We start from the raw sequence: 105,176 nt of genomic DNA on the forward strand, positions 1-105,176 counted from the left end.
CTGGAGGAAGGAGATGTTCTGGTTCTGGCTTCCAGAGGAGGAAGGACGGAGGAACTGCTGCCCATGCTGCTGGCGGCGATAAGGAAAAGAGTTCATGTTATCGCAGTGACAGAGAATCCGGATTCCGGGCTAGGCCGTGGGGCGGAGGTGGTCCTGCCGATACATATTGAAAGGGAAACGGATCCTTTCAATAGCCAGGGAACCACCAGTTTTGTTGTGATGAGCGCTTTATTTGATGCGCTGCAGACCGCGGTGATGGAGAGGACAGGATACAAAGAAGAGCAATTTGCGAGAAATCATCCGGGAGGAGCTGTAGGGGAACTGCTGAAAAGAAAGCTGGGCTTCGAAATAGAGGAAAATCCTCTGTCCGTAAGAGAACCCGCATTTTGCTCTGCAAAACAGGGAGGAACAGGAATGGAGGTTACCATTGATTTTTCAAAAACCTGCGGCAGGATAAAACCGATGCATGGTGTAAATAATGTACCATTTGTTCCGCAGGACTATGGAAATTCGGGATTATTTCAGAAGATGTCCGAGGCGGGAATCCCGTTTTCAAGGCTGCATGACACGGGAGGTGACTGGGGCGGCGCCCACTATGTGGATATTGCGAATGTTTTTCCGGATTTTGATGCGGATCCGGAGGATATCGCCAGTTATGACTTTGCATTTACAGACAGACTCATGGAGGAAATCGTAAAATATGGCATGGAACCATTTTACAGGCTTGGATGCTCCATTGAGAATCTGCAGCATATCAGGGCTTATCATATTTACCCGCCGGAGGATAACCTGAAATGGGCAAAAATCTGTGAAGGAATCATACGCCATTACAATAAGGGATGGGGAAACGGATACCACATGAACATCCGTTACTGGGAGATTTGGAATGAGCCGGACAATATGCCGGATGCCGATGAAAATCCCATGTGGAAAGGGACGATGGAACAATATTTCGCTCTCTATGAAACGGCAGCAGGCTATTTGAAACAGGTTTTTCCTGAGATCAGAATCGGAGGATATTCCAGCTGCGGTTTTTATGCCTTAAGTGATGCGGATTATTCCGAAGTTGCCCATTCCTCTTCAAGAGTCGGATATTTCATTGAATTTTTCCACAGGTTCCTGGCTTATATTACATCCCCGGAGCATGCCTGTCCGCTGGACTTCTTCTCCTTTCACAGTTATGCAGATATCGGCGACAATGTGATGTATGCCCGCTATGCGAGAGAACAGCTGGACCGGTATGGACTGAAGAATACGGAATTAATCTTTAATGAATGGAATGCCGGAGTTTCCCTTCGCGGGACGGCGGAGGATGGGGCCAGAATTGCTTCCATGATGTGTGCGCTGCAGAATACCCCTGTAGATGCTTGTATGTATTATGATGCATGGGTGGGAAGCAGCTACTGCGGTCTGTTTGATCCGGTCAGGAAGACTGTTTTCAAAGCATATTATGCGTTTGTCTGTTTCAATGAACTGTATCGCCTGGAAAATCAGGTGCGTGTGGAAGGCGCAGCAGACGGGATTTACTGTCTGGCGGCCGGAAACGGGGAAGAGGGCGCTTTTTTGCTGGCAAATCTTACCGGTAAGGAAATACCACTGCAAATTACGGTGAAGGGAAGGAACGAAGGGGAAGAGGCAGAGATATGCGCACAGCTTTGGCGGACTGACAGTGTTCATGAATATCAGCAGTCGGATCTGGCAGGCTGCCGGAATTCCTTCCGGACAGAAGTGCTGCCGGAGGCAGTTTATTTATTCAGGTTCCCTAAAATGCAGAATCGGGCAGAGGGTTCCGATATCTGTGGTTAAAATAAACAGGAGGAAAATCCCCTGCTCGCAGAGGGATACGTTTTCCTTCGGAAAACAAGGAGGATTCCATATGAGAAAGAGATACACTAAAATTCTTGCAGCAACGCTGGCATTGGTTTTAATGGGAACACTGACAGGCTGTTCCGGTAAAACGACGGAAACCCAGACAGATACCGCGTCGTCTGCAGTGCAGCAGCCGGAAAGTACGGAGGCCGGGAGTAATACGGAAGACACTGCGGCAGCGGAGGATTCCGGGATAACCTTCCCTCTTTCCGAGCCGGTGACCATGAGCATGTTTGCGGTATCCGCAGGTTATACTGGAGCGGAACTGCCGAATGTACTGGCGTTCCAGGTGGCGGAAGAGAATACGAATGTCAAGTGGGAAGTGACATCCTGCCTCCCAGCGGATTTAGGGGATAAGAGAGGCCTGCTCCTTTCCTCCGGAGATTATCCGGATGTGCTCTTTAAATCCTTTATCACTCACAATGAAATCGAAAAATATGGTTTCCAGGGGGTGCTGATCCCTTTGAATGACCTGATTGACCAGTATATGCCGAACCTTAAGAAGCTTTTGGACGAAAGAGATGCATGGCAGTATATTACATCCTCCGACGGAAATATCTACTCCCTTCCTACTCTCAGCCGAAGAGTGCCTGCAACCATACTTTTATGGCAGAACATGCGCTGGCTGGAAGCAGTCGGAATGGAAGAACCTACAAATATGGAAGAGCTTTGTCAGGTTCTGAAGGCATTCAAGGAACAGGATCCCAACGGAAACGGAAAAGCGGATGAAATTCCTTTCGAAGCGAATAATTCCGTACCTCCCATTTATCTGTTCCAATATATGCTGCCCATGGATTTCAATACCTTCTGTGCAGTTCAGAATGATGAGATCGTATATGTGCCGAGAACAGAAACCTACAAGGAATTCCTGTCCTATCTGGCTAAGTTCTATGAAGAAGGACTGCTTGATAAGGACTGCTTCTCCAAGACCATTGACCAGCAGTATGCAGAAGGGCCGTCCGACGTTTACGGATATTTCTACAGCTGGTCACCCAGTGAAACCGTTGGCTCCGAATTAAGCCAGGGCTATGACTATATGGTTATGACTCCATGGGGCAAAAACAGTGTCAGCTCCGATGCGGGTGTATCGGAAGGCGCTATGGTGATTACGGATAAATGTGAAAATCCTGAAATTGCGGCGGCATGGGCGGATCAGTTTTACAGTGAGGATGGCGGAATCCTTTCCGTCATGGGCGTGGAAGGGAAGACATGGGAATGGAGAGAAGACGGTAAATGGGACTACATAGTGGGGACGGAGTATGGCGAGGACGAATCCACGGTAAGAGATAATACGACTCTGCAGGGTTCTGCTTATAATCCCATGGCATGGCCCCAGACCTATTACAACGATCACTATCGTGATGAAACAAGTGTTTCCGGAAGCTCGGAAGAAGACAGAATTTCCAGCCTCTGTGCAGAACCGTTCCCATCCCTGAAGCTGACGGAAGAAGAATCCAAAAGGATTGTGGAAATAAATACGGATATATCCGATTATGTTATGGAATATCTGGCGGAAGTTACTACAGGCAAAAAGGATTTGGAAGGGACCTGGGAGGCATACTTAAGCCAGCTTGATGCCATGGGCGGTAAAGAATATGCCGAAATCTATAATGGAGCTTATCAGAGAATGAAATAAATGAAATCCGGGTTTGATAAGCAGGGAAAGAGACAGCCGCGCCGACAGCTTAACAACAGCCGGCGCGGTGCACCCGGGAGACATGGAGTCACACTTTCTAAAACTTGCTTGCGATCAACTTTGGTCATTTATGTGCGTTAATGCGCGGATAGGAGCAGACATGAGGAAAGGAAAGAAGGATAAGGGGACGGTGCAGCATACCGGACAGCCGGCGGCAGTTCCCCAAAAAAGCTTCGGCGAACGCCTGCGTAAAGACTTTAAAGGAAACTGGACTTTGTACCTGATGGTGCTGATCCCATTGGCTTATCTTATCATATTCTGTTACATACCTATGGGAGGAATCCAGCTGGCTTTTAAGGAGTACAATGTCAAGAAAGGCATATGGGGAAGCCCCTGGGTTGGCTTTTATAATTTTCAGCGATTTTTCCGAAGCTATAAATTTACCATGCTTTTAAAAAACACGATTCTGATTAATGTTTACAGTCTGGTAGTGGGATTCCCCATACCCATCATTTTTGCTTTGCTGCTGAATTATTTAAGACAAAAACGTTTTAAGAAAACGATACAAATGATGTCCTATGCCCCCTATTTTATTTCCACAGTAGTTATGAGCGGTATGATTATTATTTTCCTGGATCCGAATACCGGTGTAATCAACCGTATACTCCAGTTGTTTGGAATGGAAGCGGTAAACTTTATGGGAGAGGCGAAATATTTCAAGTCCATATATGTCTGGAGCAGTGTATGGCAGGGAATGGGCTGGGCTTCCATTATATATATTGCGGCGCTGTCCGGTGTGGATTACCAGCTTCATGAGGCGGCAATAGTGGATGGAGCCACTAAGCTTCAGCGGATTCTCCACGTGGATCTTCCGTCTATAAAGCCTACAATTATTATGCTTCTGATCCTGCAGATCGGATCGCTGATGAGCGTCGGCTTTGAAAAGGTTTTTCTGCTTCAGAACCAGCTGAACATGAGCGCCTCCGATGTACTGTCTACCTATGTGTACCGTGTCGGCCTTGTAGACAATGATTATGGCTATTCCACTGCGGTGGGGCTGTTTAATTCCCTGATCAACATGATTTTACTGATTACGGCTAACCAGCTCGCCAAGCGGACGATGAATGAAAGTCTGTGGTAGGAGGAAAAAGGGATGGATAAAAAAGGGAAAAACAGGAATAGGAAGAACAGGGATCACGGACAGTATAATAAAAGACTCAGCGCCGATAAAGCCTTTGACATTACCAACCTCATCATAATGATTCTGCTGTTTCTGCTGTTTGCCTGGCCTCTGTGGTTTGTGGTAATCGCTTCTTTCAGTAATCCGTCGGAAGTTTGGAGAGGGAATGTCATTATACTGCCGAAGGGCTTTTCTCTGGATTCCTATAAAGAAATATTAAAATACAAGGAAATCTGGATCGGTTACCGTAATACGATATTTTATACAGTCCTGGGAACGGTTATCAACCTGTTTATGACAATCTGTATGGCATATCCGCTTTCCCGCAAGAAGTTTATGCCGAAGAATATCTTAATGGTGATCTGTATGATAACCATGTATTTCAGCGGCGGCCTGATCCCCAGCTATCTGGTGGTTAAGGGGCTGCATATGGTGGACTCCATCTGGGCTATGATGATTCCGGGATGTCTGTCCGTGTATAATATGATAATCATGCGAAGCTATTTTGTGAACAGTATTCCCGACAGTCTGGAAGAGGCGGCAATATTGGATGGGTCGAATCCCATACAGTATCTGCTTAAGGTGGTTCTGCCCCTGTCGAAGCCTGTTATCGCGGTAATCGCATTATATTATATGGTGGGCCATTGGAATGATTTCTTTAATGCGCTGATTTATATCAATGACAAGGATCTGCTTCCTCTTCAGACCTTCCTGAGAAATATTCTTGTGACGAATACGGTGGGCAACGTGAGCCAGACGCAGAATCTGAATCCGGAGGCGCTTCAGAAAAAAATATATCTGGCGCAGACTATCAAATACAGTGCGATCATTGTTTCAACCCTTCCGGTTTTGTGTATCTATCCTTTTGTGCAGAAATACTTTGTAAAAGGTGTTATGATAGGTGCAATCAAAGGCTGAGTATATTTGGAAAAGAAAGGAAAGATGCGGAAATGGAAATTTTTCTGGATACGGCAGATGCGGAGGAAATCCGCAGATGTAAAGAAATTTATCCGCTTGCAGGGATTACTACCAATCCCTCCATATTGGCAAAAGAAAAACGAAGGTTTTCGGAGCAGATGGAGCTGGTAAAAGATGCGGCATCCGGCCTGCCTCTTCACGTACAGGTAACCGGAGAGACGGCGCAGGCTTTGCTGGCGGAAGCAGAAGCCATTGCAGAAGCATTCGGTAAAAATACCTATATCAAGATCCCGGTGAACCGGGAGGGAATAAAGGCTATAAAGGAACTGAAAAGAAAAGGTTTTGTGATTACGGCTACAGCCATATATACCAGGGAACAGGCTTTCCTTGCGGGAATGGCGGGAGCGGATTATGCGGCTGTCTATTATAACCGCATGCAGAACCTTTCTATTGACAGCAGACAGGTTACAGCGGACATCGTTTCCCTATACCGGATGCACGGAATGGAAACCCGAGTGCTGGCCGCCAGCTTCAAAAACTGCGGGCAGGTACTGGAGGCGGTTCTTGCTGGTGCACAGTCGGTAACACTGCCGGCAGCGGTGCTGGACAGTATGGTGGACAATGCATTGATTGATAAGGCTGTTTCCGATTTTAAGGAAGACTGGACGAAGATAAATGGGGAGAAACGGATAGATGAGGTGCTGACGCAGTATTAATACTGTGCCGGCATTTCTTTATATGGTGGCTTTTAAGCCTCATCTGATATACAGATTAAGAAAAAAGTTCTCAAGAAATAACCGAACTCGACCCCTCCCGCTCTGAACATACCCCAAAACCTTCCTATAATTTAGGCCGTGCCTTCACACTATTAATAAAATGCTTCGCAGCATTACCCAGTTCCTTCTTTTTAGAATAAGCAAGACTGATAGTAGTTGTAAAGCATGGTGTCACATCAACTATAGAAATATCAGGGCCTGCCAGATACACAGCAGGTTTTTTCGTGAGAAGAGCAACTCCCATTTCCTTTCGGACCAGGGAGATGATATTTTCCGCCCGGTATCCGGTAAAAGCGATATTAGGGCGGAAACCGGCGGACTTACATGCATTGACGCACAGCGTATGCATGAGCGTCCCCTTATTTAAAAACAGAAAGTTTTCATCCTTCAGCTGCTCTAACGAAATAGAAGAAGCAGAGGAAAGTGGATGGGAACTTGGAAGAACAGCCACCATGTGATCCGTCGTAAAAGGTATTTTGACAAATTCATTGTCGGAATCATCATGTTCACGGATAAATGCGAAATCACACTGCTCGTTTCTGAGCATTTCTTTCAGTTCTGAAGAATCTGCCTCTATAATATGTACTTTGAAATTCCTGTTTTCTCTCTGAAAATCTGCAAGCACATCCGTAATATGATATTGAGCCATCACTGGTATTGCCCCAATAGTGATGGTTTCGGAGATATTATTCTGATGGTTAAAAAGCGCGGTAGTATAATCATACTGTAAATTCATAATCTGTTTTGCATAAGGAAGAAAGATTTTTCCAAAATCATTTATGACAACTTTTCTGGTGGTACGGTCAAAAAGCGGCGCACCGAGATCCTCTTCAATAGATTTAATATGTCTGGAGAGCGTAGACTGAGAGATAAATAAGATATCGGCTGCTTCCATATAATTACCGACATCAGCAAGTGTTACAAATTCCCGTATGTAATCAATTTCCATTTCGATATACCCCACTGCAATTATTGCATAACCTGCATTAATTGTAGCGGGGTATGTTAAATGTGTCAATAGAATTGGCAGAAATGAGAAAAATGTGAGCGAGTTGCAAAAGTTAAAAAGCGCACAATAAAAGTATTTATGCAAAAGGTGCATAAATACAAGGGAAACATGGATTGCTTGAGCGGGATGCACAAACTATAATGGCCTTATCAAAAGAAATGAGAAAAATCACGGGAGAACAGAAATGAAACCATCATTAGCATTCCCGATTCCGCACACACCGGAATTTGATGTGAATCGTATCAAAAATATATCAGAAAAATATCTGGATATTTCCTATGCTTCTGAAAAGGAACACGTTCTTGATTTATATTTGCCGGAGAAAAAGAAAGAAGAGTATCCGCTGATCATCTACATACATGAGGGAGCATTTATCTTTGGGAGCAAACGGGATAAAAGAATGGAAAGTCTGTTCACAGCGCTGCAGGAAGGCTATGCGATTGCCAGTGTTGATTATCGAAAGGCAGATCAGGTGACCTGGCCGGCGCCGATTTATGATATCAAAGCGGCAATCCGTTTTCTCCGGGCACATGCAGGAGAATATAAGCTGGACAAGAAAAGGTTCACTGTCTGGGGGATGTCGGCAGGCGCTTATTTGGGGGTGATGACAGCCGTTACGAATCATATGCAGTGGTTTGAGGACAGCTCCATGGGAAATCCGCATGAATCCAGTGAAATCCAGTCAGTGGTTGATCTGTGCGGAGCCTGCGCCGGGTTTCATCGGCTGGATGATTTCATAGAGGAGAATGGGTTTGGAATAGCAAATCATAATGAGGCAAATTCACCGGAATCAATTCTTATGGGACAGCCATTGAAGGATGCAAGGGAATTATGCAATATGGCCAATCCGATTAATTACATCAGAGAAGACATTCCTCCGTTTTTTGTATTACATTGTCTGAAGGATCCGGTAGTGCCGGTACAGCAGTCACGGCTTCTGGTAGAAGAAATCGTGAAAAAGGCGGGGGCGGATAAGGTGACTGCGATTTTTACGGAATCGGAGGCGGATCATGGAAAACCGGATTATGATACCCGCTCAATCGTAGACGCCGCACTTGAATTTTTAAACCGATACTAAATGCATGGTGCATTTATTATAAAAACAAGAAAAGGGAGAAGGAAAATATGAAGCAGAAAGTATTATCACTTTTTTTAGCCGCATGCATGACAGCCGCACTCGTGGCAGGATGCGGAAGTACTAAGAATACCGCTAATATGGAAAACGGCGGTACAGAAGGCAGTACGGTAAGCAATAGTACCGAAAGCGGTACACAGACGGCTGACACAGCAGCTTCTGAGAGCGGGGATTATACAAGAGCCGGAGGAGAGGGGGAAATTGTTGTCGGCATCATCTCAGATCCGGAAAATATGGGACCATGGGCGGGCATGTCTCAGGGACGTATCGCCATATTGAATACCGTCTATGAATATCTGATTACCAGAGAAAATGGTGAGACAAAAGGGGTTCTTGCAAAGAACTGGACGCAGATAGATGATACTACTTATGAAGTGGAACTTTACGATTATATCCATGATACAGAAGGCAACCCGATTACCGCCAGTGACATCAAGTTCTGCTTTGACAGTGCACTCGCAACAAAAAACTACAGTAAGCTGGAAGTAATTGACAGTGTTACGGTACTGGATGATTACAAGGTTGAATTTAAGTTTTCAAAAGCTCTGGCAGTGGGAGAACTTGAAAACGTATTCCTGGAATGTGCGATAGTTTCACAGGCGGCATATGAGGCATCCGGTGATCAGATGGCCGTCGATCCGGTTGGGACAACCGCCTATAAGGTAGAAAGCTATACACCGGGTTCCCAGCTGGTACTCGTGAACAGCAATGATTATTGGCAGACAGATGATTCTCTTGTATGGACAACCAGTAAGCATAATGCAGATAAGATTACCATGTCTGTAATTACAGAAGCTTCCCAGCATACGATTGCAATGCAGACACATACAGTTGATATTGCCAATGGTGTGCCGGATACGGATGTCCCGAAATTCGACGAGGGCGGAGAATATGCAGACGGAAATGAAGTAGAGGTTCTTTTGGACAATCTTACCTACGACATCCTTTACAATATGTCAGCCGATTCTGTTTTTGCAGAAGATGAGAACCTGAGGAAGGCAATCGCCTATGCCATTGATCGGGAAGGCCTGAATACAGGAGCATTTAATGGAAATGGCGCGGCAGTTAAGGATTTTGCCAATGCGACCTATCCTGATTACAATAAGGAATGGGATGGAGAGGACTATTTTGACTACAATATCGATACGGCAAAGGATTATCTTGCAAAATCGAGTTATAACGGACAAAGTCTCAGACTGATGTACACAACTTCAACTACGGCGGATATGATTGCGCAGATGGTTCAGGCCTATCTTGGAAATATCGGGGTGACTGTTGAACTGGTTCCTTACGAGCAGATGTCCTTTATCGCGTCTCAGTTTGATTCCGCTGCATACGATATTATGCTCAGAACTACCGGATCGACGGATTACATTGTGAATCAGTGGAAGCTTTGCTGGTATTCACCTGACTTTGAGTCAACAACCGGAGGCACAGCCAACTTTGTAAAGGACAGTAAACTGGATGAACTGATGGCGGCCTGTCTGAATGTAAATACATACGGTGAAGAATCTATCGATGCATTTCATGATTATCTGGCGGAAAAATGCTATGGATACGGCATTGTGGAAGGAACGATTAATTCCGTTCATTCCAAATATATAACCAAGGTTGCGCTGGACGACAGAAATCAGATTCTTCCGGGAGCCTGTGAATTAGCAGAATAATATTTGCATATTTGCGGAGGCGGCAAATATAAGACGTACGGTACTGCCGATGCGGAAAGGGATGCACAGAGGGCATTCCTTTCCGCTGGGAGTGCCTTTTTTCAGAAAGGAGCTGCGTATGTGGAAATATATCGTAAAGCGTTTGTTGTGGATGATTCCCGTGCTGCTGGGAATTGCAGTTGTTATCTTTACTATCATGTATTTTTGTCCGGGAGATCCGGCGGCGTCAATTTTAGGAAACGGTGCGACACCGGCGGCGCTGGAGGCCAAAAGAGCAGAGATGGGTTTGGATAAGCCTTACATAGTCCGTTTGCTGAACTATCTGAATCAGGTTTTTCTGCATTTTGATTTGGGAGATTCCTATTTTACCAATCAGTCCGTCATGTCGGGAATTTTATACAGGATGCCGTATACCATCACCATAGCGGTAATCTGTATGCTTCTTCAGATTCTCATAGGTACCCCGCTTGGGATCACGGCGGCTACCCATCAGAACGGACTGGCGGATCGCTTCTGCATGATCGTAGCGCTTCTGGGAGTATCCATTCCCGGCTTCTGGCTGGCTATGATGATGGTAATACTGTTTGCTGCAAAGCTTAACTGGCTGCCTGCTTATGGAGTGGGAGGAATCCAGTACTATATTCTTCCCTGTATTGCCAATGCATTTGCGGGAATTGCCTCTCAGGCGAGACAGACCAGATCCAGCATGCTGGAGGTTATCCGTTCAGACTATGTGGTGACAGCCCGTGCAAAGGGCTTATCCGAACGGGATATTTTATATAAGCACGCATTGCCTAACGGATTGATTCCAATCATCACTGTTATTGGAAACGGTATGGGTATGATGCTCGGCGGTACGGTAGTCATTGAGTCTGTATTTTCCATTCCCGGAATCGGTTCTTTCACAACGAAGGCGATCAACAACAGAGATTACCCTATTGTTATGGGCGGCGTCCTGTTTCTTGGGGCAATCTTCAGCCTGATCATGTTAATTGTAGACATTGTTTATGCCTATGTGGATCCCCGAATCAAGGCTCAGTATGAAGGGCAGCAGAAGAGCTGGAAAAGGAGGAAGAAATAATGGCAAAAACAGCGGCAGTCGGATGTCCGGCAGAAGAAAAAGGCCGGAGAAAAAAGGAAAGTCAGTTTTCCCAGGTGCTGGGAAGGCTTCGCAGCAACAAAATGGCAATGTTCGGCCTGGCAATTTCGTTAATTCTTATCGTTTTGGCGATAGCAGCGCCGCTGATCATGCCCTATAAATATGATCAGATGGATATGGCAAACCGCTTTGCATCGCCGTCCCTGAAGCACTTATGCGGAACAGATGAAATGGGAAGAGATATTTTTTCCCGGTTGTTATATGGCGGAAGGGCATCTTTGCTTTTGGGGTTCACCGCAACAATTATTTCCACTTTTTTGGGAATGCTCATTGGCTCTGTCGTTGGATATTTCGGGGGAACGGTAGATACGATTGTTATGCGTTTGATTGATATTCTTCAGGCGATTCCCGGGATCCTTCTTGCTATTGCTATTTCAGCATGTCTGGGAAGCGGGCTTTTCAATACGGTGCTGGCCCTTTCTATTGGCGGCATTCCGATGACGGTACGGCTTCTCCGCGGTTCTATCATGGGGGTACGAAAGATGGAATATATTGAAGCCGCACAAAAAATAAACTGCTCAGTACCCAGGACTATTACGAAGCATATTCTGCCGAACAGTATTTCACCTATAATAGTGTCCGTAACAATGGGAATCGGAAATACCATTCTTATGGCTGCTTCCTTAAGTTACATCGGGCTGGGAATTCAGCCGCCTACCCCTGAATGGGGAGCGATGCTTACGGCGGCCAACCAGTATATGGTGGATCATCCTCATATGGTTGTTTTCCCTGGGATAGCCATAGCACTGATTGTTCTGTCCCTGAATCTGCTTGGGGACGGACTGCGTGATGCGCTGGATCCCAAATTAAAGAAATAGGAGGAGAAAATAATGACGGAGAAGAAAGTGCCGTTTATAGAAGTAAAAAATCTTGTTGTTCATTACACCTCCGAGGGACGTGAGATCCATGCGGTTAATGATGTGTCTTTTTCTTTGGAAAAAGGGAGAACGCTGGGACTGGTTGGGGAAACAGGAGCGGGAAAGACCACTATTGCCAAATCCATTCTGCGTATATTGCCGGAGCCGCCGGCCCATGTGGATGGCGGGGAAATCTGTCTGGAGGGGAAAAATCTTCTGGAGCTTCATAATGACGAAATGCGGAAAATCCGGGGAAAACGGATTTCCATGATTTTTCAGGATCCCATGACTGCCCTGAATCCGGTTATGCGTATCGGAAATCAGATCGCCGAAGGAATAGAGCTTCATGAGAAATGTTCCAGGAAGGAGGCGGAAGCGAAAGCGGCTGCAATGCTGGAAATGGTCGGGATTCCCGGTACGCGTTTCCGTGATTATCCTCATCAGTTCTCCGGCGGTATGAAACAGCGAGTTATCATTGCCATGGCGCTCGCCTGTAGTCCTGATCTTTTGCTTGCGGATGAACCTACTACCGCACTGGATGTAACCATTCAGGCGCAGGTATTGGATATCATCAAGACACTTCAGCAAAGACTGCAGACGGCAATGATCATGATTACCCATGATCTCGGTATTGTGGCGGAAGTATGTGATGAAGTGGCAGTCATCTATGCCGGTGAAATTGTGGAATATGGTTCTAAAGAAGAAATTTTTGATCATCCGTCGCATCCGTACACGATTGGGCTGTTTGGATCCCTGCCGGATATTAACTCGGATGTGGAACGGCTTTCCCCTATAGCAGGCATGCCGCCGGATCCGGGAAATCTGCCGGAGGGCTGCTCCTTTTCCCCGCGCTGCCCTTATGCATCGGATAAGTGCAGAAAGGGAGACGTAAAGCTGATTAATATCGGAGGAACCCATACCTGCCGCTGTATCCGCGCAGCTGCTGCGGAGGACAAAACAGCTTTTTCAGACGGCGGACAGAAAAAGACAGCCGAAAAGGAGGCATAACATGGCGGCACCATTATTAGAAGTGAAACATCTGAAAAAATATTTTAATACGCCGAAGGGGATGCTTCATGCGGTTGACGATGTAAGCTTTTCCATTGAAAAAGGCCGGACCATGGGAGTGGTAGGTGAATCAGGCTGCGGAAAATCCACATTAGGGCGTACGATTATACATTTGCAGGACAGTACGGACGGTCAGATTTTTTTTGAAGGAAAGGATATTACAAGGGTTAAAAAGAAGGAGCTTCATCGGATTAATGAAGAGATGCAGATCGTATTTCAGGATCCCTTTTCTTCGCTGAATCCGCGAATGACTGTTGAGGAGGTCATCGCGGAGCCTCTTGAAATTTCCCATCGGTTTAAAAGAGGTGAGATACAGGATGAAACAGAAAGGATTATGGAGCTTGTGGGAATTGATGAACGTCTGCGCCATTCTTATCCGCATGAACTGGACGGAGGCAGAAGGCAGCGTGTTGGCATCGGCCGTGCACTTGCCCTGAATCCGAAGTTTATTGTCTGTGATGAACCGGTATCGGCGCTGGATGTTTCCATCCAGGCGCAGGTATTGAATCTGCTGCAGGATTTACAGGAAAAGTCGGGAATTACCTATATGTTCGTAACCCATGATCTTTCCGTTGTAAAGCATATTTCGGATAATATTTGCGTCATGTATCTGGGGCAGCTGGTGGAAACCGCGTCTTCAGGCGAGCTGTTTGCCCATCCTATGCATCCATACACCAAAGCATTGCTGTCAGCGATTCCTTCCATTGATATTCATCATCCAAAGAAGAGAATTGTGCTTCAGGGAGAAATCGTATCTCCAATTGAGCCAAAACCAGGCTGCCGGTTTGCAGCCAGATGTCCTCATGCGACGGAAGCATGTCATGAACCGCAGGAACTGAAAGAAATCTCCGCAGGACATTTTGTTTCCTGCTGCAGGGTGGGTGACAAATAAAATATGGGTGCGTCAAAGCGCACAGATGGGAGCAGAAAATGGATAGAACAATGCGGGCAGGCGCCGGTAAAGAAGAAATCATGCTGATGGAAGCTTATCTTGCAATTGAGGATTTTTCCATTGTACACAGGGCGCTGGATGTAAGGGCTGTAATTATTGAAAATGGCACGAAAATGGCTTTTGTATCCGTTGAAATGACTTCCCTTCCTGCGGAAGAGATAGAAGCAGTCAAAGACAGAATTGTTATGGAGGCGGAGATAGAGAGGGAGAATATATGGGTGTGCTGCACTCATACATTTTCTGCACCGCATCTTCTTCCGGATTTTATGCTGGCGGAAAATGACGGCATCGCCAAAAAGGAGGAATTCAGGAAGGCTCTTCAGAATGCGGCTGCGGCAGCCGTTATAAAAGCACAGAGCCGTATGGAGGCGGTTACACCGCGGTTTGGCAGCAGTTACTGCGATATCAATATTGGCAGGGATGAAGAACTGGAGGATGGCTGGTGGATTGGCGAACACGGCATGGGGCTTGTGGATCATGAAATACAGGCGCTCCGGCTGGACAACAGGGAAGGGAAGCCGGTGGCAGTTATTTTTAATTATGCGATTCAGTCTTCCGTATTAGATGGTTCCGTGTTAAGTACCGGAGGAAAAGGCGTATCTCCGGATGTCGCAGGAACAGCCTGTGATTATATAGAGCGTTGTTATCGAAAACCGCACCCGGTTGTCTTATTCCTGATGGGGGCTGCAGGGGATCAGGTGCCTGTGAAACGTACGGTTTCTGAAACATTTGTAAAGGGGGAACGTGTTCGGAAGGACAGACATGAGGAAGGCTTTAAGATTTGTGAGGAATTAGGAAGAACACTGGGAGATGCCGTTATCCGGGCAATGGATTCCTCTCGGCAGATATCCGTGGAAGATGAGGTCCGTATGGAACGGAAAAAAATAACTGTGCCGGGAAAAACGATGGATAGGAATCTTCATAACCTGAAACCGGTAAAAGAGTTCAAATATACGGAAAACGGGGATGTGGAGACGGAAATTGAAATAGCGGCTATTGGGGAGATTGCTTTTTTAGGTGTGAAACCGGAGCTTAACTGTATTACAGCCGCCGCAGTCAAAGCGTTTTCTCCGTATGAACACACAATCATAACTACCATGGTTAATGGTGCTTCTAAATATATGGCGGATAAACGTTCCTATGATCGATTTACATACGAGGCACAAAATTCTCCCTTTGCCAAAGGGGCGGCGGAAATATTAATGAAGGAAAGTATATCGCTGCTGAATGAAATGCATGAAAACCGTTTGTAAAGAGCAGAAAGGGCAGACTGAAATGAAGAATTCTACAATTATAACGGAGATAGACGGGCAGGGGCAGAAAATCGCTGCAGTCGTATTGGAATTCGGCGAAAGTATTAAGCCTGTGGATATGCAGCCGGATAATTATGCAGTGGAGAACCAGACGGTTAAAGAACTTCTGGTATGTTCCGTTCCGGAGTGGGAAAAGCTGTTCCGGCAGCAGCTTCCGGCGGAAAAATGGGCAGAAGAACTGTACAAGAGCACACCGGAGCGTCAGCCGGCCGGAAACTGTGTTATCTTAATTCTGGACAAAAACAGGCCGGAAGCATCAGTCAAAAGAATGACGGGGCGCGGACCGGGAGCCAGGCTGGTGATTGCTTTACCGGAACTTGAAATCCGCCTGAAAGCAGAACAGATAACCGTTACGGTAACGGCTGTAAAGGATGCTGTGGCGGATAACTTTGATAAAGGACAATTTTGCTGCAACGACGGATATTCGATTTCCTATAATCTGTTTATTCCGGAAGGATATGATCCGGAACGAACCTATCCGCTGGTACTTTTTATGCATGATGCCGGCTCCTGCTCAGATGATGTTTCAGCCGCAGTGGTGCAGGGAAACGGTGCGGCTGTATGGGCTTTAAGGAAGGAACAGGAAAAAAGGCCATGTTTTGTATTGGCGCCTCACTATCCGGAAAAGTGTGCGGAGGATGATTTTACGGTTGGACGGGAAGCGGATGCAACGGTGGAATTGGTGAAGGAGCTGATGAAAAGATATTCCATTGACAAGAACCGCATTTACGGAACAGGTCAGTCCATGGGATGCATGATGCTGTGCGAATTGAATATACGGTATCCCGGCTTTTTCGGCGGATGCTTTCTGGTGGCCGGACAATGGAATCCGGAAACAATGCCTGCGGCAAGACATGGAAACTTATGGATTCTGGTATCTGAAATGGATGAAAAGGCATTTCCCATCATGGGAGCCTGTGTCGGGAGCATGAAAGCGGCCGGAGCCGAAATCAGCTGCGGTTCATGGGATGCACACAGTCCGGAAAGCATACAGAATGAAGCGGCAGAAAAAGTTGCGTCCAAAGGCGCCGGAATCAATTTTACATGGTTTGAAGGAGACAGTGTTTTGGAATCGGATGACAGACGTTTTCCGGGAGCCTGTCATGTCAAAACATGGGAAAAAGCTTATCAGGTGGAAGCCATAAGGGAATGGCTGTTCAGGCAGTACAGAGAAATCGATTTTTCAAGTAAACATAATATTTTGATCAGGAACACGGACGGCACCTGTTTACCTATGGATAAGCCTTATTATGATGCAAGGGAAGTGGTTCCGGGTGTCTGGCAGATTATGAGCAGCGGTGATTTTTCTTATTGTATCGCAGGAAGGAAAAGAGCTGTTGCCATAGATACCGGTTACGGTGCTGGAAATATCCGTGTTTACCTGGAACAGCTCTGCGGACTTCCGGTGCGCTCAGTAATAAATACCCACAGCCATTTTGATCATACGGCTGACAACACTTATTTCGATCAGGCTTATATGGCTTACAAGGCTGTTTTGCTGGCAACGATTCCCTTCGCAAGCTTTGCAGGGATCGATTTCTGGGAGAAAGATTATGAGCGGATCGGAGTTGGAGAAGGATTTATCTGTGATCTTGGAGATAAGGCTCTGGAAATTTTTGATATCCCCGATCATACGGAGGATGGCATTGCAATATTGGACAGGGCGGACAGGATCCTTTTTACGGGGGATGAATTTATGGCCTTCGGTAAAATCCTGAGCCATGCCAGTCTGGCGGAATTCTATGGCTATACTCAGAAACTGCTGGGGCACAGGAGTGAGTTTGATACAATCTGCGCCGGAGGAGGCGTATTCCCTGTTACTTTGCTTGAAAATTATGATAAATGTGCGGAATATATTTTAAGCGGACATCAGGGTGAAGTCTTTGATGGGAATGCCCCGCGGCCGGGAAAACTTCCGCCGGGGCCAAACGGAGAGATCGTATATGACAGGATGATGCCGCATTTTGGAGACGGCGGAGCGGGAAAAATGGGAATAACGGAAAGGAAAATGTACAGCATGGAATATGCAGGTGCTAAGATAGTATATGAATAAAGAACAAAATGTAAGGATGACGGAGAAAACCGGAATTCAGAATCTGGATATAAGAATTGCCATTGCCGTAGTTATTTGTTTTTTATCTGCAACCGCATGTAGTGAATTGGGTTTCAAATTTACATATGGAGAAATGCATTTGGAAATATTACAGAAGATGACCGCATGCATAGCCTGTCTGCTCTGCGTTCAGGATAATACGAAAATAAGCAGGAAGGCCGGTGTGAACCGTATGATTATCACAGCAATCGGAGGCATTATCGGTATTGGCGCTGCTGCTGCTGATAATGCAGTCGGAAATCCATGGTTTATGACGGTGCTTATATTCGTTGGTATTTTACTTACACTGCTGCTGTGTAAGATGGCAAAGGTACCATATATTAATGCAAGAATCGGAGGAGTGACATTCATACTGGTTTCTTGTACCTTCTCAGGAAATGCCAGAATTTTTTACGCGGTGTTCCGTTTTATATCCACATTCTACGGAGTTTTGGTAGTATTGCTTGTTTCCTGGTTTTTTCAGAAATTTATTCTGGATGCCAGCGGAGAACATTGTAAATTACTGAAAAATACGGGGAAACATGCGGCGTGAAGAAGAGTAAAAATCAATAATTATATATAGGTAACAATCCGATATACAGGATTCAGAATAAAGTCCCTGGAAATTATTTTTCCAGGGCTTTATTTTAAAATGACTGTAACAAAAGTTTATTTGAAGGTTTGGTAATTCAAAGCTGTTTTTCCATTTTCGTCCGGTCTCCTGCAAAACTCATGATAAATTTTCCTGAAATTCAACCGATAATATAAGTAGCCAATTAATGGAAGCATACTTCACATCATACGGAAACCAACAGTTCTGTATAAGAATAAAAACAGCATCACTCGCATAAAATACGCATTTTACTTGTAAATACAGGCAGATTCTGTTATAAAGAAAACAGCATTTCCGGGGCATGCTCCGGGATTTTAACTTTTTTTCACAAAGAAATCATATCGTTAATAGAAAATCAGGCAGGTATATGATAAAATAAAAAGATAAATGCTGTTTTAAATCATCATCAGCTTCAGTAAAGGCAGGACAGGGTTATGCCGGAAAAGTTCTGCGCAGACAGTGTATAAGAGAAAAGAGAGGTCAGTATTCATAATGACAGTGAAAGAATGTTATGAATGTCTTGGGGCGGACTATGAGGATGTGAGCTGCCGTTTGAGGTCAGAGGAAAGAATCTTGAAATTTTTAAAAATGGTATTGAAGGATACCAGTTTTAAGGATTTGTGTGACGCCATGGAAGAGCAGGACTACGAAAAAGCCTTTCGTGCCGTTCATACGCTGAAAGGGGTATTGCTGAACCTGGGATTGACCGTACAGGGAAGATATGCGGCGGCTCTCACGGAAGCGCTGCGCGGCAGACAGGAAAATGAGGAAATAAAGCCATTGTTTACGCAGCTGGTTTCCAGCTACGGGGAAATGTGCAGTGCTATAAAGGAACTCGCAGAGACTTCAGAGACGGGAGGCATCCAGAATGGATAAGAGCAACAAAATTCTGATTGTAGATGATTCGGAAATCAACCGTTCTTTACTGGCGGATATGCTTTCCGCGGATTACAGTCTGCTGGAGGCTTCCAACGGCCTTGAGGCAATGGTGCTGATTAACCAGTACCATTCCGAATTGTCCATGGTGCTGCTGGATATCGTCATGCCGGAAATGGACGGATTTGAGGTGCTTGCTTCCATGAACGGGGCAGGACTGCTGGAACGTCTTCCTGTCATCATGATTTCTGCAGAAACCTCTTCCGCATATATTGATCATGCCTATGAGCTCGGAGCGGCGGAATATATCAGCCGTCCGTTTGATGAGCAGACGGTAAAGCGCCGTGTTAAAAATACCATTACTCTTTATTCCAAGCAGAAGACTCTGGAAAACCTGGTGACGGAGCAAATCCTGGAAAAAGAAAAAAGCAACCTGGTCATGATAGAAATCCTCAGCCATATCGTGGAATTCCGTAACGGTGAGAGCGGCCTTCACGTCCTGCATATACGGATTATCACCGAGGCGCTGCTGAAGCAGCTGGCAAAGCGGACCAACCGGTATAACCTGAATGCGAAACAGATCAATCTGATTTCCAATGTGTCCGCGCTTCATGATATAGGGAAGATTTCCATACCGGAGGAGATTTTAAACAAGCCGGGCAGACTGACGCCGGAGGAATACGAAATTATCAAGACCCACAGCGTTATCGGGGCCGAGATGCTGGAAAACGTGCCTTATTACCAGGATGAGGAACTGGTGCGTATGGCGAGAGATATCTGCCGCTGGCATCATGAGAGATATGACGGGAGTGGATATCCGGATGGTTTAAAGGGGGATGATATCCCCATTTCAGCGCAGGTGGTGGCTCTGGCAGATGTTTATGACGCCCTGACCAGCCGAAGGGTTTATAAGCCTGCCTATTCCCATGAAGAGGCCCTGCGTATGATCATGGACGGTGAGTGTGGGGCATTCAGTCCTTTATTGCTGGAGTGTTTATGCAGTGTGAAGCCATATCTGGAAAGGGAACTGCATGTGCGTTCCGCAGGGGGGATATCCAAGATGGAACTGCAGGATATGACCCGCAGCCTGATTCAGAGCAGCAACGCTTCTAACCGTACTCTGGCATTGCTGGAGCAGGAAAGGACGAAATACCAGTTTTTTGCTTCGATGTCCAAGGAGATCCAGTTTGAGTATTCAGGAAGCTCCGACGTGCTGACCGTTTCCGACTGGGGCGCCGAGCAGCTGGGAGTGAGTTCCGTCCTTGTACATCCGGGCAGAAACAAGGAAATTTACAAAATATTTACAAGAGAGGATTTTGTTGATCTGAGGAACCGTCTGAGCAGCGCCAAACCGGAGGATCCTATTGTTACCTGTACCTATCGCATCAATGTACAGGGCAGCCCGAGGTGGTGCAAGGTTATAGCCAGGCCGCTTTGGGTGATGGAAGAAACAAACGAGCTGACTGGGATGATCGGTAAATTAATCGATATCCATGAGGAACATATAGAACTGGACCGGCTGAAACAGATAGCCCGTTATGATTCCCTGACAGGGCTTTATAACCGTGCTTATGCCTGCAAGGCCATAGAAGAGGCACTGAAGGAAAGCAGGGCGGAAAATAAAAAATTCGCATTGCTGCTTTTGGATTTGGATTATTTTAAAAATGCGAATGACCAGTACGGGCATCAGTTCGGTGATCGGGTGCTGGAGGAAGTGGCGATAAAGGTGCGCAACAGCGTGCGTGCAAATGATATCTGTGCCCGCATCGGAGGCGATGAATTCCTGATTTTTATGGAATACAAGGATAACATAGAGCTTCTGGTAGACAGGGTTTATCAGGCTATTGGCGGCCGGTATGAGAATTTTGTTATCGCTGCAAGCATGGGGGTGGCGCTTGCACCGGAGAACGGAATGGGTTATGATCTGCTTTTCCTCCATGCGGATAAAGCTTTATATGCCGCTAAGAAAAATGGAAGAAGTCATTATTGTTTTTATGATGATTCCATGCAGGATCTTCTTTCTGTGCTGTCACGGGTTGATGACGTGGACAGCGGAGCCGGCAGAAGATAAAAGCAGTATTGACAATCCGTACCTGTATTGCTATACTGTTACCAATAAACAAAAGGAGGCTGATATTATATGAGAAAAACTTTATCACATGGGAATTTCATAAACATTAAGTCAGCCTGCTATGTGAGATAAGTAAGAGCGTTTTATCGTGAACTTTTTAACCACAGTTTCAGACTGTGGTTTTTTTGTACGCTTTTTACCGCAGGCAGGCATTCCGTTCCCATAAAAGGAATGTAAAACTGACTGGAAAGCGTATAATATATGGAAAACAGAATATTGAATCTGGGCATTATGGCCCATGTGGATGCAGGAAAAACCACTTTGACGGAGAGTCTTCTTTATTACAGCGGAATTGTAAAAGTAAGGGGGAGCGTGGATAAAGGTACCACCATCACGGATTCCCTGGAATTAGAGCAGAAGAGGGGAATGACGATAAAGGCTTCCACGGTATCCTTTCCTGTCGGGGATGTGAAAATAAATCTGATAGATACTCCGGGGCATGTGGATTTTATCGGAGAGGTAGAACGCTGCCTTCGGGCATTGGATGGAGTGATTCTTGTAATATCGGCAAGAGAGGGCGTGCAGCCGCAGACCCGTATCCTTTTCCGCCAGCTGAAAAAAATGCGGATGCCGGTCCTGTTTTTTATCAACAAAATTGACCGGCCGGGCGCTGATTATGAAGCGGTTTGCGCCCGGATCCGCTCCCAGCTTACGAAAAGGCTTCTTTTCATGCAGGAGGTGGTAAAAACTCCTGAGCAGGATTATCGGATCAGGGATTATGGCTTTGATGACAGCGCATACACCGATCAGATCCTTCTCAGTTCGGAAAAGCTGCTGAATAAATATCTGGAAGGGGAAATGGCCGGTGAAGAGGAGCTGACGGCGGCCGCCCGGTTCCGGGCGGGTAAGGGAAGGCTATATCCGGTCTATGTTGGTTCGGCGCTGAAATGTCTGGGAATAGAGCCGCTGATGCAGGGAGTTATCCGGTGGCTGCCGGTGAGAAGGCCCGGTACAGACAGGCTTTCCGCTTATGTTTACAAGGTTGAGCATGATGAGAAGGAGCATAAGCTTGTTTATTTCAGGGTGTTTTCGGGAAGTATCAGACAAAAGGATAAAGTACTGATTGCGGGTACAGAACAGGAAATTACGATTAATAATCTTCGGACCGTGAACCGGGGAAAGCAGATACCGGCTCAGGAAGTAAGCGCAAACGATATAGGGATTCTGACGGATGTTCCGGCATTGAAATGCGGCGATTTTCTCGGCAGCATGACGCCCGGTAAGGGGACAGGACTTCTGATGGAGCCGATGCTGTGTGTGAATATACAGCCGGCAGAGGAAGAGGACAGATACAGGCTTCTGGATGCCCTGAATGTATTGGCGGAAGAGGATCCCCTTCTTCATATACGGATTCCGGAAAGAACCGGTGAAATCCTGGCAGACCTTTATGGAAAACTGCAGATAGAGATTTTGAAGGAGCTTTTTTGGGAACGATTTGGGCTCAGGACGGTATTTTCCGGAATGAAGACGATCGGCAGGGAGAAACCGGCAGGCCCGGTGTATGCCGAAATCCGTCTGGGTGAAAAAGGAAATCTTCACCGGGCAGGAATCGGAATCCGGATAGAACCGCTGGAAACGGGGGCTGGGAACCGGTATGAGACACAGGTCTCCTTCGGTTATATTGAAAAATCTTTTCAAAATGCGGTACAGGAAGGTGTCATGAAGGCTTTGGAGGAAGGAATTTCCAATGAAGTTACGGATACGCTGGCAGTTTTTGCAGATGCTGATTATGACAGTGTGACAAGCACGCCGGCCGATTTCCGCCGGCTGGCGCCCAAGGTGGTTCAAAAAGCGCTCCGGCAGACAGGGGTCATAACCCTGGAGCCATACATGAACTATCGTCTCATTGCTCCGGCAGGGGATGAAAAAAGAATTATGGCAAAGCTTGCAAAGCTGCAGGCGTCGGTTGAAAATGTCATCTATAGTGACGGAGAAATGGAGGTTCTGGGAGAAGTTCCCTTTGATACGGCTAAGGAGTTTCAGGTGGATTTAAGAAGTATGACGGACGGCAAGGGGATTTTTGAAATGGAATTTCTGGAATACAGAAGGGACAGGCAGGAATGAAAAATTTTTAGAAAAATCCATTAATTTCTCAGATAATTTTCTTTTTCCCATATCATTTATAGAATAAAAATGATAAAATAAATGGAGTGTATCTTGAATGGGAGCTTAAAGGAAAGCGGCGGTTCTCTGAATGACAGTACCGCAGATGGTCCCGTCGCTAAGGGAATGCGGATAAAGTTAGGGCAGTGATTATGGCAGAAAATAGGAAGCGGTTTACAGAAGACTTTACTTCACGTATTCTGGAAGTACGATATACAGATTTGGAAAAGGAAAAGAGGCTGTGCCTGGAATTGCTTGTATTGGCAAAGGAAGAATGCGATCTCTATGGGGAGGTATTTGCCCTGGCCTATATGGGGGATTATTATATTGCGGTCTCCGATATGGACAGGGCGGGAAAATATCTCCTGAAAGCCCAGAGGATGTTTCCGGAGGATCAGGACTGGGAGGAGCTTCGTCTGGGGCTTACCAGTCTCCTCGGAATCTATTACGACATGCGCGGGGATGAGCAGAATGCAATTGATTATTATTTGAAGGCGGTTACCATTGCGGAAGAGCTCGGAGACGCGGACAGGGAATGTGTGGTTTTAAATAATCTCGCCTTTGCTTTTCAGCGGCACCGGTGCTACGAGGTGGCGCTGGAATTTTATCAGAAGGCTTACTGGCTGCAGAAAAATGCCGGAATCAACCCGGTTCGTTCCATACTGTTGGAAAACCTGGCTGAGGTTTCTTTGTTTCTGCGGCAGTACGAGGAAGCAAAGGAATATATTCTGGAATTTGAGGAAAACGAAAAGGATCCTCTCCAGAGGGTGGTAATGGGAGATAAGAACTGGTGCTGCTACTACGGTGCTGTCGGTGAGCGTGAAAAAGCGCTGGTCTATGCGGATCGCCTGCTCAGGAATCAGGATGTCATTAATGAAAATAAAATGACAGCCTTTGAATCCTATCACATGCTGTGCCGGAGCATGATGGAATTAAGAGAAGCCGATTATGCCGGCCGCTTTCTGGAGGCGATGGAGGAAGTCAGCGTCGGAGGAGGACTGGATCAGGTACAGACTCTGGAAGAGATGCGGATACAATATTATCTTTTATTTGAGCCGCCGGAAAAGCATCCGGAGGCATATTGTGTTTTTTACAAAAAAAATCAGCAGTTCAGGGCCAAGATCGACGAAACGATAGCAGCGGCGATGAAGACCAGGATTCAGCTGGAACAGCTGATGCAGCAGGTTGAGGATATGCAGTCCGAGCAGGAGATACTGGAACGTGAAGTGAACCGGGATGAACTGACAGGAGCCTATAACAGAAGATTTCTGGAGACGCTGATACGGGAGCATACCGATGGGGCGGCGGAAGAAAGCTTTGCGTTTATTGTCATGGATGTGGACTGCTTTAAGGAATACAACGATTTTTACGGACATCTGAAGGGGGATGAGGCCCTGAGGGTAATTGCGGCCTGTATGATGGAAGGCGCCCGGGAGCGGATATATGCGTCCCGTTACGGCGGGGACGAATTTGTATGTGTCTGTATCGGCCTTACGGAAAAAGAGATCCGAACCTATATTGAAGGAGTGAGAGCCCGGCTGCATGCAAGGGCAATCCCTCATGAAAAATCCCTGTGCAGCGGCGAAGTGACCCTTTCTGCCGGCTATGCCGCAGGGATCGTAAAAACGCAGATTGAGGTGCGGCAGCTGCTTCAGCTTGCCGACCATGAGCTTTATAAAAGCAAGAATTCCGGGCGCAATACGTTTACGGGGAAAAGGGTGGATATATTATGATGGAAAATGACAAAAATAATAAGTCTTCCCTGCCGGAGGCCCGGTTAATGCAGCAGATTTTGAAAGCCCGTCATACAGATTTGGAAGAAGAAAAAAGGCTTTGCAAAGAACTACTCTCTGTTTCGGAAGCGGAGCAGTATTATTACGGCAGCGCCTTCGCCAATGTATACCTGATGGACAGTCAGCTGTCCATGGGAGAATATACCAGCTGTGACTTTTATCTGCTGCGGGCCGTTTTCCTGTGCAGGGAGTATGGCTATGATGATTTGATGCTGGTACTGTGCAACAATGCCGGCCTTTACTACCAGAAGCTTAACGATGATCAGACGGCTCTTTCCTATTTGCTGGAAGGGAAAAAGCTGGCTGAGAAGCTGGGTGACATCACGATGCTTGGCAAGCTGTATAATAATATCGGCTATTCCTTCGGCGGCAGGGATGACTGGGAGAGTGCGGGAGTATATTTCCGGCTGGCATACCGGACGGTGGAAGACCATTTGGATGAAGAAAACAAAAGGAGCTCCATCAGCTATCTTAGCAATATAGCTGAGGCATGCAGAAATCTGGGAGATCTGGAGGGCGCAAGAAAAGCCATGGAGCGCTGTGAGGAGCTGGGTGCAGACAGCGCTTACAGCCGCGTCAGGTTAGGCGTCAGCTGGTGTTCCTATTATGCCATGTGCGAAGATTGGGATAAGTTTACCGAAATGGCCGACAGGCTTATAAATTCGGATCTGTTGGCTGTGGAGGATCACTTTTTTATCTGTGACATGGCGGAAAGCCTGTGCACGGAAATGCTGGCAGCGTGTGATGAAAAGCGCGCGGACCGGCTGCTGGCCATCATGGATAACCTGGAATATGATAATTCGCTGTCCCTGAAGTATCGGATTCAATGCCTGAAAATCCGCTGCTGGGAGCAGTTCGGGGAAACAGATAAGCTGGATCAGGCCTACCGGGATTATTATGAAATCGTAAAGGATGTTTCCGCTGTGGAGGACGATATGCGTATCCAGAGCATGCTTTCCAAAATCCAGATTAACCAGGCCATGCATGAGCACGAGGAAATGGTCCGGAATAAGCGCGCCCTTGAAAACGCCAGCCAGCTGGATGAACTCACCGGCCTGTACAACAGACGGTATTTCAATAAACTCCTCAGCAAGATGACTCATAAAGAGGATGGGAAAAAGCTGGGCTTCATTATGCTGGATGTGGATTATTTCAAGCCATATAACGACTTCTATGGGCATTTTAAAGGGGATGATGCTTTAAAATCAGTGGCCCGTGTTTTGAAGGATAACCAGATGGACGGCATGTATGTGAGCAGATACGGCGGAGATGAATTCGTATGTCTGTGTATGGATTTGGAGGATCGGGATATAGAGGAGTATATAAAGCGGGTCGGCAGGGATATGGAAGCCGTGGCAATTCCCCATGAAAAGAGCCCCGGGCCGAAAGTGCTTACCGTTTCCATGGGATACTGCAATGAGATATACAGGAAGGGAATGGATTGGGAGCCGGTGCTTAACCGGGCGGATCGGGAACTGTATTCGATAAAGAAAAAGAAAAGAGCCCGTATTAAAAATTGATTGACAAACATCTTGATTCGCCGTATCATATAACAGTGTTATATGCGGAGGTAGGTTAATGAATGAAACGGAACAGACAACATTAAACCTGATCCTTTCGGCCGCCATGCAGGAATTTCTTGAAAAAGGTTTCAAATCCGCTTCTTTGCGTAATATTGTCAAAACGGCAGGAGTCACAACAGGCGCGTTTTATGGGTACTATAACAGCAAAGAGGATTTATTTGAAGCACTGATAGGCGAACAGTATGACTTCCTTTTAGACTGCTTTTGCAGGGCACAGAAAGAATTTGCTGACATCCCGCCGGAAGAACAGCCAGACAATCTTACCGACATATCCGGCGAATGTATGTATGAAATGCTTTTGTATGCCTATGAACATTTGAATGAGTTTAAGCTCATTCTCTGCCGATCAGAGGGGACACGTTTTTCCAAACTGATTGATGAAATGGTAGAGATAGAAACAAAAGGAACTCATGATTATTTAGCGGTGCTTGAAAAGTTAGGCAGACCGTCGCCGCCGATTGATGAACGGTTAGAGCATATATTGATTACCGGCATGTTTAATACATTTTTTGAGCTGATTATACATGAAATGCCGCTTGAAGAAGCAAAGCATTATCTGAAGGAAATGAGAGCTTTTTACACCGCCGGGTGGATGAAAATTATGGGGCAATAAGCCCTGTAATTTTTACATATGAGTTAGTTAAAACTAACATATTCCGTGGATATTCGAGAACGCATCTTGCGTTTTCCTATCATAAATAATTTTAAGGAGGTTTTACAATGAAAAAGCAATCGAATCTATCGAGATTGATGGGGTATGCCGGGAAACATAAAATATTAACCTATCTTTCTTGGATACTGTCTGCAACGAGTGCGCTGTTGGCTCTTGTGCCTTTTTGGTATATATGGCGTATCATTCATGACATACTGGAGGTTTCCCCTGACTTTTCACAGGCGGGGAATGTGACACACTATGGCTGGTCTGCTGTGTTGTTTGCGGTTATATCTGTTGTCGTTTATATAGCCGCCCTCATGTGCTCGCACATAAGTGCCTTCCGGGTGGCCGCGAATATCCGAAAAGAACTTATGCGGCATATTGCGGCCCTGCCGCTTGGAGTAACAGAAAAATATGGAAGCGGAAAGCTGCGCAGAACGGTAAACGATGCCAGTGCCGCTACGGAAACTTATCTTGCGCACAGACTGCCCGATAAAGCAGGCGCGATTGCAACACCCATAGGACTGCTTTTCCTTCTGCTTTTGTTTGACTGGCGATTAGGACTTTTAAGCCTGGTTCCCGTTGTGCTCGGCTTTCTGATTATGATGAAAATGACCGGAAAAGACATGGAGCAGAGAATGAAGGAATATCAAAATGCGCTTTCCGATATGTCAAATGAAGCGGTCGAATATGTAAGGGGTATACCCGTGGTTAAAACTTTCGGACAGACAATATTTTCTTTCAAACGCTTCAAAGCGACGATTGATAATTACGAAAAATGGGTAATCGCATACACAAAAGCATTACGTCTCCCTATGATGTTTTATACAACCGCAATCAATGGTGTATTTGCCTTTTTAATCGCGGGAGGTATTCTCTTTACGAGGAGCGGCGTAACAAATGAACTGCTGCTGAATCTTATTTTCTACATAGTAATTACGCCTGTTATCGGTACGACCTTGACCAAAATAATGTTTATGAGTGAGGACGCAATGATTGTAAGTGACGCAATGGGCAGGATTGATGAAGTGCTGGGTGAAAAGCCGTTGTCTGAAAGCCCGGTGAATAATATACCGTCTGATAATTCAATTGTATTAGAGCACGTTACCTACAGCTATGACGGGGAGAAAAATGCACTCAAGGATGTATCTTTGCGGATAAAGCCGGGACAGACAATCGCATTAGTCGGCGCGTCCGGCGGCGGTAAGACTACCCTTGCAAATATCGTAACAAGATTTTTTGATCCGGATGAGGGACGCATACTAATAGGAAATACCGACATACGTGAAATTCCGAAAGAAACATTGATGAATAAAGTGTCTTTTGTATTTCAGAACAGCCGCCTTATTAAAGCGTCCATCTTGGAAAATGTGCGTATGGCAAAGCCGGGAGCGACGCGCGAAGAAATCATCCGGGCCTTGAAAGCTGCACAGTGCATGGATATTATTGAAAAGTTACCGAACGGCATTGATACCGTTGTTGGAACAAACGGCGTATACCTGTCCGGCGGCGAACAGCAGAGAATAGCAATTGCCCGTGCTGTTTTGAAAAATGCGCCTATCCTCATTCTTGATGAGGCGACGGCATTTGCCGACCCCGACAATGAGGTGCTGATTCAGCAGGCATTATCTGCTCTTTCAAAAGGAGAATTAAATAGCAATTCCCCTGGAAAAACCGTGATTATGATTGCACACAGGCTGTCGTCTATCACAGACGCAGACTGCATTTATGTACTGCAGGACGGCAAAATTGCCGAAAGCGGCACACATAGCAAACTGATAGAGAGAAACGGCATATTCACGCGTATGTGGAAGAATTATTCCGAAGCGGCAGAATGGAGAATTGCAAAGGAGGCAAAAGCATGATTAAGACATTGCAAAGACGCTTTGCGTTATCAAAAGAGGGGGCCGTCGATTTAATAAAAGGGTGTATTGCCTGCGTTGCACAGGATATATCTTTTATGTTTCCTGTCGGGCTTCTGTATTACTTTGTCATTGATACTATGAATGGAGGCGTGAGTGAAAACCGCATAGTTTTTTATGTAGTTGGCGCTTTGGTTTGCTTATGCCTTATCTTTATCGCGACTTGGTTTCAATATAACACTACTTATTTAGCAACCTATGTGGAAAGTGGGGTAAGGCGTATTTCCTTAGCCGAGCAGCTCCGAAAAATCCCGTTATCCTTTTTTGGCAAAAAAGACCTTGCCGATTTGACCAATTCTATTATGGGAGACTGTGCAACACTTGAAACAGCATTTTCCCATTATGTCCCCGCCCTGGCAGGCGCCATTATTTCAACAACGCTGATCGCGATCTGCCTTTTTGTTTACGATTGGCGTATGGCTCTTGCGGCGGTTTGGGTTTTGCCGATTGCATTTGCAATCACATTCTTTTCGGCCCGCATACAAGGGTATTTTAACCGTAAATCCGTAGCCGCAAAGGTCGCTCTTGAAAGCGGTGTGCAGGAGTGTATTGAGAGTTTGCAGGACTTAAAAGCCAATAATGCGGAAGAATGTTATCTGAAAGGACTCGGCAGAAAGATTGATTATGTGGAAAAACGGCACATTATTTCAGAACTTGGAACGGCCCTTTTTGTTGTCTCGTCCACGCTGATATTAAAGTTTGGGATTGCCACGGTTGCGCTTGTAGGTTCCGCTCTGCTCCTTCGCGGGGAAATTGATATTCCACTGTTTTTTATGTTTTTACTTGTCGCTTCAAGGCTGTATGCTCCGCTTGAAGGCGCATTGCAAAATCTTGCAGCAGTGATTTCTACCAAAACAAACATAAACCGCATGAACGAAATCCTTGACCAACCGTTTCAGACGGGCAGCAACCGGGTAACAAATAAAGGCTATGATATTGTTTTCGACCATGTGGGATTCGCTTACAATACCGGGGAAACCGTATTGAAAGATGTATCTTTTATTGCAAAACAAGGGGAAGTTACCGCATTGGTCGGTCCGTCCGGCGGCGGCAAAACGACGGTGTCACGTCTTGCCGCAAGATTTTGGGATATCACTAAAGGCAAAATCACTGTCGGCGGTATGGATATATCGAAGATAGAACCGGAAACATTATTGTCGCTGTACTCCATTGTTTTTCAGGATGTGACGCTGTTTAACAATACAATCATGGAGAATATCAGAATAGGCAGAAAAGACGCGACAGATGAAGAAGTGATCGCGGCGGCAAAGTTGGCAAATTGTGAAGAATTTGCCGAGAAACTTCCGAACGGATATAACAGTATGATTGGTGAAAATGGCTGTGAATTGTCCGGCGGAGAAAGGCAGCGTATTTCAATCGCCCGCGCTTTCCTTAAAGATGCCCCTGTCATTTTGCTGGATGAAGCAACAGCAAGCCTTGATGTGGAAAATGAAACACTGATACAGGCGGCTTTGTCAAGGCTGATAAAGAATAAGACCGTGCTTGTTATAGCCCACCGTATGCGTACGGTCAGCGGCGCGGATCAGGTCGTTGTGCTTTCGGACGGCTGCGTTGCGGAGCAAGGTGCGCCGGGAGAACTGATGGATACAGGTAGGATTTATCCCCATATGGTAAAGCTGCAGATGATTAGCCGGAACTGGGGGATTTAGTATGGATACCCCCCTGCTGGTAATTACCGCTGTCCTTCAGCGGTATTACCGGCTGTTTTGATATACTCCACCAATTTATCCATCGGCAGCGGCCGGCTGTAATAGTACCCCTGATAAAACCCGCAGCCCAGCTCCGCCAGAATGTCACGCTGTTCCTTCGTTTCCACATATTCGGCTAAAATACGTAAATCAAGGCTGCGGGCCATCCGGATAATTCCGGATATAATGTCCCGGGAACGTCCGTTGCCGGGCAGCTGGGTTACCAGATGGCCGTCCAGCTTGACTTCATCGAAGATGCCTTCCTGCAGGTACAGGATTGAATTGTGGCCCATGCCGAAATCATCCAGACTGAAGGAAATGCCGTTGTTCTGCAGCTTCTTAATATCATCCATCAGCGAATCCGTAATTTTCATGGCCGATCGTTCCGTTATTTCCAAGGCAAAATGAATTCTTGACAGCTGAGTCTCTTTTAAAACCATGTAGGTATTATCAAAAAAACCATTTTCCTCAATCTGCTTTGCTGATATATTGATGGACAGGATCAGGTCGTTTTCCAGCTGGGGATCCAGTATTCTTGCATCATTACAGGCTCGGTTCAGCAGATAACTGTTCAGCTCATTCAGAAAACCGCCCTCATAGGCCAGGGCAAAAATAACCGGAGGAGAGATATAACCGGTGACCGGATGCTGCCAGCGAAGCAGTGCCTCGATTCCATGTATATTTCCTTCCCTGGATATCTGGGGCTGGTAGAAGAAATCCACCTGGCCGCGGTGGAGCGCATTTTTCAGATCCAGGGACAGTGTTTTGGCATAATAATTATAGGGATATTTGTGGCTCAGAAATAACGGCAGGTTGCCGCTGCTTTCCCCTGCCTCCATATCCTGTTCCATCTGCCGGACGATCTGCTGAAATTCAGCCGTTTCCTTTTGCTCACTCCGTCTGATAAAGGGGATATAAATACAGATTCCCACCACGAGGTTAATGAGCTGAAGGATACTTCCTGAGATGGAGCCGGTTGCCTTGTAGCCGCTGAAAAGAATGGGAACGGTCCAGTCCACGGATTGAGTGACAACAGGCACAAGCCCTGAGGCCGTCGCAATATAGCTGATGAGAGTGAGTACGACAGGCGTAAGGATGAAAGGAATCGCCATTGTAAAGTTATAAATAATGGGAAACCCGAACACGGCTATTTCGCTGATATTAAAAAAAGCGGAGGGCAGCGCCACATATGCTATTTTCCGGTTAGGGCTTCTCCTGGACGCAATACACAGGGCGATAATGAAGCTTAATGCGCAGCCGCAGCCGCCCAGAAAGGCAAAGGTATCCAGAAATGTCTTGGAAAAGATTTCCGTGGGCACCTGGCCGGCCAGTAAAAGGGACTGGTTTACGGAAACATTCGGCTCAAATAATCTTCTGGACACAGCCTCCAGCGTATTGGTGCCATGGACTCCGAAGAACCAGAGTACATGGGTGATAATCACATAAAGCAGGATACCGAACAGATTGTCGCTTAATTCGTCAAATATTTTCAGGAATATATAGGCTCCGAAATTAGTTATGTTATTGCTTCCCCAGGCGGTCCGGAGAAGATAGCCCAGGATCGCAAAAAAAGCGATAATGATAATTACGGGAAACAGACTCTGGATGGAGATATTGAATAAATATTCCGCACCTGTGGTATGGAGCTTTTCCATGCGGTCGCTCAGCTTCAGTATCCTGCGGAAGAGAATACAGGACGCCAGTGTGATGAACATGGCTGTAAAAACCCATTCCGCATTAAATACGTATTCCTCATGATCCTGTATGCCTCCGCAGAAAGCCATATAAGAGCATAGTGCAACAACCGGATACAGAATGTACATGTCTATTTCCGCCAGAAGCCCATAGGAAAGGCTGATAGTAATACAGAGGACGAGGGCCAGGGAACCGAGGCTGATGTTATATAAGGTCGTTAACAGAGCGACAGCCGAACCATTCAGAAAATTGTGAAGAAAGGTCTGGTAGCTGTCACTTGGAAAATTCAAAAAGAGCAGGGAAAAAGATCCCAGAGTGAGAAAGGGAATAGCCAGCGTGAGTCCCCGACGTATGGATTGAGCTGTAATTGAGTTTCGAAAACGGGATAAAATCGGCTTGGATTCCATGCATACTCCTTCCGCCATTTAGTAGAATAAAGTTCGTTTCTACATAAGCGTTACCATAATAGTGTATAATAAACCTACATATAAAACAATAGTAAAAAACCAGTTGTTGTGGGGCGTGGGAGAGGGTTCATATATCTATACCTATAATATGAAATCATCGGCAGAATGTGGAAAATATTACCAGATATGTAGTGAGAATAGTCGTGATAGAAAAGTGGCAGAAAAAACATAGCTGTATCAGAGCCGCGCTGTATCCGCGGCCCTGTATATTTATCAGGTATTTGCTGTTTCGCTACCTGGGTATTCCAGAATGAGGTGCCCGTTTTTCCCGTTGTTTTTTACCCGGTACATGGCGGAATCCGCAAGGCCGATCGCCTTTTCTGCGCTCAGTGTTTCTCCTTCCATGACAGTAAAATCAATTCTTACGGCGCCGATACAACAGTAAATGGGCAGGCAGCAGTCACTGCCTCTTATTACAAAACTGCTTCCCGCTTTTTCCTCAATCTGTCTCAGGCACTGGTCAAGGGAACGGACGTTATCCGGTTTTTCTATGATTACAAGGAATTCATCGCCGCCGACCCGGCCGACGGTGCCTTCGGATTCCCTGGTCAGCAGGGAGGTCAGGAACAGCAGCACCTGATCGCCTACATGGTGTCCGTACTTGTCATTAAATATTTTGAAATCATCGATATCCAGGAAAAGAACAGCCATTTCCGTATTTTCTGAACAATGCCTGTCCAGCGCCTCCTGAAGATACTGGCTTATGCGTTCCTTGTTGAGAACCTTGGTGAGGGCATCCTGTTCGGCCTTTTGCTGCAGCAGGCGCCGCTGCTGGGCTTTGTAAAGACTTTCCGTCTCTATATAGTCAATCAGGTTGTTGACTTCCACCGCCAGCCTGCCGATCTCATCCTTACGTTCCACGGAAACCCGGAGGGAATAATCCTGGGATTCCCGGATGTCCGTCAGCGTGGAGGATATGCTTTTTATCGGATGGACAATGCGTTTGGAAACAAAGGAACCGATCCGGAATGCCAGAATGGTACACAGGGATATCATGAAAAAAGCCAGAATATAGTATACATATTTTTGGGACAGGTAATTATCCATGCTGACGGTCAGCAAAACCCGCCATTGTGTGTAGTTTACATTGGAATAATAGGTGATATAGCCCTTTCCGCCTACCTTATATTGAAAATATCCCTGAGGATTTTTAACAAAATCAATGCTCTCGTAATTTTTTATATAGTCCTTGCGTTCGGCAGCCGATGTGACAAAATTATCCCTGCCTTCCTCAGACGTTCCGGCGCTTATGATCTGCTGCCGGCCATCCAGAAGGTAGAATGTGGCATCATTCCAGAGCTCAGCCCGTTCCCGGATGCCTTCGTAGAAATCCAGATTGATTTCCATGAGGGAATAGCCGAGAGTCTCCCCCTGTTCATCAATTCTTGCAATAGCCACAAGGGTTTTGTTGCCCTGACCGTCAATCAGGATATCTGAAAAAAAGAAATCCTGATCCCCCATGCTTTTAATCAGAGAATCAATACCATCATTAGCAAAGGTACTGTGTTCTTCACTGCATGCAACAACACGGTAATCAGAGTCAATCAGGGCAAAGGTGTTCAGATAGCTCAGGCTTTCCACCCGGGAATAAAGCATATTATCAAGATACATACACAGATCTTTATCCAGGCTGCCTTTCATGGCGGCTCTGGAGATATCCATGGTACCGATCATGGTCATATAATCCTTCTGCTGCTCACAAAAATCCGTCATTTCCGTAACATGGGTGGTTGCAACAACATGAAGGCTTTCGATCAGGGCATTCTGCAGCCCGGAGGAATAGATATAGGTGGTTATCAGGCTGAAAAGCAAAAAGGGAAGAGCGATCATGAGAAAGACGATCCGGTACATGGAAGTTCGAATATTCATAAGGGGCACCTCGCCGCGTGATATAAAATCGGTACCGGACGGCTGCTGGACGGCCCTGCAGGAAGGCGGTGGAGATCCGGGGGTACTGTCTCTATTATAACCCCCCGGATAAAACCGTCAATATGAAATGTTCCGATCTCTGACTTCTGATTTGGGACAGCCGCAGGGAAGGAATTGCCGCTGTCTTTGATTTATGTCATATTCTGCTTCCTTTTCAGCAGTGCGCTCATGGAACGCCCCATTTTTACGGGAAAAAGATAGCACAAAGCTGTCTGAAGCTGCTGGCCGACAGAATGGCAGATATAGAAGCTGTCTTTATTTATCCTGTCTGCCAGGCCATAGCCCACAGCTTTCGGATCCGCCATGAAATCCCGGGGTACCGGCAGCGGAGCGGCAGACCTGGTTCTGGTGAGCGGGGGATGAATGAGCTGGAACCGGATTCCCTTATCCATATATTCAAGATTCAGACATTTGGCAAGGGACTCGATAGCCCCCTTTGACGACGCATAAGGGCTGATATCAGGAAATCCCATAATGCCCACGCCGGAGCTGGTAAAAATCACCTTTCCCTTTCCTGCTTTTTCCATGTAGGGAACGACGGACTTTGCAAGTCTCAGCGCTCCGAAGTAATTGACATGGAAAACTTCTTCATATACGGTACAGTCGGTATCTTTCATAGGACCGAAAGTACAAAGGCAGGCATTATGTATGGCGATGTCAATATCACCATAGTTGGTTACGCTCATCCGGACGGCTTCCTGTATTCCGTCCTTATTTCTGACGTCGCAGATAACAGGCAGAAGCTGTGCAGGGTATTTTTCTTTCAGCTTCAGAAGCTCCGTTATTTCCACATCAAGCACAGTAACATGATTTCCCAGTTCCAGCAGGTGCTCAGTCAGATAAAATCCAATTCCCTGGTTCCCGCCTGTAATTATAATATGCATATTAGTTTTCCTTCCGATAGGTTTGTAAAAAGCCGTCTGCCGCAGTCATGACAGCCTGTTTGAATTGTTCCGTATCCTTTTCTGTACAGACGTGGTTCATGTACTGATAAAAAAATAAAAAGACAGGGGAATAGTATTCCAGCGCAAGATGCCGCGGATTTTCTTTTTTGAGATAACCGATATCCTGCAGCCTTTTCATGACTGCCGTCTGAAAATCGAGAGGCTTTTCTATGCACCAGTAAACATACTGTTCCCGGAGCTGATCGTTATGGCTGCGTTCATGATTCAATATCATAAGGATCCGGCAGATAAAGGTATCCATAAAATAAGATTGGATATATTGCTCCGTCACGGCATAAAAATGTTCGTCATCCATTGCCGTAATGCTGCTTATTCCTTCGTCCAGCCCTTCCATCATCTGCCGGGAGATATGGATAAACCTGTCCATAAGTGAGTCAAGAATGGCCTGCTTGCTTTTGAAATGAAAATAGAGGGAGCTGTCCTTAATTCCTATTTGTGCCGCAATATCCCTCACGGATGAGGAATCAAATCCCTTTCGGGAAAATAAATCCAGGGCGGCTTCCTGTATCAGTTCTTTTGTTTCCATAATAATAGGACTCCTTTCCGTGCCTAGCACTCGCTAGATTCATTATATCAAGCGAGTGCTAGGCAGTCAAGTAAATAAAAACTGCCCGCACCCGATGGGAAGATATGATCTGCGTATCAGAGTATACTCAGTCAAAATAAAATAAGTCTTCGAATTTTTTATCCAGCGCGATGCAGAGGATCAGCGCCAGCTTGGCTGTAGGGCTGAACTGGCCGGTTTCGATGGAGCTTATGGTATTGCGGGAGACACCCACCAGCTCAGCAAGCTGTGACTGTGACAGCATCCGTTCATTTCGTGCTTCCTTCAGCCGATTTTTCAGGATTAATTCATCATTCATATTCCACCTCTCACCGCACCGCCTGCGAAGTCACTAAATTATAAATATGGGAAGCAGAGAGAAGGAGAACAAAAATAATATAAATGACCGCCATAAATATTTCATGCTTTTTTTTCATGCGGAAGGCCTTGACGGTGAAGGCTGCGGCGGGGATGGAAAAGACTACGGCATACAGTCCGTAATTAATCCCCCCGCCGGTTAAAATCTGTATGACAAAAAATACGGTGGCCAGAATTCCAGCTGTGGCGGCTCCGATATTTCTGCCCTCCTTCAGAATTTCTTTTTCATAAATATCCTGATTCTTATTTTCCTTACGGCTTTTTTCCAATATTTGATCTTTTTCCATAACCGGTATCCTTTCCTGGTGCCAAGTTTTCTTGTCAAGAACAGAATAGCACTGCCAAGTTAACTTGTCAATATGTTTTGCCAAGTTTTCTTTGCACTGGCTGGTTTTATGCAGCAGCATGTGAGAACAGGGCATTTTTCATATGTTACAGACAATTTTGAAAATATTTTACAAACTTTTGTTTATAATAAGCAAGAAAAAAATAAAATTACATGATATAATATATGATATAAATGAAACGGAAAGGGTTACTTGTTTGAAAACACTGTCAATATGACTAAAACAAAGGAGATGAACCATGGCAGAAGGAAGAGAATTGATACTGAAGCTCGGTCAGAAGATAACGGACAGGATTGGAGTTAAGGTAACCACATCGGATCCGGAATACTGGGGGCTGGCATGCGTGATAACGGATGAGATGGCGGAGGTCGCGCTGGCTATGAAGGTGAGGGTTCCGGCTACGGCCCAGTGGATTGCGAAGCGGTGTAAAAAGAGCGTGGAGCGCACGGAAGAGCTTCTTCAGGAGATGAGCGTTATCGGCCTGATCGAATACAACTGGGAGAATGAAGATCATCATAAGCAGTATGTGCTTCCCATGTTTGTGCCCGGCTGTGCGGAATTTATGATGATGAATGCAAAGCAGGTGGAGGAGCATCCGGAGCTGGCGGATTTCTTTGAACAGATGGCCAGGCTGCCTCTGGAAAAGGTGACTCCTATGGTGCCTTACGGCGGGGCGGGTATCGGCATGCATGTCATCCCTGTGGAAAAAGCCATTCCCGCCAGGCAGGAGTCTGCCGATATCGAACATATTTCCCACTGGCTGAACAAATACAAGGATAAATATGCGGTAGGCGCCTGTTCCTGCCGCCGCCAGCAGCGTGTGAGGGGAGAGGGAACCGGCGATCTGGAGGATGACCTGTGCATCGGCGTCGGCGACATGGCTGATTATCTCGTGGAGACAGGGAAAGGCCGCTATATCGATTATGAGGAAGTCATGGAAATCCTGCAGCGGGCGGAGGATAACGGCTATGTCCATCAGATCACCAATATTGACGGAGAGGAAAAGATTTTTGCCATCTGCAACTGCGCCATCGGTGTCTGCAACGGACTGCGTACCTCCCAGCTGTTTAATACCCCCAATATGTCCCGCTCAGCCTATCGTGCCAGTGTGACAAAGGAGGACTGTGTGGCCTGCGGCCGTTGCGTGGAATATTGTCCCACAGGCGCGGCGAAGCTGGGACAGAAGCTGTGTACAAAGGACGGGGAAATCGAATATCCCAGGCAGGAGCTTCCGGATGAAACAAAGTGGGGCAGGGATAAATGGAGCGTGGACTACAGGGACAGGAACCAGATCAATTGCTATGATACCGGTACCTCTCCCTGCAAAGCGGCCTGTCCGGCCCATCTTCCGGTACAGGGCTATATCAAAATGGCCTCACAGGGCAAATACATGGATGCGCTGAAGCTGATTAAGACGGAAAATCCGTTCCCGGCGGTCTGCGGCGCCATCTGCAACCGGCGCTGCGAGGATGTCTGTACAAGAGGAACGGTTGATCAGGCGGTGGCGATCGATGAGATTAAGAAGTTTATTGCCGAACAGGAGCTTCATGCGGAAAACAGATATATTCCGCAGATGCTGAATTATTCCGGCAAGCCCTTTCAGGAAAAAATAGCTGTGATAGGAGCCGGGCCTGCGGGAATGTCGGCCGCCTTCTATCTGAAAAAGCAGGGCTATCCGGTCACTGTTTTTGAAAAGGAAAAGAGACCCGGAGGCATGCTGATGAACGGGATCCCTTCCTTCCGACTGGAAAAGGATGTGATTGAAGCGGAGATCGACGTTCTGCGGGTTATGGGCGTGGAATTTAAGTGCGGAGTGGAAGTGGGACGTGATATTACCATAAAGAAGCTGCGGGAGGAAGGCTATAAAGCCTTTTATGTTGCCATCGGAGCACAGGCCGGACGTAAGGCCGGGGTTCCGGGAGAAGAGGCGGAAGGGGTACTGACGGGGCTGGAGTTCCTGCGTTCTGTGAACCAGAATGCGCAGGAGGTCAGACTTTCCGGACGCACCATCGTCATCGGCGGCGGAAACGTGGCGGTGGATGTGGCGAGGACAGCGCTGCGGGCGGGATCGGATACCGTTTCCATGTATTGCCTTGAGTCAAGGGAAATCATGCCGGCTGCTGCCGATGAGATCGCGGAAGCGGAGGAAGAAGGAATCACCATATGCAATTCCTGGGGGCCGAAGGAAGTCCTTACGGAAAACGGCAGGGTATCGGGAGTGGTGTTCAAAAAATGTGTTTCCGTATTTGATGAAACAGGCCGTTTTAATCCCGGCTATGATGAAGAACAGCTGCTCACGGTGGAATGCGAGGCTGTCCTGGTGTCCATAGGGCAGTCCGTCCAATGGGGAGAGCTGCTGGCGGGAACGAAGGCGGAATTGAACAGGAACGGTACGGTAAAGGCCGATCCGCTGACCCTGCAGACCGGGGAGCCGGATATCTTCGTGGGAGGCGATGTATATACGGGACCGAAGTTCGCCATTGACGCCATTGCGGCAGGAAAAGAGGGAAGCGTGTCCATACACAGGTTTGTCCATGAAGGACAGAGCCTGACCATAGGAAGAAACCGCAGACAGTTTATAGAGCTTGACAAAGAGAACCTGAAGCTGGAACCGGAATCCTTCGACAATGCAAAGCGTCAGATACCGGGGCGGAAAAGCCCGGCCCAAAAAGCGGACTTCCATGATCTGCGCAGCACATTTACCGAGGAACAGGTGAAGACGGAGGCAAACCGCTGCCTGGGCTGCGGGGCGACCATAGTGGATCCGAATAAATGTATCGGCTGCGGCATCTGTACCACTAAATGCGAATTTGACGCGATCCATCTCAGCAGGGATCTGCCGGAAGCGAGCAATATGTATAAGGCAGAGGATAAGATGAAGGCCATACTTCCTTATATGCTGAAGCGGGAAATAAAGATTAAGTTCAAAGGGAAGAAGGGACGTGAGGGCCAGAATGCATGAATTGGGGATCATTGTACATATCTCCCGGACACTTGAGGAGGTGGCAAAGGAAAACCAGCTTACGGAAATCGGCTCCGTGACTCTTGAAATCGGAGAGGTCAGCGGAGTGGTTCCCGAGTATATGACAGACTGCTGGAAGTATTACCGCAGGAAATCAGAGCTTTTGGAAGAATCGGAATTAAAAATTGAAATCCGTCCCGCGGTAACCTTTTGCGAAGCCTGCCGGAAAACTTATCCCACGGTTCGGTATGGCAGACAATGCCCCGGCTGCGGCAGCTGGGAAACGAGCCTGTTAACGGGAAATGAGTGCAGCATTAAGGAAATCGAAGCCTGCTGAGAAAAGCCGGCTTACAAAGTATAAGGAGGGGAGCTTATGTTATTTCATGTTTACGGCAGCAATGCCGCTTCTCAGTGGATTGCCATGATTGCTGTTTTAGTGGCGCTTATCCTGCTGAACGAATTTTCAAGAAGGAGCAAATTCGGAGGGCTTTTCATGTTCGGAGTCCTGCCGGCGGCGCTTACTGTCTATTTTGTCGTGATTGCCGTGTCTGCCGGACAGGGAGCGGAGTGGGCACTTCAGAACCAGACCTACCTGTATATGAACGGGTGGTTCCATTATGCGAAGCTTTATGCTTCCCTGGCCGGCTGTATCGGTTTTATGCTGATAAAGTATGGATGGGGTATCGGTAAGAAGCATTGGTTTAAGGCGTTCCCTTTTGCCATTGTGGCAATTAATATTCTTATCGCTGTCGCCAGTGACTTCGAATCGGCGGCAAACGGCTGGAATTCCTGGTGGATGTCCTCCGAGAGCGTATGGCTGTACGGCGGCTGGCATAACATCATGAATGGCATCGCAGGCATACTGAATATCTTATGTATGACCGGCTGGTGGGCGGTATATGCCTCCAAGGATAAGAAAGACATGATCTGGCCGGATATGATTTGGGTTTATATCATCGTTTATGATATATGGAACTTTGCCTATACCTATAACTGCCTTCCCACCCATGCATGGTTCTGCGGTGTGGCTCTGCTGCTGGCGCCTACCATTGCAGCCCTCTTCTGGAATAAGGGCGGATGGATCATGAACCGTGCCAATACCCTTTGTATGTGGTGTATGTTCGCACAGGTATTCCCGCTTTTCCAGGAAACCTTCCCGGACGGCACGGCCGCATATAATTGGGCAACCATACCGGTTCAGTATGCGGACGGCACGATGAACGGCATTGCGGCCGGCGGGGCTGCCAATGCGAATCCTGCGGCAATGCTTATCGTAAGCGCGCTGGCGCTGCTTACCAATGCCGCTGCGCTGGGATATATTATTTACAAGTCTGTGAAAAACAAGAAGAATCCTTATACGGGTGAAGTATTTACGGAATTTAAGTATTATAAGGATGCACTGGCAAGAGCGGATGTGAAATAAGCCCGGAAGCAGGAATGTGGGGCTTCATAAAGAAGGATACGGAAGAACGGTCATGCGAAGGCATGGCCGTTTTGCCATGTAAGGAGTCCCGGTTATAGATTGGGCATTTTGGAAACAGGAGCCATATTTGCAATCCGGGGACGGTATGTTACAATAAACTACATATGTGTTTGAGAGACTCGGAAGAACAAGATACGCTGCAAAGGAAAAGACGATGGAAGAAAAAACAAAGCTGTTTGGATACAAAAATTCAGTCACGGTCAAAAGCCTGGCCCTTATGATTATTCTCAGCACGGCGATTCTGCTGGGGATGGAGCTTATCAGTTTTTATTATATGAGTGTCTATGAAAAGAGCATCATGGAAAATTACCGTAATTCGCTGGAAATGTACTGTTCCTATTGGGACAATAAGCTGGATATCATCAATAATTCCCTTCTTACCGTTACCAGTTCCTCCAGCAGTGACAGCTCCTATTCGAATGTCTGTAATTCCAGGGATGAGCTGGTGTTTCAGACCGCCAAAAAGCTGCTGGTTAACCGTATGTCGGATATTGCATGGAACCACGAGAATGAAGTGCTGGTTTTTGTTTATGTCCCTGACAGAGAGGTATTTCTGAAATCAACAAATCATCTGGTAAGCTATGACAAACGGCTGGAAATGGATCAGGATATCAAGAAATATGCTTCCGGCATCCGCTCCTATAATTCAACCAAATGGGATTATTTCAAAAGCGGGACAGAAGACTTTTTTATACAGGTATACCGGATAGACGGCGGGTATATAGGCGCGCTGGTTAAATGCCAGACGATTCTGGACGGAGTGGTACAGGATAACGGAATGGTAAGCGGCATCGGGCTTACGGATGATGAAGGGAAAATAACCTATTCGCTGCGCGGGGAAGCCGGCGGCGAGGAAAAAAAGGATACGGCAGTGCTGCTGATACCCATGACACATATCGACGGACAGCTGAAGGTAGAAGCACAGCGGCAGAATCTTTTCGGGGATAAAACCACCTTTACATTCCTGTCACTGATAACCGTATCCCTCGGGCTGCTTCTTCTGGCCTGGAATGTCCGCTACCAGGTGAAGGCGGTGCTTGGCCCTCTGAATAAGCTGCGCAGTGTCATGGAGAAGTTCAGCCGGGGAAATCTGGATGTACGTCTTGAGGAGAAGAATACAAACAGTGAAATCGATGTCCTGAACCATACCTTTAATGAGATGGCGGAGCAGATCGTGGATTTGAAAATCGATGTGTATGAAGCGGAGCTGGCAAGGGAAAAGACGGAGAGCAACTATATGCGGGTACAGATTCAGCCTCATTTCTATACCAATATTTTAAATCTGATTTACGGCCTGGCACAGCTTAAGGATTTTGCTTCCATTCAGAAGCTTTCCATGACCACAGGTGCCTATTTCCGTTATCTCCTTGGGGAAAAGGGAACCTTCGTCCTGCTCCGGGAAGAGATCCAATGCGTGAAAAACTATATCCAGATACAGCAGATCCGGTATAAGGATGAAATGGAATTTGAACTGAATGCGGAAGAAGGGATGGAAAGGCAGATGGTACTTCCTATGATTCTGCAGACCTTTGCGGAAAACAGTGTGAAGCACAATATCGGCCTGGTTCCTCTCCTTCGGATCCGGATAGACATATCCTCCGGAAATGACAGGATTTATATTACCGTGAGGGATAACGGCGCCGGGTTTGAACCGGATATGCTGGAAAGAATAAATAAGAATGAGAATATAAGCAATAAAGGGGAACATATCGGTATTACCAATGTAAAGGAACGTCTGCGTATCTTTTATGGCGATACGGCTAGCGTGGAAATCAACAGCAGGCCCGGAGAAACCTTGGTTAAGGTGGTTCTGCCGGAGATACTTACACAGGAGGAGCGCAATGAATATCATATTGGTGGATGATGAAACAGCTATGCTGGACATTCTTCAGCAGGTAATCCAATGGGAAGAGCTTGGGATCAAAAAGGTATATACGGCCAGGAATGCGGAGCAGGCAAAGGAACTGCTGCAGGAAAAGAAAATCGATATTACGCTGTGCGATATTGAAATGCCCAAAGAAAGCGGGCTGGATTTGATCGAATGGATACAGGGGCTGTATCCGTCTGTAGTGAATATCATACTCACGGGACATGCAGATTTTAATTATGCCAGAAATGCCATTTCTCTTGGGGTTTACCGATTCCTTTTAAAACCCGTATCCTTTGAAGAGGTGGAGCAAACGGTGCGGGATGCAGTGGAAAAAATAGAAAGCGAGCTGGTTCCCGGCGACAATAGGACACAGGGCAAGGAACTGAGCGCTGTGGAGGAAGTGAAGAAATATCTGGAAAAGCATTATAACGAGGTCATTACCAGAAATGATGTGGAAAGCCTGGTTCATCTGAACCGGGACTATATCAACAGAGAGTTCAAGGAGGCCACGGGCTATACTCTTATGGAATACATACAGTACTGCAGAGTCTGTGCGGCGAAAAAGCTGCTGAGGGAAACCCAGGATTCGGTATCGGAAATCTGCATCAAGACAGGGTATGATCATCCCGCTTATTTTTCCAAAATATTTAAGAAAAGAACCGGCCTGTCGCCTCTGGAATACAGGAATTCCACAGAAAAACAGGAAAAGTCTGTTTTGTTATGAAATGGGTCTGATTTAAGGTGGCGGAGGGAAGTCTGTATTTTTATAATGAAATTATCAAATCCAAAGGCGCCGTTGGATAAAAAGAAAAAGGAGTGTATTTATCATGAAAAAGCGAATCTTATCCTTGACCTCCCTCATGCTTTCTGCTGTTCTTCTTTTTACGGGCTGCGGATCTGCCAAAGAGGATGCGGGAACTGCGCCTGCGGGTGAGGGCACAAAAACAGAATCACAGGCTTCCGATACTTCGGCTGATACAGCCTCCGATGCGGATACAAAGCTTCGTGACGGAAAAATGACAGAGCTTCGGGTGGTATTTCCCGGAGGAACCTCTTCCCCGGCGGATCTGGAAGCCGTGGAAGCGGGAATCAATGAAATTGTAAGCCAGTATATGGATGCCACAGTGAAGCTGGATATTCTGGAGTGGGGTGTTTTTTCGGATCAGCAGAAGCTGATGCTTTCCTCAGGAGAGGACATCGCGCTGATGTTCACTTTTGATTCTTCCAAGAACTACGCCGCCACCAATCAGGTCAGGGACATCACGGACTTATGCGGTTTGTATGCCCAGGATGCTCTGGACGGGCTGGGAATTTATGCCGAGGCATGTCAGATAAACGGGAAATACTATGGCCTTCCCACCTTTCATGAATATACGAAAACTTCCGGCCTGGTATGCAGGACAGATATCCTGGAAGAACTGAATATTGATCCTTCTTCGGTTAAAACCTGGGATGATCTTGAGGCTGTCCTGGCAAAGGTAAAAGAGGCGCATCCGGAAATGAATGTACTGAGCCCTGTGGAAGTAGGCTCCGGTATCCTGGATTATTACAATGAAGGGAAATTCGATGTTCTCACAGACGGTATCGGTGTCAGAATGGACGGGGACGGAACCGAAGTCCTGAACATGTATGATACGCCGGAATTTATGGAACTGGCCAAACTGGCCTATGATTGGAATAAAAAAGGATATTTCATGGCGGATGCCACGACTGTGACCGATACCAGACAGGATCTTCTGGCAGCAGGCAATACATTTGGCTATATCGGCCAGATACATCCCGGCACGGCAACCCAGGAACTGAAAAATTCAGGAGTGCCTGTAACCACAATCCCTGTGGGAGAAAAGGCTCTTACGACAGGAAACGTTAATTTTGCCCAGTATATGGTACCTACAGGCTGCAGCACTCCTGAAAAGGCTGTGAAGCTGCTTGATATCATGCTTACCAATAAAGATATGGCGAACCTTCTTATGTATGGTGTGGAAGGAAGCGACTATGTCATAAAAGATGAAGCCGCAGGTGTCGTAGGTTATCCCGATGGAGTGGACAGCAGCAATGTAGGCTGGAACAACGAAACCTGGCTGGCAGGAAACGGCGCTCTGGCTTATGCATGGGAATCTGATTCCGCAGACATCTGGAAACAATATGAAGAATTTAATGCCAGCGCAGTCACTTCTCCTCTGTACGGCTTTACCTTTGACACGACCAATGTGAAAACAGAAATTACTGCCATTACGAATGTGATTAAGAAATATAAGGCAGTGATCTGCGCCGGATATTCGGAACCGGAGGAAGCTGTTGCACAGATGGTATCCGAACTGCAGGCATCTGGCATTGACCGTATTGTGGAAGAAGCCAAAACGCAGATCGATGCATGGAAAGGGAATCAGTAAATAGAATGACAGGAAACCGGAATGTGAAATAAGGTTTCGTAAAAAGCGGTTTCTGCCGGAATAAGCCGGGAAGCCGCTTTTTATGCGAAGGGAAAGGAGACTGCCTTAACATGCAGAAAAAAGCAGTAAAAATAAGAAAATACCTGCCCGTTTATATCATGCTTCTGCCGGGCTTTTTATATCTTTTGGTAAATAACTATATTCCCATGACTGGTATGATCATTGCCTTTAAAAATGTGGATTTTGCGAAGGGAATTCTGCGCAGCGACTGGATTGGCTTTAAAAATTTTGAATATCTGTTCAAAACGCCGGACGCGTTCCGCATCACGAGAAATACGCTGCTGTACAATGTGGCTTTTATCATTGTGAATCTGGTAATCGGCGTTCTGTTCGCCATTCTTTTAAGTGAGCTTCGTTCCCGTATGGCGGTGAAGGTTTACCAGACGGTAATCCTTCTTCCGTATATGATCTCCATGGTTATTGTAAGCTATCTGGCCTATGCGTTTCTTGCGAGTGACACAGGGCTGCTCAATGGGGTCCTGACCACTTTGGGCTTTCAGAAAATATCGTGGTACACGCAGCAGGAATACTGGCCCTTTATACTGATTTTTGTAAACTGCTGGAAATATGTGGGTTACGGGACGGTTGTATACCTGGCTTCGATTCTGGGCATTGACCGCTCCTTATACGAAGCGGCTTCTGTGGACGGAATCTCCAAATTCCAGGAGATCCGGTATATTACGGTACCCATGATAAAGCCTACAATCATTACTATGGTACTGCTGAATGTGGGAAGGATTTTTTATTCGGATTTCGGGCTGTTTTATCAGGTGCCGATGAATTCCGGCGCGCTGCTTAATGCCACCAATACCATTGATACCTATGTTTACCGCGGGCTGATTACGCTGGGTGACATCGGTATGTCGTCGGCTGCCGGTGTTTACCAGTCGGTAGTCGGATTCCTGCTCATTATGGCCGCAAACTGGCTGACCAGAAAATACAGCAATGAAAATGCGTTGTTTTAGGAGGTGTCTGTCACATGCATAAAAAAGAAATCCGGTTTCAGCTGTTGTGCCATATCATTATGGGAATTGCCGCCGTCGTTACCATACTACCGCTGATCCTTCTGTTTATTTCCTCAATAACGGCAAACAAAGATATTACGCTCTATGGCTATTCTTTTGTACCGAAGCATTTAAGCATGGAAGCCTACTCCTACATATGGAATGAAAGAATGCAGATTTTCAGGGCTTACTTTATAACTGTTTTTGTTACTGCGGTGGGAACAGGAGTGGGGCTCAGTATTTCCGTCCTGTATGCCTATGCACTTTCTAAACCCTATTTTCCCGGGAAGAAATTTTTCAGCTTTTTTATCCTGTTTACCATGCTTTTTAACGGGGGGCTGGTGCCTTCTTACATTATGTATACCAGGTACCTGCATATGAAAAATACGATCCTGGCACTGATTATTCCCGGGCTTTTAATGAACGCATTCAATGTCATCCTGATCCGCAGCTATTTTCAGAATAATGTCCCGCTGTCCCTGGTGGAAGCGGCACAGATAGACGGGGCGTCGGAATTCCAGGTGGTGCTTAAGGTGGTGCTCCCGATGAGTAAGCCCATTATCGCAACAATAGGCCTGTTTATAGGCGTAGCCTATTGGAATGACTGGCAGAATGGGTTATATTATGTAACAGATGAAAAGATATACAGTATCCAGCAGATATTGAACAACATGCTGAAAAACATCGAATATCTGTCAAAAAATGCGACTTCCGTGGCAAAATCCACATCGCTTGCAGGTACGCTGCCGGCGGCTACAGTAAGGATGGCGATTGCGGTTATCGGGCTGCTTCCCATATTGGTTATTTATCCTTTTGTCCAGAAATATTTTGTGAAGGGAATATCATTAGGGGCAGTGAAGGGATAAGCGGCGACAGGAAAGGAGAACAGAATGAGCCTTTATCAGGATAAAAATGCTTCCCCTGCAGACAGGGCGGAGGACTTACTGAAAAAAATGAGCTATGAAGAAAAAGTGGCCCAGCTCTCCGGCTATAATCCGGCAGGATGGTCGGCGGATGATTTTGAAAAAGATTATCCTCTTGGAGCAGGGCAGGTTTCCTTTTTTGCAGGGGCTGAAAAAAGGGATATTTACGAAGCGGCGGCGTTTCAGAGAGAGCTTCAGGAGAAAATTATGGAACGGAGCCCTCATCGGATCCCTGCCATTTTCCATGTGGAAACGCTGTGCGGGGTGATGCTTCCGGGTGCCACCAGCTTTCCCTCCGGCATCGGACAGGGAGCGACCTTTGATCCGGTACAGCAGAAGAAAGCGGGGAAACTGATTGGAAAGCAGGCCAGGCTGGCCGGCGCCTCACAGGCATTTGCCCCGGTGCTGGATATTTCCAGGGACGCCAGGTTCGGAAGGCAGGGGGAAACCTATGGGGAGGATCCGGCGCTTGCTTCCGCGATGGGAAGCGCTTATGTGCAGGGAATCCAGCAGGATGGGGATCTGACGGAAGGAACGGCGGCTACAGCCAAACATTTTCTCGGATATCATGACTCTCAGGGAGGAATTCACGCGGCAGCCTGCGATATACCGGAGCGGCTGCTTCGGGAGATTTATGCCAGGCCTTTTCAGGCGGCAGTTACCGAAGGAAGGATGCAGGGAATTATGCCGAGCTACAGCTCCGTTAACGGGGTTCCGGTGGCCTGCTCTGAAGAAATCCTGACTGGTCTTCTCCGGGAGGAAATGGGCTTTGAGGGCCTGGTGGTTTCCGATTATTGTGCAGTCCAGGAAATCCATGAACGCCATCATGCGGCGGAATCCTATGAAGAGGCCGGACGGAAAGCCCTGCTGGCGGGAATGCAGCAGGAACTGCCGTCGAGAAAATGTTATACACAGGAGACATTCCGTTTGAATGAGGAAGACGGACGCCTTCACGCATGTCTGGATGAGGCCGTCAGGAAAATACTGACCGCTAAATTCATGCTGGGTCTTTTTGAAAACCCTTTTGCCGCGCCGGATGAGGAAATCAGGAAGGAGTACGAGAATCCCAACAGTACGGAAATAACCCGCACATCAGCGCTGGAATCAATGGTGCTGGTAAAAAATGACGGGATCCTCCCTCTGGAACGGAAGAAACAGACAATAGCCGTAATCGGTTATCATGCGGCTGCGGTTCTTGCCATGTTCGGAGGCTATACCTACATGTCCATGACGGAATCCGCCTTAGGCGCTAAAAACACGATGGCAGGCATGGAAACCGGTGATAATGGGGAAGGTTTCCGGGAAACGTATTGCGGCACTGTCGTGGAGAAGGAACATCCCGATACGGAAAAACTGGCAAAAGAACTGGCTCCTTCGGTGAATAACCTTCTGGAGGAACTGAAGGAAAGAGTACCGGAAACCGATTTCCTGTATGCCTATGGGTATCCTTATGCCGGAACGGACTGCAGCGCCCATCAAGAAGCGCTTCGGATCGCCGAACAGGCGGATGTGGTTCTGATGACGGTAGGCGGCAAATACGGGACCGGTACTACCGCTTCTATGGGAGAGGGGATCGACGGCACCGATATCAATCTGCCGCTTTGCCAGGAAGAATTGATTCAGAAGATGGCCGGGCTTGGAAAACCGGTGGTTCTGGTACATTTCGGCGGGCGGCCCATATCCAGCGATGCAGCCGATCAATATGCGGATGCAATACTGGAAGCATGGAATCCGGGAGAAAAAGGGGCGGATGCGGTAGTGAGCGTCCTGTTCGGGGAATATAACCCGGCAGGAAGAATGCCTGTGAGCACTCCATACAATGCAGGCCAGATTCCGGTATATTATAATCATCCTTACGGCTCCGGGTACCATCAGAATACTATCAGCGCATTCCGGCAGTATATGGACTGCCCTCATGAGCCAAGATATTATTTCGGCCACGGACTGTCGTATACTACCTTCGCCTATAAGAAGATGCAGATAAGGAACCGCCGTCTGCAGCCGGATGATGAGCTGGAGCTTACGCTTGAAATAGAGAATACCGGAGAGCGGGATGGTGAAGAAGTAGTGCAGCTTTACATACGGGACTGCTATGCCAGTATGGTCAGGCCGGTTATGGAGCTTGCTGGCTTCTGCCGTACTTTTATCAGGGCAGGGGAAATAAAAAAACTCTGTTTCCGTATGAAGCTCAGTCAGTTTGCTTTCCTTGACAGCCAGATGCGGTGGAAGGTAGAGGCCGGTGAAATGGAGGTGCTGGCAGGAGCGTCGGCTGGTGATATACGGCTGAAGGAATCCGTTTTTATCGAACGTGATTCGTGGGTGGACGGCAAGACAAGAGGCTTCTATGGAAGTGTGGAAATTACGGACTGAATAACTGAGAGGAGGAACGTATAATGGAAATAAGAAATCCAATAATCGGGGCGGATATGCCGGATCCGGACCTGCTTCGTATAGGAGATACGTATTACATGGTATCAACGACCATGTTTTATGTCCCCGGGGCGCCTGTACTGAAATCTAAGGATTTATGCCACTGGGAAATCGTTTCCTATATTTTTGATGTGCTGGAGGATAACGAAATATACCGGCTGGAAAACGGCAGGAATGCTTATGGGAAAGGGCAGTGGGCCACAAGCCTGACAAGATATCAGGACCGTTTCTATGCCTGCTTTGTGAGCCATGACTGCGGGAAGACCTATATTTTTTCTTCCGACAACATAGAAAAAAGCGGCTGGGATCGTGTGGAAATCAATGAAGTATTTCATGATATGTCCTTTCTGTTCTGGGAGGATGTTCCCTATCTGGTATATGGAAACGGGGATATCCGGATCGTAGAGCTGAAAAGAGATCTGAGCGGGGTACAGGAGGGCGGCCTTCATCGTCTTTTGCTGCAGACCGCTGCAGAAGGCATGATGCTTCGGTGTGAGGGCTGCCGTGCCATAGTGAGAAACGGGTATATATATCTGTTGTTTATTGACTGGCCGAAGGGCGGAAGGCGGCGGGAGGTCTGCTATCGTTCCCAAAGCCTGGAAGGCCCCTGGGAATTCCGGGTATTGCTGGATGACGACTGCGGCCTGCCGGGCTGCGGGGTTGCCCAGGGAACGCTGATCGACAGGGAATCGGGAGAGTGGTACGGAATGCTGTTTCAGGACAGAGGAGCATCCGGCCGGATTCCGTATCTGATGCCCGTACAATGGGAAGAGGGATGGCCGATGTTCGGCGTGAAGGAAGAGGGGACGAAAGAAAGCGGAGAGGGACAGCCGGTATGGAAGGTGCCGCGGACGTTTGAACTGTCCTTCGCGGCTGTTCCTGCTGCGCCCGTGGCGGTCAGCGACAGCTTCAGCCATGAAGAAAACAGGCTGGGACTGACATGGCAGTGGAACCATAATCCCATTCCTTCCTGCTGGTCGTTTACAGAGAGGCCCGGATGGCTGCGTCTGCAGACCGGACATGTGGCATCCGGCCTGATGGACGCCAGAAACACGCTTACCCAGCGTACGACGGAACCGGGCTGTATCTGTGAAATAGAGATGGATGCCTCCGGAATGAAAGAAGGAGACTATGCAGGGCTGTGTGCTTTTCAAGGACGGTTCGGTCAAATCGGCGTATCTATGAAAAATGGCAGAAAGTATCTGTCTGCCGTACAAAAGGATGACCAGGGAAAGCTATGGGAGACGGAAACCGAACTGCATGCGGATACGGTATTCCTGCGGGTGCTTTTTGACTACAGGGACGGAAAGGATCAGGCTTCCTTCTTTTATAAAGAGAAGGAGGCGGAGTGGGTGCAGCTTGGAAATATACTGCAGATGGCATTTACTCTGGATGTATTTGTGGGATACCGGATCGGGATTTTCTGTTATGCGAGAAAAGAAGCAGGCGGATATGCGGATTTCCGTGATTTTAAGATTCATATGATGGCAGACGGCGGAAGCTGCGAAGAATGATTCCTGCGGAGGAATATTGATTGCCGGTGAGCCGGGGCAGACTGTCTTGTCAGCGATGGCAAAGCTGTTTATTTCATCGTTGACAAGGACGGCTGGCCCGGCTGTCTGATATACGGATTATACGCATATCTTTGCTGTATTCTTGTGAATGAACAGTCGAAGAACCTACTGCTTTTTTTCAACAGGTATCTACAGCTCACACTTATATTGCAAAGATCGCATATCCCCGATCTCAGCCGCATTAATATAATAGATATAATCCTCAGGAAGGGGAACTGCCTGAAAGTTAGGATTACAGCAGCCGCATCGCCAGATGGTCTTATCCTGCAGGGTATAAGTAATTCCTGAAACACATTCTGTCCCTCTTTTTTGGCAGCCCCTATCACTCACCAAGAATGTATTAAGCACACGTTCCGGACAGTTTTTTATATAATCAAGCGCCTTTTCTACATTGGATATACGAAAGTATAAAAGAAGGTTCGTATCCATGCTGGTGAGCCAGAATTTTGCATTTGTATTTCTCTTACAATCGGCCTCACTTTTATAATACCTTATTTGCGGGCCTTCATTCCAGGTCTGCCTGCTGAAAAAATAATTCCTGCTGAGCAGTTCCTTATGTATATACTGTGCGGATAATTTGTCCTGTTCCGATTTATATAGGTCGGAAACAAAATCAACCCCGTTTCCAAAAGCTGCAGTGCTCCAGTCATCTGCAAACAGCTTATAATGCAGCCGGAAGAAATCCGTCAGTCTGTTCGTACATCTGACTTTTTTTGCCATCAGATAAAGAACATCCATGAGATGCGTATTGTTTATGTATCGAACTGTAATATCCTCTGTTCCTTTTTTTATCCGCCCTGTTTCCAAACCTTCTGCTGTAAATCCGTAGTTCTCAAGGATTGTCAAATGCCTGCTGATATTTGTCACCTTGAGTTCTTTACATAATCTATTTAACTCATTGACATTTACCAGCAGTCCGCATTTGTGATCAGGTTCCCCTGAACAGCCTAAAGCATATAAAAGCTTCGCATATTTATAAGAAGCCTCCCGTGAAACCCGGGTCTCCTTCGCAAAATAATCATATTCCTGCATGTCGAAAAGAGGAAGAAGCATCCCTTCGGCATCCTGGGCCATATCGCCGTATATTCGATGCAATACTTCATACAGTTCGCTGAAGCCCCTCATTATGTCATCCGTGCTGCACAGCGTTGTGAATTCATCATGTATGAAGAATTCTTCAGGGAAGTCAACCATCTCTTTCTGCCTTAATTCTGACCATCTCTCTGCCCAATATTTCATTAATATCTCCTGTTCTGAACTGGTGAAAACGCTTAGTCTTCAGGACTCATCCGGTTTTATACATCTTTCGAAAACCATGACGGTCTGATCTATGGTGGCATTCAGATTAATTTGTATGAACATCATTGGTGTAACCGTTTTACCGACTTCATTGGTAAAAATAGTATGAAGCCTCCAGCCTTTTTCTGCGTATTCAAGAAGTGCCCGCTCAACGGCGGGGCCGTCTATTTCACCGGTGGATAAATCATTTATAATGACTGTTTTATATTCGTAAAGGGCATTCTTTTTGAGCTGTGCTTCCTTCTGCCGCTCCTTTTCTCTCTGCTTTTCTTCTCTTTCCTGTTGCAGCCGTTCATTTGCATTTCGCATATCCATTACTTCATTAGGATTCATGACTCTTTTATAGATAAAATTGTAATGGCAGTTGAAACATTCTTTGACGTCATCTCCGACAAGTTCTTCGCAGTTAGGACACTGTTTCATAGGCGTTACCTCCGTGTTTTTTTGTCCAAACTTCATGGGTATCTTAGATATTTATTGCAGCCATGTGAAGTTTGAAATGATATACCGATTTTATCATACATGGAACACATGGTGCTACAGTATTTTAACAACGCAGTTTATAAAATCATATTTTTTGCATACATGAATAAAAAATAGAATGAATTCTGATCATCACATTTGTAAACAAACCAGTTTCCGAGCTTTTTTTTGATGATTACAGGAACATAGCCTGATTTCAGAATGCCTTTGGTATCAGAATGTCATCTATTCTTAATGATTCCAGCCTGAAAAAGTAGAAAACTGAATATTCTTATTGAAATATTTTTATATTATATTAATATTTTTAATGTTTATATTAATTATTTTAATTTAAATATTGACATTATTGATTTGGAGGTTTATATTATAGACATAAAAAGGAAAGAAGGTGACAGGATGTACCAGGTTATCAGCAGCTGCCCTGTATGCGGGAAAAAACTCAAGGTAGTCAAGCTTCAGTGTGAAAACTGCGATACAGTAATTGAAAATGATTTTTGTCTCAGCAAATTTGATTATCTCAGTACGGAAGACCTCTTTTTTGCAGAGACCTTCTTAAAATGCAGGGGCAATATTAAGGAAGTGGAAAAGGAACTGAAAATTTCCTATCCGACAGTCCGTTCCAGGCTGGATGACATTATCCAGAAACTGGATGGGAATCCCAACGTGCGATCCAATGTACAATCCGCCTCTTCTTCACGCAAGAAGGAGATACTGAACGCTCTGGAAAACGGAGAAATCACTCCGGAGGAAGCGTTGGAGCAGATGAAGGAAAACTGATAATGCAGATTAAAGTCGCTGTACCAGCCGGAGGGACAATGGCAGCGCGGAAATGAGGAAAAGAATATGGAAGAAAAATTAAGAATTTTGAAAATGGTAGAAGAAGGAAAGCTTACGGCTGAACAGGCGGTTGAACTGCTCAAAGCGTTGGAGGGGACTGCGCCGGAACAGGAAACAACGGATTCTGCAGAAAGCTTTTATGAGGAGACACATGCTGTTCCCGAAAACATCCCTTACGAGAACAAGATGCTTCGCATAATTGTAGACAGCTCTGCCGGGGATAAAGTAAATATCCAGCTTCCTGTAAAGATTATACGGCAGATGCTTATGGTGACAGGAAAGCTGCCCATTAAAACGGAGGAGCTGGAAGGGATTGACCTGGAAGAACTTACATCATCCATTCTTGAATGTATTGACAATGAAACACTTGGGAACATAATTGAGGTAAGCAGTTCTGACGGTACCACGGTCAGGATTTTTATCGGATAGTGCCGGGAGGGTGAATTCATGCGCATTATTATCCGCTCAAAGGATGTGAATATGTGGCTCCCTGTTCCCCTGGTTCTGGCAGACGCAGCAGTCCGGTTCCTGCCGGATTCAATCATGGAAGAAATAAGGAATCCGATTCCGTCTCCCTATCGGGAGGTGATTACCAAAGAGCTTCTTCAGGAACTGGTAAGGGAATGCCGCAATGTTTTTAAAGAATACAAAGGACTTGAGATTGTTCATGTGGAAGCACAGGATGGTACGTTTGTATCAATACGTTTATAATTTGTATCGATATGTTTATAAATAGAAATGCTTATTGAAAGATATGGGACAGAAGGAAAAGCGGGGAGCTTTTTCGGCTGTCCCATTTATTTCATCAAACATTCTTTTTACCTATAGATATGTATACATTATAACTATTTGATAGAGGCACATAATGCATCTATAATGATAGCAGAAGGATCTGATTTCCATAAGCACAAGCTATGGAAATTTATGTACGAATGGAAAAGGAGTGAACAGCAGATGATTACCAAAACATTTCAGAATTTAAGGCTTTCCGCCCTTGGAATGGGGGCTATGAGATTACCGGTAGTTGACGGAAATGATGCACAGATTGACGAAGCCGAAGCGGCCCGGATGGTATCCTATGCCATGGAGCATGGCATCAATTATTATGATACGGCCTGGGGATACCATGACGGAAATTCGGAAACGGCCATGGGGAAAATACTGGCGGCCTATCCCCGGGACAGCTATTTCCTGGCTACAAAGTTCCCTGGCTATGATCTTTCCAATATGGATAAGGTGGAAGAGATTTTTGAAAAGCAGCTGGAAAAATGCGGTGTGGAGTATTTTGATTTCTATTTGTTCCATAACGTCTGTGAAATGAATGTGGATGCCTATTTGGATGAGAAATATGGTATTCTGGACTATCTCCTTAAGCAGAAGGAAAACGGACGTATCCGCCATCTGGGCTTTTCGGCTCATGGAAGCCGCGAGGTAATGGAGCGGTTTTTGGATAGTTATGGAAGCCATATGGAATTCTGCCAGATTCAGCTGAATTATCTGGACTGGGATTTCCAGGATGCAAAAGGGAAGGTGGAACTGTTGAACAGCCGCCATATTCCGATCTGGGTGATGGAGCCTCTGCGCGGCGGAAAGCTTGCCTCTCTGCCGGAAGAACAGGAAGAGAAGCTGAGTAAATTACGCGGGGAGAAAACCCCGGCATGGGCGTTCCGCTTTCTGCAGACGGTACCGGGTGTCACCGTCGTACTTTCCGGTATGTCTGATTTTGAACAGATGAAGGAGAATATCTCTACCTTTGAAGAGGATAAACCTTTAGATGAAAAGGAGTGGGAAGCTTTGCTGGGCATTGCCGGAGAGATGGTAAAAAAGATTGCCCTGCCCTGTACAGGCTGTCATTACTGTGTAAGCCATTGCCCAAAGCAGCTGAATATTCCGGCTTTGCTGGAGCTGTACAATGAACATAGCTTTACCGGGGGCGGTTTCATTGCGCCCATGGCACTGATGGCTGTGCCGGAAGACAAGCATCCGGATGCCTGTATTGGGTGCAGAAGCTGTGAAGCGGTATGTCCGCAGCAGATTAAAATATCCGAAGCTATGGCGGATTTTGCGTCCCGTCTGAAGGGATAATACATCCGAAACGCCTTCCTCATAATTGAGGAAGGCGTTTCGGATGTAAACATATTATTATGACAATCGGAGGTTTATTCTCTTAAAGTCATATCCTCTTAACCATACACTCTTTTCTGTAAAAACTGATTCCATAGGAATCAATCATAGAATAACCTTCTTCCTCAAGAGATGCCTGGTAATGGTTATTTTTTATCTGTTCCAAAGCCTTATCGCAAAAACGTTCCAAGTTCGTATACCGATCCGCAGCCTTTAATTCAAAAACGATTGCCCTTCCTCGGACACTGGGTGTTTTCAAAATAATATCAGGCCTTCCTGTTCCGGATTCCCGGTTGGAAATTACTCTGTATTTCCGCATGTTTTTCAGCAGTCCGGCCAGAAAGCCATGATAATAATTTTCGGCATAATCATAAAAACTGATGGTTTCCTGCAGGTATTCGGAGATAATTTCTTCCATTGTATGCGTATTCCCTGTTTCAATGGCATTATAAAGGCTGCTTAAGTCCTTTCCGTTCAGCATTTCATCAAACCAGGAAAGAATAGTATTTTTATAAATATAGCGTACCTCCAGGTTGGGAATGGCAAGTTCCATATATTGTATATCACCTTCCAGCCTGCGTCCAATCTGTTTCAGATAGCCTGTGAAAAATAAAAAGTTCCACAAATTATCCTCGGAATTGAAAATATCCGCATAGGTTATATCTTCATGAACCGGTTTTTCTATGGAATGTCCCTCGATTAAGGATTCCAATTCTCCTTTTACAGAGATATCGGCATGTTCTACCAGGCTTTTTACGATGCTGTTAGAGGAGGTATTGGCCCAAAACGGACTGGGAATCGCATTTTCATTGGAAACCAGACGGTCCATGTAATTTACCATACTCCAGGGGTTATATACTTCCGAATTGCCAAAAAAATAACCGTCATACCATTGTTTTACGATATCCGTACAGTTTTCCCGGTTATAGAATTGAAGCATCGCTTTTACTTCTTCCTGAAGAAAACCAAAATACTCACCATAGCTTTCATTTAAGATAGAGATAATGTTCAGGTTGTTTAAGCCGGTAAATATAGACTCTTTTGTTATTCGAAGGCAGCCGGTTATAACGGCAAATTCTAAATGGGGATTAGTCTTTAACGCGGATTCAAATAAGGAGCGGATAAAAGAAGACATTTCTTCATAAAAGCCGGAAAAATAGGCATTCTCCAGGGGAACATCATATTCGTCAATAAGGATAATGACCTTTTGATCAAGCAATTCATTCAGAATGCGGGATAAAAAGGCAATCGCATCCAGATATTGACTGTCATCTGCGGTTTCATTCATCATTATAATATAACGATGGCGGTCATCTTCCTGCCAGTTTCCTTTCTCTAACAGGTACCGATGCCTGCGGAATTCATCTGCAATCTGCCTTTTCAGCATTAAAAAAGCTCTTTCAAAATCCGGCTGTTTTGCTGATTTTAAAGAGAGATGAATGACACAATAATTTCCCATATGACTCAGATATTTGCTGCCGCACTTGGCAATAGCAAGATCCTGAAACAGGGATTTGTTAATCTCATTTTCTGCCTGGCTTTCCTGTTTTTCAAAGAAATACCGCAGCATACTTAGATTCAGAGTCTTGCCAAATCTTCTGGGACGTGTAAAAAGGTTTACTTTTCCTCGTTTGTCAATGAGTTCCTTTATAAAAAGAGTTTTATCTACATAATAATATCCCTGAGTAATCAGTTCTTTAAAGCTTTCCACGCCAATAGGTAATGGTTTATACATCTACAATACCCGCCTTTCACCGCTTATTGTAGATATTATAACAAATTCGAGGACAGATAGCGATATTATTTTATCCTTTTACACCCTCGATATAAACTCGTATGTAAATCAGAAACAGGCAAACAGAAATATTTTCTGTCTGCCCGTTCTTTATTTATCCGTCGTTTTATTTAGTTCCTGCGACGAGTTCGTCATACTGAGCCTTCAATTCCGGATAAGTCGTATTTCCATAATCCTCAAGGGTGCCCATTCCAATCTGTTCAGCCTGTTGGACCATAGCGTTAAAGGCTTCTTCACAGGCTTCTTCGGATTCTGCCATGAAAATATTTGTGTTCTGGTTCTTTACCATTTCGTCCAGCTTTGCATTAATATTTGCTTCGTCGGAATCGGTTGCGAAGCGGATCATGCCTATTACGGGATTCCTGTTCACATGTTCTGTAAGATTTTTTCTGTCCTGCGCAGTCTGAGATTCCGAATTGGCTTCCGCAATACTGGTAACTATGGCATTATGTACCAGCCAGCCCCAGTATTTTAAACCTCTGGGCTGTAGTACGGAATTATCTCCCTGAAAATCGTAAGTAAAGGTAGGATAGCCATCGGCATCCACAGTATAATCCTCTCCATCAATTCCCCACATCAGCAGCTTCATGCCTTCCTCTCCATAAGCGTAGGCAAGCAGTTTATAAGCAGTTTCCACATCTTTGCAGGAGCGTGTGATATACAGGCCGCGTCCGCCGCAGTTAGTATCATAAGCTGTGCAGGAATCACTCAATTCGTTTGTAACGAGAGAGAAGCGGAAATCATCACCGTTTGCGGTAATTGCGGCATTATAGTTATCGGCATGGTTGTCATATCCGAAATTGGCGAATACATTGCCGCCCACACAGATTTCCTTGGTTTCGTCTTCTGATTGATAGGCGAAATTTTCAGCGGTCAGATATCCCTTGCGATACCATTCATTGACCTTTTTATAGTAATCAAGCAGTCCGTCCTGACGGAGCCACCATTTCAGGGTACCGTCCGCAGTTTCGTAATAACCATTTCCTTTCAGGCCAAGCTGCTGCATCAGCCAGTTGAATTTATGCGCACAGTTAAAGGAGCATACCGTCATGTCTGGGTAGGCTTCTGCTACTTTGGCAAAAGTGTCATCCAAATCATTCAGGGTTTTGAATTCAAGGCCCAGTTCCTCAGCAATATCACTGCGATACATAAAGCCGGGGCCTTCAGACAGTATCTTATCATATTTATCATAATCATATTCCGGGGAGAAACCGCAGCCGATGGTATAATAATGGTCATCTGCGGCCTTGTTTACAAACTGGAATATCGGGTCGACATTGAATACAATTTCAGGATAGGTTTCATGAAGTTCATCCAGGGGATAGCATACCTGGGAATCTGCAAGATACTGATATCTGTAAGAACATATGATGTCAGGCATATCACCGGAAGCCACCATAAGAGAAAGCTGGTTATCGTCTGCAGCCCTGGTTATCTCAATGTTAACGCCCAGCCGTTTTTCGAATTCTTCCGGTATTGCGCCCTCCCATTTTTCATAGGGCCACCATGTTTCATCCACAAACATGGTCAGTGTGGGAACCTGCCCGTTTTCTTCCCGGGCACTTTCTGTTCCCTGTGAATCCGCGATTCCCGTTTCGGAAGAGCCTCCCTGCGTCTGCCGGGTGCTTCCGCATGCTGCTGCTGTTACTGCCATTACCATTGATAACAGAACTGCCGTTGCTTTTTTCCATTTCATAATTGATTCCTCCTAATACATTATATTGTATAGTTACAGGCCGGGCAAGCCGGTAAAGCTTCCTGGCCGGACTGCCATTTATATCCTTTATTCTTTTACAGCTCCTATCATCATACCCTGTACAAAATATTTCTGCAGGAAGGGATATACACACATAATGGGTATCATGGACACAGCCATCGCCGTCGCCTGCACCGTAAAGGAAGTGGCAGTATTAGCCTGGGATATCTGCCCGGCGGCTTCTGCATTTGCGGAGGTGGCAAGAGTCTGGTTAATGGTGGTCATCATCTTATAGGACAATGTCTGCAGGTTAATGTCTCTCACGTAATAGGCGGAATCCAGCCAGCTGTTCCATTGTCCCACGGCGGCAAACAGGGAGAGTGTGGCCAGGAAGGGTTTGGATACGGGGAGCACCACCTTTAAGAGAACCTGAATTTCTCTGGCGCCGTCTATTTTTGCCGCTTCAATCATGGATTCAGGGATGGAACTGAAAAAGTTGATACCTGTCATTACGAAAAAGGCATTTACCATTCCCGGGATGACATACACCCAAAAGGTGTTCAGAAGTCCCAGCCCACGGAGAAGAACATAATAGGGAATCAAACCTCCGGAAAAATACATGGTGAACACTACCAGGAATCGGTAAGCTTTTTTAAACATCAGATTGTTTCTTGATAAAGCATAACTGAACATACTTGTGAAGCCGGTACACAGAATAGTTCCGGTCAGGGTTCTGGCTATAGAAATGAAAAAAGCATGCCGCCAGTCGGAGTCGCCAATAAACAGCTCATAATTGGACAGAGTAAATTTCCTCGGCCAGAAATAAATTCCGCCTTTCATCAAATCCAGTCCATCATTGAAGGAACACAGAATCGTATAGTAAAAAGGATATAAGGTAACAATTCCTGTCAGTGCCAGGAGGATATATACGATGATATCTACCGCTTTATCTTCATTCATTTTTGTTTTCATAACTATCCTCCTTAGAACAGGCCTTCGCCGGATACTTTTTTTGCAACCTGGTTACTGATTATTACTAAAACTATGGATATCACTGACTGGACTAAATCAACAGCGGTGGCATAGGAAAAACGGCCCTGGGCCATGCCCATTTTAAACGCATAGGTCTGGATGATTTCAGAAGTGGCGTTATTCACTGTATTTCCCATAAGGAAGGACTGCTCGAAGTTGGAACCCACCATGCCCCCGCCCAGGAAGCTTCCGATGGAAAGGATAAGGACGGTAACAATAGAACCTTTAATGCCCGGTAAAGTAATATGCCAGATACGTTTCAGCCTTCCTGCGCCGTCTATACTGGCCGCTTCATACAGAGTGCTGTCTATACCTGATATGGCTGCCAGAAAAATAATTGCCCACCAGCCGGAGCTTTTCCATATGGAAAGCACGACGGTGGTTCCCCAAAAATAACCGGGATCCGTCAGAAAGGGAATTCCCTGTGATACGACTCCCAATTTAACCAGCAGCTGGTTTATGACACCGCTGTTTTGAGAAAGGAGAGCGCTGCTGATTCCATATACAAGAACCCAGGATACAAAGTTTGGCAGATAGCTTGCTGTCTGGATCAGCCGTTTAAAGGGCTTGTTATGACATTCTGATATCAGGATGGCAAGAAATATGGGAATGGGAAATGCAAATACCATTTTTAAGGTGCTGATGGCAATTGTATTTCGGAGAAGCTCCCCGAACCGGTAATCGGTAAAAAATTCTTTGAAGTATTTTAAGCCTACCCAATCACTGCTGAATATTCCCTGGATTCCTGAGGTGATTTTATAAGACTTAAATGCCAGCACTATGCCGAACATAGGAATCACGGAAAAAAGCAGCAGATACATGACACCGGCCAGGGCGAAGATCTGGATTTCAATTTGCCGTCCGAATTTTTTGATTCCTTTTTTCATACGAACCGCTTTTTTCATAGACATTAATTATCCCCCTTTATTAATTTTTCTCTTCAAAACGTATTGTAGCATCGGCATATAGACAGAGGATACGGTACATTTTTTATATGAAATGTGTACCCGGCAGTATTTTATACGTAGCACTACACATTTTTTAGTTTTAATGATTTATTTTTGTAAGTATCCGGTCAGGTATCCTTCATTTGGAAATAGAAATCCAAAAAAAGTATACAAATCCAAAGAATTTGCACATCGTAATTTAGATGTCTATATTGTGTTTTCCGGTTGTTTCAGGGATAATAAGAAGAAAAGAACCGCCTATACAGAGGAAAAGATATGTTTTCAAAGGTAACTAAGCTGCAGACACGTTTTTTTATATGTTACATACTGGCGATATTTATTCCCATTATGTTTTTGAGCAGTATGATATATTACTACCATAATGATCAGCGTACTAAAGAATATCTGAATGAAAAAAAGAATTCCCTTATTACAGAACAAAATTATCTTATGAATCAACTGGATGATGCGCAAATTCATTTTAATCAGTTGAAATCAAACTATGAACTGCAGAAGCTTCTGAGAGGCTTTTATTCTAAGGAACAGGAAATCGTTTATGCATATAACAGTCAAATCTATTCTCTTCTAAGCAATATCTTCCTGTATGATACAAATATTTCAGGCATAACTATCTATGCTGAAAATCGTAAAGCGGCAGAAATACTCCGTTTTTTCGAAACTGTGGATTCCATTCCCCTCGGATCGGATTCTTATTCCGGACTGATAGATGGTTTCTGGTCTGTCGATACTGATGGGGAAGCCACAGGATTTTCCTTTTACAAAGGATTTACCAACCCGCCGATGACTGTGTTTCCCGGTATTGCAAGACTGAATTATAACAGCAATATTTTTGATTCCTATGCACAGGAAAACCCGGACACTGCAGTTTATGTCTATCTGAATGGAAAACTGATGTATGAATATAATGTTTCAGCAGAAACGACACTGTGCATGGAGGATTATGAAAAGCAGCTTATATGCGGTATGCGGAAGGAAACGGTGATGATTATACCGGATGCACAAAAACGGTGTATTCTCAGTAGTTTCACTCTGAATGACGGAGTTTTTCAAGTTGTTAAAATAACGCCGGAGCCGGGAAATATATTTTCCTACAGACCGTTCCTGCTAAGTTTTCTTGTTTCTATCTTCATATTAATATGTGCAAGTATTATCATGTTCCTCCTTATTTTCAGGCCCTTTAAAAACATTGTACGGCTTTCCGAGCATATGAACAGGCAGAATACGCATACACTTACTCCTTATACAGGAATGCTTTCAAAGGACGAAACGGGAGATCTGATTTTATCCTTCAATCAAATGACGGAACGAATTAACGAGTTGTCATCCAGCCTTCTGAATAATGAGATGCAGCTGAAAAATGCACAGATAGAGGCGCTGCAGGCCCAGCTTAATCCTCATTTTTTTTATGGGACACTGGAAAGTATACGGATGATTGCAGAAGCCAGCCATCAGGAGCTGATTTCAGAAATAACCTTTGCATTCGGAAAGCTGATGCGTTATTCCCTTTCCAGAGAATATCTGGTTCCGGTCTCAATAGAGATAGATATGACACAGCAATATGTATCCATTCAGGAAAAAAGGCTTGTCAGCCGCTTCGATGTGGAATGGGAACTCTGTGAATTGGATGAAAAATGGAGATGCCCTAAATTTGTCCTGTTCAGTATGGTTGAAAATGTTTTTTCACACAATGTGAGCAAATGCAGAAACTTTATACAGATTAGTGTAAGTGTGACAAAAGAAGGGGAAGATTTGATTTTTACAGTTTCCAATACCGGTCCGGGGGTTTCACAGGGACGTCTTGAGGAACTTCATTATCTGTTAGAGCACCCAAGAGAACGTGATACTATGAAAAGTGAGAACAATGGGCGCAGTATTTTTAATATCAGTGACAGGCTGAAATTGTTTTATGGGGAAGGATATCATTTTACGATAGAAAGTGAGGAAAATGTGCTCACTACATGCAGTGTGCGTATTCACAAGCATTTCATTGATTTCTGAGGGAGGAAAATATGGGGCTGAAAGTATTGCTGGTAGATGATGAATATATCGTGTTGAAGGGGCTCGAAATCATGCTGGGGGAACAGAAGGAGATTGCGCTTGAAATAATGACAGCCATGGATGCAGTGGACGCGATGGAAAAGCTGGCCGACGGGTGTCCGGATGTGATTATTGCAGATATCAATATGCCGGAGATAGACGGGCTGACCATGCTGGAACAAATCAGCGGAGCTCATCCTCAATGCAGATTAATTATTGTCAGCGGATATGAGGATCAGGAGTATTTGAAGAGAGCGCTGAAGCTGCATGTAGCGGATTATTTGACGAAACCGGTTGATAAAGCTTATTTGATTCGCCGTTTGAAAGAGATTGGTGAAGAAAAACAGGCGCAGATTAAGAATATGCTTTTGAAAATAAGGCTGATGCTGTTTTCGGGCGGACAGTTTCAGGAGCAGGATTTAACCAAGGATGAGATCAAGAGACTGTTTCCTAATCCTTGGTTTGCCCTTTGTGCTGCGGGGATTCCTGCTTTTGAAGCGGAGAAGCTGCAGCCCGGGATTGCCGCTTATTTTGATAATTGCTATGTGTTTTCCCATAATAACTGGAGTGTTTTCCTGTTGAATTATTCTGTGCGAATCGGAGTTAAAGAACTGCGCACTTTGCTGCAGAGAACATTTGTCGGAATGGCCTGCGGGATTTCTCTTTTTTCGGAGGAAGAAGGGATACAGAATATTTTCCTGCCATATCAGAGAGCGCTGTGTGATCTTGTCTTATCTTTTCTTCCGGCAGAAGCGGCTGTCAGAGAACGGATCGCCGTCAGGATTTCAGAGCATACGCTGCAGCCGGCTATACGTGTTCTTATGTTTGAGTATAGTATTACTGATTATATTAATGAAGTCTGTGATCCCGATTGGGATATCATATTAATTTTCCTTCTGGTTTTTACGGAGGCGCTGGCGGCTAATATTTTGATTGCCGGGATCAGTCTGTCTCCGGAAACAATACGGCAGCTTTATCAGCAGCAGGCAGAAACGGTACATGATAAAAGGACACTTTGTGCTTTTATGGAAAAATCGCTGAACTTCTGGTATGATTCCTTCACGCCTGCCGAGCAGGAACAATATTCGTCTAAAATTGCCATGGCCTGTGAATATATGGAAATGCATTATGAACAGGATATTGCGCTGGAACAGGTGGCTGAGTATATTTCGATCAATCCCAGCTATCTTAGCTATATATTCAAAAAGGAAACCGGAAGCACCTTTCTGCAGTATCTGACAAATATCAGGCTGCAGAAGGCCTGCAGGCTGATGACAGATAATCCGGAATTGTCTTTGGATGACGTGGCGGCAAAAACAGGGTATCATTCAACCTCTTATTTTCATAAAATATTCCGAAACAGGTTTGGGATGAGTCCCAGGCAGTGGCTGCAGAGGGAACACAGGCATACTTAATGAAAGCAAAGAGAACTATTGACAAAACAATAGTTGACGCAGAAATAAACAATAAACCGAATGAAAGCTCGTAAAGGCTATGACAGGTAATACCGAAATATATGCGCATAGATACATTCCCGCTGTCAATTTGGCGGTTTTTTGGACTTGACCCTTATCACATCTAATAATTTCAGCCTCTATTATATTTCTCGATCCCGAAAAAGCAATTAAGGTTACCGTTCAGGCCCACAATGGGCTTGACAAAATAAAAATCCATGGTTTAATGGTAAGGAATTACTGTTTTGCGGTGAAACTCCTCTTATTTGCCCAACTGAGAGAAAACGGTGACAGCTTAATTATGAATGAAAAAACAACTGTATTCTGGTATTATATATAGTATTAATACTAATTTATTAAATACAAGTCCGGAGGATGCTATGATTAAGAAAATAAAAAGAAAATATACCGATCAGACGCTGCACCAAAAAGTAAGGCTTTCCATTTTGCTTTTTTCACTGCTGCCTTTGCTCTGTCTGGCATGTATTTCTCTTCCGCTCATTTATAAAAATCAGGTTGGCAAAATCCAGGAGGAAGTATATGAAGAACTTCAGAACAGGGCTGACGATATGAACTATGAAATGAATACAATAGAACTGATGGCCAAGACGGTATGGTCTGATACAACCTTTATTACGGAGGTGGGAAAGGCCGCTATTGACGGCAGTCTGGGAGAATATAACCGTTATATTTTTCAGGAACAGACTTTGTCGGCTCTTAGGGTAATTACCAGTATTAGCCAGGTACAAAGTGCGAGAATTCATTTGGATTATCCGGGTGTCCGGGAATATTCTTCTTATTTATATAGTATGGACAGAGCGAAGGACAGTCTCTGGTATGAGGACAGAAATTCCCTTACATATAATGGTGCATGGTACATGAATGTAACGGATAAGCAGTCTTATGGAACCTATTCGGATTATTTTACAGAGAAAAATATGGCTTCTTTTGTTATCCCGATAAGAATCAGCAGTGAACTGACCGGCATTTTTGAGATTATGCTGCCAATGAAGGCTATTGTGCCGGAACTATATAGTGGACTGCAGAATCAGGATATATTTTTGATTGATTCAAAAAACAGGATTTTAGGGATAGAGGCAGAAGGAAATTTTGGAGGTATTACCAGGGAAAATCTGGAGGCAATGATGGGAGTTGCTTCACTGGATGATTATGATGCACAGGGAATACAAATTTATCATGGTGTATGGAAGCATTCTCCTGTGATTCTGTCGGTAAGCAGAAATGAAAGAAAGGGTGTTTATCTGATGGAGATTACCTCCGTGAAGAAACAGTATCAGACTATGGCTGTGCAGATTATAGGAATTCTGTTGATAGAAGTTCTGATGACGGTTCTTTTGCTTAAAGCTATTAATCGTATTGTAAAACGTTTGCTGCATGATTTTGATATCTTTTCCGAATGTATGAGGAAAGTGGAAAATGGAAATCTGGATGTGGAAATTCCCAGACTGGAGCAGGTGGAAATAAATGCGGTTGCAATGGAATATAACAGGATGCTTGGTAAAGTAAAGCAGTTGATGGAAATCAATATCCATAGGGAAGTAATGGTAAAAGAGGCACAGCTCAGAAGTCTGGAGAAACAAATCAACTCCCATTTTCTCTATAACGTATTGGATTCAATTAAGATGATGGCGGAGGTAAAAGGGATTTACAACGTATCCGATGCACTTTTGGCACTGGCAAGAATGTTCCGCTATAATCTGCGGATTGACAGCCACAGCGTTACATTGCAGGAAGAAATTTCTTATCTGGAAAGCTATTTGAAGCTGTGTAATATAAGATATGATTATTATATTAATCTCAGTGAAAATGTGGAAGATCCTGCAAGAAATCTTAAGGTTCCCAAAGTGCTCCTTCAGCCTATAGCAGAAAATTCTATTTCCTATGGACTGGATGAACTGGCGGAGGATACAACAATCTATTTGAAAGCTTATATAAAGGATGATTGTGCTTTTATAGAAATGACTGATATGGGGAAAGGAATGGATGAGGAAAAGTTGGAGAAGGTCCGGGAAGTGATTCGCAGCGGAGGCGGAGGAAATAACTCAACGAACGGAATCGGGCTGCATAATATTCATGAAAGAATCCGGCTAATGTATGGAGAAGACTATGGTGTTGAAATTTTTTCCAGAGAAAACTGTTATACAAAAGTAGTGATGACAATACATGCGGAGGAGATAGTATGAGAAGGATTTTACTGGTGGAAGATGAAAAAATGATCCGATATGGAATTTATGTAATGATTGAGAACAGCGGAGTTCCCTACAGTGAAATAACGGAATGCCGTAATGGAAAGGATGCAGTCGAATATTTGAAAAATACCAGATATGATCTTGTCCTGACAGATATAAAAATGCCGATAATGGGAGGATTGGAACTTTCGAGGTGGATATGTGACAATCTGGATGCGGAAGAACGTCCTCTCATAGTTGCAATCAGCGGTTATGCAGAATTTGAATATGTGAAAGGTATGATGAAATTTCAGTCTATGGATTATCTATTAAAGCCGGTTGACAGGGAGGAACTTGGAAAGATTCTTTGGAATGCAGAAGAAATTCTCAGGAAAAGGGGTGTGGAAAGTCCTGATATGGGAAATTCCGGTGATACGGAGGTTACCGGTGTAAGCAGATATAAAATGCAGAGGGCGGTTGACTATATCAGGCAGAACTATGGAAAACCGATAGATATGGCTGAGGTATCCAATTATGTTTCTATGAATTATTCCATGTTTTCAACTACTTTTAAAGAATTTACAGGAGAAAATTTCAGTTCTTACCTGAGAAAGCTGCGTATTGAAAAAAGTAAAAAATTTCTCTTAAACACGGATATGAGCATTTTGGAAATCTCTCAGAAGGTCGGTTTTGAGGATGCAAGACGTTTTGCGAAGGTATTCAAAGAAGAAACGGGACTGACACCTACTGCCAGCAGAGATAAGATGATGGCAGAGAAAAAATAACACATAAAACAAAATCTGACCCATTTTTCGCCAGGCCTTTTTCCAATATAATAATCTCATAATGATGTCGACATTAATATTATAGGTACTAAGAGAATGTATCAGGAAAGGGAGAAGAAAAGTGAAAGCAAAAAAATGGTTGGCACTGATTCTGGCTGGCTGTATGGGAATATGTTGTCTGGCAGGGTGTGGTAATTCTACAGGTAATGGAGGTAAGACCTCTGCAAATGCAGATACAGCGGTACAGGGCAGGGAAAGTTCGGATACGGAAAAGGTGAAGCTTACAGCTTTGATTTCCAAACATAGTCTCACAAAAGATGTAAATGAGATGGAATGGCTGAATCTGCTGGAAGAAGAAAATGGAGTTGATGTGGAATGGCAGCAGATAACTGCAGATTGGGATCAGAAAAAAAGTGTTATGTTTGCCGGAGGAGATATTCCGGATATTTTGGTCAAAGCAACAGTTACGACAGATTTTGCAACTTATAATGGCCTTTTCGAGAATCTGGCTCCTTATATAGATTCAGGTGAAATGCCCAATGTTGCTAAGATGTTTGAGGATCATCCGGAGCTGAGAATACTAAGTACAGATGAAAATGGAGCAATTTATGGGATTCCAAATTACAGAAGTCTCTGGCCAAGAACAAACAGGGTGCTGTATATAAACAAGACCTGGCTGGATAATCTGGGATTACAGGTACCGACAACAATGGATGAATTGGAAGAAGTCCTTATTGCATTCAAAAATGAAGATCCCAATGGCAATGGAGATACAAAAGATGAAATACCGCTGGATTTTTCCGGGTTTCCCACTTTTATGCTGGGATGCTTTGGGGTGCCCATGATGAATGAAAGTGATGGTTATTTCGTAGAAGATGGTAAAGTAAAGAATTATCGTGTGGATGAACGCTATAAGACCTTTATGATATGGCTGCAGAAGCTGTATGGGGAAGGTTTGATAAATGAAGAAGTTATTACACAGGATTATTCTAAGTTTCAATCACTGGCACGCGGAGAGGGAAGTACCGCAAAAGTTGGTGTTACCCTTGGTTGGGAAAGCGGAGATCGATTCGGGACTGGTGTGGCAGATCAGTATCTGCCCCTGCCGGCATTGAAGCCGCATGCGGATTCCGATGAAAATGAGGTTTATTGGGGCTATTATTCGGATAATAACTCGGTTAATGCTGCTACAGCAGCCTTAAGTGCAAACTGCAAAAATAAAGCGGAAGCTGTGAAATTTATTGATGCTTTTTATGCAGAAGATATAGGAATTCAAGTTTTGTTTGGCGGCATGAATGATGTGGATAAATGTCTTCAGGATAATGGAGATGGAACCTATACTGTTCTCCCTCCTGCGGATTCCAGTATTGATGCAGGTACATGGAAATGGACAAATTCCTTTGCAGATTACAGCCCTTATTATATTCCGGATGATATGAAAGATAAGCTGACAATGGGTGAAGATATGCAGAGAGTCCTTGAGGAAAGAATTCCTCTTGAAGCAACGCTGGATATGATGGAGAAAAAATGTGAGACTTATCCGGCCAAATTCATAACTTATACTACAGATGAAAACTCCGATTTGGCAATGACACAGGCTAATATAAATAATATTGTTGATCAGACATATTCCGCATGGCTTACGGATTCTTCGAGAAATATTGAAGAAGAATGGGATGCTTATGTACAGTCTGTATATGACATTGGTCTGACACAGAATCTGGAAATCAGACAGACTGCGTATGAGAGATATCTGACATCGATGAAGTAATCTGAAGAATTCAGGAGCCGGGAAAACATATAGAGTTAGTTTTCCCGGCTCTTATCAGATAATTAATTAAAAAAATACCAACGGAGGTATGCTATGGGACGAAAAATTTTGTCTGCTTTAAAAAAAGACTGGCAGCTTTGGGCAATGATATTGCCGGCTCTTGCCTATATTATTATATTTTGCTATGTGCCTATGTACGGAATACAGCTCGCATTTCGTAAATACGATTTTTCCAAAGGACTGACTGGTGGTGATTGGGTAGGGTTTAAATACTTTATCCAATATTTCGAAAGTCCCATGTTCTGGACTACTCTTAGAAATACTTTTGTTATTTCTTTTTTCACTCTGGTATGCGGATTTCCTGCTCCGATTCTTTTGGCTCTGGTGGTTAATTCACTGAGACAGAAGAAATTGAGAAGGGTAGTGCAAACCGCAGTATACATGCCCTACTTTATTTCAACGGTGGTCATGGTTGCCATACTTCAGATTTTGCTTTCACCTTCTACCGGCGTAGTCAGTAATCTTCTTAAAAGTTTACATATAATACCGCAATCAATAAATCTGCTGGGCACTCCCAGTGCTTTTGTACCGGTTTATGTGCTGTCAGGAATCTGGCAGTCTGCCGGATGGAACAGTATAATTTTTATAGCGGCGCTGGCCTCTGTGGACGGGCAGCTGTATGATGCCGCAAAGGTAGATGGCGCTAATCGCTGGCAGCAGGTGATCCATGTGGAGCTGCCTGCAATTGTTCCTACCATTGTTATACTTTTGATTATGAATATGGGACGTGTGCTGAGCGTTGGTTTTGAAAAAGTATTCCTGATGCAGAATGACCTGAATCTGTCAGTATCTGAAGTTATTTCGACTTATGTTTTTAATATAGGCGTACAATCGGGGCAGTTCAGCTTTGGATCCGCAGTAGGGCTTTTTAATACGGTTATTAACTTTGCATTTCTGATGATTGCCAATATGGTGTCGAAGAAGGCTGCGGATATCAGTCTGATGTAGGAGGAGAGAAGATGAAAACAGTAGGAAAGAGAATGCAGCAAAGCCTGTCAGACCGTATTTTTTATATCATTGCAACGGTGATTGCAGTTGCCGCATTGGTGATTGTTTTGTACCCCATGTATTTTATTGTTATTGCCTCGTTCAGTAATTCTAATATGGTAAATCAGGGGCTGGTATCTTTGCTGCCAAAGGATATTAATTTTTATGGATATCGCAAAATACTCGAGAGGACGGATCTTTGGGTAGGATATAAAAATACAATTATTTATACAGTATGCGGAACCCTGCTGAATCTGGCGGTGACTCTTCCGGCAGCCTATGTGCTGGCGCAGAGCAGATTCAGGGCGCGCCGTGTTGTGATGCCGCTTTTTGTTATAACTATGTACTTCGGAGGAGGTATGGTACCTACATATATGCTGGTGAAAACACTGCATCTTACCAATTCTCCGCTGATTATGATAATTATGGGAGCGGTAAGTGTCTACAACGTAATAATTACAAGGACTTTTTTCGAGAATTCTATACCGGCAGAACTGCAGGAAGCGGCGGAACTGGATGGCTGTTCTCATTTCAGATATTTTTTGTCTATAGTCCTTCCTTTATCCAAAGCGGTTATTTCTGTAATAACATTGTATTATGCGGTAGGCCACTGGAATGATTTTTTTAATGCGCTGCTTTATTTGAATAAGGATGAATACCAGCCGCTTCAAACGATTCTGAGGAATATTCTGATCAGCAACCAGGCTATGGCAGGTACCACAGGCGCAGGAGAAGGGAGCTATGCACAGCAGTATGCGGATCAGATTAAATTTGCTGTGATTATTGTTTCTACAGTGCCGGTATTGTGCATCTATCCGTTTATCCAGAAGTATTTTGAAAAAGGTGTGATGATTGGAGCCGTTAAAGGCTAATCATGTAAGGAGAGAAAATGAAAAAAGCCGGAGATTTTGTCCTGTTGGAAGCAGGACAAAAAATACGTATTATTTATTCTGAAAAAGAAAACAGTGCGGTAAAATGCGCGATCCTGAATTTAGCCGAAGATATAAAAAAAGTGTGTGACTGCGTTGTGGAACCGGGAAATATTACCGGAAGGACTGCTCAGGAGAATGGACCGGAGATAATCGTTGCTACTATGGATACCCCCTGGTTTTCTGAAATTATGCCTGAAGCAGTTTTGCCTGCTTTGGAAAAAATAAGAGATGCACAGGGAGTGGGTCGCTGGGAAGCATATCTGCATCAGATTTCCGATAATTCTTTCTGTATTATAGGAGCAGACCGAAGAGGGACTGTTTTCGGTATTTATGATTTAAGTGAACAGATAGGGGTATCTCCGTGGTATTTCTGGGCAGATGTTCCTGTAAGAAAAAAGAAGCATTTTGCTTTTTCAAACGATTACAGTAAAGCGGACTGGCCGGATGTACAGTACAGAGGGATTTTCCTGAATGACGAGGAAGAACTGGATGCCTGGTCAAAGATACATACAAAAGATGATACGATCGGTCCGGAAACCTATGCACATATCTTTGAATTGCTGCTGCGGTTAAAAGCAAACTATATCTGGCCTGCCATGCATGTGAATTACTTTAACAGTAACCCTGAAAACGGAAGACTGGCTGAGAAAATGGGGATTGTTGTCGGAACATCCCATTGTGATATGCTGCTTCGCAGCAACCAGAATGAATGGACTCCATGGCTGAAGAAAAAAAACTATGAGAATATCAGATATGATTACTCGCTTTCCGGAGAAAACAGGGAAATAATTCAGGAATATTGGGCAGAAAGTGTGGAAATGAACCGAAATTATGAGGTGTGCTATACCGTTGGCATGCGTGGGATTCATGATTCGGGATTCGTAACGGAAGTCATTGATCAGGATACCTCTCTGACGCAGTCTGAAAGAACAGAAAAGAAGATTCATTTGTTGGAGAAGGTGATTTCAGATCAGAGAGAGATTTTAAAGGAAGTATTGGGTGAAGAAAAAGGGAATAATGTGCCGCAGACATTTATTCCATATAAGGAGGTTCTGGATTTATATGACGGGGGCCTGCAGGTTCCTGAGGATGTAACATTGATATGGGTAGATGATAATTTCGGATATATGCGGCGTTATCCCGGAAAAGAGGAGCAGGAGAGAAAAGGCGGGAATGGCTTATATTATCATGCCTCTTATTGGGCGTCCCCCGGTATGAGTTATCTTTTTTTCAATTCCATTCCCCTGGCACAAACAGGGAATGAATTGAAAAAGTGTTGGGAATCCGGTATCAGAAAAATGTGGGTACTGAACGTGGGAGCCCTGAAACCTTTGGAAATAGATACGGAATTTTTCCTGCGCTATAGTTGGGAAGCAGGGAAGAACACAAGTAATACAAAAGATGTAACTCAGTTTATATACCGCTGGATTAACAGAAATTTTTCCGGAAATTTTGGCATGGATGCGGCAGAAATCTATAATTTGTTTGCACAGATTAATAATGTATGTAAACCAGAGCATCTGCAGTCGGATAAGTTTTCACAGAACGCATATGGGAATGAGGCAAAGTACAGGATTGATATCTTAAAAGATTTATCGGACAGAGCGGGAAAAATTTATCAGTTTCTTCCGGAAGAGGAAAAAGATGCCTTTTTCGAATTGTTTTTGATGAAACTTCAAGCTTCTTATTATATAAATGCTTCTTTTTATTTCGCAGACAGGAGCCGGTTTTTCTGGGAGCAGGGAGGGATGCAGGCGGCAGACAGCTATCTGGAAAAATCAAGACAGATGGATCGAAGGAAACAGGAACTGTTATATTACTATAATCATTTGATGCAGGACGGAAAATGGGAAGGTATTTTAACACCCGAAAGTTTTTCGCCTCCTCCGACAGTACTGTATCCGGCAGCCAAACCGGCTTTGGTTATTGGAGCGGCTTCTCTTGGAGTCATCCGGGAGGATAATTTTATATTTCATTCGCATGGGGGAATAGAAAAGATAATTACCCTTTTTAATAAAGGATGCGGAGAGATTGGCTATAAGGCGGCAGTCCCGAAATGGCTGGAGGTCAGTGAAACAGAAGGCTGTGTTGCGGCAGAAAAAATACTGACTGTTCGTATCCGCGAAAGCGAACGTAAGATATGCTTTGAACAGGGCAGAACAGGGCAGATTATTATTACCGGAGAAGATGGAATAAGGTATGAAATTGAGATACAGGCTGAGAAAGAGACGGCTTATCCGTATAGGGAGCATGCTTTTTATGCGGAAGCAGACGGTTATATATCCATCCCTGCCGATGGATACAGCGAAAATGTGTGTACGAAAGAAGCAGCCTGGAGGAAGATAGAATATCTGGGAAGAGGCTGGGGAGCGGCAATGGAGGCATTTCTGGAATCAGCTCAGGACAGTGCAATTGAGTCCGATGCTCCCGGTATTTCAGATATAAGACAGGATTGTTATCTGAAGTATCCGTTTTTCCTGGAGAACAGCGGTGCATTTTTGCTGGAGATACACCGTTTTCTGACACTGAATCCAACGGGAAAAGTACGGTTTGCTGTTGGGGTGGATAACGAACGGCCTGTTCTTATAGAAACGGATACGGTTGATGAGTGGAAGGGCTGCTGGAAGGACGCTGTTATGAATGATGGAGAAAAGCTCTATCATATGCTTCCCTGGCTTTCATCAGGCTATCATATATTAAAAATATATCCTGTGGATCAATATGTGACGCTGAACAAACTGGTTATCTATACAGAAAAATGGAAGGAGAGTAATTTCGGCCCCTTTGAGAGTGCTTTTTATGATGGAATAAAGTGGAATACGGCGAAAGGAGCAGATATGATTCCGGTAAATACAGAAGAGAATCAGTCAGGCTTCTGGAGGGAACTTTATGGGAATCCTGCTGACAGGGAACTGCTGCTTCCGATGCTGTATGCGGCACCGGATTTTTGGAAAACAGAAAGGCTGTATACACGCAGTGACGAGAAAGAGAACCGTTTGGGAGCCGTCAGGTACACATGCTGCCAGGATGGTACGAAAGATATATTGCATCAATTTGGGGAAGGACTGTTTATGGAGGTCGACGGAATAGCAGCTTTTGAAGCGGAGTATGCATTAGAAAACTCAGAAAATGCATATGTAACAGCCTCACTTCCGGATGGAAAGTATTATTGGAGCCATACCCAGGCAGAAACAGATGGCGGTTCAGGTTTTGCCATGATGATAGAGGGGAAAGGAAGATACTGGGAAAATGCGCTGGAGGGGCCGGGAATGCATTACCGGATTAGAATACAGAATCCGGGGACGTATTTTGTATGGCTGTTGATGAAGTTTGAAGATGCAGACAGTGATTCCTGTTACCTGTTAGCAGATGGAATGCAGCAGGATGCAGACCGGATATTTTCTTCTCATGGAGGATTTTTTACATATAGTATGAAACAAAGATGGCATTGGCGTGCAGTTGCTGCTTTGGATTTGAATGCGGGGGAACATATTTTATCTGTTATGGGTAAAAAATCAGGGCTTCGTATTGATCGGATTTATATGACTCAAGGCAATGAATGGCCGCCGGTAGATGGTGATTGGAGGGAAAGCAGAAGAATTCTGTTTGAGTAGGAGGTTGTGCCGATACCGTTATCTGTGCCAATCACCAAAAGTTGCCAGTAATGCTCTTTTAGTGTTATGATTGCATCAGTACTTACCGTTCAGTATGATATAAGTATGGAAAAGCAAGAGGTATGCGGCATGGAAATCAGAACACTTCGCTATTTTTTAGCAATAGTCCAGGAAGGCAGCATAACAAAAGCGGCGGAAATGCTTCATATTACACAGCCGACGCTCAGCAGACAGATGATGGATCTGGAACAGGAGCTGGGAACAGTTTTGTTGATTCGGGGAAAACGTTCCGTTACATTAACGGAGGATGGCCTGCTGTTTAAACAGCAGGCGGAAGAAATTGTTGATTTAGCCGACAAAGCAGAAAACGCATTCCGCGATAAAACAGAAAAGATAAGCGGCACCATTGCAATTGGGGCGGCGGAAGCATTGGGAAGCCGGATACTGGCCTCTTATATGAAAAGATTTTCTGACAAATATCCTGATGTGCAGTTTGAACTGTATAATGAAATGGCGGATCATATCAAGGATAAGATTGACAAGGGAATACTGGATATAGGGCTGGTATTGGAGCCGATTGATACGAGCAAATATGAATTCATACGTTTCTCAGGAAAAGAAACGTGGGGCATCCTGTGCCGGAAGGATCATCCTCTTGCAAAAAAGGAACGTATTGCGGTGGAAGATATCAGGCCGTATCCGCTGATCCTGCCAAGCCGGGAAAAGGCATTGAGCGAGGTGCTTAACTGGTTGGGATGCGAGGAAAGAAATTTAAAGGTTCCGGTGAAGTATAATCTGTTGTCCAATGTAGCTCTTTTAGTGGAAGCAGGCATGGGGTGTGCGGTATGTCTTGACGGGGCATTGTCTATCCATTACAGTGAGGAGCTCTGTTTTTGTCCTGTTTATCCGGAGCATACTACCCGGTGTGTGCTTTTATGGAAAAAGAACCGGCTTTTTCAACCGGCAGCTTCACTGTTTATACAAATGCTCCATAGCCGCTTGCCAGAATGACATGGGGCGGCGATATCTTCCTCTGAAGCATGGAATAATTATAGCCTGCTGCACAGTTAACTGTGTGTCAGGCTTATTTTTTATGCAGGAATACATAATAGGCATGATAGTGGATACATCATAAGTATTAGACATTTTAAATATCCGGAAATACAATAAACAGGAATGGAGGTATCTTATGAAGTACACAAAATTAGGAAATTCGGATTTGACCGTTTCTCGCATCTGTATGGGGTGTATGGGGTTTGGCGATGCGGCAAGAGGGCAGCACTCATGGACACTGGATGAGGAGCATACCAGGGAAATTATCAAAAGAGGGCTGGAGCTGGGTATTAATTTTTTTGACACGGCGATCGCGTACCAGAGTGGAACTAGCGAGCAGTTTTTGGGCAGGGCTTTACGGAACTATGGCAAAAGAGAAGATTTTGTGGTGGCAACCAAGTTCCTTCCCCGCACAAAAGAAGATATAGAGGCGGGAATTTCCGGACAGAAGCATATTGAAAAGATGATTGATAAAAGCCTTGACAATCTCGGCATGGATTATGTGGATCTCTACATTTACCATATGTGGGATTATAAGACGCCCCTTTATGAGATCATGGATGGCCTGAACCGGATCGTAAAAGCAGGAAAAGCAAGGTATATCGGTATCTCCAACTGTTTTGCGTGGCAGCTGTGTATGGCAAATGAACTGGCAGAAAGGGAAGGGTTTGCAAAATTCGTTTCCGTCCAGGGACATTATAACCTGATTTTCAGGGAAGAGGAACGGGAAATGGTTCCGTACTGCAGAGAGGAAAATATCGCGCTCACCCCTTACAGCGCGCTGGCGGGAGGAAGGCTTTCCAAACGGCCGGATGAGCGCTCGAAACGTCTTGAGGAAGACAGCTACGCAAAATTGAAATATGATGCATCCAGAGAACAGGACGAATTGATTATAGAAAGGGTAGCTCAGCTTGCGGCTGAGAGAAATGTGTCCATGACAGAAATCGCCCTGGCCTGGCTTTTGACAAAGGCAGCATCCCCGGTAGCGGGAGCCACAAAGCTCCATCACGTTGAGGGCGCGGCACGTGCGGCGGAACTTACTTTAAGGGAAGAGGAAATCAATTATCTGGAGGAAGCCTATGTTCCCCACCGCCTGGTCGGAGTTATGGCACAGAATACTGCAGCCCCGAAAGCAGAAAGGCCTGTTTGACCGGCAGGGGAAGCAGCAGCGGTAATGCCCTGGGAAGAAAGAGCACCTAAGGGGCTTGACAAAAGAAAAAGAACAGCGTTTAATGATAGATAATATTTACTGGATTTACATAAGTAAATGAAAGATATGTCATTAAGGAGCGGTAACATGAAGGGGAAAAAAGGTACAATTATTGCGGCAGTCCTGTTAATTCTGGTATGTGTGGGAGCGGGAGCGTTGTATTTGAGGTTCCGGCCTTCCGCAAATGTAGGAAGCAAGAATATAACGGTGACAGTCGTTCATGCCGACAGTACGGAAAAAGAATTCCGGTATCAGACGGATGCCGAATACCTGGGAAAGGTTCTGGAGGATGAGCAGCTTGTGGAAGGGGATCAGGGACAGTATGGTCTGTTCATTACCGTTGCGGACGGGGAACAGGCGGACGATTCCAAACAGCAGTGGTGGTGCTTGACCAAGGGCGGGGAGATGGTGAACACCTCCGCGGACCAGACGCCCATTGCGGACGGGGATCGCTATGAACTCACTCTGAAGGAAGGCTATTGATGGCTGGCCTCAAAGTGAAGGAGACAGCGCTCCTGGCTTTGTTAAGCGCTATTTTACTCATCGGGCAGATAGCGCTGGGGTTTCTTCCCAACATTGAAGTCGTTACTCTGCTCATCATGGTGTACAGTATTGTCTTTCGGAAAAAGGTCTTTTTTATTATATATGTTTTTGTTCTGGCGGAAGGACTGGTATACGGCTTCGGGATCTGGTGGTTCAACTATCTGTATGTGTGGAGTATACAGGCGGTTATCAATCTTCTTTTCAGAAAGCAGAAGTCTGTGGTTTTCTGGAGTATTCTGTCCGGCTTTTATGGAATTACCTTCGGCGCTCTCTGTTCGCTTCCTTATTTTGCGATAGGGGGACCGTCAGCCGCGTTTGCCTACTGGGTATCCGGCCTGGCTTATGATATCCCCCATTGTATCGGAAATGTGGCCTTGTGCCTTGTGCTGTTCAGGCCCCTTGTATATATACTGCGGAAAAGCTGCAGGGAAATCAATGTCTGTGTGGATTGATTTCCCCGCAGTTTTTCTTTCCTGCAGATTCTTAGCAAAACATTAACATGCCATACAGTACCGGCATTTTTTCAGTAAAACCGGGGATATATGCGCCTGCGGGGATTCAATTCCTTCCCAAATGGCTGTGGATGCATATAAAAAGTTGTGAGATATTGCTCTATCCATCCGTGCCTTTTTGTACTATAATTACACCCCGGGTATCAGAAATTTTATTTCTGACCCGGTTTTCCTATTTATTTTAGAAGTGTAATAGAAGTACGCATGAGGAGGAAGGTAGGATATGACAGCAGCACAAATAGCAGCAGTAGTTATTTTCTTAGCAATGTTCGGATTGATTGTGTCGGAGAAAATTGAGCGGCATCTCGTTTCCCTGGGGTGTGGGCTTCTGATGATTGTTCTGGTTTTCGGGTTGAGCATGCATAGCATGACGGCCATCTGGAACACGCTTGCGCTGAAGGATTTTTTTGCGGCAGGCTTCTGGTATCAGGCGGGGGAGGCTTCCGAGTCGTCCTCAGGGATTAACTGGGCGACGATCCTGTTTATTGCAGGAATGATGCTCATGGTGGAAGGAATGGGGCGCGCCGGTTTTTTCCGGTGGCTTTGCCTGCGGATTGCAAAAGCGGTGAAGTACAGGACGATTCCGCTTTTCATCACTTTCATGGTGATGTCCAGCATCCTGGCCATGTTTATTGACAGTATTACGGTTATTTTGTTTTTGGCGGCGGCAACGGTGGAATTGGCCCGTCTGCTGAAGTTCAATCCGGTTCCCATGATTATTTCCGAGATTTTCTGCGCCAATCTTGGCGGGTCGGCTACGATGTGCGGTGATCCGCCGAACATTATTATAGGGACGTCACTGGGCTATTCTTTCGGGAATTTCATCAGGAATACGGGAATTATTGCACTGATCGCCCTTGTTTTTACCATCGTCTATTTTTATTTCTGCTTCCGTAAGGAGCTGCAGCAAAGCGCCGCGGGAAGGGGAGCGGTATCTTATCCCAATCCCAGGGATGCGATAGAAAATAAGAAGGATTTTATCATCAGCTGTATTATTTTTGCCTGTGCGGTAGTGCTTTTAATCACTCACGCCCAGACTGGTCTGACAGTTGCTGCCATCGGAGTGTTTATCGGCGCGGTATCTTTGATAACGGCAGGCAGGGAGGCGGTAATCCTGCTGAAAAAGGTGGATTATAAAACCCTGCTGTTCTTTATCGGCCTGTTTATCGTGGTCGGAGGACTGGAACAGACGGGAATCCTGGAGCTGATAGCTGGTTTTATTGCGAAGATAAGCGGCAGCAATGCCATGCTGATGATCGCCATCGTACTGTGGATTTCCGCCATTGCCAGCGCTTTTGTGGATAATATTCCTTTTGCGGCGACGATGGTCCCGGTCATCAAAAGCCTAGCGGCAGCCTCCGGAGTGGATCTTTCGGTACTGGCCTGGACGCTTGCTATGGGAACCGATATCGGCGGCAGCGCCACCCCCATCGGTGCGTCCGCCAATGTTGTGGGTATTTCTGTTGCGGCGAAGGAAGGCCACATGATCGGCTGGGGAAAGTATTGTAAGTATGCGGCGCCGGCAACGATCCTGGTGGTGCTGATATCCATGATCAGTATTTATATCCGGTATTTTTAGGAGAAAGGGGCTTTTATGGACAGACAACTGATTATTTCCGTGGGCCGCGAGTTCGGCAGCGGCGGGCATGTGATCGCGGAGGCTCTGGCGGAGAGGTTCCATCTGGCGCTGTATGACAGCAACCTTTTGGAACATATCGCACAGGAAAAAAACATCGATCACGGAGAACTGAAAAAATTTGATGAGAAGCCGAAGAACAAGCTTCTTTCCCGTACGGTGAGAGGGTATTCCAGTTCGGCCCAGGAGAATCTTGCCAACATGCAGTTTGAGTATTTGAGAAAAAAGGCGGCTGACGGGGAATCCTTTGTTGTTGTGGGCCGCTGTGCGGAAACAAAGCTGAAGGACTTTCCGGGCCTCATTTCCTTTTTTATCCTGGGAGACCGGGAGAAAAAGGCGGAACGAGTGATGCAGGTGTATGGTGTTTCGAAGGAAGAGGCCATACATATGATGGAGAGGGAGGACTGGGAGCGGAAAACCTACCATAATTATTACTGCAAAGGAAAATGGGGGGATTCCAGGAATTATGATTTTTCCATCAACAGCAGCAGGCTTGGAATAGAAGGTACGATAGATATTCTGGAAGGATATGTCAAAACACTTGCCAATGTGTGTATACATGCTAAAATAAAAGAGAAGGTATGAAAATTTATTAAGCTGGGGGAAGTGTTATGGGAAAACAGTTAATTATTTCTGTAGGACGAGAATTCGGCAGCGGCGGGCATGTGATTGCGGAGGAGCTTGCCAGGAGGTTTGGGCTTGTGCTGTATGATAATAACCTGCTGGAGCAGATCGCCGAAGAAAAAGAAATTCCTCACGACGGACTGAAAAAATATGACGAAAAGCCTAAAAGCAGGCTTTTTTCCAGAACGGTCCGGGGATATTCCAATTCCGTGCAGGAGAATCTGGCGAATATGCAGTTTGATTACCTGAAAAAGAAGGCAGCTGACGGGGAATCCTTTGTTGTTGTGGGACGTTGTTCAGAGACGATACTGAAGGGAACACAAGGGCTGGTGACGGTGTTTGTCCTGGGAGATCCGGATGTAAAGGCAGAACGAATCCAGAAGGTATATGGTGTATCGGAGGAAGAAGCCAGACGGATGATGAAACGGGAGGACTGGAACAGAAAATCCTACCACAATTATTACTGTAAGGGTAAATGGGGAGATTCCAGGAATTATGACTTTTCTATCAACAGCAGTAAGCTGGGAATAGAAAAGACAGTGGATATTCTGGAAACCTGTATAAGGGCGCGTATGTAACCGGATGCAAGAGTAAGCAAAGGAAAAGGAGAAGTGACATGGCATTTTATTATGAGGAACCATCCAGAACGTTCAGTGAATATCTTTTGATCCCGGGGTATTCTTCGGCAAAGTGTATCCCGTCGGAAGTGAGTCTGAAAACGCCTCTTGTTAAGTACAGAAGGGGGGAAGAACCTTCTCTGTCCATTAACATTCCCATGGTATCTGCTATTATGCAGTCTGTTTCCGATGACAGGCTTGCGGTCGCCCTGGCACAGGAGGGCGGCCTGTCTTTTATCTATGGCTCCCAGCCCATTGAAAAGCAGGCGGAAATGGTGAAAAAGGTAAAACGCTATCGTGCCGGTTTTGTGGTGAGTGACTCCAATGTATCGCCGGAAATGACGCTGGCGGATGTCCTCCGCCTGACGGAGCGGACAGGCCATTCCACCATTGCGGTTACGGAGGATGGCGGACCGAACGGAAAGCTTCTGGGCATTGTCACCAATAAGGATTACCGCGTGAGCCGTATGAGCCCGGAGTGTAAGGTTAAGGATTTTATGACCAAATTCCAGGATTTGGTCTATGCCCACGAGGAGACAACCTTAAAGGAAGCCAATGATATTATCTGGGAGCATAAAATTAACTGCCTGCCGCTGGTAAATAAGGATCAGGAACTGGTTTACCTTGTTTTCCGGAAAGACTATGATACCCATAAAAATAATGAGCACGAACTGATCGACACCTCCAAGCGCTATATGACCGGAGCCGGCATTAACACAAGAGACTACGCGGAAAGGGTTCCCGCTTTGCTGGAAGCGGGTGCGGATGTCCTTTGTATTGACAGTTCGGAAGGCTTTTCGGAGTGGCAGAAAATTACGATCGACTACATAAGGAATAATTATGGTGATAAAGTAAAGGTAGGAGCCGGAAATGTGGTGGACGGAGAGGGCTTCCGTTTTCTGGCAGAGGCCGGGGCTGATTTTGTCAAGGTAGGAATCGGCGGAGGCGCCATCTGTATTACCCGGGAGCAGAAGGGCATCGGAAGAGGACAGGCCACCGCGCTGATCGATGTGGCGAAGGCCAGAGATGCTTATTATGAAGAGACAGGGATTTATGTTCCTATCTGCTCTGACGGAGGAATCGTACACGATTATCATGTGACGCTGGCTCTGGCCATGGGAGCCGACTTTATCATGCTCGGCCGGTATTTCGCCAGATTTGATGAAAGCCCTACCAAAAAGGTGAATATCAATGGAAGCTATATGAAGGAATACTGGGGAGAAGGAAGCGCCAGGGCAAGAAACTGGCAGCGTTATGACATGGGCGGAGAAAGCAAGCTTTCTTTTGAGGAAGGTGTGGATTCCCTTGTCCCTTATGCCGGTACCCTGAAGGATAATGTGAACCTCACGTTAAGCAAGGTGCGCTCCACGATGTGCAACTGCGGCGCGCTCACTATTTCAGAACTGCAGAAAAAGGCAAAGATTACACTGGTTTCCTCCACAAGTATTGTGGAAGGCGGAGCCCATGATGTAATGCTGCGGGATCAAAGATAAGTAAGATTGAGTCTTTTTACGCGGAACAGTCAGAAAAAAGCTTCCGGCATCGTTCGGTACCTTTCAGGTACGGACATGCCGGAAGCTTATATTTTGCTGTAAAAATAGGAGCGAGGGCTTAGTCAGTTTTCAGCTTCAGCCAGATTTCCATACTGGCGGTCTGCGCCGCATGGCTCGCATATCGTTCCGCACAGAGGGGTACCGTTGTCAGCTTATGGTTTGGAAGCCAGGTATTAAAGAGATATTGGTTTGCTTTATAAAGGGCGTCCAGAACAAGGGCATCAAAGTTTTCTGCTTCAAAAGAGCAGACAAGATATTCTCCCTCAGGAAGCGTCCACGATTGGAAGCCCTCCGGTACCGTTTCTGCCAGGACCTTTGCTCCTGCAAAATAGTTGAAATAGCCTTCTTCGGTACAGGGATAGGAAACACCGATTTCTTCTTCCTCCAAACTGCCCATTGCCGATTCTTTTTGTTCATGAAACCTGTCCCAGAGAGCGCCAAGAGGATCAACGCCGGATTCTGTGCCTAATCCTTCCGTAAACTGGACCGGTGTCTTATTTACAAAACCGGCAAAGAGAATGGGTTCTTCCACCTGTTTTCGGTTGAGCTCCAGAACAATACCATCCGTAATAAGCGGCACCCCTTCATCAATCAGCGTGTAATGCAGAAGCAGCTCCGGCTTTGTCATATAGTTCATTGTACAGGGGCTGCGGCGGTATTCCTCCGGTGTGATTCCGAAGGTTTCCTTAAAACAGCGGGTAAAATGTTCATGGGAAGAAAAGCCCAGATCAAGGGCTGTGTCTAAAATCCGCTGATCCTTGTTAAGCAGAAGTTCCGTGGCCTTTGCCATGCGGCGCAGCTTGATGTATTCTCCCACAGGCTTTTTTACCAGGCGGCGGAAGAGGCGCTGGTAATAGAAGGGAGACAGCGCGGCGAGCCCCGCAAGGTATTCGGTACTGATGTCCTCGTTCAGATGTTCTTCGATAAAATCCAGTGTTAGTTGTATTTGTTCCCAGGCATGCATAGTTTGTTACCTCCTTTTTTCTTAAGATAACATGGGAGGGCAGAACGACGCTTGACTGGGAATGCCCTTCTTTCAGGCCTCTTTATTCTTCGCCCATCTGTGTACGGTACATCCGTGCGTAGCGTCCGTTCTGTGCCATCAGTTCCTCGTGAGTCCCTCTTTCTGCGATCTGTCCGTCCTCCATAAGCAGAATGAGATCCGAATCCCGGATCGTGGAAAGCCGGTGGGCGATGATGAAGGAGGTCCTGCCCTCGGTGATGGTGAGCATCGCTTTGCGGATCCGCTGTTCCGTTACCGTATCCACGGAGCTGGTGGCCTCATCCAGAATCAGGATAGGCGCATCCTGGAGTACGGCCCGGGCGATGGTCAGAAGCTGCCTTTCTCCTTGGCTCAGAGCTAAACCGCCCTGGGTGAGCAGGGTGTCATATCCCTGGGGAAGCCGCCGTATAAAGGAATCCGCACCCGCCATTTTAGCGGCGGCCCGCACTCTTTCCTCCGGTACATCTCTTTTTCCGTAGCTGATATTTTCGCGCACACTCATACAGAATAACGCCGTATCCTGAAGTACCACGCCAAAGGTTTCCCGCAGGTCCTGAAGCCTGTAATCGCGAAGATCCTGTCCGTCCAGCAGTATACTGCCGCCGTCAATATCATAAAAACGGGTCAGCAGATTAATGAGCGTGGTCTTACCGGCTCCGGTAGAGCCTGCCACGGCAACTCTGGTCCCCGCGGGAACGTGAAAGCTCACGTCCTTCAGAACGGGCTCCTCCGGTTTGTAGCCAAAGGTCACATGGGAAAATTCCACTTCACCCCGGGGCGCTCTGAGGGGCAGGACTTCTTCTTTGTCGGCCGGTTCCGGTTCCTCTTCCAGAATCTCAAAAATACGTTCCGCACCGGCAACAGCCGTCTGGAAGTTATTGTATATGTTGGCAATATCCACGAAGGGTCTGGAAAACTGTCTGGAATACAGCAGAAAGCTGGAAATCAGCCCCACATTGATTCTTCCTGCAGCCGCCAGGATTCCGCTGATTACGGCGACAATGACAAAGTTAAGGTTATTGATCACGTTGGTGAGCGGCATGAGAAAGCCTGACCAGATCTGGGCTTTTGTTGCAACCTGGCACAATTGGTCGTTGCTTTCCTCAAACTGCCGGATCATTTCCTTTTCCCTGCCGAAGGCCTTTACCATATTCAGGCCGGAAATGCTTTCTTCCACCTGGCCGTTGAGCTTCCCAAGTATCTGCTGCTGGGAAGCGAACAGCTTTCTGGTATGCTTCGTAATGGTACGTGTGAGAAGAAAAATAAGCCATACGGACAGAAAGGCGATGCAGGTAAGGCCCGGGCTTAAATATATCATAATGCATAATACACCCAGAATGGTAAAGCCATAGGTCATGAGCTGTGTCAGGGAATCGGAAATCGTAGTGCTGATATTATCCACATCATTCGTGAGGCGGCTCATCAGTTCCCCGTGCTGCCGGCTGTCAAAAAAGGCGAGAGGCAGGGCTTTCATCTTATCAAACAGCGTGCTACGGATATGCAGAATAATCCGCTGCCCGATGGAAGCCATGAAAAACTGCTGCAGAAACCGTACAAGCCAGTCCGTGAGATAGAGGGCGGCCAGAAACAGCAGAAGCTGTAACGCTGGATTGCCGGTATCGATGGCAGTTACGGTATTTCCGATAAGCAGAGGAGAGAGTATGGTGGAGACGCTGGCGATGGCTGAGAGCAAAAGCAGCCAGCCCAGTCCGCCGCGCTGCCCGCTGGTGAGATCCCACAGCCTGCGCAGTGTCCCTTTCATATCTTTGGGCTTTACGACCGGTTTGCCGCGCTGGCCCTTTCCGAAGGTGGAAGGGGGCGGTGTTATATCCTTACTCATGCTGCACACCTCCAATCTGCGATGCATAAACAGCCTGATAAACAGGACAGCTTTCCAGAAGCTCCCTGTGGGTTCCGAAGCCCATAACATGGCCGTCTTCCATACATAGGATCCGATCCGTGCGCATGACGGTGGAAATCCGCTGGCTGATAAGGAGGACAGTCATCTGTGCACATTGGCTTCGCAGCATGTTCAACACAGCGGCTTCCGTGGTGGCATCCAGGGCGCTGGTACAGTCGTCCAGAATGAGAATACGGGGATTTTTCAGCAACGCACGCGCCAGAGAAAGCCTTTGCTTCTGGCCACCGGACAAATTTACCCCGCCCTGTCCAAGAGAGGTTTCATAGCCATCCGGGAAGCTTCTGACAAAAGAATCCGCACAGGCCATTTCCGCCGCCCTCTGAAGCTCCTCCATCGAAGCATTTTCTTTTCCCCAGCGAAGGTTTTCCGCAATCGTTCCTGAGAACAGCAGGGCTTTCTGGGGAACTACGGCAATCTGCGCCCGGAGTTTATCCGGGTCAAGCTGAGTCACATCGATACCGTCTATCAGGAGAGTTCCCTCCGATACATCGTAGAAACGGGGGACCAGATTCACCAGAGTGGATTTGCCGGAGCCGGTGGGCCCTATAATGCCGATGGTTTCCCCGGGATTGGCTGTAAAAGTCACATGCTCCAGCGCCGGCTCCGGGGTGCCTGCATAAGAAAAGGATACATCACGGAAGGAGACTGCGCCTTCGCCGGAGAAATCTTTGGGGGAAGCCGCATTCTTCTGGGCCGGTTCTTCCGTAAGAATTTCACCCACACGTCCCGCAGACGCTGTGGCCCTCACCGCCGTATTCAGTATATTGGAGACCATTCCCAGGGAGAAAAGCACCTGGGTCATATAATTGACCGATGCCATGAGACGGCCGATCTGCCCGCTGTCCTGGCTGCCGGAAAGCCACAGGAGCACGACGATCCCGGCATTGACGGTCAGATTGATCAGAGGGGAAAAGACTGCGGAAACACGCATGGCGGAGACTCCTGCCCCGGCAAAATCCTCTGCCGCCGCCTGGAATTTTTCGCCTTCCTGCTCCTGGGCACAGAATGCCTTTACCACACGTATGGAGGAAAGAAATTCCCGGCTGACTTCATTGAGCCGGTCCAGCTTGCGCTGCAGTTTCCCGAAACGGGGATAGCCTAATGCCATGTTGGCGGCGATCAGCAAAAAAGAAATGCATAAGATAAATATCATCATGGGTATCTGTTTCGGTGTCTGCAGGATGATGAGCAGTATTGCGCCGAGACAGGTAATGGGGGCCTTCATCATAATACGCATACTGCCGTTGATGAAGTTCTGGATCTGGGTTACGTCATTGGTAATCCGTGTGATGATGGAAGAAGGCTGCAGCCTGTCGATATTCTCAAAGGAAAGCGTCTGTACTTTCCGGTAGATATCGCTGCGCATCTCCCGGCTTATCTGCTGGGAAGTACGGCTGGCATAGATATTGCGCATGACTGCCCCCAGTGCCCCCAAGGCTGCGATTCCCAGCATAATAGCGCCGTACATCAGGATCCTGCCGATGTCCCGGCCCTTTACGCCGTCGTCCACAATGTAGGACATAAAGGTGGGCTGCATCAAGTCCGCCAGTGTTTCCAAACTTAAAAAGAACAGCGCGGTGGCAAACATGCCGATATGGCGCCGGATGTAAGAGAGGATTAGTTTCATGTAATTGCCTTTCTGATGCGGCATCCTTGATGCCCCGCCGCCTGCGGCGGGGTGGTTGGCTCCGGATTGCACATCCTTGTATGTAAGTTCTATTTTAAATACGATTGGCGGAGGATGTCAAGAAACAGGCGGGGAAAAGAAAGGCATATAGTGAATAAAAAAGATGTCACAGGCCGTCAGTCGGTGCTATAATGTATGGGAAATGTTAAAAATATGCAAGATATATGTTATGCAAAGGCAAGAAAGCCATTCCGGGGGAGGATAAGGGCTGTTATGAAATCATCAAAGAAAATAGACATGACACAAGGCTCCATAATGAGGCAGGTTTTGATTTTCGCATTGCCTATATGCGCGGGGAATGTGCTGCAGCAGCTATATGGAACCGTCGATACGCTGGTAATCGGCAATTTCTGCGGTTCTGTATCCCTTGCCGCGGTGGGGACGAGCAGTCAGCCTGTTGAAATGCTGCTGTGCATTTTCCTGGGCCTGGGAACAGGGGTATCGATTCTGGTATCCCAGTTTTCCGGAAGCGGCGACGGGAAAAGCCAGAGGGAGATTGTCGCAACGGCTATTTCCTTTTTATACATATGCGCCATTCCGCTGGCGGTGATCGGGCAGTTTGCCGGGCCGCTTGTGCTGAAAATCATGCAGGTGCCGCCTGATACCTGGGACCTTGCCAACTCGTATATCCGCATTATTTTTATCGGGACACTGGGAAACATGGGCTATAATATGAATGCGGGTATTTTGAGGGGAGTCGGTGACAGCAGGGCATCCCTGCTTTTCCTGCTAGTTTCCTGTGTTGTGAATATTGCGCTGGATCTGCTGTTTGTGGCAGGGCTGGGGATGGATGTGGCGGGAGCGGCGCTGGCAACAATGCTCGCCATGTATTGCTCCTGGCTGTTCAGTGTGGCTTATATACGTAGGCAGTATCCGGAGCTGGGCTTTACCCTGCTTCCCAAACGGCTGAATAAGGCAATGCTGGCAGCTATAGTAAAAATCGGCCTGCCTCTGGGGCTGAACGGTTCTATTTATTCTGTGGGACATATTCTGATGCAGTCCCTGATCAATATGCAGGGCTCCGTATTTATTGCCGCCTGTGCGGTCAGCGGTAAGGTTACCGGGATTGCCAATGTGGCGATAAACTCCCTGTCCTCAGCTGCCACCACCTTTTCCGGCCAGAATCTGGGGGCAAAGAATTATGTATATCTGAAAAAAGGAGGGCTGCAGATCCCTCTGTTTTCCGGGCTTATCACCTGTATGGCAGGGCTTCTTGTGACATTCTTCAGCAGGCCCCTTTTAAGTCTTTTTACGAAGGATCCGGCAGTGCTGGATTTTGCGGTGCGTTATATCCGTATTGTCCTTCCCTTCACCTGGACTTTTGCCGTCTTTAACGGTATTATTTCCTTTGTAAACGGAATGGGTGAGGTGCGTTTCCCCACGATTGTCAATCTTCTGATGCTTTGGGCCGTTCGGATACCTGTAGGATATCTGATCACCTATTTTATTGACGGCGGTTATGTTATGGCCTGTCTGCCCATAAGCTTTGCCTTTGGAATGCTGTGTATGCTCAGCTATTTCTTCTCCGGGCAATGGAAAAAAATCAAGGAGCAGGCGGCCTGCCAGCAGGAAGAAACAGTATCCTGAGGCAGAAACATGAAGAAAATTTATATATGGCGAGGTGACAATATGGAAATAGAAATCAAAAAATTAACCCCGGAACTTGCAGAAGATTATGTTCACTTTTTTGACGTAACACCCCATAACTTTAATGAATGCATATGTTATTGCGTTACCTGGCGCAGCGACAATTCTTATGCAGGTGATGGCGATCATTGGTTTCCTGCACAGGAGGAGAGAAGAGCGCGCGCCCTTCAGTTTGTTAAATCCGGCAGCTTACAGGGGTATCTTGCCTATTGCGGGGACGAGATTGTGGGATGGTGCAACGCCAACGCAGATTGCCGGTTCTGTTTAAACTATCTGCGCTCATACTGGCCGATAGAAGAATATAGTGCGGATATCAAAGTAAAATCCATATTTTGTTTTGTAGTTGCGCCGAAGGTGCAGAGAATGGGTGTGGCCACGAAGCTGCTGGAACGTGTTTGTCTGGATGCAGCGGCAGATGGTTTTGATTTTGCAGAGGCTTATGTCAACAAGGAGTTCACTGAAACAGATCATGAATTCAGAGGTCCGCTGACGATGTATGAAAAATGCGGGTTCAGCAGATATGGCGAACGTGAAGGCAGAGTAGTTATGCGAAAAGCACTGAAGTAACGGCCGGAGCGATTACGGAGTATGAGCATAATCAATGGCTCAGTATTCATCACTCAGCAGAAAATCGGCAATGTGCATGGTTTTAATCCCTTCATAGTTTCCAGCAGCAAAGGCGTCTGTGCGAAGAACATATTTGGGGTAATTATCCCGGATATCAAGAAGACGGCCATATTCCCGCTGTTCTGTTTCAGGAGAAGCGATTTCCCGGGTCACCTGGATATACAGCTTGTTTTCCTGTTTAACAGCGATGAAGTCTATCTCCATATTATCCAGTTTCCCTACATAAACATCATACCCCCTGCGCCGTAATTCAAGATATATGAGGTTTTCAAGCATGGCGGCCGTACTGTCTGGAGTATAGCCCAATATACTATACCGGAAAGCCGGATCCGCAAGATAAAATTTCTCCTGTGTTTTTAATATTTCTTTTCCCTGTACATCATATCTGGAACATCGGTGGATGATATAGGCATTTTCCAGCTTTGTCAGATAACTGTAAACAGTCTCGTTATCAATGGTTCGATTTTCACTTTTCAGGTATTTGGATATAGTTGATGCTGAAAATGTTCTGCCTGTGTTGTCAAAAACAAAGCGGACAATGCGTTCCAACTGGTCTGCCTTTCGAATAGTATTCCGTCTTACGATATCTGTAAAGATTGTTGAATGATAAATATCTCTCACAATTGTATAAGCATCATCAAAAGAATATTTCTGAAGATGAAGTGCGGGGAAACCACCCAGCCTCAGATAATTGGCAAGCTCCATATGGATATCTGACAGTTCTGTATAGACTTTGCGGAAAGTCAGATATTCGGAAAAGGAAAGCGGGTAAATGCGAAATGATACATATCGCCCTGTGAGGTACGTGGAAATTTCCGAAGACATCATGCGTGAATTAGAACCGGTAACATAAATATCTACATCATAATCGGTCATAAGTGAATTAACCACCTTTTCCCATGACTGGACTTCCTGGATTTCATCCAGAAATATATAGGTTTTTTTATCTTCAGAAAGGCGGGGCTTCAATTCAGTATATAATGCTTTGCTTGTTTTAAGATCCTCATGCTCCAAAGAATCAAAATTATAATGCAGAATACGTTGTTTTTCTATACCGCGGTTTTGCAATTCATTCATTACCATTTTCATAATTGTAGATTTTCCGCAGCGATGTACGCCGGTTAAGATTTTAACAAAGGGTGTATCCAGATAAGACAGGATTTTGTTTGTATAAAACGGCCGTTCAATCATTACATCACCTCCACGTATACAGCATACCGCAATACAAGAGAAAATAAAATAGTTTATATGGTTATAACCGCAAAAATAAGAGGCTATTTTGCCTCCGCTTGATTAAAGTACCTGACAATATTATTAATTCCATTCAGTGCATCCGGATCCTTCACAGCAGGCCTGTTATTTGTATTGTGGCTGTAAACCGCAGGGAATATATCATGACAATTCATATGATGTAAAAGGGTGCAGGCTGTTTCATAGGCTTTGTCCATGTGTCCGTCTCCTCCGCCGATAGATAACAGCCCCCTTTTTTGACTTGGAAACGGGTTCTTCCTTCCTGAAAAATCGGGTGCTGTAATAGGTTTGCAGACGGCTGCCCAAATCCAAAAGCTTTCCTGTAAGTTCCGAAAAATAAATGGGAGACGCCAGTAAAATATTATCGCATTCCTGTATATAAGCATATACTTCCTGCATTTCATCCTTTATGGAACATCCTGCTTTTGACCAGCAGAAACGGCAATCCATGCATGGTGATACCTTACAAAAATAGGCATTAACAATCTTGTATTCTCCATTTAACTTGTTTACTGTTTGCTCTAACAAACTGACAGTATCGCCGTTTTTCCTTGGAGATCCATTCCATATCAGAGTTTTCATATGTATTTTCTCCTATTGTTTATGAGGTCATTCTTTGTTACAGCTGCTGTAGGGTAATAGGGGCAGTTAAGTCTGCATCCGGAGAGACGCTGGCATTGGCAGAATATGCGGCGAATCCTTTATTTGATTCTAAATGTTATCGGTTTGAAAGTCAAACTTCCTGTCCGCAGATTTCTATGGCTATTGCCGGAAAAAGGTGTTATTCTGGCAATATAGAAAGCATAAAAAGGAGGAGGCGTAAACTATGGGGGATAAAATTCACGTTAAGGATCTGCATACCAGAGATGTATGTATTGTTCCCTGGGAAAAGGAACAGAAATATTTTCTCTACGATTGTTTTGAACGTCCGGGACAGAAGGGGCGGGCCGTAAACGTGAGGGAAAGCAGCGATCTTGTCTGGTGGTCGGAAAGCTATCCTGTGTTTGAACCGGATGAAAACTTTTGGGGGCCGTTGGATTTCTGGGCTCCGGAGTGCCATTACTGGCGGGGAAAGTATTATATGGTAAGTTCCTTCCGGGCGCCCGGAGGATACAGAGGGTGTCAGTTTCTGGAGGCAGAAACGCCGAGGGGGCCGTTCCTTCCTAAAAAGAATAAGCCGGCAACTCCGGAAAACTGGCATTGTCTGGATGGAACCTTATACGAAGACAGACAGGGTAAGCCCTGGATGGTATTCTGCCATGAATGGCTGCAGGTTCAGGATGGACAGATTTGCGCTATCCGTATGGAAGAGGATCTGTCGGATTCCATCGGGGAGCCTGTCATCCTGTTCCGGGCGTCGGAAGCGCCCTGGCGTTTTACGGATGACAGAGATTTATGGAAGCTGACAGAGCCGCAGCCCAAGATGGGCTGGGCAAGGGTGACTGATGGCCCTTACCTTTACCGGGCCCAAAACGGGGAACTGCTCATGCTCTGGAGCAGTTTTTCCAACACAGCCTATACATGCGGTTATGCCCGTTCCCTGTCGGGAGAGATCACAGGGCCGTGGAAACAGGAGCCGGAACCACTGTTCAGCCAGGACGGCGGACATTCCATGGTGTTTACCAGGTTTGACGGAACGCTGATGATGTGTCTGCATACCCCCAACCGGCCGGGAAAAGAGCGGATGCTCCTGTTTGAACTGGAAGACAGCTTCGGAAAACTGCATATCCGCAATGAAATCACAGGCAACTGGATGTATAACAAATACAGGGAAGACGGCAGTGACATAGGACCTTATGAGGACAAAGAGTAGAAAAGGTATCGCTTAATTCAGGAAACCGGATCGGGATCGTCCTCCCCGCAGGTACGGAGAGCCTGAAAATAGTTACAGGCAAAAGAAGCGCCTGCAAGGAAAAGGGCGGTCCCCAGACCGGTATAGAATACGGCGATAAATAAATCCGGACAAAGGCCGGAAACACGCAGGCCGATACCGAAGGTCATCATAAAAGCCATGATACAAAATGATTTGATGTCAAAAAATTTAAGGAAGAACTGTTTTTCCTCCTGATAATTAAGAATACGGAAGGTATGTTTTCTGACAAGCTTGTCAAATACCAGGAACCAGAAAGCGGTAAATATCACACATGACAGGAACAGATTCACCAGGGTGACATTGCCCCGATAGGAAAGGATTCCTATTCTCAGAATGTTGAATCCGGCAATGGCCCAGATAATGCCTGCCAGCAGCAGTAAATGTTTTTTGTTGATTTTCAACGGAACATCCTCCATAAAAGTTTTAATAATATGAACGATGTTCATTGTACGCCTGTAATTATCTTCTGTCAATCTCTTCCTTTTTCTTTTTCACAGCGGAAAAGGGACAGATTTCATAACAGGTTCCGCAATGAATACAGTTTTCCTCATGGATAAAGAAAGGCGTTCCTTCTTCTATACATCCTGACGGACAGGCCTGTACACATTTTCCGCACTGACGGCAGTCGTTCGTAATGTGATATCCTGCCTGTGTAATGTCTGCGCCTCCGAAGGAAAAGCTTTCCCGGAAGGGAGGCTGCTGCCGCAAGTCGAATAATTCACCTTCTCCTTCATAAATCTGAAATACGGTAAGAACCTTTCGGGAGATTTCGTTGGGATAGATCCGTTCCATATAAGTATTTTGTTCGAACACTTTTCCGACCAGCCCGCCTCCCAGTTCTCTTATTTTCCCGCGGACAGAAACAACTACCGTTGACAGGGTATCATTCCCTTTCATGCCGCTGAGGGAAACGTATTCCTGATTAAGAAGCCTTGTATAAAATTCTTTTCCCCTGGATGTGAGAAAATATATGCTGCTATCGTCACACAGCATCAGATCTATGACGCATGTATGGGGGAATCCGTTTTTGTCCACTGTTGCAAAAACCGTAGAGTGGATTTCTTTTACTAATAAAGAAAAAATATCTTTTACTTCCATGATGTGATACCTCCTCTAAAACTGTTTTCAGGCTTGCTGACATCTGCCTGCGTGTTTATAATAGTTCCATAGGTGTCAGAAGTAAAGAAGGTACATTATAGTAACATGGTATCTTTTGGATACTAACAAAGAGAAAGACAGTCCGGATGCCGCATAAGACAGACCCGTATGGCGAGAGAGGGGATAAAGATAAGATGAAGGATAAGTACAGGAACCTGCCCACAGTTCTGTTTTGGCTATATATTGCCGCAGTACTGCGCATCACCGTATTTCGTCCGGGGTTCCTTCCTGTGGAACTGCTGAAAAACGGAAGCATAAACCTCACTTTATTTCAGGGCTATGTCCCGCTGCTTAAAAAGGATGACTGGTTCCGTTTCCTTTATTTATTTGTGGGGAATATCATATGGTTTGTGCCCTTCGGAATGTACCTGGAGCATAAATCCCGGGGGAAAAGGTCATGGAAGATTGTTCTGGGCGGTTTCCTTTTTTCCCTGACTATCGAGAGCCTGCAGTATCTTTTCGGCACAGGCTATTCGGAATTGGATGATTTGATACTGAATACTGCCGGTGTATTTGCAGGCGCGGTCTTTGTAAAGGGGATAAAACGGCATGCTGTTCGCGGAGGAGGGAAACCTTACGTTAATGCGGAAGGTAAAGACTCATAAATTCAGGTATCGTCAGACTTATCTGCGCAGGGCAGCAGAAGGCGTATTGCCAGCATGCCTTCTTCCAGCCGCGCGTCCAGCCGGCCGCCCATCTGTTCGGCCAGCAGCTTTGCCACCGACATGCCCAGTCCGCTGCCTTGGGCATTTCTGGAAGCATCCTTCCGGTAGAAACGATGGAAAATCTGTTCCGCATCTTTTTCCGTAAATCCTTCCGCGGGGTTGCGAAAAGTGAGAACCGCCTGTCCCGCAGTGCATTCCAGGGAAATGGAGGCTTCCTTTTGCCCGTATTTGAGGCAGTTGGAGGTCAGGTTGTGGAAGATCCGCAGCAGCCCGTTTTCATCGGCAGATACCCACAGGGGTTCATCCGTAAGACGCAGGGTAAGTTTCAATCCTGCCTTTTCAAATTCCCCGTAGAAGGCCAGGATATGCTCCTTAAACAGATGGGTGATATCCAGCCTTTCCTGCTTCAGGGGAAGCTCCTGGTTTTCCAGGCGGCTGTACTCATACAGCTGGGCAATCAGCTGGTTCAGATATGCGGTACGCCTTTGTACCACGTCCAGGTTTTCTTTTTGTTCCGGGCTTAATTCTTCTTCTCCAATCAATTCCAGGTATCCGGAAATACTCGTGAGAGGAGTCCGCAGATCATGGGAAATATTAGTGATTTCGGCAAGGATTTCCTGTTCCCGCATGCTTTCCATGCGGCTTTTGGCAAAGGAGGCATCGATGTACCGGTTGATTTCTCCGGCAAGCTCCTGCAGGTGTGTGTCGGGAGATTCCGCAGTCAGATGCCGCAGGGAAATTCCTTCGTCATTGATTTCCTTCAGATCCCTGCGGATAAGCAGAAGACCGCGGCGCAGGGAAAAGAGGCGCATGGCCAGCGCCAGAACAATAAGGAACAAAAGAATACATAATATTTTACAGACCATAGCACTGCCTCTTTTCCATGTTTTTTTATTACCGTATCTCCCGTTTCTTCAGCCAGAAAATCCCGGCACAGAGAAAGATCAGGGCTCCGCCCAGGCCGGAGAGATAGCAGCGCAGCATTCTTATGGGAGTATCCCAGTAAAAATGAATGCCTGCATTGTCGAAGGTAAGACCAAGCATGCTCGCGGGACACCATTCCGCGGCTTCTGAAAAAATCGGGTATTTCATTCCCAGGAAACGGAAAAGATAGGGAAGGATATACACAATAAATAATATCGGAAGAATGCCTGATATGCTGTTTCCGATGTTGAAAATAAAGCAGAAGCCGATGGAGAGCATAAAAACACACAGGGGGTAGCCTCCGAGCAGGGCATGAACCAGATAATACCATTCCCCTTCATTGCTGTGTTCCAGAAACAGCCAGGATAAACATACTAAAACAGCCGGCAGGATCAGATAGACAAGAGTGCATATCAGCAGCTGCACCAGGAATTTTCCCAGATAAATACTGCTGCGGGGAATACCGAAGGCCACGCTGTTTTTAAGGGGAGACTGTCTGTTGCGGGAGTTATTCTCCATAAAGCCGGCAAAAACCAGTGTGAGGGGGAAAATACCGGACATGGAGGTAAAAATGCCGTTGAATGCAAAATAGGTATTGGCATAGGCGAACCCAGGCCGCCTTCCGAAAAAGGCAAGTACTGCGACCATCAGAAAAATAAGCCCCAGGCATACCAGTATTGTGTTCTGCAGTCCCCGGTTGTTCCGCTGCCGGTACCATTCACTTTTCATATAATTAAGCATCTGCATTCCCTCCCATCAGATTCATATAGTAATCCTCCAGCTCTATATTCAGTGCGCTGATGGCATGCAGGCCGATTCCATGAAGAATGGCGGCCCTGCTGATTTCTTCCTTCCGTTCAGGAGGGGCGTAGATATGAAAATGTCCATCCGGTAATATTTTGTATTCTGTAATCCCCAGCTCCTTCTCCAGGATAACCGCCATCTGTCCCGCATCGTCAACCTCAAGTATGATATAGGTGCCGCACTTGTCCTTCAGTTCCTTTGCGGATATCTGTTCCAGCATTTTCCCGTGGGACAGAAAACCGTATTGTGTAGCCAGATTTTCCAGCTCCGAGAGGATATGGCTGGAGATCAGAAGGGTAATGCCGTTTTCCTGGTTCAGCCTGAGAAGGATATTGCGGATTTCCAGGATCCCTTCCGGATCCAGGCCGTTGATGGGTTCGTCCAGAACCAGAAATTCAGGGGCGGCGAGCATCGCAAGGGCAAGGCCAAGACGCTGCTTCATTCCCATGGAAAAATTCCGGTACTTCTTTTTCCCCGTATTTCCAAGCCCCACCATATCCAGCAGCCGGGATATGGTTTCCTTTTCCGGAATCCCGAACTGGAGACGGTAATATTCCAGATTCTGCCGGGCCGAAAGATCACCGTAAAAGCCGGGTTCTTCTATCAGGGTTCCGATCCGGCGGCGGACGCGCTGTTCTTTTTTCTCGGGGATTTTCCCGAAAAGCCGTATTTCTCCCCGATCGATCCGGGTCTGTCCGGATATCAGACGCATCAGCGTCGATTTGCCGGCACCGTTGCTGCCCACCAGCCCGTAGATGGAGCCTCTGGGGATTTCCATCGTTATATCCTGCAGTACAGGGACATTCCTGTATCTTTTTTCCACCTGATTCATTGTCAGTACTGATTCACTCATGGAAAATTCTCCTTTCTTGTTGTTTCCTTCAGGATAGCCTTAATTTTTTTAGCAGTCCTATGGAAAGTATAAAGAAAGTTTAAAGATTTATTTTGTAGCCGATGCCCCACACGGTCTGTATATATTCTTCGTCGGTAAGGGCTGCCAGCTTTTTGCGGATATTGCTGATGTGGACGCTGACGGCGTTGTCTTCCCCGTAAAAGTCGCTGTTCCATACGGACTGGTACAGGTTCTCCCTGGAAAATACCTTTTGAGGATTGGCCATTAACAGCTGAAGGAGAAGGAATTCATGGGTGGTGAGGGGGATTTCTTCCCCTCTGAGCAGTACCCTGTGGCTCTCCGGATATAATTCCAGCTCCCTGCAGGTTAGCTTCTGAGGGGAGGAGGCGTCCGCCTGTACGGCGGAATAGTCGCCGGCCCTGCGAAGCTGTGCCTGGATTCTTGCCAGAAGCTCCTGTTTTTCAAAGGGTTTGGTGATGTAATCGTCAGCGCCTGCTCCCAGAACATTGACCTTATCGGAAAGCCCGGCTTTGGCAGTCAGGGCTATGACAGGCATCCGCAGTGTCTTACGGATTTCCGTAAGAAGTTCTTCACCGGACAGCCCCGGGAGCATTAAGTCCAGCAGAACAAGATCATAGGTGTTCAGCTTAAGCAGCAGCCGGCCTTCTGTGCCGGAAAAAGCGGTTTCCGCTTCGTAGCCTGCCCGTTCCAGGATTTTCTTTAAGAGAGTATTGATATCAGCGTCATCTTCTATGACTAATATTTTATTTTTCATAAATGGCTCCTTACAGGGAAAACGGCATTTTGTTTTTCGGGTTATCAGGTACAGCCTGCATTGGAAATCTTGTCTGGTATACCTGCCTGTAGCTTAACAGATAGAGTGGGAAAAGGTCAATGCCGCTTTTTGAACAGATGCAATACAACAAATTAGAGTATGTATTGCGACCTGTTCGGGAAAACTATGCATTGCTATGATTGTCATAGAAAATGCGAGGTGATACCTATGGAGAAAGAGGATAATCAGCCGGATGAGAAGCAGAGAAAGAAAAAAGAAGAGAAGATGCTTAATCTGGAAATAGGCGGAAGGCTTAAGGAATTCCGGAAAAATGGAAAATATACCCAGGAGCAGTTTGCGGAGGTTTTGGAAGTGAATGTGGAGCATTACCGTAAATTGGAAAATGGGAAATATGCCTTAAGTCTTAAGAAACTGGAGACTTTATCCAAAAAATATAATCTCAATCTGGACTATCTGATAACCGGTACGAAGGACAGCCGGGAGTTTAATGTGGAGGCTTATCTTGCCAACTGTGATCGTGATCAGAGAAATGATTTTATCGAACGCGTCCTTTTATATATGAAGAATCTGATGCTGAATTCCTGAAGAGGTTCCGGGTGCGGATAGAATGAAGGGCAGCAGAAAGGCCAGGCTTATCCTTATGGGATATTCGGACTTTTCTGCTGCTGTTTTTTATGATTTTATAGGGGCGGAAATATCCCCGCGTAAGCCAGGGACACTTGACAAGTATCCGAACTCGGACTAGAATGAATATATTCTTATAAATTCAAGGAGGGTTTTCCGATGAAGCAGGAGAGTAAAAAAGTATTTGGATTGATGAATCAGCAATTTAAGGAACTGACCGCAATCTATCACCGGGCTGCCTGTCAGCACGGCATTTCCGATAATGAGTTTTGGGTGTTATATGCGCTTTTCGTTTTTGAAGAGGAACAATCACAACAGAGTATCAGTGAAATGTGGTCGCTTCCCAAACAGACCGTTAATTCTGTTGTATCGGGCATGATCAAAAAAGGGCATGTTTATCTGGAAACAATACCGGGGACACGGAATAAGAAGGTGATCCGTCTGACAGAAGAGGGGAAGAGATTCGGGGAAAGTGTTATTTTTCCTATATACGATGCGGAGCAGCGTGCAGTCGATAATATGACTTTGCAGGAACAGCAGCTTTGTACGGAGCTGTTGGCAAAATACATTTCATTTTTAGATAAGGAAATCTGATAAACAGCCTGTCCTTTTTGGGGCCTGTATACTGCTGTACATGTAATATCTGTACAGCAGCATACAGGTCTTTTTTCGTCCTGACTGTCCGATGCTTGACAAGTATCCGAAATCGGACTATAATATAAACATCCGAAATCGGACTCTTTTGCAGGACAGAAAAGACTGATAAAAAAGGAAGGGACTTCGCATTGATGAATGAAAAAAACAGGCAGACTTTATTTTTAATCGTATTCGGCATTCTCTTGTTTGCCGTCGTTATGAATTTTTCCGTTGTACTGACATTTCTCAGGAGAATTACAGACTTGCTTTTCCCTATATTGTTAGGGCTGCTGTTTGCCTTTGTCCTGAATGTACCAATGACTGGCTTTGAAAAGCTTTTGACCCGTCTGTCGGCCAGGGCAAAGCATGAACCTTCAATCAGGCTTTTACATGGAATGAGCCTTATGCTGACATTATTGTGCATTGCGCTTGTGATCTTCCTTGCCTTTGCCCTGGTGCTGCCGGAGTTGGCTGAATCTGCAAAAAGCGTATGGCCGCTTCTGAAAGAACAATGGCCGGTATGGACAGAACAGCTGAAAGCTTGCCGGATTGATCTTTCCGCAATTTCAGGCTGGGCGGCGAAGCTGGATATGAAAACACTGGCAGGAGGCGCTGACAATGTCATGGGCTCCGCGATGCAGGCAGCGGCTTCAACCGTATCCGGCGTTGCCAATACCGTATTTGGATTGGTGATATCCATTTATATCCTTATTAGTAAGAGTACGCTGGGACCGCAGGTCAGGAAGCTGATCGGCGCGAACCTGAAAAAAAGCACCGCAGAACGTATCTGTTCCATCGCTTCCCTTATCCGGGAAACCTATAGCAAATTTCTGTCGGGACAGTGTGTGGAGGCAATTTTGCTGGGCTGTCTGATCGTTCTCGCTTTTAGTCTGTTCCGGCTTCCTTACGCCGGACTGACCGGATTCCTGACCAGTCTGTTTGCTTTCGTACCCTATGTCGGGGCTTTTGCCTCCTGCTTTATAGGTGCTTTGCTGACATTGCTTGCAGCGCCGTCTAAGGTTCTTCTTTGTGTACTTGTTTATTTGGCGGTTCAGTTTATTGAGAATCAATTTATTTATCCTCACGTGGTGGGAAACTCGGTCGGTCTGTCCCCGCTGTGGACACTGATTGCCGCTTTGCTGGGAGGCAAAATGTTCGGCCTTCCAGGCATTATCTTTTTTATTCCGCTGGTGGCTGTCATTTATTCGCTGGTTCGTGAGAATACCAATCGGAAGCTGAAAAAACAGGCCGCTGCAGGCGGGTCTGCCGGAATAAAAGGGGTATCGGATCAGAAAGGGTGATTTTATGAAAATAGCATTATTCAGCGAAACGTATCTACCCCAAATCAACGGGGTTGCAACACATATAAAAACTTTGAAGGAAGGTCTGGAAACGCTTGGACACAGGGTCCTGGTGGTTACGGCAGACCCAAAGGCAGCCGGACATTACGTGGAGCATGGTATACTCCATTGTCCTGCGGCAGAACTGAAAGATTTGTACGGTTATGGTATGGCGGCTTCCTATAGCCCGGAGCGTATGCGCTTTATTAAGGAGTTTTCCCCCGATATTGCCCATGTCCATACGGAATTCGGAATCGGGTCCACCGGTCTGGAGACCGCAAGGGAACTGAGAATCCCCTTGATTTATACACTGCATACCATGTGGGATGAGTATCTGCATTACATTGCTTCACCGACTCTTTTTCCTGCGGTCCGCAGGCTTGTTTATGCCTATATACGGTATTTCGCAAAACAGGCCGACGCTATTATCGGGCCATCGGAAAAAGTACAGAAGTTCCTGGACACTTGCGGTGCAGGCAGAAAAGTCAATATGATAGCCAATGCGGTGGAATTCGACAGGTTTTCCCCGGAACAGGCAGACCGTACGGTTACGGCAAGACTCCGATGTGTCTATGGGCTTAGTCCTGACAATCTGGTTATCTGTTTCTGCGGACGGCTGGCACGGGAGAAAAGCGTGGATGTATTGATTGATTATTTTGCTGTCTGCCAAAGGGCGGATGAACGGATTAGATTGATGATTATCGGGGACGGACCTGAACTGGCGGAGCTTAAAAGCCGGGTCAGGCTGCTGGGTCTTACAGATGCCGTGATATTCACAGGCGCAGTCCCTCATGATTCTGTCAGGGAGGTATATGCCTGCTGCGACCTGTATGCCACGGCCTCCCGTTCGGAGGTCAATTCCATATCCATGCTGGAAGCTATGGCTATGGGGCTGCCTGTCCTGTATATAAAGGATGAGGCTAATGCAGGACAGGTGACGGACGGGGTAAACGGGTATATTTTCCGTAATGCGGAGGAACTGTGTGCTGCCGTTTTTCATTATCGGGATCGCAGTGAGGCGGAAAAACAGCAGCTGCGTTCCTCCACGAGGCTATCCGTATGCTGCGCCAATCAGATCAATATGGCGGGACATGTGGAGGCTGTCTATATAAGCCAGATAAAGAGGAAAGCGGCAATTAGGAAAGAGATTGGAAAAGGAGGCGGTCCGGATGGCAATGCTTGATATTTTGCTCCTGTTTCTCGTGGGAAATGTACTTGGTTTTGTACTGGAAACATTATACTGTTATCTGCTTACGGGAAAATATGTGAGCCGCCGCGGGGTAGTTTACGGCCCCTTTAACCAGATTTATGGATTTGGAGCCGTTTTGATGACCCTGCTTCTGAAGTCCCTTGCAGAGAAAAGCCTGCCGGCGCTGTTTATCGGCAGTGCGGTTCTGGGTGGGATTTTTGAAATCGGATGCAGTCTTTTTCAGGAAAAAACCTATGGAACGGTGTCCTGGGAATATTCCGGACAGCGTTTCGCTTTCTTCGGCGGGCGGACAAGCCTGAAATTTATGTTTTTCTGGGGAATCCTGGGTACTGTTTATATCGGTGTGCTCCACCCGATCCTGTTTGCATTCTTCGGCAGGATACCGTTATCCGTCAAGGCACCTGTGGTACTCGCATTAACTCTTTTTCTTATTTATGATCTCTGGCTTTCCTATGTGGCAGTCGGAAGATGGAGAAAGCGGCTGTGCGGTACGCCCGGATCCGGACGGCTGGATGCATGGCTGGATGAGAAATTTACAGATGAACGGATGAAAAAGCTCTATCCGGCCATGCGTGCCGCTGACCGCGGAAACAGTGCTTCCGGCAGCAGAAAAAAGACGATGAGGAAAATGTGGGGCGGATAAATACAGCGCGGATACGTCAGCTCCCCACTATTTATCCAGAGTCACACAGGGGATCCCCAGAATTTCCGACACTTTTTCCATTACAGATGCGTTATGCCCCACACTCATGGCGAAGTGGTGGGTGGGCGCTTCGGCGAACCATTCATCCATATAGGAATCCGGATCCTTTTTAAATTTCACCGGGGTCTGGGTATTGCCGATAGTCATAATGGGACCGTCTGTGGACTGGGCCTCAGTTATAATGAACTTAAGCCTGCCGTCAATGGTCTGGGTGCAGGCCAGATTGGTGATAGGGCCTGTGCGCACCTTTGCCTCGACGGAAACGCCGGTACCCTGTTTGCCATGGTAAAGCCCCATTCCGCGCAGGATGGGTTTCCCTTTGGCGATCGCCAGATGGAAGGGGCCGTCGTGTCCGAGCAGGATGGTGCCGTCTTCATAATCTACAGTCACGATTTCGCAGAAGCTGCCGCCGGTTCCTAAGATATCGCATATTTTCATGGCGAGGCAGGTTTTCAGATCCCCCTCACCGGCACAGGGGATTCCCCGGGCGGTTAGCAGGGAGTGGCCTACGATGAAGCCGCTCTGCAGCTTTTCATATTCCCCGCCGGGAGAACCGTGGTAGTAATAGGTCAGGGCGTCCAGGCCGTAATCCCGCACAAGCCGTTCCTGGGCTGCCGCCACCCGGGCGGACCAGTCAAGCTGTTCATCCGTTGGCTTTTGAGCCAGCGGGTCGGCGGCCTTTTCTTCACTGATTAAGAAAAATTCCAGGATTTCCTGTTTCTTTGCCAGGACTTCTTCCTCTGTTACCTGTGAAAGCTCTCTGTTTAAATCACACATTTCCAGTATTTCTATATGGGCTCCGGTCTGTGCCTGTATCATGGTAAAATCGCTGTACATATCCAACATTCCGTTATACGTATTTCCCAGGAATCCGAACCGGCAGCCGGATAATTCCCTCTTTACTGCGGCGGCCTTCACCCATTCTCCGATTTCCTTCCATGCCTTTATGGCTTCCGGACGTGAAGCCGTATTTTCCTCTGTGAGGGAAATGCCGGGTGTGTGATCCAGGCCGAGAAGTCCGTTGATGATCCGGCAGGCGATGCCGCTGCGGTGGAATGCATTGGACAGCTCCGGGACAGGACAGGCGCCGCAGTGGGCCAGCCATTCTCCGGTAGTCGTCCTGTCATAGGCAATCCGCGCGGCGGGCTGCAGGTTCAGTATCACGACAGGTACCCTGCAGATCTGATGGATGGGAAGGACGGAAGAGCTGTTCACATAGGTGCCTGAATGGGCGAATATCAGATCCACGTTATGGGAATTAAAATATTCCCCGCATTCCCTGCCAGCCTCTTCGCAGTCGGCCAGTCCATAGAAGAAGACCTCTCCGCCCAGAGCCGTTATTTTATCCGAGATAAACTGTCCGTAATGAAGCAGCCGTTCCCGAAGTCCGGGAAACTGATTCCAGTAAGCTTTCAGCCCCATGGTATAGATTCCGATACGGGGTTTTTTGGGAGCTTTCCATTTTTCCATAAGTAATCCTTTCCTGAAAATATTATTATTTTGTAAAAAGAAAATGATCTTTATATACCCATTATAAGCTGATAAAATAGAAGTTACATCCAAGAAAGTTGGCTGAAAATAACAGAAAATTGGTATATAGGTT

The 105,176-nt window shown here is 46.1% G+C and carries 87 protein-coding genes (1 of these 87 running past the window's edge); 61 read left to right on the forward strand and 26 right to left on the reverse strand.

The genetic code is table 11. The features are described 5' to 3' along the window. From BLA28_RS14070 to BLA28_RS14090, 5 genes are all read left to right on the forward strand, one after another. On the forward strand, positions 1–1,806 hold the 3' portion of the coding sequence (locus BLA28_RS14070; protein ID WP_069158540.1) for a GH39 family glycosyl hydrolase. Its footprint begins 324 nt before the window's first position; only the last 1,806 of its 2,130 coding nucleotides appear in the window; its start codon lies beyond the left edge, outside the window; its stop codon occupies positions 1,804–1,806. A gap of 70 nt (positions 1,807–1,876) precedes the next feature. Further along, entirely contained in the window at positions 1,877–3,505 is a 1,629-nt protein-coding gene (locus BLA28_RS14075) for a type 2 periplasmic-binding domain-containing protein (protein ID WP_069158539.1), read from the forward strand. Between the two features lie 160 nt (positions 3,506–3,665). Further along, the gene (locus BLA28_RS14080; protein WP_081330133.1) at positions 3,666–4,646 is read left to right on the forward strand and encodes an ABC transporter permease; all 981 of its coding nucleotides are present in this window, start codon (positions 3,666–3,668) and stop codon (positions 4,644–4,646) included. A 12-nt stretch (positions 4,647–4,658) separates the two neighbouring features. After that, a complete protein-coding gene (locus BLA28_RS14085; RefSeq protein WP_081330132.1) occupies positions 4,659–5,603 on the forward strand; it encodes a carbohydrate ABC transporter permease in 945 nt (314 codons plus the stop codon). A 32-nt stretch (positions 5,604–5,635) separates the two neighbouring features. Next, entirely contained in the window at positions 5,636–6,319 is a 684-nt protein-coding gene (locus BLA28_RS14090; RefSeq protein WP_069158538.1) for a fructose-6-phosphate aldolase, read from the forward strand. A gap of 124 nt (positions 6,320–6,443) precedes the next feature. Here BLA28_RS14090 and BLA28_RS14095 read toward each other — a convergent pair whose 3' ends face one another. Then, positions 6,444–7,328, reverse strand: a complete 885-nt coding sequence (locus tag BLA28_RS14095; RefSeq protein ID WP_025484737.1) for a LysR family transcriptional regulator — start codon at positions 7,326–7,328, stop codon at positions 6,444–6,446. Between the two features lie 244 nt (positions 7,329–7,572). Between BLA28_RS14095 and BLA28_RS14100 the strand changes: the two genes are divergently transcribed. The 17 genes from BLA28_RS14100 to BLA28_RS14180 all read left to right on the forward strand — a co-directional run bounded on the left by BLA28_RS14100 (position 7,573) and on the right by BLA28_RS14180 (position 30,977). Further along, a complete protein-coding gene (locus BLA28_RS14100; RefSeq protein ID WP_009250402.1) occupies positions 7,573–8,466 on the forward strand; it encodes an alpha/beta hydrolase in 894 nt (297 codons plus the stop codon). 47 nt (positions 8,467–8,513) lie between these two features. Further along, positions 8,514–10,190: an ABC transporter substrate-binding protein gene (locus tag BLA28_RS14105; protein ID WP_069158537.1), complete on the forward strand. Its 1,677-nt coding sequence runs from the start codon at positions 8,514–8,516 to the stop codon at positions 10,188–10,190. Positions 10,191–10,308: 118 nt separating this feature from the next. Beyond that, on the forward strand, positions 10,309–11,271 hold the full coding sequence (locus tag BLA28_RS14110) for an ABC transporter permease (RefSeq protein ID WP_009250400.1): 963 nt from the start codon (positions 10,309–10,311) through the stop codon (positions 11,269–11,271). Then, positions 11,271–12,167 (forward strand): ABC transporter permease, encoded by an 897-nt coding sequence (locus BLA28_RS14115; protein WP_081330131.1) that lies wholly within the window; start codon positions 11,271–11,273, stop codon positions 12,165–12,167. The genes BLA28_RS14110 and BLA28_RS14115 overlap by 1 nt, the downstream gene beginning before the upstream one ends. A 12-nt stretch (positions 12,168–12,179) precedes the next feature. Further along, positions 12,180–13,214: an ABC transporter ATP-binding protein gene (locus BLA28_RS14120; RefSeq protein WP_009250398.1), complete on the forward strand. Its 1,035-nt coding sequence runs from the start codon at positions 12,180–12,182 to the stop codon at positions 13,212–13,214. A 1-nt stretch (position 13,215) separates the two neighbouring features. Beyond that, positions 13,216–14,166, forward strand: a complete 951-nt coding sequence (locus tag BLA28_RS14125; protein ID WP_009250397.1) for an ABC transporter ATP-binding protein — start codon at positions 13,216–13,218, stop codon at positions 14,164–14,166. Positions 14,167–14,204: 38 nt separating this feature from the next. Beyond that, on the forward strand, positions 14,205–15,479 hold the full coding sequence (locus tag BLA28_RS14130) for a hypothetical protein (RefSeq protein ID WP_141702965.1): 1,275 nt from the start codon (positions 14,205–14,207) through the stop codon (positions 15,477–15,479). Positions 15,480–15,501: 22 nt separating this feature from the next. After that, on the forward strand, positions 15,502–17,592 hold the full coding sequence (locus BLA28_RS14135) for an MBL fold metallo-hydrolase (protein WP_169897252.1): 2,091 nt from the start codon (positions 15,502–15,504) through the stop codon (positions 17,590–17,592). Next, entirely contained in the window at positions 17,585–18,184 is a 600-nt protein-coding gene (locus tag BLA28_RS14140) for an FUSC family protein (RefSeq protein WP_044963603.1), read from the forward strand. The genes BLA28_RS14135 and BLA28_RS14140 overlap by 8 nt, the downstream gene beginning before the upstream one ends. 633 nt (positions 18,185–18,817) lie before the next feature. Further along, a complete protein-coding gene (locus BLA28_RS14145) occupies positions 18,818–19,120 on the forward strand; it encodes an Hpt domain-containing protein (protein ID WP_242880633.1) in 303 nt (100 codons plus the stop codon). After that, positions 19,113–21,191, forward strand: a complete 2,079-nt coding sequence (locus BLA28_RS14150; protein ID WP_044963608.1) for a diguanylate cyclase — start codon at positions 19,113–19,115, stop codon at positions 21,189–21,191. Before BLA28_RS14145 ends, BLA28_RS14150 begins: the two co-directional genes overlap by 8 nt. 261 nt (positions 21,192–21,452) lie before the next feature. Next, positions 21,453–23,315, forward strand: a complete 1,863-nt coding sequence (locus BLA28_RS14155) for an elongation factor G (protein WP_071699236.1) — start codon at positions 21,453–21,455, stop codon at positions 23,313–23,315. Positions 23,316–23,506: 191 nt separating this feature from the next. Next, positions 23,507–25,087 carry a tetratricopeptide repeat-containing diguanylate cyclase gene (locus BLA28_RS14160; RefSeq protein WP_071699237.1) on the forward strand — a complete coding sequence of 527 codons (1,581 nt, stop codon included), beginning with the start codon at positions 23,507–23,509 and terminating at the stop codon, positions 25,085–25,087. After that, entirely contained in the window at positions 25,084–26,667 is a 1,584-nt protein-coding gene (locus BLA28_RS14165) for a GGDEF domain-containing protein (protein ID WP_069158532.1), read from the forward strand. The genes BLA28_RS14160 and BLA28_RS14165 overlap by 4 nt, the downstream gene beginning before the upstream one ends. 58 nt (positions 26,668–26,725) lie before the next feature. Then, complete coding sequence (locus BLA28_RS14170; RefSeq protein WP_044971295.1) at positions 26,726–27,343, forward strand: TetR/AcrR family transcriptional regulator; 618 nt, start codon at positions 26,726–26,728, stop codon at positions 27,341–27,343. 107 nt (positions 27,344–27,450) lie between these two features. Beyond that, positions 27,451–29,250, forward strand: a complete 1,800-nt coding sequence (locus BLA28_RS14175) for an ABC transporter ATP-binding protein (RefSeq protein ID WP_069158531.1) — start codon at positions 27,451–27,453, stop codon at positions 29,248–29,250. Further along, on the forward strand, positions 29,247–30,977 hold the full coding sequence (locus tag BLA28_RS14180; protein WP_069158530.1) for an ABC transporter ATP-binding protein: 1,731 nt from the start codon (positions 29,247–29,249) through the stop codon (positions 30,975–30,977). Before BLA28_RS14175 ends, BLA28_RS14180 begins: the two co-directional genes overlap by 4 nt. Before the next feature lie 23 nt (positions 30,978–31,000). Here BLA28_RS14180 and BLA28_RS14185 read toward each other — a convergent pair whose 3' ends face one another. From BLA28_RS14185 to BLA28_RS14210, 6 genes are all read right to left on the reverse strand, one after another. Next, positions 31,001–33,118 carry a PTS sugar transporter subunit IIC/EAL domain-containing protein gene (locus BLA28_RS14185; protein WP_069158529.1) on the reverse strand — a complete coding sequence of 706 codons (2,118 nt, stop codon included), beginning with the start codon at positions 33,116–33,118 and terminating at the stop codon, positions 31,001–31,003. Positions 33,119–33,391: 273 nt separating this feature from the next. Continuing rightward, a complete protein-coding gene (locus BLA28_RS14190) occupies positions 33,392–35,047 on the reverse strand; it encodes a sensor domain-containing diguanylate cyclase (RefSeq protein WP_081330130.1) in 1,656 nt (551 codons plus the stop codon). Between the two features lie 191 nt (positions 35,048–35,238). Beyond that, entirely contained in the window at positions 35,239–35,991 is a 753-nt protein-coding gene (locus tag BLA28_RS14195) for an SDR family NAD(P)-dependent oxidoreductase (protein WP_069158527.1), read from the reverse strand. 1 nt (position 35,992) lies between these two features. Next, positions 35,993–36,598: a TetR/AcrR family transcriptional regulator gene (locus BLA28_RS14200; RefSeq protein ID WP_069158526.1), complete on the reverse strand. Its 606-nt coding sequence runs from the start codon at positions 36,596–36,598 to the stop codon at positions 35,993–35,995. A gap of 127 nt (positions 36,599–36,725) precedes the next feature. Further along, positions 36,726–36,935 carry a helix-turn-helix transcriptional regulator gene (locus tag BLA28_RS14205; protein ID WP_009250380.1) on the reverse strand — a complete coding sequence of 70 codons (210 nt, stop codon included), beginning with the start codon at positions 36,933–36,935 and terminating at the stop codon, positions 36,726–36,728. Positions 36,936–36,945: 10 nt separating this feature from the next. Next, positions 36,946–37,281, reverse strand: a complete 336-nt coding sequence (locus BLA28_RS14210) for a DUF6442 family protein (protein ID WP_069409947.1) — start codon at positions 37,279–37,281, stop codon at positions 36,946–36,948. Between the two features lie 298 nt (positions 37,282–37,579). On the opposite strand from BLA28_RS14210, the gene BLA28_RS14215 reads away from it, so the two are divergent. The 10 genes from BLA28_RS14215 to BLA28_RS14260 all read left to right on the forward strand — a co-directional run bounded on the left by BLA28_RS14215 (position 37,580) and on the right by BLA28_RS14260 (position 51,980). Beyond that, positions 37,580–40,303, forward strand: coding sequence for an FAD-dependent oxidoreductase (locus BLA28_RS14215; RefSeq protein WP_071699238.1), 2,724 nt, complete (start codon positions 37,580–37,582; stop codon positions 40,301–40,303). Continuing rightward, positions 40,296–40,640, forward strand: coding sequence for a hydrogenase maturation nickel metallochaperone HypA (locus BLA28_RS14220; protein ID WP_009250377.1), 345 nt, complete (start codon positions 40,296–40,298; stop codon positions 40,638–40,640). The genes BLA28_RS14215 and BLA28_RS14220 overlap by 8 nt, the downstream gene beginning before the upstream one ends. 36 nt (positions 40,641–40,676) lie before the next feature. Then, on the forward strand, positions 40,677–41,726 hold the full coding sequence (locus BLA28_RS14225; protein ID WP_069158523.1) for a DUF5692 family protein: 1,050 nt from the start codon (positions 40,677–40,679) through the stop codon (positions 41,724–41,726). Between the two features lie 214 nt (positions 41,727–41,940). Beyond that, positions 41,941–43,650, forward strand: a complete 1,710-nt coding sequence (locus BLA28_RS14230) for a sensor histidine kinase (RefSeq protein ID WP_069158522.1) — start codon at positions 41,941–41,943, stop codon at positions 43,648–43,650. Further along, complete coding sequence (locus BLA28_RS14235) at positions 43,628–44,380, forward strand: response regulator transcription factor (RefSeq protein ID WP_044969255.1); 753 nt, start codon at positions 43,628–43,630, stop codon at positions 44,378–44,380. Before BLA28_RS14230 ends, BLA28_RS14235 begins: the two co-directional genes overlap by 23 nt. 103 nt (positions 44,381–44,483) lie before the next feature. After that, positions 44,484–46,049: an ABC transporter substrate-binding protein gene (locus BLA28_RS14240; RefSeq protein WP_069158521.1), complete on the forward strand. Its 1,566-nt coding sequence runs from the start codon at positions 44,484–44,486 to the stop codon at positions 46,047–46,049. Positions 46,050–46,159: 110 nt separating this feature from the next. Further along, a complete protein-coding gene (locus BLA28_RS14245; protein ID WP_016359838.1) occupies positions 46,160–47,074 on the forward strand; it encodes an ABC transporter permease in 915 nt (304 codons plus the stop codon). Positions 47,075–47,088: 14 nt separating this feature from the next. Continuing rightward, positions 47,089–47,979 carry a carbohydrate ABC transporter permease gene (locus tag BLA28_RS14250; RefSeq protein ID WP_009250368.1) on the forward strand — a complete coding sequence of 297 codons (891 nt, stop codon included), beginning with the start codon at positions 47,089–47,091 and terminating at the stop codon, positions 47,977–47,979. A 24-nt stretch (positions 47,980–48,003) separates the two neighbouring features. After that, positions 48,004–50,406: a glycoside hydrolase family 3 N-terminal domain-containing protein gene (locus BLA28_RS14255; RefSeq protein WP_069158520.1), complete on the forward strand. Its 2,403-nt coding sequence runs from the start codon at positions 48,004–48,006 to the stop codon at positions 50,404–50,406. A gap of 23 nt (positions 50,407–50,429) precedes the next feature. Further along, on the forward strand, positions 50,430–51,980 hold the full coding sequence (locus BLA28_RS14260) for a glycoside hydrolase family 43 protein (RefSeq protein ID WP_069158519.1): 1,551 nt from the start codon (positions 50,430–50,432) through the stop codon (positions 51,978–51,980). Between the two features lie 189 nt (positions 51,981–52,169). Here BLA28_RS14260 and BLA28_RS14265 read toward each other — a convergent pair whose 3' ends face one another. After that, positions 52,170–53,279 (reverse strand): hypothetical protein, encoded by a 1,110-nt coding sequence (locus tag BLA28_RS14265; RefSeq protein ID WP_069158518.1) that lies wholly within the window; start codon positions 53,277–53,279, stop codon positions 52,170–52,172. Positions 53,280–53,318: 39 nt separating this feature from the next. Further along, entirely contained in the window at positions 53,319–53,762 is a 444-nt protein-coding gene (locus BLA28_RS14270) for a DUF4177 domain-containing protein (RefSeq protein WP_009250363.1), read from the reverse strand. A gap of 456 nt (positions 53,763–54,218) precedes the next feature. Between BLA28_RS14270 and BLA28_RS14275 the strand changes: the two genes are divergently transcribed. The 4 genes from BLA28_RS14275 to BLA28_RS14290 all read left to right on the forward strand — a co-directional run bounded on the left by BLA28_RS14275 (position 54,219) and on the right by BLA28_RS14290 (position 56,744). After that, positions 54,219–54,599, forward strand: coding sequence for a DUF2089 domain-containing protein (locus BLA28_RS14275; RefSeq protein ID WP_025484706.1), 381 nt, complete (start codon positions 54,219–54,221; stop codon positions 54,597–54,599). A gap of 66 nt (positions 54,600–54,665) precedes the next feature. Further along, entirely contained in the window at positions 54,666–55,088 is a 423-nt protein-coding gene (locus BLA28_RS14280) for an SHOCT-like domain-containing protein (RefSeq protein ID WP_069154604.1), read from the forward strand. An 18-nt stretch (positions 55,089–55,106) separates the two neighbouring features. After that, on the forward strand, positions 55,107–55,370 hold the full coding sequence (locus tag BLA28_RS14285) for a hypothetical protein (protein ID WP_044969267.1): 264 nt from the start codon (positions 55,107–55,109) through the stop codon (positions 55,368–55,370). A gap of 243 nt (positions 55,371–55,613) precedes the next feature. Then, complete coding sequence (locus BLA28_RS14290) at positions 55,614–56,744, forward strand: aldo/keto reductase (RefSeq protein WP_069158671.1); 1,131 nt, start codon at positions 55,614–55,616, stop codon at positions 56,742–56,744. Between the two features lie 88 nt (positions 56,745–56,832). On the opposite strand, the gene BLA28_RS14295 is transcribed toward BLA28_RS14290, so the two are convergent. From BLA28_RS14295 to BLA28_RS14310, 4 genes are all read right to left on the reverse strand, one after another. Beyond that, positions 56,833–58,518: an AAA family ATPase gene (locus tag BLA28_RS14295; RefSeq protein WP_069158517.1), complete on the reverse strand. Its 1,686-nt coding sequence runs from the start codon at positions 58,516–58,518 to the stop codon at positions 56,833–56,835. A 166-nt stretch (positions 58,519–58,684) separates the two neighbouring features. After that, positions 58,685–60,274 carry an extracellular solute-binding protein gene (locus tag BLA28_RS14300; RefSeq protein ID WP_069158516.1) on the reverse strand — a complete coding sequence of 530 codons (1,590 nt, stop codon included), beginning with the start codon at positions 60,272–60,274 and terminating at the stop codon, positions 58,685–58,687. Positions 60,275–60,361: 87 nt separating this feature from the next. Then, positions 60,362–61,246, reverse strand: coding sequence for a carbohydrate ABC transporter permease (locus BLA28_RS14305; RefSeq protein ID WP_069158515.1), 885 nt, complete (start codon positions 61,244–61,246; stop codon positions 60,362–60,364). 11 nt (positions 61,247–61,257) lie between these two features. Next, entirely contained in the window at positions 61,258–62,217 is a 960-nt protein-coding gene (locus BLA28_RS14310; RefSeq protein ID WP_087758264.1) for an ABC transporter permease, read from the reverse strand. 312 nt (positions 62,218–62,529) lie between these two features. On the opposite strand from BLA28_RS14310, the gene BLA28_RS14320 reads away from it, so the two are divergent. From BLA28_RS14320 to BLA28_RS14395, 16 genes are all read left to right on the forward strand, one after another. After that, positions 62,530–64,272 (forward strand): sensor histidine kinase, encoded by a 1,743-nt coding sequence (locus tag BLA28_RS14320; RefSeq protein WP_069158514.1) that lies wholly within the window; start codon positions 62,530–62,532, stop codon positions 64,270–64,272. 11 nt (positions 64,273–64,283) lie between these two features. Then, positions 64,284–65,726: a response regulator gene (locus BLA28_RS14325; protein WP_069158513.1), complete on the forward strand. Its 1,443-nt coding sequence runs from the start codon at positions 64,284–64,286 to the stop codon at positions 65,724–65,726. 419 nt (positions 65,727–66,145) lie between these two features. Then, positions 66,146–67,969 carry a sensor histidine kinase gene (locus BLA28_RS14330; protein WP_069158512.1) on the forward strand — a complete coding sequence of 608 codons (1,824 nt, stop codon included), beginning with the start codon at positions 66,146–66,148 and terminating at the stop codon, positions 67,967–67,969. Then, the gene (locus tag BLA28_RS14335) at positions 67,966–68,739 is read left to right on the forward strand and encodes a response regulator transcription factor (RefSeq protein WP_044968195.1); all 774 of its coding nucleotides are present in this window, start codon (positions 67,966–67,968) and stop codon (positions 68,737–68,739) included. The genes BLA28_RS14330 and BLA28_RS14335 overlap by 4 nt, the downstream gene beginning before the upstream one ends. Positions 68,740–68,860: 121 nt before the next feature. Next, positions 68,861–70,510 (forward strand): extracellular solute-binding protein, encoded by a 1,650-nt coding sequence (locus BLA28_RS14340; protein WP_207648287.1) that lies wholly within the window; start codon positions 68,861–68,863, stop codon positions 70,508–70,510. A gap of 93 nt (positions 70,511–70,603) precedes the next feature. After that, positions 70,604–71,518, forward strand: a complete 915-nt coding sequence (locus BLA28_RS14345) for an ABC transporter permease (RefSeq protein ID WP_069158511.1) — start codon at positions 70,604–70,606, stop codon at positions 71,516–71,518. Positions 71,519–71,529: 11 nt separating this feature from the next. Beyond that, a complete protein-coding gene (locus tag BLA28_RS14350; RefSeq protein ID WP_009250354.1) occupies positions 71,530–72,429 on the forward strand; it encodes a carbohydrate ABC transporter permease in 900 nt (299 codons plus the stop codon). A gap of 17 nt (positions 72,430–72,446) precedes the next feature. Further along, the gene (locus BLA28_RS14355) at positions 72,447–76,103 is read left to right on the forward strand and encodes a glycosyl hydrolase 115 family protein (RefSeq protein WP_071699239.1); all 3,657 of its coding nucleotides are present in this window, start codon (positions 72,447–72,449) and stop codon (positions 76,101–76,103) included. A gap of 129 nt (positions 76,104–76,232) precedes the next feature. Next, the gene (locus tag BLA28_RS14360) at positions 76,233–77,114 is read left to right on the forward strand and encodes a LysR family transcriptional regulator (RefSeq protein ID WP_069158509.1); all 882 of its coding nucleotides are present in this window, start codon (positions 76,233–76,235) and stop codon (positions 77,112–77,114) included. Positions 77,115–77,292: 178 nt separating this feature from the next. Then, a complete protein-coding gene (locus tag BLA28_RS14365) occupies positions 77,293–78,306 on the forward strand; it encodes an aldo/keto reductase (protein ID WP_069158508.1) in 1,014 nt (337 codons plus the stop codon). A 147-nt stretch (positions 78,307–78,453) separates the two neighbouring features. Then, positions 78,454–78,849 carry a DUF4430 domain-containing protein gene (locus BLA28_RS14370; protein ID WP_069158507.1) on the forward strand — a complete coding sequence of 132 codons (396 nt, stop codon included), beginning with the start codon at positions 78,454–78,456 and terminating at the stop codon, positions 78,847–78,849. After that, on the forward strand, positions 78,849–79,361 hold the full coding sequence (locus BLA28_RS14375) for a hypothetical protein (RefSeq protein ID WP_069158506.1): 513 nt from the start codon (positions 78,849–78,851) through the stop codon (positions 79,359–79,361). The genes BLA28_RS14370 and BLA28_RS14375 overlap by 1 nt, the downstream gene beginning before the upstream one ends. Before the next feature lie 283 nt (positions 79,362–79,644). After that, positions 79,645–81,000 carry an ArsB/NhaD family transporter gene (locus tag BLA28_RS14380; RefSeq protein ID WP_069158505.1) on the forward strand — a complete coding sequence of 452 codons (1,356 nt, stop codon included), beginning with the start codon at positions 79,645–79,647 and terminating at the stop codon, positions 80,998–81,000. A 15-nt stretch (positions 81,001–81,015) separates the two neighbouring features. Beyond that, the gene (locus tag BLA28_RS14385; RefSeq protein ID WP_069154589.1) at positions 81,016–81,642 is read left to right on the forward strand and encodes a cytidylate kinase-like family protein; all 627 of its coding nucleotides are present in this window, start codon (positions 81,016–81,018) and stop codon (positions 81,640–81,642) included. Positions 81,643–81,668: 26 nt separating this feature from the next. Then, the gene (locus BLA28_RS14390; RefSeq protein WP_009250344.1) at positions 81,669–82,259 is read left to right on the forward strand and encodes a cytidylate kinase-like family protein; all 591 of its coding nucleotides are present in this window, start codon (positions 81,669–81,671) and stop codon (positions 82,257–82,259) included. 38 nt (positions 82,260–82,297) lie between these two features. Then, positions 82,298–83,791, forward strand: a complete 1,494-nt coding sequence (locus BLA28_RS14395; RefSeq protein ID WP_009250343.1) for an IMP dehydrogenase — start codon at positions 82,298–82,300, stop codon at positions 83,789–83,791. 118 nt (positions 83,792–83,909) lie between these two features. On the opposite strand, the gene BLA28_RS14400 is transcribed toward BLA28_RS14395, so the two are convergent. From BLA28_RS14400 to BLA28_RS14410, 3 genes are all read right to left on the reverse strand, one after another. After that, on the reverse strand, positions 83,910–84,815 hold the full coding sequence (locus BLA28_RS14400) for an AraC family transcriptional regulator (RefSeq protein ID WP_071699240.1): 906 nt from the start codon (positions 84,813–84,815) through the stop codon (positions 83,910–83,912). Positions 84,816–84,897: 82 nt separating this feature from the next. Next, complete coding sequence (locus BLA28_RS14405) at positions 84,898–86,694, reverse strand: ABC transporter ATP-binding protein (protein WP_071699241.1); 1,797 nt, start codon at positions 86,692–86,694, stop codon at positions 84,898–84,900. Continuing rightward, positions 86,687–88,426, reverse strand: a complete 1,740-nt coding sequence (locus tag BLA28_RS14410; protein ID WP_081330126.1) for an ABC transporter ATP-binding protein — start codon at positions 88,424–88,426, stop codon at positions 86,687–86,689. The genes BLA28_RS14405 and BLA28_RS14410 overlap by 8 nt, the downstream gene beginning before the upstream one ends. A gap of 249 nt (positions 88,427–88,675) precedes the next feature. Between BLA28_RS14410 and BLA28_RS14415 the strand changes: the two genes are divergently transcribed. Both BLA28_RS14415 and BLA28_RS14420 read left to right on the forward strand, forming a co-directional pair. Beyond that, on the forward strand, positions 88,676–90,049 hold the full coding sequence (locus BLA28_RS14415; protein ID WP_009250339.1) for an MATE family efflux transporter: 1,374 nt from the start codon (positions 88,676–88,678) through the stop codon (positions 90,047–90,049). Positions 90,050–90,058: 9 nt separating this feature from the next. Then, a complete protein-coding gene (locus tag BLA28_RS14420; RefSeq protein WP_242880632.1) occupies positions 90,059–90,676 on the forward strand; it encodes a GNAT family N-acetyltransferase in 618 nt (205 codons plus the stop codon). Positions 90,677–90,715: 39 nt separating this feature from the next. Here the strand turns inward: BLA28_RS14420 and BLA28_RS14425 are convergent, their stop codons facing one another. The 3 genes from BLA28_RS14425 to BLA28_RS34685 all read right to left on the reverse strand — a co-directional run bounded on the left by BLA28_RS14425 (position 90,716) and on the right by BLA28_RS34685 (position 92,569). Beyond that, a complete protein-coding gene (locus BLA28_RS14425; RefSeq protein ID WP_069158501.1) occupies positions 90,716–91,927 on the reverse strand; it encodes an ATP-binding protein in 1,212 nt (403 codons plus the stop codon). Between the two features lie 83 nt (positions 91,928–92,010). After that, on the reverse strand, positions 92,011–92,184 hold the full coding sequence (locus BLA28_RS34235; RefSeq protein WP_242955480.1) for a hypothetical protein: 174 nt from the start codon (positions 92,182–92,184) through the stop codon (positions 92,011–92,013). Further along, positions 92,168–92,569, reverse strand: a complete 402-nt coding sequence (locus tag BLA28_RS34685; RefSeq protein WP_242880631.1) for a flavodoxin family protein — start codon at positions 92,567–92,569, stop codon at positions 92,168–92,170. Before BLA28_RS34685 ends, BLA28_RS34235 begins: the two co-directional genes overlap by 17 nt. A gap of 244 nt (positions 92,570–92,813) precedes the next feature. On the opposite strand from BLA28_RS34685, the gene BLA28_RS14435 reads away from it, so the two are divergent. After that, positions 92,814–93,800, forward strand: a complete 987-nt coding sequence (locus tag BLA28_RS14435) for a glycoside hydrolase family 43 protein (protein WP_069158500.1) — start codon at positions 92,814–92,816, stop codon at positions 93,798–93,800. 17 nt (positions 93,801–93,817) lie between these two features. Here BLA28_RS14435 and BLA28_RS14440 read toward each other — a convergent pair whose 3' ends face one another. Then, the gene (locus BLA28_RS14440) at positions 93,818–94,261 is read right to left on the reverse strand and encodes a hypothetical protein (protein ID WP_242877720.1); all 444 of its coding nucleotides are present in this window, start codon (positions 94,259–94,261) and stop codon (positions 93,818–93,820) included. 58 nt (positions 94,262–94,319) lie between these two features. After that, positions 94,320–94,958 carry a 4Fe-4S binding protein gene (locus tag BLA28_RS14445; RefSeq protein ID WP_069158499.1) on the reverse strand — a complete coding sequence of 213 codons (639 nt, stop codon included), beginning with the start codon at positions 94,956–94,958 and terminating at the stop codon, positions 94,320–94,322. A 194-nt stretch (positions 94,959–95,152) separates the two neighbouring features. Between BLA28_RS14445 and BLA28_RS14450 the strand changes: the two genes are divergently transcribed. Beyond that, positions 95,153–95,623, forward strand: a complete 471-nt coding sequence (locus BLA28_RS14450; RefSeq protein WP_069158498.1) for a VanZ family protein — start codon at positions 95,153–95,155, stop codon at positions 95,621–95,623. 2 nt (positions 95,624–95,625) lie between these two features. Here BLA28_RS14450 and BLA28_RS14455 read toward each other — a convergent pair whose 3' ends face one another. From BLA28_RS14455 to BLA28_RS14470, 4 genes are all read right to left on the reverse strand, one after another. Beyond that, complete coding sequence (locus BLA28_RS14455) at positions 95,626–96,549, reverse strand: sensor histidine kinase (RefSeq protein ID WP_069158497.1); 924 nt, start codon at positions 96,547–96,549, stop codon at positions 95,626–95,628. Positions 96,550–96,577: 28 nt separating this feature from the next. Next, positions 96,578–97,348 carry an ABC transporter permease gene (locus tag BLA28_RS14460; protein WP_069158496.1) on the reverse strand — a complete coding sequence of 257 codons (771 nt, stop codon included), beginning with the start codon at positions 97,346–97,348 and terminating at the stop codon, positions 96,578–96,580. Further along, positions 97,341–98,264 carry an ATP-binding cassette domain-containing protein gene (locus BLA28_RS14465; protein ID WP_069158495.1) on the reverse strand — a complete coding sequence of 308 codons (924 nt, stop codon included), beginning with the start codon at positions 98,262–98,264 and terminating at the stop codon, positions 97,341–97,343. Before BLA28_RS14465 ends, BLA28_RS14460 begins: the two co-directional genes overlap by 8 nt. Positions 98,265–98,343: 79 nt before the next feature. After that, complete coding sequence (locus BLA28_RS14470; protein WP_069158494.1) at positions 98,344–99,039, reverse strand: response regulator transcription factor; 696 nt, start codon at positions 99,037–99,039, stop codon at positions 98,344–98,346. A gap of 228 nt (positions 99,040–99,267) precedes the next feature. Here BLA28_RS14470 and BLA28_RS14475 point away from each other — a divergent pair, with 228 nt between their 5' ends. From BLA28_RS14475 to BLA28_RS14495, 5 genes are all read left to right on the forward strand, one after another. Further along, complete coding sequence (locus BLA28_RS14475; RefSeq protein WP_081330124.1) at positions 99,268–99,645, forward strand: helix-turn-helix domain-containing protein; 378 nt, start codon at positions 99,268–99,270, stop codon at positions 99,643–99,645. A 198-nt stretch (positions 99,646–99,843) separates the two neighbouring features. After that, the gene (locus BLA28_RS14480) at positions 99,844–100,278 is read left to right on the forward strand and encodes a MarR family winged helix-turn-helix transcriptional regulator (protein WP_069158493.1); all 435 of its coding nucleotides are present in this window, start codon (positions 99,844–99,846) and stop codon (positions 100,276–100,278) included. A gap of 194 nt (positions 100,279–100,472) precedes the next feature. Next, positions 100,473–101,621: an AI-2E family transporter gene (locus tag BLA28_RS14485; RefSeq protein ID WP_069158492.1), complete on the forward strand. Its 1,149-nt coding sequence runs from the start codon at positions 100,473–100,475 to the stop codon at positions 101,619–101,621. A gap of 4 nt (positions 101,622–101,625) precedes the next feature. Further along, the gene (locus BLA28_RS14490) at positions 101,626–102,843 is read left to right on the forward strand and encodes a glycosyltransferase (RefSeq protein ID WP_069158491.1); all 1,218 of its coding nucleotides are present in this window, start codon (positions 101,626–101,628) and stop codon (positions 102,841–102,843) included. Further along, positions 102,830–103,513: a putative ABC transporter permease gene (locus BLA28_RS14495; protein ID WP_069158490.1), complete on the forward strand. Its 684-nt coding sequence runs from the start codon at positions 102,830–102,832 to the stop codon at positions 103,511–103,513. The genes BLA28_RS14490 and BLA28_RS14495 overlap by 14 nt, the downstream gene beginning before the upstream one ends. 27 nt (positions 103,514–103,540) lie before the next feature. On the opposite strand, the gene BLA28_RS14500 is transcribed toward BLA28_RS14495, so the two are convergent. After that, on the reverse strand, positions 103,541–105,043 hold the full coding sequence (locus tag BLA28_RS14500; protein ID WP_069158489.1) for an L-fucose/L-arabinose isomerase family protein: 1,503 nt from the start codon (positions 105,041–105,043) through the stop codon (positions 103,541–103,543). Positions 105,044–105,176: the final 133 nt, after the last annotated feature.

The organism is Eisenbergiella tayi, assembly GCF_001881565.1.
In the GTDB taxonomy this organism is placed as follows: domain Bacteria; phylum Bacillota; class Clostridia; order Lachnospirales; family Lachnospiraceae; genus Eisenbergiella; species Eisenbergiella tayi.

Coding starts and splice junctions, on each gene's coding strand:
- BLA28_RS14075 (WP_069158539.1), top strand. CDS start 1,877: ATGAGAAAGAGATACACTAAAATTCTTGCAGCAACGCTGGCATTGGTT.
- BLA28_RS14080 (WP_081330133.1), top strand. CDS start 3,666: ATGAGGAAAGGAAAGAAGGATAAGGGGACGGTGCAGCATACCGGACAG.
- BLA28_RS14085 (WP_081330132.1), top strand. CDS start 4,659: ATGGATAAAAAAGGGAAAAACAGGAATAGGAAGAACAGGGATCACGGA.
- BLA28_RS14090 (WP_069158538.1), top strand. CDS start 5,636: ATGGAAATTTTTCTGGATACGGCAGATGCGGAGGAAATCCGCAGATGT.
- BLA28_RS14095 (WP_025484737.1), bottom strand. CDS start 7,328: ATGGAAATTGATTACATACGGGAATTTGTAACACTTGCTGATGTCGGT.
- BLA28_RS14100 (WP_009250402.1), top strand. CDS start 7,573: ATGAAACCATCATTAGCATTCCCGATTCCGCACACACCGGAATTTGAT.
- BLA28_RS14105 (WP_069158537.1), top strand. CDS start 8,514: ATGAAGCAGAAAGTATTATCACTTTTTTTAGCCGCATGCATGACAGCC.
- BLA28_RS14110 (WP_009250400.1), top strand. CDS start 10,309: ATGTGGAAATATATCGTAAAGCGTTTGTTGTGGATGATTCCCGTGCTG.
- BLA28_RS14115 (WP_081330131.1), top strand. CDS start 11,271: ATGGCAAAAACAGCGGCAGTCGGATGTCCGGCAGAAGAAAAAGGCCGG.
- BLA28_RS14120 (WP_009250398.1), top strand. CDS start 12,180: ATGACGGAGAAGAAAGTGCCGTTTATAGAAGTAAAAAATCTTGTTGTT.
- BLA28_RS14125 (WP_009250397.1), top strand. CDS start 13,216: ATGGCGGCACCATTATTAGAAGTGAAACATCTGAAAAAATATTTTAAT.
- BLA28_RS14130 (WP_141702965.1), top strand. CDS start 14,205: ATGGATAGAACAATGCGGGCAGGCGCCGGTAAAGAAGAAATCATGCTG.
- BLA28_RS14135 (WP_169897252.1), top strand. CDS start 15,502: ATGAAGAATTCTACAATTATAACGGAGATAGACGGGCAGGGGCAGAAA.
- BLA28_RS14140 (WP_044963603.1), top strand. CDS start 17,585: ATGAATAAAGAACAAAATGTAAGGATGACGGAGAAAACCGGAATTCAG.
- BLA28_RS14150 (WP_044963608.1), top strand. CDS start 19,113: ATGGATAAGAGCAACAAAATTCTGATTGTAGATGATTCGGAAATCAAC.
- BLA28_RS14155 (WP_071699236.1), top strand. CDS start 21,453: ATGGAAAACAGAATATTGAATCTGGGCATTATGGCCCATGTGGATGCA.
- BLA28_RS14160 (WP_071699237.1), top strand. CDS start 23,507: ATGGCAGAAAATAGGAAGCGGTTTACAGAAGACTTTACTTCACGTATT.
- BLA28_RS14165 (WP_069158532.1), top strand. CDS start 25,084: ATGATGGAAAATGACAAAAATAATAAGTCTTCCCTGCCGGAGGCCCGG.
- BLA28_RS14170 (WP_044971295.1), top strand. CDS start 26,726: ATGAATGAAACGGAACAGACAACATTAAACCTGATCCTTTCGGCCGCC.
- BLA28_RS14175 (WP_069158531.1), top strand. CDS start 27,451: ATGAAAAAGCAATCGAATCTATCGAGATTGATGGGGTATGCCGGGAAA.
- BLA28_RS14180 (WP_069158530.1), top strand. CDS start 29,247: ATGATTAAGACATTGCAAAGACGCTTTGCGTTATCAAAAGAGGGGGCC.
- BLA28_RS14185 (WP_069158529.1), bottom strand. CDS start 33,118: ATGGAATCCAAGCCGATTTTATCCCGTTTTCGAAACTCAATTACAGCT.
- BLA28_RS14190 (WP_081330130.1), bottom strand. CDS start 35,047: ATGAATATTCGAACTTCCATGTACCGGATCGTCTTTCTCATGATCGCT.
- BLA28_RS14195 (WP_069158527.1), bottom strand. CDS start 35,991: ATGCATATTATAATTACAGGCGGGAACCAGGGAATTGGATTTTATCTG.
- BLA28_RS14200 (WP_069158526.1), bottom strand. CDS start 36,598: ATGGAAACAAAAGAACTGATACAGGAAGCCGCCCTGGATTTATTTTCC.
- BLA28_RS14205 (WP_009250380.1), bottom strand. CDS start 36,935: ATGAATGATGAATTAATCCTGAAAAATCGGCTGAAGGAAGCACGAAAT.
- BLA28_RS14210 (WP_069409947.1), bottom strand. CDS start 37,281: ATGGAAAAAGATCAAATATTGGAAAAAAGCCGTAAGGAAAATAAGAAT.
- BLA28_RS14215 (WP_071699238.1), top strand. CDS start 37,580: ATGGCAGAAGGAAGAGAATTGATACTGAAGCTCGGTCAGAAGATAACG.
- BLA28_RS14220 (WP_009250377.1), top strand. CDS start 40,296: ATGCATGAATTGGGGATCATTGTACATATCTCCCGGACACTTGAGGAG.
- BLA28_RS14225 (WP_069158523.1), top strand. CDS start 40,677: ATGTTATTTCATGTTTACGGCAGCAATGCCGCTTCTCAGTGGATTGCC.
- BLA28_RS14230 (WP_069158522.1), top strand. CDS start 41,941: ATGGAAGAAAAAACAAAGCTGTTTGGATACAAAAATTCAGTCACGGTC.
- BLA28_RS14235 (WP_044969255.1), top strand. CDS start 43,628: ATGAATATCATATTGGTGGATGATGAAACAGCTATGCTGGACATTCTT.
- BLA28_RS14240 (WP_069158521.1), top strand. CDS start 44,484: ATGAAAAAGCGAATCTTATCCTTGACCTCCCTCATGCTTTCTGCTGTT.
- BLA28_RS14245 (WP_016359838.1), top strand. CDS start 46,160: ATGCAGAAAAAAGCAGTAAAAATAAGAAAATACCTGCCCGTTTATATC.
- BLA28_RS14250 (WP_009250368.1), top strand. CDS start 47,089: ATGCATAAAAAAGAAATCCGGTTTCAGCTGTTGTGCCATATCATTATG.
- BLA28_RS14255 (WP_069158520.1), top strand. CDS start 48,004: ATGAGCCTTTATCAGGATAAAAATGCTTCCCCTGCAGACAGGGCGGAG.
- BLA28_RS14260 (WP_069158519.1), top strand. CDS start 50,430: ATGGAAATAAGAAATCCAATAATCGGGGCGGATATGCCGGATCCGGAC.
- BLA28_RS14265 (WP_069158518.1), bottom strand. CDS start 53,279: ATGAAATATTGGGCAGAGAGATGGTCAGAATTAAGGCAGAAAGAGATG.
- BLA28_RS14270 (WP_009250363.1), bottom strand. CDS start 53,762: ATGAAACAGTGTCCTAACTGCGAAGAACTTGTCGGAGATGACGTCAAA.
- BLA28_RS14275 (WP_025484706.1), top strand. CDS start 54,219: ATGTACCAGGTTATCAGCAGCTGCCCTGTATGCGGGAAAAAACTCAAG.
- BLA28_RS14280 (WP_069154604.1), top strand. CDS start 54,666: ATGGAAGAAAAATTAAGAATTTTGAAAATGGTAGAAGAAGGAAAGCTT.
- BLA28_RS14285 (WP_044969267.1), top strand. CDS start 55,107: ATGCGCATTATTATCCGCTCAAAGGATGTGAATATGTGGCTCCCTGTT.
- BLA28_RS14290 (WP_069158671.1), top strand. CDS start 55,614: ATGATTACCAAAACATTTCAGAATTTAAGGCTTTCCGCCCTTGGAATG.
- BLA28_RS14295 (WP_069158517.1), bottom strand. CDS start 58,518: ATGTATAAACCATTACCTATTGGCGTGGAAAGCTTTAAAGAACTGATT.
- BLA28_RS14300 (WP_069158516.1), bottom strand. CDS start 60,274: ATGAAATGGAAAAAAGCAACGGCAGTTCTGTTATCAATGGTAATGGCA.
- BLA28_RS14305 (WP_069158515.1), bottom strand. CDS start 61,246: ATGAAAACAAAAATGAATGAAGATAAAGCGGTAGATATCATCGTATAT.
- BLA28_RS14310 (WP_087758264.1), bottom strand. CDS start 62,217: ATGTCTATGAAAAAAGCGGTTCGTATGAAAAAAGGAATCAAAAAATTC.
- BLA28_RS14320 (WP_069158514.1), top strand. CDS start 62,530: ATGTTTTCAAAGGTAACTAAGCTGCAGACACGTTTTTTTATATGTTAC.
- BLA28_RS14325 (WP_069158513.1), top strand. CDS start 64,284: ATGGGGCTGAAAGTATTGCTGGTAGATGATGAATATATCGTGTTGAAG.
- BLA28_RS14330 (WP_069158512.1), top strand. CDS start 66,146: ATGATTAAGAAAATAAAAAGAAAATATACCGATCAGACGCTGCACCAA.
- BLA28_RS14335 (WP_044968195.1), top strand. CDS start 67,966: ATGAGAAGGATTTTACTGGTGGAAGATGAAAAAATGATCCGATATGGA.
- BLA28_RS14345 (WP_069158511.1), top strand. CDS start 70,604: ATGGGACGAAAAATTTTGTCTGCTTTAAAAAAAGACTGGCAGCTTTGG.
- BLA28_RS14350 (WP_009250354.1), top strand. CDS start 71,530: ATGAAAACAGTAGGAAAGAGAATGCAGCAAAGCCTGTCAGACCGTATT.
- BLA28_RS14355 (WP_071699239.1), top strand. CDS start 72,447: ATGAAAAAAGCCGGAGATTTTGTCCTGTTGGAAGCAGGACAAAAAATA.
- BLA28_RS14360 (WP_069158509.1), top strand. CDS start 76,233: ATGGAAATCAGAACACTTCGCTATTTTTTAGCAATAGTCCAGGAAGGC.
- BLA28_RS14365 (WP_069158508.1), top strand. CDS start 77,293: ATGAAGTACACAAAATTAGGAAATTCGGATTTGACCGTTTCTCGCATC.
- BLA28_RS14370 (WP_069158507.1), top strand. CDS start 78,454: ATGAAGGGGAAAAAAGGTACAATTATTGCGGCAGTCCTGTTAATTCTG.
- BLA28_RS14375 (WP_069158506.1), top strand. CDS start 78,849: ATGGCTGGCCTCAAAGTGAAGGAGACAGCGCTCCTGGCTTTGTTAAGC.
- BLA28_RS14380 (WP_069158505.1), top strand. CDS start 79,645: ATGACAGCAGCACAAATAGCAGCAGTAGTTATTTTCTTAGCAATGTTC.
- BLA28_RS14385 (WP_069154589.1), top strand. CDS start 81,016: ATGGACAGACAACTGATTATTTCCGTGGGCCGCGAGTTCGGCAGCGGC.
- BLA28_RS14390 (WP_009250344.1), top strand. CDS start 81,669: ATGGGAAAACAGTTAATTATTTCTGTAGGACGAGAATTCGGCAGCGGC.
- BLA28_RS14395 (WP_009250343.1), top strand. CDS start 82,298: ATGGCATTTTATTATGAGGAACCATCCAGAACGTTCAGTGAATATCTT.
- BLA28_RS14400 (WP_071699240.1), bottom strand. CDS start 84,815: ATGCATGCCTGGGAACAAATACAACTAACACTGGATTTTATCGAAGAA.
- BLA28_RS14405 (WP_071699241.1), bottom strand. CDS start 86,694: ATGAGTAAGGATATAACACCGCCCCCTTCCACCTTCGGAAAGGGCCAG.
- BLA28_RS14410 (WP_081330126.1), bottom strand. CDS start 88,426: ATGCCGCATCAGAAAGGCAATTACATGAAACTAATCCTCTCTTACATC.
- BLA28_RS14415 (WP_009250339.1), top strand. CDS start 88,676: ATGAAATCATCAAAGAAAATAGACATGACACAAGGCTCCATAATGAGG.
- BLA28_RS14420 (WP_242880632.1), top strand. CDS start 90,059: ATGAAGAAAATTTATATATGGCGAGGTGACAATATGGAAATAGAAATC.
- BLA28_RS14425 (WP_069158501.1), bottom strand. CDS start 91,927: ATGATTGAACGGCCGTTTTATACAAACAAAATCCTGTCTTATCTGGAT.
- BLA28_RS34235 (WP_242955480.1), bottom strand. CDS start 92,184: ATGGACAAAGCCTATGAAACAGCCTGCACCCTTTTACATCATATGAAT.
- BLA28_RS34685 (WP_242880631.1), bottom strand. CDS start 92,569: ATGAAAACTCTGATATGGAATGGATCTCCAAGGAAAAACGGCGATACT.
- BLA28_RS14435 (WP_069158500.1), top strand. CDS start 92,814: ATGGGGGATAAAATTCACGTTAAGGATCTGCATACCAGAGATGTATGT.
- BLA28_RS14445 (WP_069158499.1), bottom strand. CDS start 94,958: ATGGAAGTAAAAGATATTTTTTCTTTATTAGTAAAAGAAATCCACTCT.
- BLA28_RS14450 (WP_069158498.1), top strand. CDS start 95,153: ATGAAGGATAAGTACAGGAACCTGCCCACAGTTCTGTTTTGGCTATAT.
- BLA28_RS14455 (WP_069158497.1), bottom strand. CDS start 96,549: ATGGTCTGTAAAATATTATGTATTCTTTTGTTCCTTATTGTTCTGGCG.
- BLA28_RS14460 (WP_069158496.1), bottom strand. CDS start 97,348: ATGCTTAATTATATGAAAAGTGAATGGTACCGGCAGCGGAACAACCGG.
- BLA28_RS14465 (WP_069158495.1), bottom strand. CDS start 98,264: ATGAGTGAATCAGTACTGACAATGAATCAGGTGGAAAAAAGATACAGG.
- BLA28_RS14470 (WP_069158494.1), bottom strand. CDS start 99,039: ATGAAAAATAAAATATTAGTCATAGAAGATGACGCTGATATCAATACT.
- BLA28_RS14475 (WP_081330124.1), top strand. CDS start 99,268: ATGGAGAAAGAGGATAATCAGCCGGATGAGAAGCAGAGAAAGAAAAAA.
- BLA28_RS14480 (WP_069158493.1), top strand. CDS start 99,844: ATGAAGCAGGAGAGTAAAAAAGTATTTGGATTGATGAATCAGCAATTT.
- BLA28_RS14485 (WP_069158492.1), top strand. CDS start 100,473: ATGAATGAAAAAAACAGGCAGACTTTATTTTTAATCGTATTCGGCATT.
- BLA28_RS14490 (WP_069158491.1), top strand. CDS start 101,626: ATGAAAATAGCATTATTCAGCGAAACGTATCTACCCCAAATCAACGGG.
- BLA28_RS14495 (WP_069158490.1), top strand. CDS start 102,830: ATGGCAATGCTTGATATTTTGCTCCTGTTTCTCGTGGGAAATGTACTT.
- BLA28_RS14500 (WP_069158489.1), bottom strand. CDS start 105,043: ATGGAAAAATGGAAAGCTCCCAAAAAACCCCGTATCGGAATCTATACC.